The sequence below is a fragment of the Burkholderia orbicola genome (genome assembly GCF_900100915.1).
GTDB lineage: Bacteria > Pseudomonadota > Gammaproteobacteria > Burkholderiales > Burkholderiaceae > Burkholderia > Burkholderia orbicola.
This window is the reverse complement of record NZ_FNKW01000002.1, coordinates 114,352-229,694: the sequence shown is the minus strand read 5'-3', so window position 1 is coordinate 229,694 and position 115,343 is coordinate 114,352. Positions and strand designations below refer to the sequence as shown.

The following is a 115,343-nucleotide window of genomic DNA, read 5'->3' as shown; positions in this document are numbered from 1 at the left end:
TGCCGCTCAGTTGAACCCGGCCACCGCGTGCGGCACGTACGGGCGTTCGAGCGTGGCGATCTCGTCGTCGGTCAGCTTCAGCGCGAGCGCGCCGAGCGCGTCGTCCAGTTGCTGCGGCTTCGAAATGCCGACGATCGGTGCGGTCACGCCGCGCTTTTGCGCGACCCACGCCAGCGCGACCTGCGCCCGCGGCACGTTGCGCGCCGCGGCGATCGCCGCGACGGCCTCGACGACCGCCTTGTCGGCATCGGCCGTCGCGTCATACAGGCGCTGGCCGACGTCGTCCTTCTGCTGCCGTTCCGACGTTTCGTCCCAGTTGCGCGTCAGACGCCCGCGTGCGAGCGGGCTCCACGGGATCACCGCGATGCCTTCGTCCTCGCACAGCGGCAGCATTTCGCGCTCCTCTTCGCGATACAGCAGGTTCAGGTGGTTCTGCATGCTGACGAAGCGGGTCCAGCCGTTCTGCTTCGACGTGTGCAGCGCCTTCGCGAACTGCCACGCGAACATCGACGATGCGCCGATATAGCGCGCCTTGCCGGCCTTCACGACGTCGTGCAGCGCCTCGAGCGTCTCTTCGATCGGCGTGCCGTAGTCCCAGCGGTGAATCTGGTAGAGATCGACGTAGTCGGTGCCGAGCCGCTTCAGGCTCTGGTCGATGTCGGTCATGATCGCCTTGCGCGAGAGGCCCGCGCCGTTCGGCCCCGGCCGCATCCGGTAGAACACCTTGGTCGCGATCACGACGTCGTCGCGCTTCGCGAAATCGCGCAGCGCGCGGCCGACGATCTCCTCCGACGTGCCGTCCGAATACATGTTCGCGGTATCGAAGAAGTTGATGCCGGCCTCGACCGCCCGCTGGATGATCGGGCGGCTTTCCGCTTCCGGCAGCGTCCACGGATGCGTGCCGCGCGACGGCTCGCCGAACGTCATGCAGCCCAGCACCAGCTTCGACACGTCCAGCCCGGTCGACCCGAATTTCACGTATTCCATTGCTCGCCTCGCCACTCAAGTTGGGGTTGCGGCCGGATGCACGCGGCATCCGCCAGACGTCGCATGGTATCCCGCACGCCGCGAACGCGTATGAGCGCGCGCCGCGTGCAGGCTGCGTGAAAGGTTGAATCTCGAAGGATGAACCGGGCGCCCCGGTTACTTGGCCTGGTCGGCGAGCGGCTGCAGGAACGCGGAGAAGCCGGTCAGCATGATCTGCACGCCGATGCACAGCAGCAGGAACGCCGACACGCGCTTCGCGACCTTGGTCCCCTCGCTGCCGAGGTAGCGCGCGAGCAGCGCGGAGCGGCTGTAGACCTGCCAGATCACGAGCGCGACCAGCACGGACACGGCGATCGACACGATGCTCGACAGCATGAATTCCGACAGCTTGTGCGTGCGGTTCGCGTTCAGCGCGATCGCGGTCGCGATCGAACCGGGGCCGACCGTCAGCGGCACGGTCAACGGGAAGAACGCGCGCGTCATGATCGCGTTCGCGTCGATCGGCTTGACCGGCGTGTCGCCACCGCCCGGCCCGTCGGGTTCGTTCAGCATCTGCCAGCCGGCCACGGCAACCGCGAAGCCGCCGCCGATCCGCAGCGCTTCCATCGAGATCCCGAAGAAATGCAGCACCGGCGTGCCGGCGAAGAACGCGACCATCAGCACGACGAACGCATTGAACGCGACCTTCCTCGCGAGCAGATCCCGCTCGTGCGCGGTGAGCGTCTCGGTCCGTTCGAGAAACAGGAACGCGATGCCGATCGGATTGATGATGCCGATCAGGCCGGTAAAGCCGAACAGGATCTCGGAGACAAGGCGGTTGACGATCATCGTGCGAAGCATCGGTCGGGACGGGGCCGGCAGCGCCGGGGGTCACGCATTGTAGTGCAAGCGCTCGCGCCCGAGACGCAAAATGCCGCCGGCCCGGCTTCGCCGTCGATCGTCGTGGAGGTTCGTCGTGCCGCCTTATTCGGCGCCCGCCTCCCACGCCGGCGGCCGCTTCGCGAAGAAGGCCGCGAAGCCCTCCTTCGCTTCCGGCGTCGCCCGCACGCGGGAGATCGTCTGAGCGGTGAACGCCGCACGTTCGTCCGACGGCGGGTACTCGCCGATCGCGTCGAAAAAGCGCTTGATCTCCATCAGCGCGTGCGGGCCGTTGCGGCCCAACTCTGCGAGCGTGCGCTCGAGCGTGTCGTCGAGCGCATCGAGCGGCACGGCCTGATGGATCAGGCCGATCGCGACGGCTTCGGCGGCCGCGAGCTGCGTCGCGGTCAGCGCGAGCCGGCGCGCCTGGCGCTGGCCGACCGCCTCGACCAGATACGGGCCGATGACGGCTGGCAGGATACCGAAGCGCGCCTCGCTGACCGAAAAGCGCGCGTGGTCGCTCGCAATCACGATGTCGCACGCCGCACACAGGCCCACGCCGCCGCCGAACGCGTGGCCCTGCACGCGCGCGACCGTCGGTTTCGGGCACTGCCGGATCGCGCGCATCATCGCGGCGAACCGCTCGGCGTCGCGCAGGTTCGCGGCCGCATCGTTCGCGCTCGCGCGCTGCATCCACTGCAGGTCGGCGCCCGCGCAAAAGGCGCGGCCATCCGAACGCAGCACGATCGCGCGCACGTCGTCGCGCCGGCCGAGCGCCGTGAAGGCGTCGGTGAGTTCCGCGATCATCGTCTCGTCGAACGCGTTCAGCACGTCGCCGCGCTGCAGCGCGACGGTCGCGATGCCGCGCGCATCGACCGTGACGGCCAGGGTCTTCAATCCATCCATCGAACCATTTCCTCGGGTAGAACGGCACACATCGAAATCACGCTGCCTGGCGGCGATCGATCACGCGGCGCGCCTTGCCGGTCGCGGTCGCCGGGATACCACCGGCTGCCAGCACCGTCACGCCGGACGACACGCCGACCATCGTCTTGATCCGGTGTTGCAACTCGCGCGCGAGCGCCGCGCGATCGCCGTCGCTCACCGACGCCGCAGCCTCGGAGCGCAACTCGACCGCGAGGTCGAGGCGGTCCATGTGACCGTCGCGCGACAGCGTGATCTGGAACTGGCCCGACAGCTGCGGCAGCGCGACGACGATCTCCTCGATCTGGCTCGGGAACACGTTCACGCCGCGCACGATCAGCATGTCGTCGGAGCGGCCCGTGATCTTCGCGAGCCGGCGCATCGCGCGCGCGGTCGGCGGCAGCAGCGCGGTGAGGTCGCGCGTGCGGTAGCGGATCACCGGCATCGCCTCCTTCGTCAACGACGTGAACACGAGCTCGCCCTGGCTGCCGTCGGGCAGCACTTCGCCGGTGACGGGGTCGATGATCTCCGGGTAGAAATGGTCTTCCCAGATCACCGGGCCGTCCTTCGTCTCGACGCATTCGCACGCGACGCCCGGGCCCATCACTTCCGACAGCCCGTAGATGTCGAGCGCGTCGATGCCCACGCGCGTCTCCACTTCGTCGCGCAGCGCCTGCGTCCACGGCTCGGCGCCGAAGATGCCGATCTTCAGCGACGATTCGGCCGGGTCCATCCCCTGCCGCACCATCTCGTCGATCAGGTTCAGCATGTAAGACGGCGTGACGAGGATGATCTTCGGCTCGAAATCGCGAATCAGCTGCACCTGTTTCTCGGTCTGCCCGCCCGACATCGGCACGACCATGCAGCCGAGCCGCTCCGCACCGTAGTGAATCCCGAGGCCGCCGGTGAACAGGCCGTAGCCGAACGCGTTGTGCAGCGTATCGCCCGGGCGGCCGCCGGCCGCGCGGATCGAGCGCGCGGTCACGTTCGCCCACGTATCGATGTCGCGCGCGGTGTAGCCGACCACGGTCGGCTTGCCGGTCGTGCCGCTCGACGCGTGCACGCGCACGACCTGTTCGCGCGGCACCGCGAAGAGGCCGAACGGATAGTTGTCGCGCAGGTCGGTCTTGGTCGAGAACGGGAATTTCGCGAGATCGGCGAGCGACTTCAGGTCGTCCGGATGCACGCCCGCCGCCTCGAACGTGCGCCGATAGTGCGGGACGTTGTCGTACGCGTGGCGCAGCGACCATTTGAGGCGTTCGAGCTGCAGCGCCTGCAGTTCGTCGCGGCTGGCGGTCTCGATCGGCTCGAGGGCGGCGGCGGGATGCGTCGGGTGAGTCATCGGGGTGCTCCTCCAGTGGAGTGGTCGTTGTCGTGTTCGAAGTGACGGCGCAGGTGGCTACGACCGGAACGTGCGGCCGGCCGCGTGCAGCGCGGCGAGGCGCGGCGACACGCGATAGCGGTCCTCGCCGTAGCTCGCCGCCAGGTTCGACAGCACGCGATGCACGCGGCCGACGCCGATCGCATCGGCCCACGCGAGCGGGCCGCACGGGTAGTTCACGCCCTTCTCCATCGCGAGATCGAGATCGGCCGGCGAGCACACGCCCTGGTTGACCGTGTCGGCCGCCTCGTTCGCGAGCATCGCGACGGTGCGCATCGCGACCATCCCCGGCACGTCCGCGACGCCGACGACGCGAAAGCCCGCCTGCTGGAACAGGCCGAGCGCGTCCGCATACGCGGCGTCGCTGCACTGGAGCGCGCGCGTCAGCGCGACGAGCCCGGCCTGCGCGTAATCGCGCGCCAGGTCGACGAGCACGAGGTCGGCCACGCCCGTCTGCGCGGCGCGTGCGGTCGCGGTGCGGCCATCGGTCAGCGCGATCGACGCGCGGCCGGCCACGGCGAGCAGTTCGTCCGCATGCGCGCCGTTGCGCCGCGCGCCTTCGATCCGTTCGGCCAGGCGCGCATGCAGCGCGGCGGCCGGGCCGTCCTGCGCAAACAGCACGACGTCGGCCGGCGCGGCGCGCGGCGGCTCGAGCTCGGGCGCGGGCGGCGTCGCGCCGTCCGCATACGAATAGAAGCCGCGCCCGGACTTGCGCCCGAGGAAGCCCGCGTTCACGAGTTCCTGCTGGATCAGCGACGGGGTGTAGCGCGGGTCGTTGAAGTACGCGCGGAACACCGATTCGGTCACCGCGAAATTCACGTCGTGGCCGATCAGGTCCATCAGCTCGAACGGCCCCATCCGGAACCCGCCGGCTTCGCGCATCACCGCGTCGATCGTGGCCGGCGTGCCGCCCTGCTCGTTCAGCACGCGCAGCGCCTCCGCGTAATACGGCCGCGCGACGCGGTTCACGATGAAGCCCGGCGTCGATTTCGCCATCACCGGTTGCTTGCCCCACGCGGCGGCGGTCGCATGCAGCATCCCGGCGACCTCGGGCGCAGTCGCGAGCCCGCTGACCACCTCGACGAGCGCCATCAGCGGCGCCGGATTGAAGAAATGCAGGCCGGCGACGCGCTGCGGCACGCGCAGCCCGGCCGCGATCGACGTGATCGAGATCGACGACGTGTTGGTCGCCACCACGCACGCGTCGTCGACATGACGTTCGAGGGTCGCGAAGATCTCGCGCTTCACCTCGAGCCGTTCGGCCGCCGCCTCGACGATCAGCGCGGCGCCCGCGAAATCGGCCAGCGCGCGCACCGCGCGGATTCGATTGCCCGCTGCGTCGGCCTGCGCCGGTTCGAGCCGGCCCTTCTCCGCCAGCCGCGCGAACTGCGCGCGGATGCCGGCCAGCGCCTTGTCGCAGGCTGCTTCGTTCAGGTCGTACAGCAGCACCGCATGGCCGGCCGCCGCCGCGACCTGCGCAATACCCGCGCCCATCGCGCCGGCGCCGATCACGCCGACGACGGCCGACGGCGCGAGCGCGCCCGAGTTCACCGAATGTGCAGAGGAAACAGCCATCGCTTGCGATCCGTCATGAAGTGGAGGTGCGAGCGATTATAAACCGACCGGTCGGTAGATTTATGTCAGGGCGAGCCCGAATGTGTCGGGCAAGAGACCGTTACGGAAACTGCAAAGACAAAAAAATCGAAAGACCGGGGCACTTTTTATAAACCGAAAGGTCAACGTAAGCGTTCGAATATGAGATAGTGACCCCCGATCGCCTGATAAAATTCGACAAATTGCCGGATTCCAGGGGGAAACGCGTGTCGCGCCGTCACCGCTGTCCATCGCTCCCTTTCGGGTCGAATCAAGCTCCCGGCCCGCGCGTTTCCATGTGTGCTCGTCCCGCCGTCCGCGGGCAGCCGCATCGAACCGTTTCATCCCGCGACGGGCTTCGGCCTGCCCGCGCCCCTCGCCGCCTCGCGGCAGCGAACCCAGGGCAGCGCCGTTGCGTGCCGCCCCCTTCGGTTTCATCGTCCTCGTTCGGCGGATAGTACGGCCGGGCTTCGTCAACCCGTGACGGCGCGTCGCGCGCCGCCACTCGCATCAGGAAACCCTCCATGCCGCTCTCGTCCAACCAGCTCCCGCGCTGGACCCTCTGGGCCCCGCTTGCCGCCTGGCTGGTACTCGCGCTGTCGCGCGTCGTGCCGGCCGAAGGCCTCGTCATCGCGGTATTCGCCGCCGCGCTCGCCGGCGCCGTGTTTGCCGCCGTCCACCATGCGGAAGTCGTCGCGCACCGTGTCGGCGAACCGTTCGGCACGCTCGTGCTCGCGGTCGCCGTGACCGTCATCGAAGTCGCGCTGATCGTATCGGTGATGCTCGGCGCAGGCCCGGAAAAATCGGGCCTCGCCCGCGACACCGTCTACGCCGCCGTGATGATCATCTGCAACGGCATCGTCGGCATCTGCCTGCTGGTCGGCGCATGGAAGCACGGCGAACAGGACTTCCAGGGGCGCGGCGCGAGCAAGGCGCTCGCGGTGCTCGCGTCGCTGTCGGTGCTGTCGCTCGTGATGCCGAACTACCTGAGCGCCGCCCCGGGCCCGTTCTTCTCGAAATCGCAGCTCGCGTTCGCCGGCGTCGCATCGCTCGTGCTGTATGGCGCATTCGTGTTCGTGCAGACCGTGCGCCACCGCGACTACTTCCTCGCCGCGCACGACAGCGCCAACGAAGCGGTGCACGCGGCAGCGCCGAGCAACCGCACCGCGATCACCAGCATGGTGCTGCTGTTCGCCAGCCTGGTCGCGGTCGTGCTGCTCGCGAAGCTGCTGTCGCCGGCCGTCGAGCATGCGGTGCTGAAGCTCGGCGCGCCCGAAGCCGCGGTCGGTATCGTGATCGCCGCGCTCGTGCTGCTGCCGGAAGGGCTCGCGGCCGTCACCGCCGCGCGCGCGAACCGCCTGCAGACCAGCATGAACCTCGCGCTCGGTTCGGCGCTCGCGAGCATCGGGCTCACGATCCCGACCGTCGCGGCCGTGTTCATCTGGGTCGGCCAGCCGCTCACGCTCGGGATCGGCGCAATGGAGACGGTGCTGCTCGCGCTCACGCTGCTGGTCAGCACGCTCACGCTGAGCCAGGGGCGCACGACGGTGCTGCACGGTGTCGTGCACGTCGCGCTGTTCGCCGCCTATCTGTTCCTGTCGTTCACCCACTGACGTCCCGCTGCGCGCGGCCCGCCGGATGCTCTCCGTCGGGCCGCGCGCACGTCTTCAAGTCTCCTCCCTCTGCCTCGCTTCACGCCTCCGTTACCGGACGGGGGCGATGGCGCATGACGCGGCGGTTTCGGGCTGCGTGTCCGCGGGAAATCCATAAAGGGCAGCCGCGTTGTCGACCAGGATCGCGCGGGCAATCCCGTCGTCGGCCGCGCAATCGTGCAGCCAGCCGAGCAGACGTGCATCGTCGGGCGGCGGCGACGCATTCGGATGCGGCCAGTTGCTGCCCCATACGCAGCGCGCCGAATGGCCGCGCGCGAGCACGGCGGCAAGCCGCCCGACATCGTCGTAGCCCGGTGCGCCGGATCGCGACGTCTCGTATGGCGCGGACAGCTTCACCCATGCGTGACCGCGATCGAGCAGGCGTCGCAGCGCCAGGAAGGACGGCGCATCCGGCGCGACGGGCGTCAGGAACTTGCCTGTGTGATCGATGACGATACGCGCCGGCAGCCGCGACAGTGTCGCCTCGATCTCGCCCAGCGTGCGGCCGTCGAACTGCAGGTCGATATGCCAGCCGAGCGGCGCGATCCGCGCGGCCATCCGCTCCAGATCGCGCCATTGCGCGGTGCCGCCCGCCAGCATCATGAAGCGCACGCCGCGCATGCCGACGGCATGCAGACGTTCCAGCTCGGCATCCGGCACGTCGACCGGCACCGTCGCAACGCCGCGCGCCTGCGGGCCCAGTGCGGCCAAGGCGTCGAGCGTGCACCGGTTGTCGAAGCCATAGCCGGTCGGCTGCACGACGACCACACGCGTGAGGCCGAGCGCCTGCTGCACGCGCCGATAGGCAGCCACCGGCGCATGGGGCGGTCGAAACGTCGCCGTCGGCGCGAGCGGATACGCATCGTCGTAGATATGGATATGGCAATCGCACGCGTTGGCGAACCGCGTGCCGCCCGCCTCGTCGCGCGTCATCGCCCGCCCGGTGCGACGAACGCATGCGATGCGCGCCAGCGCGCGAGCCGCGTCGCCTGCGCGGCGTTGACCGCGCCGGTCGGCACGCGTCCGTCGAGCAGCGCGGCGAGCTGGTCGACCGTCTCCAGCGCCTGATGCTCGATCGCCGGCAGCGTCAGGCCGCCGATGTGTGGGGTCGCGATGACGCGCGGATGCGCGGCCAACGCGGGGGTGGGCATCTGGTCTGCCGCGCGGCCGACGTCGAGCGCGCAACCGGCCAGCCGCCCGCTGGCGAGTGCGTCGGCCAGCGCCTGTTCGTCGACGAGTTCGCCGCGCGACGCATTGATGAAGCACGCGCCCGGCTTCATCGCGGCGAATGCCGCCGCATCGATCAGGTTTGCGGTGGCCGGCGTGGCCGGCGCAAGGCAGACGACGAAATCCGCGTCGCGCAGCAGCGTGGCGAAATCGACCTGTTCGAGCGGTGGCGTGTCGGCTCGCACGTACGGATCGCTGACGAGCACGCGCATGCCGAGCGCCGTCGCGACCGGTGCGAGATGGCGCGCGATCTGCCCATAGCCGATCAGGCCCAGCGTGCTGCCGCGCAATTCTCGCCCCATCCGGGGCACCGGCGGCGCGCCGCGGTGGTACGCGTCCGCGTAGCCGCCGATCCCGCGCGCAAGCTCGATCATCGCGCCGACGACCCACTCGGCGACAGCCGGGCCGAAGCCGGGGCTCGCCTGCGTGACCAGCACGCCGAACGCGCTCGCCGCGGCGACGTCGACCGTCCGGATGTCGACCGCGCAACGCAGGAACGCGGCGAGGGCCGGCAGCCCCGCGAACAGCGCGCGAGGCGCCGGCGTCTGCCGGTACGCGATGATCGCGTCGCATCCCTGCGCGGCGGCAATCAGTTCGTCCGTGCCGAGTTCGCGATCGTGCGGGTTGCAGGTGACGTCCGCGATCGCGCGCAGCGCGCGCAACGCGCTGGCGCCGTAGTAGTGGTCGATCATCCCGGTCGGATGCGTGACGTAGACGCGCGTCATGCGTGGCCTCCGCTCGTGCCGGCCGCCTGCGTCGGCGGCGGCGCCACCGACGCGCGCTCCACGAGCGTCACGTCCGCGAACACGCGTTGCCCGGATGCGGACGGCGCGTCGCCCTCCTGCCGCATCACGCGCCGCACCATCTCGCCGGCCATTTCGGTGACGGGCAGTTGCACCGTGGTGAGCGCCGGCCACGAGATCGCCGACAGGAAATGACCGTCCATCCCGATGACGGAGACATCGTCCGGCACCCGCAAGCCGCCGTCGCGCAGCCCGGCCATCAGGCCGAGCGCGAACAGGTCGTTGACCGCGACGATGCCGGTCGGCCGCGCCGGATCGGCCGCGAGCTCGACGCCGAGCGCACGCCCGACATCGACGATCACCGAGTCGCCGTATTCGTTCGCGGGGCCGCCGTCGAGCACGCGCGCCTGGGTGGCGCCGCCCGCCTCGCTCGCCACGGCGAGAAAGCCGCGGATCTTGTCGCTGCGACTCACGGTGACGCCGGCCACCGTCGCGAACGCGAGCCGCGTATGGCCCGCTTCGACGAGCCGGCGCGTCGCGAGCCGCGCGGCCGCCTCGTTGTCGGCCGTCACGTGATCGACCTTCGATTGCTCGCCGGGTGTCGCGCGACGGTCGTAGCTGACGACCGTCATCCCGCGCTCGGCCGCACGCTCGAGGTGGCTTTCGTCGGCGAGCGACGAGATCACGATCACGCGCCGCACGCCGTGCGCGTAGAGATCGTCGAAGAACGACGCCTCCTTGCGCGCATCGCGGTACGTGTTGCCGATCAGCACGCGATGGCCATACCGTTCCTGCGCGCAGGCCTCGATCTCGCGTGCGATGTAGCCGTACATCGGGTTCGCCATCGACGGCACCAGCAGCCCGACGAGCGGCGTCTGCCCCGTCTTGAGCTGGCGCGCGAGCGTGCTCGGCCGGTACTGCAGCGCGTCCATCGCCGCCTTCACGCGTTCGAGCGTTTCCGGCTTCATCTGGTCGGTGCGTCCGTTGAGCACGTTCGAAACCGTGCTGACCGAAACGGCCGCATGACGGGCCACGTCCTGAATCGTACTCATGTCGTCTTGCATGGAACGGGCTACAGGCCGAAATGGGCCGGCAGCCACAACGAAAACGCCGGTGCGAAGATCAGCGCCACGAGGGCGGAGAACAGCACCAGCAGGTATTTCACCATCGGCCGGGCTACGCGCCCGACCTCGGTGCCCGTGATCGCGCACGTCGTGAACAGCCCGAGCCCGACCGGCGGCGCGAACAACCCGAACCCCATCGCCACCACCACGACCGTGCCGAAATGCAGCGGATTGATACCGAGCTGCAGTGCGATCGGCGCGAGCAGCGGCCCGAAGATGATCAGCGCGGGCGCGCCTTCGAGCACGGCGCCGAACACGATCATCAGCAGCGCCGCCAGCAGCAGGAACATCGTCGCGCCGTATTGATGGGCAAACGCCGTCATTGTGCCCGAGACGAGGGCCGGAATCTGCTCGATCGACAGCGCGAACGACACGCTCGACGCCGCGGCCACGATGAACAGGATACCGCTCGCCATCGACGCGGCGCGCACGAACACGCGGCCGACCGAGCGCCACGTCAGTTCGCGAAACGCGATCCAGCCCACGACGAGCGCGTAGACCACCGCGAACGCCGACACTTCGGTCGACGTCGCGATCCCCGACGTCACGCCCTTGCCGATCATCGCGACCATGACCAGCGCGACGAGCGCGCCGCCCGCCAGCGGCAGCCACGCGCGACGCTCGCCGAACACCTCGGCCACGTCGATCTTGCGCCCGGTGATCACCGTCACGACCGCGAGCGACGCGGCCAGCACGGCCGCCGGGACGATCCCCGCGACGAACAGCCCGGCGATCGAGATGTTCGCGACGAAGCCCATGATGATCATGTTCACGCACGGCGGAATCGTCTCCGCCATCACCGCGCTGCACGCGAGCAGCGCGGCGGTTTCGTTCGGGTCCTGCCGCGCGCGGCGCACCGCCGGCATCACGACGCCGCCCACCGCCGCGATATCGGCCAGTTTCGAGCCCGACACGCCGGAAAAGCACGCCGTCGCGAAGATCACGATCAGGCCGAGCCCGCCCCGCACGCGCCCGAAGATCCGCAGCAGCAGCTCGACGAGCCGCGCGGACATCCCGTTGGTCTCCATCAGCAGCCCCGCCAGCACGAAGAACGGCACCGCAAGCAGCACGAAGTGGTCGGCCCCGGCCATCACCTGTTGCGAGTAGACGAGTAGCGGCAGCGTCGGATCGGCGAGGAAATACAGCAGCGCCGAAAACGCCAGCACGAACCCGATCGGCACGCCGAGCACCAGCCCGCCGACGAAGCCCGCGACCAGCAGCGTGCCCGGCGCGACCGCATGCGCGGGCCACAGCGCGTTCCAGCCGTACACGGCGCCCGCGAGCGCCGCGCAGCACACGAACGTGCCGATCACCCGGCGGCGCGGCGCATTCAGCGCATTGGCGAGCGCGAATACCGTCATGAACAGCGCGCCGAACATCATCGGATACCCGTTGATCCAGCCCGGCAGGCCGCCCGTCGTCAGCTGGTCGTACGAATCCGTGAGCAACTGGCACGACGACACCAGCAGGTTCAGCGCAACCGCCGCCACGATCCAGTGGCCGACCTGGATCAGCGCGCCCTGCCAGCGTGCCGGCAGCCGGCCGCGAAACACGTCGATGCCGACATGCTGGCTACGCCCCAGCACCGTCGCCGCGCCGAAGAACACCAGCACGATCATCAGCGCGCTCGCCACTTCCTCGGCCCAGTCGACCGGGTCGTGCAGGAAATAGCGGAACACGACCGACACGAACACGACCAGCACGTCGACGGCGAGCACCGCGGCCGACAGATACTCGAGCCAGCGCAGCATCGCATCCAGCACGCGGGCGACGCGATGCGCCGGCTGGCCGGCAGCGGGAGCCGACGCGACGCCCGACACGGAGTGCATGTCCATCGCTCACCCCCGCGCGGCGGCAATCGCCGGAAAGAGCGGCGCGGTGGCCGGATACTGCTTCGCGAACGCCACGTACAGGCGGTCTTGCATCGTCTGCCGCAGCGCCGCGCGCTCGCCATCGGCCAGCGGGTAAAACGCCATGCCGCGCTGCTTCAGCGCCTGCTCCGCCTGCGCGGCCTTCTGCGCGGCAATCGCGCGCTGCTGCACGGTCGCGTCGGCCACCGCGCGGTCGAAGGCCGGCCGCAGGTTGGCCGGAATCCGGTCGAGCGCACGCCGCCCCATCACGACGGTCATCGCGGCGAACACGTGGCGCGATTGCCAGCACGACTTCACGATCTCGTCGAAGCGGCTCGCGAGCACCGTGGCGGGATCGTGTTCGAGACCGTCGACGACACCCGTCTGCACGGCCATGTACAGCTCGCCGAACGGAATCGGCGTCGGCACCGCGCCCATCGCCTTGAAGGTATCCATGAACGCAGGCGTCGGCAGCACGCGCAGCTTCGTCCCCTTCAGGCCGGACAGCGCCGTCACCGGCTGTTTCGTGAACACGCAGCGCCCGCCGAAATGCGAGCCCCAGGTCAGCACCGAGCATCCGGCGCGCTTTTGCAGCAGCGCGTTCAGGCTCGTGCCGACCGGGCCGTCGAGCGCCTTCGCGACGTGCGCGTAGCTGTCGAACAGGTAGCCGAGATCGAGCATCCCGAGCTCCGGCGCGACCGTGGCCCAGATCGACGAGCCCGCGATCATCATGTCGATCGCGCCGATCTTGACCTGCTGCACGACGTCGCTTTCCTTGCCGAGCTGGCTGTTCGGAAAGTAGTCGACCCGGATCGCGTCGCCCACGCTCGCCTTCAGGTTCGCGGCGAGACGCTCGTACCACACGTAGTGCGCGGCGTTCTGGTCGGCCGGCATCGACGACGAGCAGCGCAGCGTGACGACCGGCTGCTGCGCGCGCACGCTTTCCGGCAAGCCGCCCGCGGCCGCGAGCGTGGCGGCGGACACCGTCTGCAGAAAGCGCCGCCGGGTGTAGGTATTCATGAGTCGTCTCCTGTGCGAGTGCGTCTCGCGACGCGACTGTATCGATTTAGTGTATCGATACAGTAATACGACGACCGATGAGAGAAAAATGGGGGTTTCCCCGTGTTCGAGATGGAAAATCTGAAGGGTATGCGGCTCGTTTCACGCGAAATTCGTATGAAAAATCGCCGTTTTTCTACGTATTCCCGAGGTGCCGAAAAGAATTCGAGATCGTGTGTTCGATCATCAGACGACCGACTTTTCGCGGTACGCGGCAGCCCGTTCGTGCGGGCAAGCGCGTCGCTAAACGCCCGGATCGTCCGTGCTCTCGGTCAGAAACCGCTCGACCATCGCGTTGAATACCGGCAGCGCGGGATTGTCGTTGTCCGCGCGCCACGCGAGATACAACTCGGCCGCCACGTTGACGCCCGCCAGCGGCCGGAACACCACGCCGTCCACATGAAGCTCGCGCGCCGACGCCGGCACCAGCGCCGCGCCGAGCCCTGCACGCACGAGACCGAGGATCGTATGCGTCTGGCCGACGTAGTGCAGGTAGTTCGGCAGCCGCCCGGCGCCCGCGAACATCCCCGAGATCATGTCGTGGAAATACTTGCCCTCGTTCGGCGAATACGCGATGAACGGCTGGCGGTCGAGCTCGTCGGGGCCGATCTGCTCGTAGGCCGCGAGCGGCGCGCCTTCCGCGACCGCGACGAGCATCGGTTCGCGCTGCACGAGCCGGTATTCGAGCGGCTGGCGCGCGGCGCGCTGGCGCACGAAACCCGCGTCGAGCATCCGCGACGCGAGTGCGTCGATCTGCACGGTCGACACCATTTCGCGCAATTCGACGTCGACGTCCGGCAACGCATGCGCCGCGTGCGCGAGCAGTACCGGAATCATCCGGTACGCACTGACGGCCGTGAAACCGAGCGTGATGCGCCCGGCGCCGCCGTGCGCGACGCGCTGCGCGGCCTGCTCGGCGCGCGCGGAAAATTCGAGGATGTGCCGCGCGTCGCGCAGGAAGCGCTCGCCGGCCGCGGTCAGCCTGACCTGCCGGCTGCTGCGCTCGAGCAGCGCGATGCCGAGCGCGTGCTCGAGCAACTGGATTTGCCGGCTGAGCGGCGGCTGGGTCATGAAGAGGCGTCTGGCCGCGCGGCCGAAATGCAGTTCTTCGGCGACCGCGACGAAGCAGCGAAGCTGGTGCAGTTCAATCATCCAAATCTTGAATCAATCGATAGTCTTTTGATGTTAGACCGATATCGATGCGATTTCTATACTCGGTTCCACCTGATGCGCGGCCCGCGCCGCGCACGACGACCGAGACCTTCATGACCATCGACATCCTGCTGACCCAGCCGCTGCCCGCCACCATCGACGCCGAACTGTCCGCCCGCTACACCGTGCATCGGCTGTATGCGGCCGAGCAGCCGGACGCGCTGCTCGATCGCGTGGCGCCGCGCATTCGCGGCGTCGTGACGGGCGGCGCGAACGGCTTGTCCGCTGCGCTGATGGACCGGCTCGGCGCGCTCGAGATCATCGCGATCAACGGCATCGGCACCGACGCGGTCGATCTCGAGCGCGCCCGGGCGCGCGGCATCCACGTGACGACGACGCCCGACGTGCTGACCGACGACGTCGCCGACATGGCGCTGGGCCTGATCCTGATGACCCTGCGCGACCTCGGCGCCGGCGAGCGGATCGTGCGTGCCGGCCGCTGGGGCAAGGCGACCCAGCCGCTCGCGACGCAGGTCACGGGCAAGCGGCTCGGCATCGTCGGGCTCGGGCGCGTCGGACGCGCGATCGCGCAGCGCGCGCAGGCGTTCCGGATGCCCGTCAGCTACTTCGGCCCGCGCGAGCATCGCGACAGCGGCTATCGTTTCGTGCCCGACCTCGCCGCGCTCGCGCGCGACAGCGACGTGCTCGTGATCGCGGCGTCGGCCGATCACGGCAACGTGATCGTGACGGCCGACGTGCTCGCGGCGCTCGGCCCCCAAGGATTCCTGATCAACGTCGCACGCGGCAAGCTGGTCGACGAAGCCGCGCTCGTGCGCGCACTGGCCGACGGCACGATCGCCGGCGCCGGGCTCGACGTGTTCGCGAACGAACCGCACGTGCCGGCCGCGTTGCTCGAACTCGACCGCGTCGTCGTGCAGCCGCACCGCGCGAGCGCCACGCACGAAACGCGCGAGGCAATGGGCCGCATCGTGCTCGCGAACCTCGCCGCGTGCTTCGCGGGCCAGCGGCCGCCGACCAGCGTCACCCGCTGAGCGCGGCACGTCCCTTCCCGTTACAACACCGATGCCTTCGCACGACGAAGGCCAGGAGACATGCATGTCCAATCGATCCAGCGGCGCTGCGCTCGCCGCATCGCCCACCGCGTCGCGCACGATCGGCCGCGTCCGTTACGCGGTCCTCGCGCTGATTTTCGCAGTCACCGTCATCAACTATGCGGACCGCGCGACGATGTCGATCGCCGGCACCGGCGTCGCGCACGACCTCGGGCTCACGCCCGTGCAGCTCGGCGTCATCTTTTCGGCGTTCGCGTGGGCCTATGCGATCGGCCAGATTCCGGGCGGCTGGCTGCTCGACCGCTTCGGCGCGCGGCGCGTGTACGGCCTGAGCCTGTTGCTGTGGTCGGTATTCACGATGCTGCAGGGCACGGTCGGCGGGTTCGCGTTGCAGGGCGCGGCCGCGACGCTCGCGCTGTTCGTGATGCGCTTCATGCTCGGCCTCGTCGAATCGCCGGCGTTTCCGGCCAATTCGCGGATCGTCGCCTGCTGGTTCCCCACCGCCGAACGCGGCACCGCGTCGGCGCTGTTCAATTCCGCGCAATACATGGCCGTCGTGCTGTTCACGCCGGCGATGGCGTGGCTCACGCATGCGCTCGGCTGGGAACACGTATTCCTGTGGATGGGGCTGCTCGGCATCGCGCTCGCCGTGCTGTGGTTCGCGTGGTATCGCGAACCGCACGGCCACCCGCGCGTGACCGACGCGGAGCGCGACTACCTGCGCGCCCATGGCGCACTCGTCGATCTGGAGGCGAACCGCGTGCGCGAGCGGCCGCGCGTGTCGTGGCACGACGTGTCGCAACTGTTCCGCCACCGGAACCTGTGGGCGATCTACATCGGCCAGTACTGCATCACGGCGCTCACGTACTTCTTCATCACGTGGTTCCCGATCTACCTGATCAAGGGGCGCGGGATGACGATCATGGAAGCCGGCTGGGTCGCCGCGCTGCCGGCGATCTGCGGCTTCACGGGCGGCGTGCTCGGCGGCGTGCTGTCGGACTGGCTGATCCGGCGCGGCATGCATCCGTCGAAGGCGCGCAAGACGCCGTTCGTCGCGGGGATGGCGATGGCGACGCTGCTCGTGCTCGCGAACGGCGCATCGTCGAACGCGGTCGTGATCGCGTTGATGACGATCGCGTTCTTCGGCAAGGGGCTCGCGGCAGTGGGCTGGGCCGTGCTCGCCGACACGGCGCCGGAAGGCATGGTCGGGCTGAGCGGCGGCGTGTTCAACGGCCTCGGCAACATCGCGGGGATCGTCACGCCGCTCGTGATCGGCTACTTCGTCGCGAGTACGGGTTCGTTCGCCGGCGCGTTGTGGTTCGTCGCCGCACACGGGCTGATCGGCATTGCGGCGTACGTGTGGCTCGCGGGCCGCTTCGAGCGCATCCGCATCGCGGCGGCCGCATGAGTGTCGCGGCGGCACGCAGGCGCCATCATGCGCGCTGGCGGCCGCCCGGCGCGTGCTCGGTCGTCAGCCGGTCGAGCTCGCGCAGATCGTTCTCCAGCGCGGGCGTGAGCGTCGTGCGCAGGTGGTCGAGGAAGGTCCGGATCTTCGCATCGAGATAGCGGCGCGTCGCGTAGACGGCATAGACGCTCACCGTCTGCAGCCGGTACTCGGGCAGCACGCGGATCAGGCGCCCTTCGCGGATATCGTCGAGCACCGTATACAGCGCCACGCATGCGATCCCGCGGCCGGCCCGCACCGCGACGCACAGCGCGTCCGGCACGTTGACCTGGAACGGCGCCGGCTGCAGCTCGTAGACCGCTTCCTCGCCGTCGCTGCGCTCGAGCCGCCATTCGCCGGCCGGCGATGCCGGCGTGTCGAGGCGCAGGCAAACGTGGTTCGGCAGTTCGTCGGGCGTCTGCGGCGTACCGTGCCGCGCCAGATATTCGCGCGACGCGACGAGCACGCTGCAGCTCGTGCCGCAGGTCTGCGCGACATAGCCCGAATCGGGCAACTGCGACGCCGTCACGATCGACACGTCGTACCCCTCTTCGACCAGGTTCGGCATCCGCTGCGCCAGCGTCAGCTCGACCGACACGTCGGGGTTGTCCTCCTGGTAACGCACGATTGACGACACGACATGACTCTGCCCGAGCCCCGTCATCGCGTGGATGCGCATCTTGCCGCTCGGCCGCAGCAGCGCGTTGCGCGCCTCCGCGTTCGCGTAGTCGAGTTCCGCGAGAATCGATTTCGCGCGCTCGAAATAGCGCTCGCCGCTTTCGGTCAGGCCGAGGTGGCGGGTCGTGCGATGCAGCAGGCGCGTCTGTACGTGGGCTTCGAGGTTCGAGACCGCGCGCGACACCTGCGCGGTGGTCGCGTCGATTTCCTTCGCGACCGCGGTAAAACTGCCGGCTTCGACGACGCGCACGAACAGGCGCATGTTTTCGAGCATGTCCATTGAATTGGCTTGGGGAGAGTCAGTGGGGAGGCGTCGGCGGCGCTCGCGTCAGAGGCGCAACGGAACACGGCCGAGAACCACGTCGAATCGATCACCGGGCCGGGGGGAAGGCAGGAGAACGGGCATCGCGGACGGGGTTCTGGCATGACGGGGGAATTCAGTGCGCCGAATTGTACGCCGCTGCAGACAAATTTGCGCGGTTACCCGCGCGCAAGCTCTCATGAGGTGAAAGGAATTTGCAAGGCTTGCGCGTCGCGCGCGTGCAACGGCGTGATGCGGCGCGGCAATTTATATCACAACACGATATAATTCGACGCTTCTCGCCGCGCCCCAGCGTTGTCGATTTTTACCGCTTACCGTCCATGTCGTCAGGCTCCTCCCCGTCACGCCGCACGTTGCGGCAATGGCTGCACAGCTTCATGCCCCATCCGATGACACTCGGCTGGCGCGAGCGCCTGCGCTCGTGCGCCGGCGCGCTCGTGGGCATCGCGACGGTCGGCGTCACGATGCGGCTGCTGCCCGGCGTGCCGGGCCTCGTGCCGCTGCTCGTCGCGCCGATGGGGGCATCGGCCGTGCTGCTGTTCGCGGTGCCGGCGAGCCCGCTCGCGCAGCCCTGGTCGATCATCGGCGGCAATCTCGTCGCGGCGACGGTCGGCGTCGCGTGCGCGCAATGGATCGCCGATCCGATCACGGCCGCCGCGGTCGCGATCGCCTGCGCGATCGGCGGCATGTTCGCGCTGCGCTGCGTGCACCCGCCGTCGGGCGCCGTCGCGCTCACGGCCGTGGTCGGCGGCCCGGCGATTCATGCGCTCGGCTTCAGCTTCGTCCTGCAGCCGATCGCGCTGCAATCGGCGATCCTGCTGTCGGCCGCGCTCGTCTATCACGCGCTGACCGGGCACCGCTACCCGCACGGCGGCGTGCGGCCCGAAGCGAAACCGCAGGCCGGCGCCGCCGCACCGGTGCGCGGCGGCTTCACGCGCGGCGACCTCGATGCAGTGCTGAATCGCCGCAGCGAATGGCTCGACGTCGATCCGGACGATCTCGAAACGCTGCTGCGCGAAACCGAAATGCAGGCTTATACGCGCACGTTCGGCCAGTTGAAGTGCGCCGACCTGATGACGAAGCATGCGATCGAGGTCGCGCCGTCGACGTCGGTCGCGGCCGCGCTCACGCTGCTCGACCGCCATCGCGTGAAGGCGCTGCCCGTGGTCGACGGCGAAGGCCACCTCATCGGCATCGTCACGCGCGCCGATCTCACGCGTCCCCTACGCCGTCCGGCCCCGCTGTGGCAGCGCCTGTCCGCGCGGTTACCGCAATCGTTCGGCGGCCGGCCCGCGAGCGTCGCGTCCGTGATGACGCGCGACGTCGCGTCGGTGCCGGAAACGCTGCCGATCACGGCGCTCGTGCCGCTGTTCACGCATTCGGGCCACCACCATATTCCGGTCGTCGATGCGTCGCACCGGCTCGTCGGCATCATCACGCAGACGGATCTCGTCACGGGCCTTTATCAGCAGACCCAAATGCTCGAGGCCGCGTAGCGCGCATCACGCCTCGCGCCTCGTACCCGCCCGCGCAACGCGGAATGCAGCCATTCCGCCCGATTGCGGCCATTTATATCATGTTGTGATATATTAATCGCCACCGTAACCGACTGCCCGACCTCGATGACCGATACCCGACGCGCGCTGGCGAAAAGCGATTTTCAGCAACTGTCCGAGTTCCGCTACCAGATGCGCCGCTTCGAGCGCTTCTCCGAACGCGCCGCGCAAAGCGAAGGCGTGACACCGCTGCAATACCTGCTGCTGCTGCACATCAAGGGCTATCCGCATCGCGAATGGGCGACCATCGGCGAGCTCGCGGAACGCCTGCAGGCGCAGCATCACGGCGTCGTGGCGCTGGTGACGCGCTGCGAAGCGCTCGGGCTCGTGAAGCGCAAGCCGAGCGAAGCCGACCGCCGTCAGGTCGAAGTCCACCTCGAACCGGCCGGCGAAACGCTGCTCGCCCGTCTCGCAGCCATGCATCGCGCCGAGCTGAAGTCGCTCAAGGGCGCGTTCCAGGTTCCCCAGATCGATTCCTGACCTTCGCCCTTGCCACTCTCACTCCCACTCCGATGAACGCCCCACACAAACGCGATTTCTCGACCAACGAACGCCTGCCCCGCATCGCGTTGCTGGCCGCCGGGATCGGCCTGCTCAGCACGCTTGCCGCGTTCGTGCTGTTGAGCCTGATCCGCCTGTTCACGAACCTGTTCTTCTTCCAGCAGTTCTCGTTCGCCGAGCATTCGCCCGCGACCAACACGCTGGGCGCATGGGTCATCGCGATTCCGGTGATCGGCGGGCTGATCGTCGGCTTGATGGCGCGTTTCGGCTCGGAGAAGATCCGCGGCCACGGCATTCCGGAAGCGATCGAGGCGATCCTGTTCGGCAAGAGCCGCATGTCGCCGAAGGTCGCGATCCTCAAGCCGCTGTCGTCCGGCGTCGTGATCGGCAGCGGCGGCCCGTTCGGCGCCGAAGGCCCGATCATCATGACGGGCGGCGCGCTCGGCTCGCTGATCGCGCAATGCGTGCACGTGACCGCCGCCGAACGCAAGACGCTGCTCGTCGCCGGCGCGGCCGCCGGCATGACGGCCGTGTTCGGCACGCCGGTGGCCGCCGTGCTGCTCGCGGTCGAGCTGCTGCTGTTCGAATGGCGTCCGCGCAGTTTCCTGCCGGTCGCGCTGGCATGCGCGGTGGCGGGCTTCGCACGCGCGGTGTTCTTCGGCGTCGATCCGCTGTTTCCGCTGACGACCGCCGCGCCGACGCCCGTCGCGCTGCTGTCGTGCATCGTCGCGGGCCTGCTGTCCGGCATGCTCGCGTGCGGCCTGTCGGCGGCGCTCTACCGCGTCGAAGACACCTTCGCGAAACTGCCCGTGCACTGGATGTGGTGGCCGGCGCTCGGCGCGATCGTGATCGGCATCGGCGGCTGGCTCGAACCGCGCGCGCTCGGGGTCGGCTACGACGTGATCGGCGACCTGCTGCACCAGCACATCGCGCTGAAGATCGCGCTCGCACTGCTCGTCGTGAAAGCCGTGATGTGGGTGATCGCGCTCGGCTCCGGCACCTCGGGCGGGGTACTCGCTCCGTTGCTGATGCTCGGCGCCGGCCTCGGCACCGTGCTGTCGCCGGTGCTGCCGGGCGGCGATCCGGCGCTGTGGCCGCTCGTGTGCATGGCCGCCACGCTCGGCGCGACACTCGGCGCCCCGCTCACCGCGATCGTGTTCGCGTTCGGCCTCACGCACGACGCCAATGCGCTGCTGCCGCTGCTCGCCGCGACGCTCGTCGCGCACGGCTTCGCGACCGTCGTGATGAAGCGCTCGATCATGACGGAAAAGATCGCGCGCCGCGGCTATCACATCTATCGCGAATACGGCGTCGATCCGCTCGAGCGGCACGACATCGGCGAAGTGATGACGTCGGCCGATCGGCTCGTCGTGATCGACGGCGCGGCGACGCTCGACACCGTCGAGACGCAGTACTTCGGCGCGACGCAGACGCACCGCGCGTACCCGGTCGTGCAGAACGGCCGCCTGCTCGGCCTGGTCGACCGTGCAACGCTCGATGCACAGCGCGCGCGGGCCGGCGCCGACACACCGATCTCGGCCGCGTTCGCCGACCGCGCGCCGGCCGTCGCGCTGGCGCACGAACCCTGCCGTGTCGTCGCGTCGCGCCTCGCGATGCTCGGCCTCGAACGCCTGCCTGTGGTCGCCGACGAGCAATCGCTGCGCATCACCGGCATCGTGTCGCGCAGCGACCTGATCAAGCCGGCGCTCCAGCACTTCGACGACGAACACAAACGCGAGCGCTTCCGTCCGGTCGTCCCGGTCAACCTGCGCGACTTCGGTTCGCGCAAGGCCGGCTGACACGGCCCGCATGCGCGGCACCCGCCGCGCATCGCTTCCCCACCTCTCCTCGCTGCACGATGCCGCGCGCCCGTCGCGCGCCGCATCGCCTCCCGCCGCTGTCCTTCGTTTAAAGTTGGTTAACAATTCGCCAGACGAAAGTTTGTCATCATGGTGCTCATGCGACGGGGCCATTCATTAGCCATTCCACTTCGCCATCAGATAAAGAGTCGCGGCACGGCATGCACGCACATGCCGCCCGCCGCGACCATCCACTCACCACACCACGACCGGGCAGCGCACCGACCCCGCGCCGCATGACGTCGAGCCGTACATGACGCATGCCGCGCCGCAGCAACATGCGCAGCATCCGAGCCGCCATTTGGCAAGCGCGTTAACAACTTGTTTCGGAATCACCGGAACCGTGCCTGCCCGATGCGATCTCACTTGCACGCAGCACTGCTGCGCATCCCACTCAATCAATCACGACTCGAGGGAGATAACGTGAACGTGAAATACTTACCGCTCATCGCATTGACCGTGGCAATTTCTGCTCATGCCGCTGAACCTGCCGTGCAGAACGTGGGACAAAGCCAGAAAGACGCGCCCGATGTCTCGGCGTGCATCGCCAAGACCTGGGCCGACAAGTCGCAACAACAGGTGATCTCGCAGAACGTGCTGGCCAACGGCCTCGCGACCGACGTGTACGCACCGGGCCAGCAGCCGCCGAACGGCGCCGCCGCGATGGTTCGTCCGTCGTGGAAGCCCGGTGCGAAGACCTGGGTCGGCGTGCGCGGCGATGCAGCGTCCGCCGGCGACATCAACGCCTGCCTGTAACGATGTAACGAGAACAGGCGCTTCGGATGGCCTTGCGCCATCCGCTTGCGACGAGCCCCGCTTCGGCGGGGCTTTTTCTTTGCCGCGCGCGCAGGGCGCGGGTCTTACAGGTAGCTGCAGACGTAATCGAGCGTCTCGAGCACTTCGATGTCGAAACGGCTCTTGCCCGGCACCGAGAACGATTCGCCGGCGCCATAGGTTTGCCATTCGCTGCTGCCGTCGAGCTTCACGCGGCACTTGCCGGCCTGCACTTCCATCAATTCGGGCGCATCCGTGCCGAAGTTGAGCGCGCACGGCAGGATCACGCCGAGCGTCTTGCGCGTGCCGTCCGGGAAGAGCACGGTATGCGACACGCACTTGCCGTCGAAATAGACGTTCGCGCGCTTGACGACCGATACGTTGTCGAATTGGGTTGCACTGGTCATGTGATGCCTCTGATTGCTGGATGCTTGATGGCGATGGAGTAGGAGGCCGGCCGGAGCGGCGGGCCGGCCGCTATGATACCGGCTTGCGCGACGCGCGCCGCAATGGCACGCGGCCAGCGCATGCGCGACACGCAATCATCAGGATCACTACGCGATCCGTGCAGGGCATGTGTTCATCGCAGCCCCTTGCGTCGCGCGGAATCTCGCAGGCAATCGAGCAGCATCGCCGCGGCCGGCGTCAGCGGGCTGTCGCGGCGCGTAACGACCTGCATCGATACGGCCGGCAAGCGCTCGCGAATCGGCAGCACCGCGAGCTGATCGCGCGCCCACTCGCCTTGCAGCAATTGCTCGGGCATCGATGCGATCAGGTCGCAACCGGTCATCAGGCTGTGCGCAAGACCGAAGCTCGGGCATTCGACGACACGCGCGGGCACCGGCAGCCCGTACGCGACGAACGAGTTGAACAGCACCTGCGTGGAGCTTTCCGGCGACGGATTCATCAACCAGTCGGCCTCGACGAGATCGGCGAGCGACGTGGCCGACGCGAGCGGATGCCCTTTGCGCGCGACGATCAGCGAGCGGCTCGCGTAGAGCTCCGCATGATCGAACTCGGCGGCGAGCAGTTCGGGCACGACGACGGCCACCGCGAAATCGAGCGAACCGTCGTGCAGACGCGGCAGCGCGACGCCCGGAAACCCTTCGACCAGATTGACGCGCGCGACCGGAAAGCGGCGCCGGAATGCGCGAAATGCGTCAGGCAGGATCGTCACCGCCGCTGCCGGCGTGATCGCCGCCGCGACGGAACCCGTCATTGCGCCCTGCGCCTGCTCGATGTCGTCGCGGGCGCGCTGCATTTCGGCGACGATCAGCCGCGCGCGCACCTGCAGTTGCTGGCCGAACGCGGTGAGCTGCACGCCGCGCGCGGTACGCACGACGAGCGACACGCCGAGTGCGATCTCCAGTTCCTTGACCGCCTTCGTCAGCGCGGCCGGCGACACGTTCAGACGCCGCGCGGCCGCGCGAATGCTGCCTTCCTCGGCGGCGGTGACGAACGCTTTCAGCTGATGGTATTTCATGGGGCAATGCGTGATTCGTGGAAACCCTGTGCGCGGCGCGACGCAGTGGCTCAGGGTATTCCCGAGCGGCAACCGACGGTGTGCACCAAAGCAATTTAGCAGCTTCTGGTACCCAAAAGAAATTTATATGCTTGGTCGTCATATGCGCGTCAAACGCTCCACCCGCCCCACAGGAGACACCATGCTGCAAGCCGTGAACCCCGTCATCCCCGGCATCGCCGCGATCGCCCCCGAGCTCGTCGAGGTGCGCCGCCGCATCCACGCCCATCCCGAACTCGCATTCGAAGAGACGCTCACGAGCGACCTCGTCGCCGAGTTGCTCACCGGTTGGGGTTACGACGTGCATCGCGGCATCGGCAAGACGGGCGTGGTCGGCGTGCTGCGCGAAGGGCAAGGCACGCTCACGGTCGGGCTGCGCGCCGACATGGACGCGCTGCCGCTCGCAGAAACCACCGGCCTGCCGTACGCGAGCCGCCACGCGAACAAGATGCACGCATGCGGCCACGACGGCCACACCGCGATGCTGCTGTGCGCGGCGCGCCATCTCGCGGCGACGCGTCGGTTCTCCGGCACGCTGAACCTGATCTTCCAGCCGGCCGAGGAAAACTTCGGCGGCGCGAAGGCGATGATGGACGACGGCCTGTTCGACCGTTTCCCGTGCGACGCGATCTTCGCGATCCACAACATGCCGGGCCGCGCGGCCGGCGACATGGCGTTCCGCACCGGCGCCGCGATGGCGTCGGCCGACCGCGTGACGATCACGCTGCGCGGCGTCGGCGGTCACGGCGCGATGCCGCATTTCGCGCGCGATCCGATGTCCGCCGCGGGCAGCATCATGGTCGCGCTGCAGACGATCGTCGCGCGCGAGGTCGACGCGCAGCATGCGGCGGTGATCACGGTCGGCAGCGTACAGGCCGGCGAAACCTTCAACATCATTCCCGAAACCGTCGTGATGAAACTGTCGGTGCGCGCGCTGAACGCCGACGTGCGTGCGCTGCTCGCGCGCCGCATCGAAGCGCTCGCGAAAGGCCAGGCGGAAAGTTTCGGCGTCACCGCGGAAGTCGACTACGACTACGGCTACCCGGTGCTCGTCAATCACGCGGAACCGACCGCGTTCGCGGCCGACATCGCACGGCAGATGCTCGGCGCCGAGCGCGTCGAAACCGACGCTGCGCCACTGATGGGCAGCGAGGATTTCGCGTTCATGCTCGAAGCGCGCCCCGGCTGCTACGCGTTCATCGGCAACGGGATCGGCACCAAGGGCGGCTGCATGGTGCACAACCCCGGCTACGACTTCAACGACGACATCCTCGCGATCGGCGCGAGCTACTGGGTTCGCGTCGCCGAAGCCTGGCTCGCGGCCTGACGGCCCTTCACCACGCAGTTTCGCGCCCAACCCGGGGGAACCCCATGGAAACGTCCGCCCTTCCGTTCGCCGGCACGCCGGTCGATGCCCGCGCCGCCGCGAAGAAGCGCCGGCTGATCGCGGCCGCCGCCGTCGGCAACGCGCTCGAGTTCTACGACTTCACGGTCTACAGCTTCTTCGCGCTCCTGATCGGCAAGCTGTTCTTTCCCGTGCATTCGTCGTTCGGGCAGTTGATGCTCGCGGTCGCGAGCTTCGGGGTCGGCTTCGTCACGCGTCCGCTCGGCGGGCTCGTGATCGGGATGTATGCGGACCGTGCCGGCCGCAAGAAGGCGATGATCCTCACGCTGCTGCTGATGGCGCTCGGCACCGCGACGATCGCGATCGCGCCGACCTTCGCGCAGATCGGCATCGCCGCGCCGCTGCTGCTCGTGCTCGCACGGCTGCTGCAGGGGTTCGCGTCGGGCGGCGAAGTCGGCGCATCGACGACGCTGCTGCTCGAACAGGCGCCGCAGCATCGGCGCGGCTTCTATGCGTCGTTCCAGTTCTCGAGCCAGGGGCTCGCCGCGCTCGCGGGCGCCCTCACCGGCGTGGCGCTGACGTCGACGCTGAGTGCCGCGCAACTCGAAAGCTGGGGCTGGCGCGTGCCGTTCATCATCGGCACGCTGTTCGTACCGCTCGGCTACTGGCTGCGCCGCACCGTCGAGGAAGTGCCTGCGGCGGTGCCCTCGCCCGCCACCGGGCACGACGAGCCGGTCGCATCGCTGCCGCTCGCCGACGTGCTGCGCCATCACGGCAAGGCCGTGTTCGCGGGCCTCGGCGTGACGATCGGCGGCACGTCGATCCATTACATCATCGTGTTCTACATGGCGATCTACGGCGTGCAGGTGCTGCACCTGCCGACCTGGCTGTCGATGACGGCCGGCTGCGTCGCCGGGGCGATCCTGATGCTCGTGACGCCGATCGGCGGCCACCTGTCCGACGTGTTCGGGCGCAACCGGATCGTCTGGTGGACGCGCATCGTGCTGATGGCCGCGATCTATCCGGCGTTCATCGCGCTGAACCGCTGGCCGGGCGCCGTGTCGCTGCTGTCGATCATCGCCGCGCTGTCGATCGTGCATTCGATCAACATCGGTGCGACCGGCGCGATGCTTGGCGAGTTGTTTCCGCGGGCCGTGCGTGCGACCGGCGGTGCGCTCGTGTATAGCGTCGGCGTCGCGATCTTCGGCGGCTTCGCGCAGTTCTTCGTCACATGGTTGATCGCGGCAACCGGGAATCCGAATGCGCCGGCATGGTATGCGATCGGCTGTGGTGCGATGACGTTGCTCGCGATTCGCTGCATGGAGGAAAAGGCGGGGAAGGCGCTGGACTGAGCAGCAGACGATGCGCGGCTCGTGAAGCGTGATTGACGTCACGCGCACGCATCGGGCATCATCAATCAATGCACAACGCCACGATCACCCTTTCGACGACCACGCGCACGACCGCCTTCGGCGGGCCCGTGCGGCGAGTGCGCGCAAGATCGTAGCGTCACCGATTCCCACAGGCCCCGTCGGTTCCGGACGGGGTCTCGTCGTTTCTCCGTCCGCATCGGCCACTCAGGAGAAACGCAATGTCCGAAGCCCCTTCCCCGAAACGCGCGCTGCTCGTGATCGACATGCAGGTCGGGCTGTTTCATGGTCCCGATCGTCCGCATGACGGTGAACGCGTGCTGGGCAATATCAACCAATTGATTCGCCGCGCGCATGACGGCGGTACACCCGTGTTCGCCGTGCGTCACACCGGCCCGGCCGGCTCGCCGATCGCGCCCGACGCGCCGCTGGCCGCGCTGCTGCCGGAGCTTGCGATCGATACCGCTCGCGACATCGTGTTCGACAAGACACGGCCGAACTGCTTCGCGGGCACGCGACTCGCCGAGTGGCTGCATGCGGCTGGGATCGGCGAGATCGTGATTGCGGGGATGAAGACGCAGTACTGCGTCGATACGACGTGCCGTGCGGCCGGCGATCTCGGCTTTCGCGCGGTGCTCGTGGCCGATGCGCATACCTGCATGGATACGCCCGCGCTACCGGCCGAGCGGATCGTCGCGCATCATAATGCGACGCTTGCCGGCCCGTTTGCGACGCTGACAACGACTGAGGCATGCGTGTTCTGACGCACGGCGCGCCGATCGGACTGCAGTACGCGAGTGCCCGCGTTGCAATAGCGTCAGCAGGTGCCGTCAATTTACGGAGTGCCGATCGCTCGATGCGTCATATCGACTTTCGACGACAGAACTGGTCTCGAAACGGCAGAAGAGCTCATGGTGAGGCCATATCGCGTCACGTCACTGACAGCGCCGATACGGCACACGCCGTAAACGCAAAAAGGCACGGACTTCACCGCCCGTGCCTCTTTCACCTGAGCAAACCGCCCTCGCTCAGAACGTATGCATCATCCCCACATACGCGCCCGTCTGCGATTCGCCGGTCATCGGGCTCGTCCCCGACGTCGCATCGCGCGGCGTCGCGAGCAGCGAGAAGTTCGAATTCCCGCCGTTGCGCACATACGCAACCGTCCCATACAGGAACGTCCGTTTCGACAGGTTATACGTGGTGCCGAGCACGTACATCATCGCGTGCCCCGACGGATCGTGCGACGCATCGCCGCCGCCATCGCCGACCTTCACGTAATACCCGCCCCCCGTCACCGCCCACTGCGGCGTCGCCGAGTAGGTCGCGCCGAGCCAGTAGTGATCGGCACGATCGGCAACACCAGCCGGGCTATCCGGCGCCTGGTAGTGCGTATACGCGCCCTGGATCTTGAATTTCGACACCTTCACGTTCGCACCGACGAAGTACTCGCGCGACGCCGTGAAGACGTTGCTGAACTTGCCGTTGTTGTCGCGCAGCTCGTCGTAGATGCCGCGCACGTCGAGCACCGGCGAGTGGTACGAGATCATGATCCCGTCCGAGCGGCCGAAATCGTCGGCAGCGCCGTAGTTGAAGCCGCGCGACTGGTTGCCGAACGCGTATTGCGCCTGCACGTCGAAGCCGCCGATCACCGGGCTGTGATATTCGATGTTGTTGCTGGTCTGCTGCCAGTTGCGGCCGCGCACGAGCGACGCCGACGAAAACGCCTGCTGGACGAACGGATCGAATTCCCACACGCCGTCGCTGTCGATGAACAGGTTGCGGCCAGCCTGCAGCTGGCCCCACGTATTGCTCTTCAACCCGACGTACGCGCGCCGTGACCACATGCGCCCGCCGCCCGTCTGGCCGTTCATCACCTGGAACGCGGTTTCCAGGTTGAACACCGTCGACAGCCCGCCGCCGAGATCCTCGACGCCCTTCAGCCCGAACATGCTGGTGCCCCAGTCGCCGCTTTCCGCGCTCCAGCGCGTCCCGCTGCCACCGTTCGGCTTCGCGATGTGGTTCAGGTATTCGACGCCGCCGTCGATGCGGCCGTACAGCGTCACGCTCGTCTGTGCAAACGCAGCCGCCGGCGTGGCGGCCGCAATCAGCCATGCGAAGTATTTGAGTCGCAAAATGATGCCCCCTCGAAGTCTCGACCGTCCGACGCGCGCCCCATGCACGCGCCTCGGGTCCGCTTATCCGCGATCGATCGAAAAACGTCCGGGGCCCGCCGCGCAGAGCGCGAGCAAGCCGCCCGAGATCGCGATGTTCTTGTAGAAATGAATCATGTTGTTGATCTGCTCGCCGCCCGTCATCGTCCAGTAGTGGTGGCCGATGATGCCGGTGCCGATCGTATACAGCGCAAGCAGCAGCGCGAGCGCACGTGTCTGGAAACCGACGAGGATCGCGATCCCGACGAACAGCTCCATCACGACGGAAATCGCCGCCGAAATGATCGGCGCCGGCGCGCCCTCGCTCCCCATGAACGCGATCGTACCGGAGAAGTCGATAATCTTCTTCCAGCCGAACATCACGAACAGGATCACGAGCAGAATGCGGGACAGCAGCAGCAGCACATCGCGCTGGGACGCGAGAAACGGTTGATTCGGTGTCATGGTGTGATCAACGAAAACGATGCGCGCAACCGCACGCACCGGATTGCCTGTGAACCGGGGCGAGCGACCAACCGCGCCGCCCGCCCCGCTCTGCAACAACCGGCATCGGGGCCCGCCCGATGTGCTGTGCTCCTCCTCTTTTCTATTGTTGCCCTGCTTCGTCGCGTGCCGCGTTTCAGCGCAGCTTCGCGACGTCCTGCTCGGTCACCTTCGCGGCCGGATTGCCGAACTGCCCGGTCAGGTAGTTCGTCAGCGCGGCGATCTGCGCATCCGACAGCTCGTGACGGAACGCGGGCATCCCGACGTCCTCGCTGCCGGCCTTGCGCTGCACGCCGTTCAGGATCACCTGCACGAGGTTGGTCGGATTCGGTGCGCCGACCGTCGAGTTGTGGAACAGCGGCGGGTAGTAACCGTCCGGCGAGCCCTTGCCCTGCATCTGGTGGCAGGTCGCGCAGTTGCCGAGATACAGGCGCGCCGGATCGATACCCGACGACGCGAGCGCGACGCCGCGCAGCTTCAGGCCATCCTCGGCCGGCTTGCCCCACGACGAGCGCGACTGCTTCGCGTCGCCGCTGGCCACGGCCGGCACCGTACGGATGTACGTCGAGATCGCGCCGATGTCGGCTTCGGTCATCTTCGAGAAGCTGTGCTCGATCGCCTCGGCCATCGGGCCGGCCGCCTGCGCGAGGCCCGGCACGCTGCCGGTGCGCAGGTACTGGACGAGCTGCTGCTGCGTCCAGCCGCCGATCCCCGCGTTCGGGTCGGACGTGATGTTGTAGCCGTCCCAGCCCGCGAGCACCGAGCCCGACAGGAAGCTGCCGCCCGTTTCGTCGAGCGACTTCTCCTGCATCGCGATGCCGCGCGGCGTGTGGCACGTGCTGCAGTGCGCGAGGCCCTGCACGAGATACGCGCCGCGGTTCCACTCGGCGCTCTGCGCCGGCTTCGGCTGATAGACGCCGTCCTTCAGGAACAGCCAGTTCCAGATCTTCAGCGGCCAGCGCATGCTGAGCAGCGCGGGGATCTCGTTCTTCGGCGGCGCCTGCTTGACCGGTTCGACGCCGTGCATGAAGTACGCGTACAGCGCCTGCACGTCGTCGTCGTTGATCTTCGCGTACGACACGTACGGCATCGCCGGGTACAGGTTGTCGCCGTTCTTCGATACACCGTGCCGCACCGCGCGCTCGAAATCGTCGAACGTCCAGTTGCCGATGCCCGTATCCGGGTCGGGCGTGATGTTGCTCGTATAGATCTTGCCGAGCATCGGCACCGGCATGCCGAGGCCGCCCGCGAACGGCTTGCCGCCCTTCGCGGTGTGGCAGGCCATGCAGTCGCCCGCGACCGCGAGGTATTCGCCGCGCTTGACCTGCGCGGGATCGGCCGAATCGGCCGCGCGTGCGAGGCCGGGCAGCGCGAGGCAGCCGGCCAGGAGGAAGGTGAGAGTAGATTTCCGCACGGTCAGACTTCCTTCTTCAGCGTGTCCGACATCCGCAGCGCGAGCGCCGCGATCGTCAGCGTCACGTTCACCGTACCGACGGTCGGCATCGTCGAGCTGCTCGAGATGAACAGGTTCGGATGGTCGAACGTGCGGCAGTCCTTGTCGACGACCGAGTCGCGTGCATCCGCACCCATGATCGTCGCGCCCGTGATGTGGTTGTTCGGCGCGAACTCGTCGTTGAAGACGACGTCGGTGCCGCCGAGCACCTTCGCGGCGGTCGCGTAGACCTCGCGCGTGTGCACGGCGCCGCGCTTCACGTAATCGTCGATCGCATACGTGATCTCGGGGCGCGGGATGCCGATCGCGTCGGTGGCCGTCTTGCTCGGCACGATGCGGTTCTCGGGTTGCGGCAGGATCTCGTGGAAGCAGTCGAACTGCACGTAGCGTGCGGAACGGTCGCGGATCTGCGCGTCGAGCTCGTCGTGCTTCATCAGCTTGCCGGCCTTGAAGATCTTCTGCGTCTCCTGGTTGATGCGCGACATGTTCGACAGGTGGATCTTCTTCGCGGCTTCGGTCGCGCGGAACGGACCGTCGCGGAAGCCGATCAGCGACGTCATCTCCTGCGGGCCGCGGCCCGGCCACAGCTTCTCGCTCGCGTAGAACGACACGCCGGTGCCCGGATGGTCCATCAGGTTGCGGCCGACCATGTCGGAGCTGTTCGCGACGCCGTTCGGGAAATCGCGGTTCGCGGACATCAGCAGGATCTTCGGCGTCTCGATGCCGTTCGCGGCGAGCACGAAGTACTTGCCCTCGACGCGATGGTCGGCGCCCGTCTTGTCCTTGTAGATCGCGGCGACGATGCGCTTGTCCGGGCCGGTCTCGAGCTTGTAGACGACCGCGCTGTCGATCAGCTTCGCGCCGGCCTGCTCGGCCTTCTCGACGTGGACGATACCGTTGTACATCGCGCCGATCGGGCAGATCGGCATGCAATTGTTGTTTCCGCAACAGGTCGGCCGGCCGTCGTACGGGCGGCTGTTACGGGCAACCGGCTCGGTCACCACGTGGAACTTCGGGTCATAGCCGTTCAGCGCGCTCTTGATGGTCTGCTCGTTGAACGACAACGGCAGCGGCGGCATCGGGTACGCCTGCTTGCGCGGCGAGTACAGGTCTTCCTCGGGGCCCGGGCCCCACACGCCGAGCTCTTCCTCGGCGCGCTGATAGTAATGCTCGAGGTCGTCGTACTGGATCGGCCAGTCGCGGCCGACGCCGTACACGGTCTTCATCTTGAAGTCGTTCGGGATGAAGCGCCACGCGGACGCGGCCCAGTGCCACGTCGTGCCGCCGACCGCGCGGATGTACTGCGAGTTGAACTTGTGCTCGCCCTTCAGGACCAGGTAGTCGTTCGGCGGGCCGTATTCCGGATGCGGGGCCCACGGGCTCGACGGGTACGGCGCCATGAAATCGGTCTTGTCGGCCTGGTTGCGAAAGCGCTCGACGATTTCCCAGCGCGGCATGCGCGGGCCGGCTTCCAGCAGGATCACGGACTTGCCCGCCATCGCGAGCTGGTGTGCAACGATCGCGCCGGCGACACCCGATCCGACGACGACGATGTCGGCTTTTTGCGTATCGGTATCGGCCATCAGGCTTGCCTCTCGATCGGTTTTTCGGCCCAGAAGCCGGGTTTGTTGGGGCAATACGAAGGGATCACGAGCGTATCGGACACCACGCTGAACATTAATGCTTCTTCGTAGGTAATCACGACGTTGTCGACGATGCCGAGATACCACGCGCCGAGAATCGTCAGTGCGAGCGATTCCTGGTCGGGATTCAGCGAGCCGGATGCGAGCGCACCGGCGAGTTGCGGCAGGCTGTCGGCCGTCTTGAACGAGCCCTTCTGCAAGGCCTGCAGATAGCGCTGGCCGGTGATGCGGCTCAGCCCTTTCTTGCCGGTCAATGCTTCGGAAAGCGTCATGAACGTATCGAGCGGCGCGGTGCCGGGATCGTCGGCCAGGGCCCGCAACGCCAGCGAGCCGGTGAGGCCCGCCGCCGTCAGCGCCAGTGCGCCCTGCAGCCATTGACGCCGCGTGATGCCGGTTGCGGCTGCGTCGTTGTCACGACGCGATTGGGGGGTGTTGTCGTTGTGCATGTTTCCTTCTCTCGAACACCGGATTCGGGAAAACCACGCTTGATATTTCTCAAACATTGGCGCGGATCTGCAATGTACGCGCACCAGCCGGATCAAACAATCTTTTTATAGTTCATTTAATGTTCCGCAATCCGGGACAATCGAAATTTCGCTGCATTTTTGTGTCGTCGACGCGACAAATCCGCGGCAGGCACCCCCGTGTCGCGTGCCGACCACACACTGCACCCGCACGCCGTGCTGCGCGCGCGCGACGGTCGGTTAGAATCCCGTGCAATCAAACAGAAAGCTTCCCTCCGAGGGCAATCGAGCGATGAAGCAGCGCGACAAGCACAACAAAGAAACGCATCGAACCAACCACACGACCCGGCTGCTCTGGCGCATCGGCGCCGTCGCAACGCTCGGCGCCGCCGCGGCCCTGTCGCTGCATGCGGGCGCGGCGCGCACGGTGAGCGTGTCGCCGCAAGGCACCGTCACCGAAGTCCGGCAGAGCGTCGTCAAGTTCGACGAACCGATGGTCGCGTTCGGCTCGGCGTCCGCGCCGAATCCGGCGCGCGTGACCTGCAACGATTCGACCGCCGCGCGCGGCTCGGGCCACTGGCTCGACGACAAGACCTGGGTTTACGATTTCGAAAGCGACCTGCCGCCCGGCGTCCGCTGCTCGGTCGCGCTCAACGATACGCTGCGCTCGGTCGCCGGCAATGCGGCCAGCGGCCCGCGCCGCTTCACGTTCCAGACGGGCGGCCCGTTCCCGGTGTCGGTGCGCCCCGGCTCGCGCGAGATCGAGGAGCGGCAGGTCTTCGTGATGAAGCTGAACGGCCCGGCCGAGCCGCGCTCGGCGCTCGCCAACATCTGGTGCGAAGCGGCCGGTATCGGCAACCGCATTCCGGTCACGGCGGCCGACGACGACACGCGCAACGCCCTGCTAGATCATTTCGGGCTGAAGAAAGAAGCGGCGCGCGTGCTGACGCTGTCGTGCTCGCAGGCGCTGCCGGCGAGCGCGAAGATGCAGCTCGTATACGGCAAGGGCGTCGCGAGCCCGAGCGGCATCGCGAACGACACCGAGCGGCGCTTCGATTTCACCGTGCGCGCACCGTTCGCCGCAAGCTTCTCGTGCGAACGCGAGAACGCGAAGGCGCCCTGCACGCCGCTGCGCCCGCTCACGCTGTCGTTCAACGCTCCGATCTCGCGCAAGCAGGCCGAAGCGATCAGGCTGCGCGGCCCCGACGGTTCGCTGTCGCCCACCTTCGCCGCCGACGATCACAGCGAGGAAGTGACGACCGTCACGTTCAACCCGCCGCTGCCCGCGCAAGCCGCGCTGACCGTCGAGCTGCCGTCGGGCCTGCACGACGTGACCGACCGACCGCTGTCCAACGCCGACCTGTTCCCGCTCGCGACGCGCACCGCACCGATGCCGCCGCTCGCGAAATTCGCGTCGGGCACCTTCGGGATCGTCGAGCGCTTCGCCGAACCCGGTACGCCCGCGCTGGTGCCCGTCACGCTGCGCAATGTCGAGGCCGACCTGCATATCGCCGGCCTCAATGCGGGCGGTGCGCAATTCGCGAACCTGAAGGTCGAGAACGACACCGCGATCCGCCAGTGGATGCGCACCGTCGACCGCTTCGACAACTGGTCGATGACGGCCGGCTCGATCGACGACCAGATTCCCGGGCTGCTGCAACGCAAGGGACAACACCCCGTCTACGTGCCGCTCGAGGCCGGCGAAAAACAGCCGGCGCCGAAAAACCGCCGCATCGACGTGCGCTCGCTGTCGCTGCTCGCGGGCGAGCCCGGCGCGCAGGTGCTGACGCTGCCGAAGGCCGATCCGAAGGCGCTGCGCCCGTTCGAAGTGGTCGGCGTGCCGATCGACAAGCCCGGCTTCTACGTGCTCGAACTCGCGTCGCCCGCGCTCGGCCGCTCGCTGCTCGCGAAGCCGTCGAGCATGTACGTGCGCACCACCGTGCTGGTCACGAACCTCGGCGTGCACCTGAAACAGGGCCGCGAGAACAACCTCGTGTGGGTCACGACGCTCGACAAGGGCAAGCCGGTGCCGAATGCGCAGATCCGCGTGTCGGACTGCAACGGCGACGAAATCGCGGCCGGCAAGACCGACGCGCAGGGCCTGCTGAAGATCGACGGGCCGTTCGAGCCGAAGCGCGAATGCAGCTCGTCGGGACAGCGCTTTAACGACTACTTCGTGTCGGCCCGCGTGGACGATCCGAAGACGGGCCCCGACATGGCGTTCGTCAGCTCGGGCTGGAACCGCGGGATCGAATCGTGGCGCTTCAACGTGCCGACCGACACCGACAGCGCGCCGACCGTGCGCGCACATACGGTGTTCGACCGCACGCTGCTGCGCGCCGGCGAAACCGTGTCGATGAAGCATTTCATCCGCACCGAGACGCTGCAGAGCCTCGCGTTCCCGTCGCAATATCCGACGCGCGTCGCGATCCGCCATCTCGGCACGGGCCAGACCTACAAGCTGCCGCTCACGTGGGCGGCCGACCACAGCGCGGATTCGCAGTTCACGCTGCCGGCCGCCGCGAAGCTCGGCGAATACAGCGTCGAGCTCGAAGGCGGCCCGGACGATGCGCCGACCGCCACTTACTACAGCGGCAGCTTCCGCGTCGAGGCGTTCCGCCTGCCGGTGCTGAAAGGCTCGATCGGCGCGCGCGACGCGCAGAAGAGCCCGCTCGTCGCCGTGAAGGAAGCGCCGCTCGCGGTGCAGATCGACTACGTGTCGGGCGGCGGCGCATCGAACCTGCCGGTGCAGGTGTCGGCGCTGATGAAATGGGCGTCGCCGCCGTTCGCGGATCGTTTCGAGGATTTCAGCTTCACGCCGTATCGCCCCGACACGAGCGACGGCAACGCCGACGACGATGCGCAGGACGGCGACAACGCGTCGGCGGCGGCGTCGAGCAACGATCCCGACGCGACGAAGCTGATCGCCGACAAGCTGCCGCTGACGCTCGACCGCAACGGCGCGGGCTCGGTCACGCTCAAGGGCCTGCCGGACGTCGACGCACCGAAGCGCATCGCGCTGGAGGCGACGTTCGCCGACCCGAACGGCGAAGTGCAGACGATTCGCGGCGACACGATCCTGTGGCCAGCCGCGGTGGTGGCCGGCATCAAGGCCGGCCGGTGGGTGTCGGTCGGCCAGCGCGTGCCGGTGCAGGCGCTGGCGGTCGACCTGCAGGGCAAGCCGCGCGCGTCGGTGCCGATCGAGATCAAGGGCGTCGCGCGCATCACGACGTCGTCGCGCAAGCGGATGGTCGGCGGCTTCTATGCGTACGACAACAAGAGCGACACGCGCGACCTCGGCGTGCTGTGCTCGGGCAAGACCGACGACAAGGGCCGCATGGCCTGCGACGCGACGCTCGAGCAGGCCGGTAACGTGCAGCTGATCGCGGTCGCGAAGGACGGCGACGGCCGCACGTCGAATGCATCGACGTCGGTATGGGTCACGCGCGAGGACGAACTCTGGTTCGGCGGCGACAACACCGACCGGATCGACGTGATCCCCGAGAAAACGTCGTACGAACCGGGCGAAACGGCCCGCTTCCAGGTGCGCATGCCGTTCCGCTACGCGACCGCGCTGGTTGCGGTCGAGCGCGGCGGCGTGATGGAAACGCACATCGTCGAGCTGAACGGCAAGAACCCGACCGTCGACCTGAAGGTCGGCGAATCGTGGGGGCCGAACGTCTACGTATCGGTGCTCGCGCTGCGCGGCCGGATTCGCGAGGTGCCGTGGTACTCGTTCTTCACGTGGGGCTGGAAGGCGCCGGTCGAATGGGCGCGCGCGTTCTGGCGCGAAGGCCGCCACTATGAAGCGCCGACCGCGTTCGTCGATCTGTCGAAGCCCGCGTTCCGCTATGGTCTCGGCGAGATCAAGGTCGGCACGGGCGTTCACCGCCTCGGCGTGACCGTGACGACCGACGCGACCCGCTACACGGTACGCGGCAAGGCGCAGGCGCACGTGAAGGTCACGCTGCCGAACGGCCAGCCGGCGCCGGCCGGCACGCAGATCGCCCTCGCGGCCGTCGACGAGGCGCTGCTCGAACTGATGCCGAACAACAGCTGGGACCTGCTCGACGCGATGCTGCGCCGGCGCGCGTACGGCGTCGAGACGGCCACCGCGCAGATGGAAATCATCGGCCGCCGCCACTTCGGCCGCAAGGCCGTGCCGGCCGGCGGTGGCGGCGGCAGCGCGCCGACCCGCGAGCTGTTCGACACGCTGCTGCTGTGGAACCCGCGCGTGACGCTCGACGCCAACGGCAGCGCAACCGTCGAGGTACCGCTGAACGATGCGCTCACGCGCTTCCGGATCGTCGCGATCGCGGCGGTCGGCCCCGACCGCTTCGGCACGGGCAGCACGTCGATCCGCAGCACGCAGGATCTGCAACTGATCTCCGGCCTGCCGCCGCTCGTGCGCGAAGGCGACGCGTTCCGTGCGCAGGTCACGCTGCGCAACACGACCGACCGCGCGATGCAGGTCGTCGTGACGCCGCGCGTGACGGGCCTCGACGTCGCGCCGCAAACCGTGTCGCTGGCGGCGAACGCGGCGACCGAAGTCGCGTGGACGATCACCGTGCCCGAGCAGGCGCTCGATGCGGCCGGTGCGCTGAACTGGCGCATCGAGGCGGCCGAGCAAGGCGGCAAGCGCGCGACCGATGCGCTGGCCGTCGCGCAGAAGGTCGTGCCCGCGCTGCCGGTCACGGTGCAGCAGGCGACGCTCGCGCAGGTCGACGGCACGCTGACGGTGCCGGTGGCGGCCCCGACCGGCGCCGCGAACAACGCGCAAGGCCTGCCGCGCGGCGGCATCGCGGTATCGCTGCAGTCGAAGCTCGCCGACGGCCTGCCCGGCGTGCGGCGCTGGTTCGAGCGCTATCCGTATCGCTGCCTCGAACAGCAGACGTCGCGTGCGATCGGGCTGCGCGACCCCGCGCAATGGCAGGCGCTGATCGCGCGCATGCCCGTCTACCTCGACAGCGACGGGCTGGCGAGCTACTTCCCGCCGTCGTCCGACGATTCGCACCACGGCAGCCCGACGCTGTCGTCGTACCTGCTCGTGGTGTCCGACGAAGCCAGCCGTCTCGATCCGCGCTTCGCGCTGCCGGAAGACCTGCGCACGCAGCTCGAAGCCGGGCTCGCGCGCTTCGTCGACGGCCGCCTCGAGCGCAACGCGTGGGCGCCGCGCCAGGATCGCGACCTGCGCAAGCTCGCGGCGATCGAGGCGCTGTCGCGCTACGGCGCCGCGCAGGGCCGCATGCTCGGTTCGATCGAGATCGCGCCGAACCAGTGGCCGACGTCGGCGGTGATCGACTATCACGCGATCCTGACCCGCGTGAAGGACATCCCGCAACGCGACGAGAAACGCGCGCAGGTCGAACAGATCCTGCGGGCACGCCTGACGTACCAGGGCACGCAGCTCGTGTTCTCGACCGCGCGCGACGACGACCTGTGGTGGCTGATGACCAGCAACGAGACCAACGCCGCACGCCTCGCGCTGGAATTCGCGGGCGACCCGGCCTGGAAGGACGAAATGCCGCGCGTGACGGCCGGGCTGCTCGCGCTGCAACGCCAGGGCGCCTGGCAGACGACGACGTCGAACGCGCTCGGCCTGCTCGCGGTCGAGCGCTTCTCGCGGACCTACGAGAGCACGCCGGTCGCCGGCACGACGAAGATTGCGCTCGGCGGCAACGAGCGCTCGATCTCGTGGTCGCAGACGGCATCGGCCGCGCCCGCCGAGTCGCCCGCATCGGCAGCGCCGTCGGCGTCGGCCACGCCCGCGACCCGCGCGGCCGCCGCGCGCAGCGTGCTGATGCCGTGGCCGCGTGCGTTGCAGGGACCGGCCACGCTGTCGGTCACGCAGGACGGCACCGGCCGCCCGTGGGCGACCGTCGAAAGCCTCGCGGCCGTGCCGCTGCGTGCGCCGTTGGCGGCCGGCTACCGGATCACGAAGACCGTCACGCCCGTGTCGCCGGCCGTCAACGGCGTGCTGACGCGCGGCGACGTCGTGCGCGTGCATCTCGACATCGATGCGCAGAGCGACATGACGTGGGTCGCCGTCAACGACCCGATTCCGGCCGGTGCGACGATCCTCGGGTCGGGCCTCGGCCGTGATTCCGAAGCCGCGACACAGGGCGAGAAAACGCCGGACGGCGCGTGGCCGGCGTTCATCGAGCGCGACTTCGACGGCTATCGCGCGTACTACGACTATTTGCCGAAGGGCAAATTCTCGGTGGAGTACACGGTGCGGCTGAACAACGTCGGCACGTTCGGCCTGCCGCCGACGCGCGTCGAGGCACTGTATGCGCCGTCCGTGTACGGCCTGTGGCCGAACCCGCCGATGACCGTGAAGCCGGCCGACGCGGGCAAGTAACGAGCACGTGATGATCGATCTGGCTTTGCCGCGGCCGGCGCGTTTCGCCGGCCGCGTATTCGTCGCCGTCGTGCTGGCCGCGCCGCTCGTCGCGCATGCGCTGCCCGGCTACGACGACGTGCGCCGCAACTGGCGCAGCTCCGACTGGGTGCTGCTCGCGCGCGACGGCACGCCGCTGCAGCGCACGCGTGTCGACCTCGCCGAACGGCGCGGCGACTGGGTGTCGCTCGCCGACGTATCGCCCGCGTTCCGCGAGGCGATCGTCGTGTCCGAGGACAAGCGCTTCTACGAACACAGCGGCGTCGACTGGCGCGGCATCGCCGGCGCCGCGTGGGGCAACCTGTGGAACGAGCGCACGCGCGGCGCGTCGACCGTCACGATGCAGCTCGCGGGCCTGCTCAGCGATTCGCCGCGCCGCTCGGGCCAGCGCTCGCTGCCGCAGAAGGCCACGCAGGCCGTGAACGCGCTGTGGCTCGAACGCAGCTGGCGCAAGGACCAGATCCTCGAGGCCTATCTGAACCTGGTGCCGTTCCGCGGCGAGACGATCGGGCTCGGCGCGCTGTCGCAGGTGCTGTTCGGCAAGGCGCCGTCGGGCCTCGACGCGCGCGAGGCCGCGATCGCCGCCGCCCTCGTGCGGGCGCCCAACGCGGCCCCGGCGAAGATCGCCGAGCGCGCGTGCCGAATCCTGCGCGACATGCAGGCCGGGCAGGCGTGCGCGTCGCTCGACGGCTACGTGCAGCTCGTCATCGCGCGCCCTGCCAATACCGTACGCGACGACGGCGCCGCCCTCGCCCCGCACTTCGCGCGGCGCATCGCGGCCGAGGTCAAGCCGGCGGCCGGCGCGCAGGTCCGCACGACGCTCGACGCGCCGCTGCAGCGCTTCGCACGCGACACGCTGATGCGCGCACTGACCGAACTGAACGCGCCCGCGCACCGGCGCAACGTGCAGGACGGCGCGGTCGTCGTGATCGACAACGCGACCGGCGAGATTCGCGCATGGGTCGGCTCGTCGGGGGCGCTGTCGAGCGCGCGCGACGTCGATGCCGTGCTCGCGCCGCGCCAGGCCGGCTCGACGCTCAAGCCGTTCCTCTATGCGCAGGCGCTCGACGAGAAGCGGCTGACCGCCGCGTCGCTGCTCGACGATGCGCCGATCAACCTCGCCGCCGGCGGCGGCCTGTACATTCCGCAGAACTACGACAAGGATTTCAAGGGCTGGGTGAGCGTGCGCAGCGCGCTCGGCGGCTCGCTGAACGTGCCGGCCGTGCGCACGCTCGTGCTCGTCACGCCGCATCGTTTTGCGCGCACGCTGACCGCGCTCGGCCTGCCGCTCGCGCAGGAAGGCGACTACTACGGTTTCAGCCTTGCGCTCGGCAGTGCGGACGTCACGCTGCTGTCGCTGACCAACGCCTACCGCGCGCTCGCGAACGGCGGCGTCGCACGCAAGGTCGTCGACCTGCCGGCCGCGGCATCGACGCCGGCATCCAGCGCATCCGCCGCAGCGGCGGCCGCGCGGCCGGACGCGGGCACGCGCGTGTTCAGCGAAGCGGCCAGCTTCGTCGTCACCGACATCCTGTCCGACAACAACGCGCGCGTACGCACGTTCGGCTTCGACAACCCGCTCGCGACGCGCTTCTTCTCGGCGGTCAAGACCGGCACGAGCAAGGACATGCGCGACAACTGGACGGTCGGCTTCACGTCGCGCTATACGGTCGGCGTGTGGGTCGGCAATGCGGACGGCTCGCCGATGTGGGACGTGTCGGGCGTCACGGGCGCGTCGCCCGTGTGGTCGGCCGTCGTCGGCTACCTGCACCGCGACCTGCCGAGCCGCCCGCCGCGTGCGCCGGCCGGCGTCGAGACGCGCCGGATCGCGTTCGAGCGCGACATCGAGCCGGCCCGCAACGAGTGGTTCATCGCGGGCACGGCAATCGACACGATCCGGCTCGCGGCGCCCGTCACGCCGGGCAAGGACGGCGCACGCGCACCGCTGACGATTGGCGCGCCGACCGACGGCACGATCTTCGCGATCGACCCGGACATTCCGCCGAAGAACCAGCGGATCTGGTTCGAGCGCTCGGCCGGGCGCGCGACGAAGTTCGCGTGGCGGCTCGACGACAAGGTGATCGGGCATGCCGATCGCGTCGCGTGGCTGCCGTGGCCGGGCCGGCACCGGCTCGAACTCGTAGACGCGCGCGGCAACGTCGCGGATGCGATCGGCTTCGAGGTGCGCGGCGCGTTCGCGAAGCCGGCCGCGCGCAAGCCCTGAGCCGGCGAGCCGGCCCGACTGGCCGGGCATATTTGCTTTCGGCTGCGGCTGGGCGGAGAAGTCGAGTGCAGTCGCCCGATTCTTCAACCGGACCGGCCAAGCCGCAAATCGTTGTGGACGGGGTGAATTAGTTCGACAATACCGGGCACGCGCTGCATTCGGGCGCCGACGACGAACCGACGCAGGCCGATTCCCGACCGACAGCGATGACACCCGAAACCGAGCGGAAACTACTCCGGCATGGCGTACAGATCATCCCGCTCTTCCTGGGTCTGTATGCCGCCGACAGCCTGTGGGACGCGTATCGAAACGGCGGCATCCTGGAGTGCCATCAGGCTCGCATGCATCCCATGACCTGCTGGTGGATCACGCCGGACATGGGCGAGCACTTCCAGCGGCTGCTCGCCAGCCATTGGCACGTGCTCGGGCTCAGCATCCTGCTGAGCCTGTTGCTCGCTTACGTCATGGCGCCGGCCCGCCCCCCGCCCCCATAACGCGTCTGCCCGGCGGTACCCCGCCTACGGCACACCGAACGGGCGAGCAGCACCGCGGTTCAGGACATAGAATGACAGCAGCGCCGCATCCCCGACGCGCCCGGTTGCCTCATTCTCTCGATTGCCCGCGACCATGAACATTCGCCTTACGCGCTTCACCCGCCCCGCGCTGGGCGTCTTGTGCGTTGCAACGCTCGCCGCCCTCCAGGCCTGCAACGGCGATGCCTGTTTCGGCGTCGACGTGTGCTTCAACGACAACACGCAAACCGTCTCGCTGTCGGGCACGGCCGCGACGGGCGACGCGCTCGCGAGCGCGCAGGTGGCGGTCAATTGCGCGGTTGGCTCGGCAACGACGCTGACGGACGGCGGCGGCAACTACCGTGTGACGCTCAACGCGGCGCTGCCGTGCGTCATCACCGTGGCGTCGGGCGGCGCGAGCCTGCATTCGCTCGCCTATGCGGGCGGCACCTTCAACACGACGCCCGAGACCGAGCTGATGCTCGTCTATCTCGCGGCGCAACTCGGGACGAACACGGCCGGGCTGATCGGCAATTTCCAGGGCAGCCTGCGCTACCAGCGGGCCATGAACAGCCCGGACACCGTGCAGGCCGCGCAATCGGCCGTGGTCACGAACCTGCAGCAGCGCTATGCGGTCACGCTCGCCGCACCGGCGTTCCTGACCACCTCGTTCGTGGTCGGGCAACCGGGCGTCGATGGCGATCTCGTCGCGCTGGCCAAGGCTGGGGCGATTGATTCGAACGGACTGCCGGACCCGGTTGCCGTGTCTCTGTTGCAGCAGGCAGGCGCCGCGCATCCGCTGTAAGCCCCGCGAGGCGGGACGGGAAACGACTGTCAGGCGCCGCCTTCGCGCGCGTCGTCGGCCAGCAGCGCCCAGCGCTCGTGGTCGCGCCATTCGCCGCCGATGCGCAGATAGCGCGGCGAGAATCCCTCTTGCCTGAAACCGAGCCGCCGAACCAGCGCGATCGACGCATGGTTGGCCGGCTGGATATTCGCTTCGAGCCGATGCAGCCCGAGTTCGCCGAACGCGACGTCGATCGCCGCCCGCAACGCATCCGTCATCAGCCCCTTGCGGCTGAACTCCGCCATTCCGTAGTACGCAAGATAAGCGCTCTGAAACACCCCGCCGACGATCTCGTTGAGATTCACCACGCCGACCACCGCGCCCGATGCCCGCTCGCGCACGATGAATCCCACGTTCGGGCCCGTCAGGCAGCGGGCGAACCATTGATCGAAGCCGGCCTGGTCGATGAACGAATCGACCCACGGCAGATGATGGCTCCGGCTCGTGCGGTTGGCGTCGATCAGGTCGGCGGCGTCGGACCGGGCGGCGCGCTTCAGCAGAATCCGGTTCATGAGTCGGTCGGCAGGCGGCTTACGCCGCCTCCCCGCTCCCGCACACCACCGGCGCCGCCTGCTGCCGCGACAGATACCGCAGCAGCTTCGTCACCATCCACACGACGATGAACGACAACGCGACGAAGAACACCGCCAGCGGCGTCAGCACGTGAATCGACACGAAGCCGGCGAGGCCCATCATCGCGGACGACACGAGCAGCAGCGCACAGCCGAGGATCGCGCTCGTCAGGCCGGCGATATGCGGAAACAGCGAATTGCCCTTGGCCATCAGCGTCGGATACATCGCGCCCGCGCAGAAACCCATCACGAGCACCGGTGTCGCGAGCGTCCACACGCGCAGGCCGACGGTCAGCGCCAGCACCAGCATCGCGACCGACGCGCCCGCCATTACGCGCGCGCCGATCCGCAGCCGTTGCTCGGCGCTCGGCAGCCCGCGGCCGTGAATCCGGTTCGACAGGCCGCCGAGGAAATACATGAGGCCGATGCCGAGCGCGAGATAACCGAAGAAGGTCGGCGGCTTGTGCAGCGTGGTCTGCACCATGAACGGCCCGACGATGTTGAACACCAGCAGGATGCTGCAGCACAGCCCCTGTGCGAGGAAGCAGCTCTGGAACACCGGGCTGGCCAGCACCTTGCCCGCGTTCGCCATCAGCGTGCGCGGCTCGAGATGCACCGGCTTCGGCAAGGTTTCGCGGTAGCGCCACAGCAGCGCCCACATCGCCAACGAGTAGACCAGCAGGAACACCAGGCACGCGCGCCAGCCGAACCATTCCTGCAGGTGCGCCCCGATCACCGGCGCGATGATCGGCGCCAGCCCCCACGCGATCGACATGTACGTGAACGCGTGCATCAACGCCTGGCCGGAGAACGAATCAGTGATGATCGCCTTCGCCAGCAGGTTGGTGGTCGCGATCCCGAAGCCCTGCAGGCAGCGCGCCAGCACGAACGTCTCGAGGTTCGGCGCGCCGAGCGACAGCAGGCAGCCGATCGTGTAGATCACGAGCCCGAACGCGAGCACGCGCTTGCGGCCGTATGCGTCGGCGATCGGCCCGAAGATCAGCTGGCCCAGCGCGTAGGCCGCCATGTAGCCGGACACGCTCGACTGGATCGCCTGCGGCGTGGTCGCGAACGAACGGGCCATGTCGGGCAGCGCGGGCACGTAGATGTCGATCGCGAGCTGGCCGGCGGACGCGAACAGGCAGATCAGGAACAGCAGGAAGCGCGGCGAATTCGACTCGCGCGCGGGAGTGAGCGTGGCGTTCATGACGACTGGGAAGGAGATCGGGCAGCAGTGCCGCACGGTCGATGTTCGAATATCGAACATGCGTGCGAGGGTGGCGAATTCCGTATTGTGCCTGTTGTTGCACCGGGCGACAGGATGCCCCTGGCACGGGCGAGGTTGAATGCCGATGGCAGCCCGTTCCGACATGCGCCGATCGGCCCGCCGGCGGCGGTTTTAATGCTGATTTAAGCCAACGGCCGCATCGTCTCGGATGGCTCACTCCGTGAGCCGCACGTCATTGTTGATTCGATTAGTCTCGTTTGATGGAGATACGAAGATGCGATTCCGTTCGTATATGGCGGCGGGCGCGCTGGCGCTGGCGCCCGTGTTCGCCCTGGCCGGGCAGGCCGGCGCGGCGGCCGCCCAACCGATGTTCGTCAATGTCGACGGGCAGGCCGTGCCCGTGAAAGCCGAAACGCGTGTCGTCCAGACGGCCGTCGGCCCGATGAAGGTCAGCACGTGGAGCTGGCACAGCCCGCAAGGCGGCGCGAGCTTCGAGATGCAGACGTCGTCGGGCAGCCTGCCGCCCGCGGCAGCGTTACGGCAAATGCAGGTTGCGCAGTACCGGATGCAGGCGGCGCAGGCCCAGATGGTCGCGATGCAGCAGCAGATGATGGCGCTCCAGCACATCGCGCTCGCCAACGCATTCGCGATGCCGATGCCGCAGCCCGTCGGGTTCGCGATGGCGCCGTGGGCCATGCCGGAACCGGTCGTCGTGATCGTGCCGGTGCAACCTTCGGCGCGTTCGATGGCGCCCGCTCCCGCCCCGGCGGCGCCGGCACGGCCGGCCGCACGCGGGCCTGAAATCAAGGCCTGACGCGCGCGTCCGGCGCACGGGCGACCGGGGCCGCAAAACGAAACCGCCGGCATGTGCCGGCGGTTTTTCATGGGTGGCGCGATATCGCCACGACGCGGTGCTCAGTACTGCGCCTGGTCCGTCGGATTCTTGAAAAGCTGCTTCATCTCCGCCGACAGCGGATAGTTGAGGCTCACGCCCTTCGGCGGAATCGGCTGCATGAACCACTGGTCGTACAGCTTCTCGGCCGCGCCCGAGGTCTGCATCTTCGCGATCACGCCGTCGACGACGCGCTTGAACGCCGGATCGTCCCTGCGCATCATGCATGCATAGTTTTCGTGAACGAGCGGCGTGCCCGCGACCGTGTACGCACCCGGGTTGCGGTCCTTCGCGATCTCGCCGTACAGCAGCGGCTCGTCCATCACGAACGCCACCGCGCGCCCGGTCGTGACGTTCATGAACGCTTCGGCATGATCCTTCGCGCTGATGATCGTCATGTTCATCGCCTTCTCTTCGTTGAGCTTGCGCAGCAGGCGCTCGTCCGACGTACCGGCCGTCGTCGCGACGGTCTTGCCGGCCAGGTCCGCGAAGTCCTTCACGCCCGAATCCTTGCGCGTGCTGAAACGGATGCCGTAGAGAAAAATGCTGTTCGAGAACGCGGCCTGCCTTTGCCGTTCGAGCGTGTTCGTCGTCGAGCCGCATTCGAAGTCGATCGTCCCGTTCTGCAACAGCGGAATGCGGTTCTGCGACGTGATCGGGATTTCCTTCACCGCGAGGTTCGGCAGGTTCAGCTCCATCTTCAACTGGTCGATGACGCGCGACGCGATGTCCCGCGAGTAGCCGATGTTCTTCTGCTGGTTGTCCGAATACGAGAACGGCACCGACGACTCGCGAATGCCCAGCGACACGACGCCCGTGTCCTTGATCTTCTTCAGCGTACCGGTAAGGGCCTGCGCGTGCGCGGCGCCGGCCAGCGCACAGGCCAGCGCGACGGCGAGACAACGGAAACGGCGATCCATGCGTGTCTCCTGATGAAACGTTGATCGAATCGCGATCCTACGCCCGACAATATTCGCGTCACATCAGGGCAAGCGTAAGCAACCTTCCGCCCGAGCTCGATCCTGAAAGATGTTTTCCGTGCCGCGCAAACCGGGCCGCGCCACGCGGTTCGCCCGACCGCGCCGCGCACGGCCTCGCCCGTGCCGTCTGTGCCGGTCGTTCCAAACGCGCGTTCATGCTGCGACGCACCAACGGAATCGTTTGCGGCACCCCCTGTTTTTCTCGCGAAACGCACTCAAGAAGCCGCCGCGCACGCCGTTACCCAGTGCATGGCGCGTCGCAGCAACCCGCTGCAACCGTCAGACAAAAACACAAGGTCCGGCTCAGCCGGACCGGCGCCACCGCCGGCACGACGGTTATCTACGAGGATCAAGTTTCAACATGAGAGCCAAACGTTTCAATTTCGCGCTGGCGCGCCCCGCACATGCGCGCATGCTCGCCGGCATGCTGTCCGCCGCCGCCCTCCTGCCCCTCGCCGGCTGCGGCGGAGGCGGCGGCGACGGCAGCAACCCGTCTTCGTCCAACGCATCGCCCGCGCCGACACCCGCCCCGACGCCGGCTCCCACGCCCGCGCCCGCCCCGACCACCCCGCCCGCGTCGTCCGGCGGCAATGCATGCACGTCGCAGCAGGCCGCCGTGCAGATGGCCGCGCAGACCGCGCCGGCCGAGCCACCGGTCGATCACCTCATCGTCAAGCTGAAGACGCTGACGGCCACGCGCGCGATGGCGGCCATCGACAACGGCTCGCGACTCGACGCGGTGATCCAGCGCGCGATGACGCGCTGGACGGCGCCGGTGACCGGCAGCGCACGCGCGTACGCGAGCACGGTCGCGCAAACGCCGGTGAACGTGCAGGTCGAGCGCACGATCTCGAACGGCGCGGCCGTGCTGTCGCTCGGCCAGCGCATGGACGCCACCGATGCCGCCGCGCTCGCGCAGGCGTTCGCGGCCGACAGCGACGTCGACTACGCGGAACCGGATCACCCGATGCAGATCCGCGACACGCCGAGCGACCCGCTCTACAACCAGCAGTGGTACCTGTCCGACCCGGCCGCCGGCATCGACCTGCCGCCCGCTTGGAACGTGACCAAAGGTTCGCCGACCGTCGTCACGGCCGTGCTCGACACCGGCTACCGACCGCACGGCGATCTCGTCGGCAATCTGATCCAGCAGGGCTACAGTTTCATCAGCAACGTCAACACCAGCAACAACGGCCTGACGCGCGGCCCGGACGCCACCGATCCGGGCGACTGGGTCACGCAGCAGGAACTCGACAACGCCAACGGCCCGTACTATCACTGCGCAAGCCAGCCGAGCAACAGCAGCTGGCACGGCACGCGCGTGATGGGCGTGATCGGCGCGACCGCCAACAACGGCACCGGCGTCGCCGGCGTCTCGTGGCTCAGCCGAATCCTGCCGGTGCGCGTGCTCGGCAAGTGCGGCGGCGTGACGAGCGACATCGCCGACGGCATGCGCTGGGCAGCCGGCATTCCCGTCAACGGCGTGCCGAACAATCCGAACCCCGCGAAGATCATCAACCTGAGCCTCGGCGGGGTCGGCGCATGCAGCACGACGTTCCAGCAGGCGATCGACGACGTGACCGCGAAAGGCGTGACCGTGGTCGTCGCGGCCGGCAACGACGGCCTGTCGACCGGGCTCGACCAGCCCGCGAACTGCCGCGGCGTGATCACCGTCGGCGCGACCGACGCGACGGGCCGCCGCGCATCGTTCAGCAACTTCGGCGCCGATGTCGCGCTGAGCGCACCGGGCGTCAACGTCCTGTCGACGTCGAACACCGGCACGACGACGCCGGGCTCGGACACCTATGGCCCCGCGAACGGCACCAGCCTCGCGGCGCCGCAGGTGACGGGCGTCGCCGCGCTGATGCTGTCGGTGAACGGCAACCTCACGCCCGCGCAGATCCTGCAGAAGCTGCAAGGCGGCACGCGCGCGGCGAAGCTGGCCGCCGGCACGTCGTGCACCGCGCTGCCGGCAGGCTCGGGCATCCTCGATGCGGGGGCCGCCGTCGCGACCGCGAACCAGTAACCGGCACCTCGTTCGACGCGGCCGCGCCCCTGCCGACATCGCAGGCGCGCGGCCTTTTCATGACGGGCGATCGAACGCGACTGCACACGCGCGCCGCCTCGATCACGCATCTCGAAATAACGCCTGACAAAAGGGTTGACGCTTCGCACAGCGAGCCATTACCATCGCCCCCGTCTAGTTACATGGAGTGTTCTGTGAACACCGATGCGAGTTGTAGTTGGTCCCTGGCCAACTTGACTGCTGCCTGAGGAAAACGCGCAGAGCCTCGTCTTCTGCCGCATCCCGGGAAGCAGGATGCGGCGCCCTTCCGGCCTGACCACGGGCCAGATCTCCCGCCGAATTTTCGATGTTGTCGAATGCACGCGACGCGCCGTCGCGCGCGCGCTCTCCGTTCGCGTGCCGTCCGGCCGCGCGCCTCGTTGCGCGCGCCGCCGCCGATCGCCCGCGCCGATTCTCCGCAACCGACAGGAGTGCAGATGAACTCAGACGACAGTAGTCGATTACCGCTCGCCGGTGCGACGCCGCGCATCGACACGCCGCGCGCATCCTGCGCGCCGGCGAGCGTTCCCGCCTTTACCGATCCACAGCCGATCGCGCCTGACGCGACGCGGCGGGGAGCGTTCGTGCGTCGATGACGTCACGGTCGCTCCCCGCCCGCCGCCTCGTGCGCAAGGAGCGACTCATGACGACACGACACAACACCTCGCACAAGAAACAGCGCGGCTTCATCAAAGCCGGCGCCGGCCAGCAGAACGACCCGCGCATCATGCGCGCCGCGCAGGAAGCGGCCCGCCCGCTCGAAGACACGCTGAAGTCGCTGCACACCAGCACGCGCGGCCTCACCTACGACCAGGCCGCCGGCCGCCTGCAGCACGACGGCCCGAACGAAATCGCGCACGACAAGCCGCCGCACTGGACCCGCCAGTTGCTGCTGTCGTTCCACAACCCGTTCGTCTACGTGCTGCTGGTGCTGGCCGCCATCAGCTTCTTCACCGACGTCTACTTCGCGGCGCCCGACGATCGCGACTACGTCGGCATGACGATCCTGCTGACGATGGTCACGATCAGCGCGCTGCTGCGCTTCGTGCAGGAATTCCGGTCGCTGCGCGCGGCCGAGAAGCTCAAGGCGATGGTCCGCACGACCGCGACCGTGCAGCGCGCCATGACCGACACGTCGGAACCGACGCGCCGCGAGGTGCCGATGCGCGAAGTCGTGACCGGCGACATCGTGCATCTTTCCGCCGGCGACATGATCCCCGCCGACGTGCGGCTGCTCGCGTCGCGCGACCTGTTCATCAGCCAGGCCGTGCTGACCGGCGAGGCGCTGCCCGTCGAGAAGTACGACACGCTCGGCGCGGTGGCCGGCAAATCCGCGGGCACGCACGCGACCGGCGCGGCCAACGGCGCACCGGCATCGCTGCTCGATCTCGAGAACGTCTGCTTCATGGGCACCAACGTCGTCAGCGGTACGGCAACGGCCGTCGTCGTCGCGACCGGCGAAGACACGTACTTCGGCTCGCTCGCGCGCAACGTCGTGAGCCACAAGCGTATCGAGACGAGCTTCGACCGCGGTGTCGCGAGCGTCAGCTGGCTGCTGATCAAGTTCATGTTCGTGATGGTGCCGATCGTGTTCATGATCAACGGGCTGACCAAGGGCGACTGGCTGAGCGCACTCACGTTCGCGCTCGCGGTGGCCGTGGGCCTCACGCCCGAGATGCTGCCGATGATCGTCAGCGCGAACCTCGCCCGCGGCGCGGTCGCGATGGCGCGCCGCAAGGTCGTCGTCAAACGGCTGAACTCGGTGCAGAACTTCGGCGCGATGGACGTGCTGTGCACCGACAAGACCGGCACGCTCACGCAGGACAAGATCATCCTCGAACACCACCTCGACCTGTCCGGCCACAAGAACGAGGACATCCTGCGGCTCGGCTGGCTGAACAGCTTCCACCAGAGCGGCCAGAAGAACCTGATCGACATCGCGGTCGTCGCGCGCGCCGACGAGATCGGCGAACGCGTGAAGCCGCAGGGCTACAAGAAAATCGACGAACTGCCGTTCGACTTCGTGCGGCGCCGTCTGTCGGTCGTCGTCGAGGATACGCGCGGCACGCACCTGCTGATCTGCAAGGGCGCGGTCGAGGAAATGCTGGCCGTCTCCACGCACGTGCAGGATGAGGACGGCGTGCGTCCGCTCGACTTCGTGGCCCGCAAGCGGCTGCTCGAACAGGCCACCGCGTACAACGAGGACGGTTTCCGCGTGCTCGTGCTCGCCACGCGCACGATCCCGCGCGGCGAAGAACGCGCGCAATACCGCACCGCCGACGAACACGATCTCGTCGTGCGCGGCTTCCTGACCTTCCTCGATCCGCCGAAGGAATCGGCCGCGCCGGCGCTCGCCGCGCTGCGCGAGAACGGCGTCGCGGTGAAGGTGCTGACGGGCGACAACCCGACCGTCACGATGAAGGTGTGCCGCCAGGTCGGCCTCGAACCCGGCAAACCGATGCTCGGTACGGAAATCGAAGCGCTCGACGATGCGACGCTCGCGCAGGTGGTCGAACGCACGACCGTGTTCGCGAAGCTCACGCCGCTGCAGAAGGCGCGCATCGTCAAGGCGCTGCAGGCGAACGGCCACACGGTCGGCTTCCTCGGCGACGGCATCAACGACGCGCCCGCGCTGCGCGACGCGGACGTCGGCATCTCGGTCGACAGCGGCGCCGACATCGCGAAGGAAACCGCCGACATCATCCTGCTCGAAAAGAGCCTGATGGTGCTGGAGGAAGGCGTGATCAAGGGCCGCGAGACGTTCGGCAACATCCTGAAGTACCTGAACATGACCGCCAGCTCGAACTTCGGCAACGTGTTCTCGGTGCTCGTCGCCAGCGCGTTCCTGCCGTGGGAGCCGATGCTCGCGACGCAACTGCTGGTGCTGAACCTGATCTACGACACGTCGCAGATGCTGCTGCCGTGGGACAAGATGGACCCCGAGTTCCTGAAGAAGCCGCGCAAGTGGGAAGCCGGCAACATCAGCCGCTTCATGCTGTGGGTCGGGCCGACGTCGTCGGTGTTCGACATCACGACGTACATCCTGATGTGGACCGTGTTCGGTGCGGGCGCGCTGTATCACCTGAACGGCGGCGCGAGCGGCCAGATCGTGATGAACTCGGGCTGGTTCATCGAGAGCCTCGTGTCGCAGACGCTCGTCGTGCATCTGCTGCGCACGCAGAAGATCCCGTTCCTGCAGAGCACGGCGTCGCTGCCGGTGCTGCTGTCGACCTTCACCGCGATCGCGATCGGCTGCTGGCTGCCGTTCTCGCCGTTCGCGGAGGCGATCGGCTTCATGCACCTGCCCGGCACCTACTGGCTGTGGCTCGCCGCGACGATGGTCGGCTACATCGTGCTCGCGCAGATCGTCAAGACGATCTACGTGCGCCGCTACAAGCAGTGGTTCTGATCGCGCGTGGATGACGATGCGCCGGCCCGTGCTCGCGAGCGCCGAGCGGGCCGGCGCGGCGTGCGCATCGAGCCACGCCCATGCAACGGGCCGCATCAGCGGCCCGTTTTTCATTCAGCATCGTTCGCACCGAACAGCTGCGCACACACCGCGCGCCCTTCGTCGGTCAGCGCGGCGCTGCCGGTACCGTCCTCGTTCAGCGTCGTCGCGCTCAGGCCCGCGGCGTCGAGCTGCGTCAGCACGCGGCGCAACGTGCTCATCGGCAGTTGCGCGCGCTTCGCGATCTTCGGCAGCGACCACGTCTTGCCGGCCGGATCGCTGGCGGCTTCGTTCAGCGTCGCGAGCGTGGCGACGAGTGCGGGATCGAGCGGGGATTCGTCGGTTTCGGAAGTCATCGGTTTGGGTTCGTCGGCCGGCGTCGCGCCGGCAAGCAGGGAGAAAACGCTCGCGGACACTATACGCCGCGTCACGCGCCCTTGAGCGCGCTGCGCATGAACGACACGAAACGCGCGGTGACGGGATCGTCGCGATCGGACAGCCACGCGAGCCCCACGCGCCACTTCGCGTCCCGGCCGTCGAGCGGCAGCACCGTCGCGTCGCGCAGCAGGTACCGCGCGCTCGACGGGATGAACGCGACGCCGACGCCGGCCGCGACCGAGGTCAGCACCGACTGCACGTCCTCCGCCTGCTGCATCACGTGCGGCACGAAGCGGCGCTCGACGCACCACCGGTCAATCTGCGCGGCCAGCCCCGGGCCGCGCGCACGCTGCAGCGCGATGAAGCCGATCTCGTTGAGCACGTCGAGGTTGGCCGGCACGCGCTTGAAGCCCAGGTGAGGCGGTACGGCAAGCCCGAGCGCTTCGTCGGTCACCTTGAACGACGACAAGCCGTCGTCGGCGGGCAGGCGCAGGAAACCGGCGTCGAGCTTGCCGGCACGCAGCCGGCGCGTCTGTTCGGACGACGACAGGTCGCTCAGCGTCACCGCGATACCCGGATTGCAACGGCGGAATTCGGCGATCAGCTTCGGCACGAGCGTCAGCACGGACAGGCAGATGCCGAGCCGCAAATGCCCGCGCTGGCCACTGGTCGCTTCCCGCGCACGCGCCAGGATTTCGTCCGCATCGCGCACGAGCGCCTGCGCGTCGGGCAGGAAGCGTTCGCCGAACGGCGTCAGCTCCGCGCCATGCCGGCCGCGCTCGAACAGCTTGCCGCCGAGGCTTGCCTCCAGCGCGCCGATCTGCTTGCTGAGCGCAGGCTGGCTCATGTGCAGTGCATCGGCCGCGCGGCTGAAATGGCACAGCTCGGTCACCGTCAGGAACGTGCGCAGCAGTTTCAGTTCCATTCTTCAACGGAATCATAATGATCGAAATATTCATTTTACCGATCGAACGCAATGGCGTTCAATACGGACATGCCCTTCCCGGAATTCACCTTCATGTCCCTCGATCCAGCGGCCGACTGCGTGGCCGAATCATCATGCGATGTCGCGGGTGCAAACGCATGCGCGGTTGCCGCCGATACCCGCGCGCCGAAGCGACGTGCCGAACGCACGGACGGGCGCAGCCGCCGCTTTCGCTTCGGCGATGCGCTGGAAGAGGCGCCGCCACGCGCGGTGACGGGTTCGATCGCGATCAGTTTCGCAGTCGTGTCGCGGCGGAACTGGCCGCGCTGAACCGCGCACCCGCCCGCCTTTCTCCCCACCCGCACCGCTGCCCGGCAGCGCGAAAACGACCGGAATCCTCCCGTATCACGCGTCATTGCGCGTCATCCGATCGTCATCGCCCGGCGATCGACCGTATAATTTCCCGCACCCGCTGACCGCCCACGCATTCCGCGCAGCCGCATCGCGCGTGAAAAGGAGACTTTCGCTTGACCGGCCTCATCGCGCGCCTGCCTCGCGCCCGGACCACCCTGATCCTCGCCCTGTCGTTCCTGCTGCTCGCATTCGCCACGAATGCGTCCGCGCAACGCGTGCAGCCGCATCGCACCGCCCATGCGCAACCGCATGCCCATACGAAGGCCGTCAAGAAGAAACCCCATCGCAAGAAAAAGGCCGTCAAGCATCGCCGCTCGCGCGTGACGCATCAAGCGGCCAAACGCCACGCGGCGCCCGCGCCGCAGCAGCGGCGCGCGAAACGCACGACCGCCGTGCGGCCACGCCCGCCCGCGAAACCGAAATTGCTCGCCAGTTGCGGCTACACCCCGCGCGCGGTCGGTTCGCTGCATTCCCGCGCGGCCTACGTGCTCGACGTCGATTCCGGCACCCCGCTGCTGGCGCGCAACGCACGCACCGTCCGGCCGATCGCCTCGATCTCGAAACTGATGACGGCCGTCGTCGCGCGCGATGCCGATCGTCCGCTGAACGGCGTGCTGCGCGTGACCGCGCGCGATCGCGACACGATCAAGTTCACCGGTTCGCGCCTGCAGGTCGGCTCGGAACTGTCGCGCCGCGAGATGTTCCATATCGCGCTGATGTCGTCGGAGAATCGCGCGGCCGCCGCGCTGAGCCGCGACTATCCGGGCGGGCGCGCCGCGTTCGTCAAGGCGATGAACCGCGAAGCGCGCCGGCTCGGCATGCGGCATACGCACTTCCGCGAGCCGACCGGCCTGTCGCCACACAACGTGTCGACGGCGGAAGATCTCGCGCGGCTCGTCGGCGCGGCCGCGCAGGACCCGCTGATCCGCTATTTCTCGACCGATCTGTCGACCACCGTGCGCCCCGGCGACGGTGAACTCGTGTACGTGAATTCCGACCCGCTCGTACGCTACCGCCGCCTGCCGATCCGGCTGCAGAAAACCGGCTTCATCAACGAATCGGGGCACGGCGTCGTGATGCGCATGCGCGTGAAAGGCCGCCGCGAAACGGTCGTGCTGCTCGGCGCGGCGACGCGTGCCGGCGTATCGAGCGACGCAATCAAAATCCATCGCTGGCTGTCCTGTTCGATCCAGTAGACGCACACGGGCAGCCGGCGAGCTCACGCGACGGGAGCGACGCCATGCAGGACGAATACCGCTTCAACGCGTTCGGCCGGCTGCTCGCCGTGGTGCGCACGGACGGCCGCTGGGCCGTGTTCGATCTGGGGGCCGAAGGCAAGCGGCGCCCGGCCAATCTGCAGATTCCGTCCTCGCTCAGCGCGGACGAACTTGGCCAGTACCTCGGCGATCTGCTGCACGAAAACGCGACCCCGCGATACAGCGAAGTCGTACCGGTCGCGCATCGACATACGTAATCGCACCGGGTAGTGCCACCAGTCGGCGATCAATTCGACAGTTAAACTTGCAAGTTTAACTGTCGTGTTCTATGATTCGCCGCATGAACCCGCCACGCAAACCCGGCGTTTCCGCCGAAACCGTCGCCGCCGACCTGACCCTCGCGGTCGGCCAGCTCATCCGCCGGCTGCGCTCCGAGGTCGATTCCGAAGGGCTCGGCATGTCGCAGACGAGCGCGCTCGCGCGGCTCGAACGGCACGGGCCGATGACGACCGCCGATCTCGCGCGCGCCGAAGCGATGAAGCCGCAATCGATGAAGACGATCCTCGCGAGCCTCGAGGAGGACGCACTCGTCGAGCGCGAGCCCCATCCGACCGACGGCCGCCAGATCCTGTTCAAACTCACCGCCGCCGGCCTCGCCGCACGACGCAAGCGCAACGCCGCGAAACACCAGTGGCTCGGCGCCGCGATCGAGAAACTCGATCCGCAAGACATCGACACGCTTGCCGCGGCCATCCCGCTGATCCGCCGCATCGGCGAGCAATGAACCCGGCCGGCGCGTCGCGCTGCATGCGCGCCGGCTTTCCTTGCCCTTTTTCCCGGAGCCCATCATGAGCGCAACGCGTCTCGACACGAACACGGCGCTGGTCGTCATCGACCTGCAGAAAGGCATCGTCGCCCTCCCCACCGCGCACCCGGTCGCGCCGGTGATCGCCCGCACCCGCGAACTGCTCGACGCGTTCCGCAGCCGCGGCCTGCCGGTCGTGCTGGTCAACGTCGCGGGCGGCGCACCGGGCCGCACCGAGCAAGCGCCGCGCACCGCGCAGCTTCCGGCCGACTGGACCGAACTCGTACCCGAACTGAACCGCCAGCCAGGCGACCACGTCGTGACGAAGCGGACCTGGGGCGCCTTCACCGGCACCGGTCTCGACGCGCACCTGAAGGCAGCCGGCGTCACGCAGATCGTGCTGACCGGCGTCGCGACGAGCATCGGCGTCGAATCGACCGCGCGGCAGGCCTACGAGCTCGGCTACAACGTGACGCTCGCCGTCGACGCGATGACCGACCTCAACGCGGATGCGCACGTCAACAGCATCGAGCGGCTGTTCCCGCGCCTCGGCGAGACCGGTACGACGCAGGACATCGTCGCGCTGCTCGACCGGCGCGGCGCGTGAGCGATCCACGCATCCAGCCGGCGCCAGGCCGCGCGGCCGGCCGGCTCGATCCGTCGATCTGGAAAGTCAGCGCGGTCGCGACGCTCGGTTCGCTGCTGTCGCAGCTCGACGCGACGATCGTCAACGTGTCGCTGTCGAGCCTCGCGACCGATCTGCATGCCAGCCTGGCGACGATCCAGTGGGTGACGAGCGGCTACCTGCTCGCGCTGACGCTGGTGCTGCCGCTGAGCGGCTGGCTCGTCGACCGCATCGGCGCGAAGGCGCTGTACCTGTGGTGCTTCTCGGCGTTCACGCTCACGTCGGCGCTGTGCGGGCTCGCATGGTCCGCGCCGTCGCTGATCACGTTTCGCGTGTTGCAAGGCGTCAGCGGCGGCTTGCTCGCGCCGATGGCGCAGATGATGATCGCGCGCGTCGCCGGCCAGCAGATGGCGCGCGTGATCGGCTATGCGGCGGTGCCGGTGCTGCTCGCGCCGATCCTCGGCCCGGTCGTGGCCGGCGCGATCCTGCAGCACGCGTCGTGGCGCTGGCTGTTTCTGGTGAACCTGCCCGTCGGCGCGCTCGCGCTCGCACTGGCCGCGCGGTTCCTGCCTGGCGACCGGGACGATGCGCCGCGGCGGGCACTCGACTGGATCGGCCTCGCGTTGCTGTCGCCGGGCCTCGTGCTGTTCCTGTACGGCGTCGAACGGATCGGCTCGGTGCCCGGTGTTGCGGCGGTCGCGGGTTCGGCGCTGCTGCTCGTCGCGTTCCTGCGCGTCGAGCGCCGCCAGCGCGAACATGCGCTGATCGATCTCGCGCTGTTTCGCTCGCGCGTGTTCGGTGCGGCAGCCGGCACGCAGTTCCTGTCGAACGGCGCGCTGTATGCAGGCCAGATGCTGATTCCGGTGTTCCTGATCCAGGCATGCGGGCGCTCGCCGGGCGAGATGGGCTGGCTGCTCGCGCCGCTCGGGCTCGGCATGCTCGTCACCTATCCGTCGATGGGCGCGCTGACGGGCCGGTTCGGCGTGCGCCGGCTGGCCGCCGCCGGTGCGTTGCTCGCACTCGTCGCCACGCTGCCGCTCGTGTTCCTCGCGCTGACCGGCTACGATCCGCGCGTGCTCGTCCCGGCGCTGTTTCTGCGCGGCATGGGCCAGAGTGCGATCGGCGCGCCGTCGATCGCCGCCGCGTATGCATCGGTCGAACGCCGCGACCTGCCGATGGCGACCACGTCGCTCAATATCGTGCAGCGGCTCGGCGGCCCGACGTTCACCACGCTATGCACGCTGTTCCTCGCGTGGCGGCTGCAGGCCGAAGCGGCGTCGGTCGGCGGCACGCCGGCCGTCGCGTATGCGTGGGCGTTCGGCCTGCTGTGCGCGCTGCATGCGGCGAGCTTCGCGACGACGCTGCGGCTGCCGTTGCGCTCGGCCGGTGCAGGCGGCGGCGACTGACGAACCGGCAACGCACCGGCCGGTTCGCGCTGAACCCGGGCCGCGCCGCACCGCGTGCACGGCCTCCCGCTACGGCAGCCACATCGGCACGATCGACGCCACCAGCAGCACGCCGAGCCCCGCATTCAGGCAGCGCCATTGCCGCTCCGTGCGCAACACGCGTGCGAACAGCAGCCCGGCGAAACACCACAGCGACAACGACGCCATCGCCGCCACGCCGAATGCAAAACCGAGCAGCACGCCGAGCCGCGCCGGCCCCGACGCGAGCGCCGCGAACGACGCGGCCGCACCGAGCGTCATCGCCCAGCCTTTCGGGTTGTGCCACAGCATCCACACGCCGCTGACGAACCCTTGCGGCCGGTGCACGTCGACATCGAGCCGCGGCTTGCCGCCACGGCCGATGCGCAACGCCAGCCATATCAGGTACGCCGAGCCGACCGCCTTCATCAGGAACTGCAACGCAGGCAGCGCGAGCAGCACACTGCCGAGCCCGGCGGCGGCCGCCGCCGCCATCGACGCCAGGCCCGCGGCGATGCCCGCCATCAGCGGCAGCGAACGCCGATAGCCGAAATGGGCGCCCGATGCGGTCGCCAGCGTCGTCGCGCCACCCGGCGTCACGGTGGACACGATCACGAACAGCACCAGCGGCAGATAGTCGTGAAGCGGCACGAGGGGTCCAGGTCGTCGTAATCGAAGCCCCGTTTTTACCTGCGATCCTTGCATTACGACAGCGAAACCTTTTGATGCCTGTCATTAGCGATCATAATGCGACGCATGACACGCAATCTCGACCTCGCGCTGCTGCGCGCATTCGTCTCGGTCGCCGATCATCGCAGCATGACGGCGGCCGGCCACGCGCTGCACCTGACGCAAGGCGCGATCAGCCAGCAGGTCGCGCGGCTCGAAATGCTGTCCGGCCCGCTGTTCGTCCGCGAGCATCGCAACCTGCTGCTGACGGCGGCCGGCGAGCGGCTGCTCGAACAGGCGCGACGGCTGCTCGCCGCCCACGATGCGCTGCTCGCCGAACTGACTGCCGGCGCGGTGGAAGGCACGGTGCGTATCGGTGCGCCGCAGGATCTGGTCGGCACCTGTCTCGCGCCGATCCTGAAAAGCTATACCCACGCGCATCCGCAGGTCGCGCTCACGCTCGTGTGCGCGGCGTCACCGGAGCTGCGGCGCGGGCTCACGCACGGCAACCTGGACGTCGCGCTGATCGAGGCTCCGGTCGGGTCGTCGCGCGGCGAGTGCATCGCCGTCGACCGGCTGGTCTGGGTCGGCGCGAAAGGCGGCACCGCGCACCGGCACTCGCCGCTGCCGGTATCGATGGTCGCGCAGACCTGCGCATTCCGCCCGACGGTGCTCGACGCATTGCGCGGCTGCAATCGCCCGTGGCGCACCGTGTTCGAGAACGGCAGTTTCGATGCCACGGCCGCGACCGTGCGCGCCGATCTCGCCGTAACCGTCTGGCTCGCGTCCACCGTGCCGCCCGACCTCGATATCCTGCCGGCCGGCGGCGGCCTGCCCGCCCTGCCGAATTTCTCGATCAACCTGCATGTGCCGCGCGGCCAGCACACGGCGGCCGCGACGGAACTGGCCCGCTACCTGCGCAATGGTTTCGCGCGCCTGCGCGCGCTCGCGTAGCGCCGCATCGCGCTACACCGTGCCCGGCTCCTGCGGCGCGGGCGTCGTGCCCGCCGCCTCCAGCGCCTGATGCAGCGCGGCGAAGATGCACGACGCGCCGACCACCTCGGTGATCCCGTGACGATCCATGTCCGCACGCAGATAGCGGTTCACGCGCCCGAACAGCACGCCGATCCCGCGCGCATGCAGCGCCCTGACGAGATCGGCCAAGGTCCGCGCGGCCGAATAGTCGACATCGGTGATCGCGCCCGCGTCGACGACGAACCAGCGCGGCGGCACCGGCGCCGCGTCGACGAGTTCGGTCACTTCGGCAGCGAACAGGTGATCGTTCGCGAAGAACAGGTCGGCGCCGAACCGGTAGACGATCAACCCGGGCGCCGTCATCGCGCCGCGCCGGGTCGGCACCGGCTGCCAGCGCCCGTTGCCGGCGACCGGTTCGAGCACCATCGTGTGCGGCTGGTAGCTGTGGCGCACGTGCCGCATCAGCGACAGCGCGACCGCCAGCAGGATGCCCTGCTCGACGCCGAGCGTCACGACGGCCGCGGCCGTGATCAGCGCGAGCGTGAATTCGCCGGGGCTTTCCTCGCGGATCGCCGCGAGGCTGCGCACGTTGATCAGCCCGAGCGCGATCGTGAACACGATGCCGGCCAGCACCGCATGCGGCAGATACTGCAAATACGGGCTGAAGAACAGCAGCACGATGCCCACGACGACGGCGAACGCGAGATGGCCGACCTGGCTGCGCACGCCCGCGCCGTCGGCCATCGCCGTCTGCGTCGGGCTGCCATTGACGACGAACGCACCGCCGAGCGCCGCCGCCGCGTTCGCGGCCGCGAGCCCGAGGATGTCGGCGTTGGTGTCGACGTCCTCGCCGTACTGCTGCGCGAACACCCGCGCGGCGGCCGCGCTCTGCGCGATGATCATCACGAAGCACGACGCGGCGACCGGTACGAGATCGAGGAACTGCTGCCACGTGACCGACGGCCAGCGCAGCGGCGGCAAGCCGCCCGCCACGGGCCCGAGCACCGCGATGCCGTGCGCGGCGAAGCCGAACGCCGCGCTCGCGGCGATACTGCCCGCCACCGCGATCATCGGCATCGGCACCCGCGGCAGAAACCGCTTGCACGCGAGAATCGCGCCGACGACGAGCGCCGCGAGCGCGAGCGTCGGCCGGTGCGCGTGAACCAGGTGCGTGACGACGTAGTCGAGTTGCGCGAGGCTGCGCGACGCCGAGTACGGCACGGACAACCCGAGCATGTCGCCGAGCATCGCGATCGATACCTGCACGCCGACGCCGGCGAGGAAGCCGACCAGCACCGTGCGCGACAGGAAATCGGCGAGAAAACCGAGCTTGAAGATGCGTGCGAGCAGCAGCATCGCGGCGGTCAGCAACGCGACCATGCCGGCCAGCGCCGCATAGTCGGCGCTGCCGGCCGGCGCCATCGACGACAGCCGGCTCGCGAAAATCGTCGCGGTCGCGGAATCGGCGGCGACCACGAGATGGCGCGACGCGCCGAAGCACGCGAACGCAACGAGCGGCAGGAACACCGTGTAGAGCCCCGTGACGGCCGGCATGCCGGCGATGCGCGCGTAGCCGAGCACCTGCGGGATGTCCATCGACGCGAGCGACATGCCCGCGAAGATGTCGCGCATCGCCGCCGCCCGGCGGATCGGGAGGATGCCTTTCAGCAGCCGCACGCGTGACGGACGGCTTTCGTTGGAATCTTGCATGGGTGAAATGCGTGAGGTCGAGTGACGGGGGCCACGAACGGGTGCGCGACGATGTCGCGTGTCGCTCACCGTCGCCGGACGGGCCGGACAGGCCCGCACGCCAACGCGAGCAGCACGCCGACGACGCCTGCGACGTCCGCATGATTGCATGGATCGCGGATCGTGCGTAGCGAAGCGCAAAGCCCTGCCGTCATGGTTTCCGGCCGATTGCATGCTGGCGGGCGACGCGTCCGGCCACCGGCTCGCGCGCCGGTTTGCGGTGATGTCGATTCGCGGCTCGCCTTCACCCTGATGCAGAGGATACCTGCACAACGGTGAGCCGATTCGGGAGCCGATCGCCCCGCCTTCACGGCACGCGTCCGGAACCCGATGGCACAATCACGGTCCCTTTCATGTGCCCTTCATCGGGCGCGCGCCGCATCGCGGCGCCGATTCAACGCACGAGAAAGCCCCTGTCCGCCTCTATGACCCTGAACGAATCCTGGTTTGCGCCGCTCGTCGGCATCCTCGTCCTGCTCGCCGCCGCCGGCGCGATCACCGCCGTCGTCCACTTCCTGCTGTTTCGCGTGGTCGCGCGGCTCGCGCGGCTGTCCGCCACGCGCGTCGACGACGCGCTGTTCGAATTCGGCGCCTTCAGATGGCTGAACCGCATCGTCCCGTTCGTCGTGATCAAGCTCGGGCTCGGCGCGGTGTCCGGCATTCCCGGCCTGGTCGCGCAGGTGGTCGACAAGGTGCTGTTCGCGCTGATCGTGTTCCTCGTGACGATGACCATCAGCGCGACGCTGTCCGCGCTCGAACAGACGCACCGCACCGCGCAACGCGATCAGCCGCGCCTGTCGCTGAAAGGCGCGATGCAGCTGGTCAAGCTCGTGATGTTCATCACGGCCGCGCTCGTCGTGATCGGCGATGCGACCGGCAAGCAGATCGGCCTGCTGCTGTCCGGCATCGGTGCGATGTCCGCGGTGCTGATGCTGATCTTCAAGGACACGCTGCTCGGCCTCGTCGCCGGCGTGCAACTGTCGTCGAACGACATGCTGCGGATCGGCGACTGGATCACGATGCCGTCGGCCGGCGCGGACGGCACGGTCATCGACATCACGCTGAACACCGTCAAGGTCGCGAACTTCGATCACACGATCATCACGGTGCCGACCTGGAAACTGATCACCGAGAGCTACCAGAACTGGCGCGGCATGACCGAAGCGGGCGGGCGCCGCATCAAGCGCGCGCTGTTCATCGATGCAACGAGCGTGCGCTTTCTCACGAACGACGAGATCGAACGGCTCGAACGCCTGACGCTGCTGAAGGACTATCTCGAGGACAAGGTCGACGCGATCGAGCAATGGAACGGCACGCTCGGCGCGGCCGGCGAGTGCCCGGCGAACCGCCGCCAACTGACGAATCTCGGCACGTTCCGCGCGTACGTCGCGAACTACCTGAAGGGCCATCCGCGCATCCGCCGCGACATGACGAACATGGCGCGGCAACTGCCGCTCACGGCCGAAGGCATTCCGCTCGAACTGTACTGCTTCACCGATACGACGACGTGGGTCGACTACGAGACCATCCAGGCCGACCTGTTCGACCACCTGATCGCGGTGCTGCCGGAGTTCGGGCTGCGCGTGTACCAGCATCCGTCGGGCTTCGACATGCGCCAGATGGTCGACGCCGCGCAAGCCGGGCGGCAGGCGCCGCGCGCGGCGTGATACCGGCCACGGCGGCAGGCTGCCGGCCGCCGCCTGCCCTGCCGGCGGGCGGCAACGCTCAGCGCGCCGCGCACTCCGACGCGAGCCGCCCCAGCACCTTCAGCGCGTCCTCGATCTGCCGCGACCACGGGTAGCTGTAGTTGAGCCGGATGAAATGCCGGTAATCGGTGCTGGCCGAGAACATGTGCCCGGGCCCGACCGTGATCCGCTGCGCGAGCGCCAGCGTGTACAGCTTCATCGCATCGACCTGCTGCGGCAGCTCGACCCACAGCACGTACCCGCCCTGCGGCTGCGACAGCCGCGTGCCTTCCGGGAAGAAGCGCCGCACCATCGCGCTCATCAGGCTCGCCTGCTGCGCATACTGCTTGCGCATGCGCCGCAGGTGAAAATCGTAGCCGTCGTGTTTCAGGTACTCGGCGATCGCGAGTTGCTCGATCGCGGGCGTCGCGAGCGTATTCAGGAATTTCAGCTTCTCGACCTGGTCGCGGTAACGGCCCGGCATCGCCCAGCCGATCCGGTAGCGCGGCGACAGGCTCTTCGTGAACGACGCGCAATGCAGCACCAGCCCGTCGCGATCGAACGACTTCAGCGCGCTCGGCGCCGTATCGCCGAAGTGCAGCTCGTGATAGACATCGCTCTCGATCGCCGGCACGCCGTGCTTCGCGAGCAGTTCGACCAGCGCGCGCTTGCGCGCATCGGACATCTGGAAGCCGAGCGGATTCTGGAAGTTCGGCATCACCATGCATGCCGCGATGCGCTCGTTCGCGAGAATTCGCCCGAGTGCGTCGAGATCGATGCCGTCGCCCGGGTGCGTCGCGACTTCCAGCGCGCGCATGCCCATCCGCTCGATCGCGTGCAGCATCGCGTAGAAGGTCGGCGACTCCACCGCGATCGTGTCGCCCGGTTTCGCAACCGCCTGCAGGCACAGGTTGATCGCCTCGGTCGCGCCGATCGTCATCACGATCTCACCGGGCTCGACCGCGACCCCGCGCTCCGCATAGCGCCGCGCGATCTGGCGGATCAGCTCCTGGTTGCCGGGCGGCAGGTCGTCGATCACGCCCCAGCGCGTGCGGCGCCGCCCGATCGCCTGCGCATAGCGCGCGAGGCGCTGCACCGGAAACTGCGACGCGTCGGGATACGGCGAGCCGAGCGGCACCGCGTCGTCGCGCGCGATCGAGCGCAGCGTCGACAGCACGAGCCGGCTCACGTCCACGGCCGACGGCTCGGCGGCCGGCGCGGAGACATGCAGCTCGGCCTCGGCCGGCGCCGCCGCGCGCGCCCGCACGAAGTAGCCCGACTGCGGCCGGCTTTCGATCAGGCCGCGGCTTTCCAGCACGAGGTACGCGCGCAGCACGGTCGTGACGCTGAGCTGCTGCTGCCGGCTCGCCTGCCGCACCGACGGAATCCGCTCGCCGGGCCGGTACACGCCCCGCTCGATCTGCGCCTGCAGATCGTCGGCCAGTTGTTCGTAACGCTTCACGCGCCTCCCTTTCAGCTTCCCTTCAGCAACACAGTTGCGATCCGCACTGTATGAATGGCCGAAACTGTACTCTTTTTTGAAGTGAACAGGTGTACACACAGCGGGACGGAGGCCGCGCGTACTCTGCACGCATCGACCCCGACACCCGCATCATGAAAAAGAAATCCGCCACCGCGCGCATCGAACCGTACACCCACCCGGCCGCCGGCTGGGGCGCGCTGAAAGCCGTCACGATCAACCTGATCAAGGAAAAGGTCGCCGGCGGCAACTACCGCACACTGCTGCGCCAGAACCAGCCGGACGGCTTCGACTGCCCGGGTTGCGCGTGGCCCGACCGCCAGCACGCATCGACGTTCGAATTCTGCGAGAACGGCGTGAAGGCCGTGGCCGCGGAAGCGACGAGCAAGCGCGTGACGCCCGACTTCTTCGCCGCGCACACGGTGACCGAACTGCTCGAACAGTCGGATTTCGAACTCGAACAGCACGGCCGGCTCACCGACCCGATGGTGTACGACGCGCAAACCGACCGCTACGTGCCGATCGCGTGGGACGACGCGTTCGCGCTGATCGCGCGCCACCTGCGCGCGCTGCCCGACCCGAACCAGGCCGCGTTCTATACGTCCGGCCGCGCCAGCAACGAAGCCGCGTTCCTCTACCAGTTGTTCGTGCGCCTGTACGGCACCAACAACTTCCCCGACTGCTCGAACATGTGTCACGAGGCGACGAGCCGCGGGTTGCCGGCGTCGGTCGGCGTCGGCAAAGGCACCGTCACGCTCGACGATTTCGAGCATGCGGATACGCTGCTGATCTTCGGCCAGAACCCCGCGACCAACCACCCGCGGATGATGGGCGAACTGCGCGAGTGCGCGAAGCGCGGCGCGACGATCGTGTCGATCAACCCGCTGAAGGAGCGCGGCCTCGAACGCTTCGCCGATCCGCAAAGCCCGCTCGAGATGCTGACGATGTCGGGCACCAAGATCGCGTCGACGTTCATCCAGCCGACGATCGGCGGCGATTTCGCGCTGATCAAGGGGATGGCCAAGCGCGTGCTCGAACTCGACGACGACGCGCGCGCCGCCGGTGCGCCGCGTGTACTCGACACCGCGTTCATCGGCGAGCACACGGCCGGCTTCGACGCGTTCGCCGACGATCTGCGCAATGAAAGCTGGTCCGCGCTGACCGCGGAAAGCGGCGTGCCGTACGAGCAGATCGACGCGCTCGCGCAGCTCTATGCGCGCAGCGAACGCGTGATCGCGACGTGGGGGATGGGCATCACGCAGCACAAGCATTCGGTCGCGACGGTGCAGATGCTGACCAACCTGATGCTGATGCGCGGCAACATCGGCCGCCCCGGCGCCGGCCTCTGCCCGGTGCGCGGTCATTCGAACGTGCAGGGCAACCGCACGGTCGGCATCGAGGAAAAGCCGTCGCAGGCGTTCCTCGACCGGCTCGGCCACGTGTTCGATTTCGAACCGCCGCGTCATCACGGCTACGACGTCGTCGAGACGATCGAACGGATGCTCGACGGCCACGTGAAGGTGCTGATCGGCCTCGGCGGCAACTTCGCGATGGCGACGCCCGACACGCCGCGCACCTGGGAAGGCATGCGCCGCTGCGAACTGTCGGTGCACATCACGACGAAGCTGAACCGCAGCCATCTGATCCACGGCCGCGACGCGCTGATCCTGCCGACGCTCGGCCGCACCGAGATCGACCTGCAGGACAACGTCGCGCAAGGCGTGACGGTCGAGGACTCGATGAGCATGGTCCACGTGTCGTACGGGATGAACAAGCCCGCTTCGCCGAACCTGATGTCGGAGCCCGCGATCGTCGCGCACATGGCGCACGCGCTGTTCGGCAGCGGCAAGATCGACTGGCTCGCGTACAAGGACGACTACGCGAAGATCCGCGACGCGATCGAGGCAACGCTCGACGGCTTCTACGACTACAACACGCGCATCGCGCGGCCCGGCGGCTTCCATCTGCGCGTGGCCTCGCGCGACCGCGAATGGCTCACGCCGACGGGCAAGGCGAACTTCATCGCGCACGCGCTGCCGACCGACACGCCGATCCAGCGTGCCCGCGCGCTGCACGGCGACCGGCTGATGACGCTGATGACGACGCGCTCGCACGATCAATACAACACGACCGTCTACGGGCTCGACGACCGCTACCGCGGCGTGTTCGGGCAGCGCCGCGTGGTGTTCGTCAACCGCGACGATCTCGCGATGCTCGGCCTGAAAGCCGGCGAATGGGTCGACATGGAAACTGTGTGGCACGACGGCATCGAGCGGCGCGCGGCGGGCTTCCTGCTCGTCGAGTACGACATCCCGCGCGGCTGCATCGGCGCGTACTACCCGGAAACCAATCCGCTCGTGCCGCTCGACAGCGTCGGCGACGTGTGCAACACGCCGACGTCGAAATCGGTACCCGTGCTGCTGCATCGCGCGGCCGCGCCGGCCTCGATCGCCGCCTGACGGAGCACGCCGATGATCGTTCGTCCGCGCGAGCACTGGCTGCGGATGCTGCTCGTCTGGAACGGCTCGGTGCTGCCGACCATCCTGCCGCAGCTCGTGCTGACGCTCGCGATCAGCCTCGTCGCCGTGTGGGGCGGCGGCCGCGTACTCGGCGAGAAGGTGCCGCTGAATCCGACGCCGTTCACGCTGATCGGCCTGACGCTCGCGATCTTCGCCGGGTTTCGCAACAACGCCAGCTACGAACGCTATCGCGAGGGTCGGCAGCTGTGGGGCGGCGTGCTGACCGCCACCCGCACGCTGGTGTCGCAGGCGCTCTGCTACGGCGCGGTGGACCGTGACGACGCATCGCGCCGCGCGTTCGTGCGCACGGTCGTCGCGTTCGTCTACACGCTCAAGCATCAACTGCGCGGCACCGATCCGGCCGCGGACCTGCGCGGGCTGCTCGATGGCGCCACCTATGCGCGCGTCGCCGCTTCCCGGTTTCGCCCGATCGTCATCGTGCACGCGCTGCGCGAAGCGTTCGCCGCGCGCGCCGATGCGGGCCAGCTCACCGACACGCGGCTGTGGATGCTCGATGCGCGCCTCGACGATCTCGTCGCGATGGTGAGCGGCTGCGAGCGCATCGCGTCGACACCGATTCCATTTTCATACGACGTGCTGCTGCACCGGACCATCTACGCGTATTGCGTATTGCTGCCGTTTGGCCTCGTCGATTCGATCGGCGCGGCGACACCTTTCGTAACAGTTTTCGTCGCCTATACGCTGATCGCGCTCGACGCCATCGCCCACGCGATCGCCGAGCCGTTCGGCGACGGGCCGAACCATCTCGCGCTCGACGCGATGACGCGGCAGATCGAGCGCACGCTGCTCGAACTGAACCGCGAGCCGCTGCCGGCCGAGGTGACGCCCGGTCCGTCCTACCGCCTCACCTGACCGCCGCCCCGCTCAATCGCGGTGACCGCGCAGGAAGTCGCCATGCTCGGCGGCCGCGTCCGCGATCCGGTGCAGCAGGACCACGCCGTTCAGCAACGCATGCGCGTCGTCGCCGTCGCGCGCGGCCGCGCGACGCCGCAACAGGCGGGCGGCCGCGTCGCAGCTTCGTTCGAGCCGGGCGTAATCGGCCCGCGCGACCCGCCCGCGCACCACCGCCGCCGCGCGGCCCGCGGCCGGTTCGCGCGTGGCCAGCTCGGCGAGCGACAGCAGGCTGTCGCCGATGCCCCAGATCGCGAGCAGATCGCGCATGTCGTGCTCGATCGAGGTCTGCGCCACGCTGCCCGCGAAACCGAGCTCGCGCGCGAGACGATCGGCCGTGCGGCTCAGCCACGCGCTCGCGGACCACGCCCGCGGATCGCGCGCGATTCCCGCCAGATCGTGGCGCACCGCGCGATGCAGGCGTCGCCGGCTCGTGCCGGGATCGCCGGGAAACACCAGCGCGAAGACCAGCGCGCCGAACGCGATGCCGAGCAGCGTCGCGAGCGCGCTGTTCAGGAACGCGGCGTCGCCGATGCGCGTCGTGTTGTTCGGCGACGTGAAATTCCAGAAGAAGATCGAGAACGCGCTGCCCATCGTGGCCGTGCGCGGATGGCGGATCGCGAGGCCGGTGCCGATCAGGAACACGCCGAGGATGTAGGCCAGCATCTCGAAGCCCGACACCGCGGGCAGCAGCGCGAAGTTGCAGACGACGCCCGCGACCGCCGCGCATGCCGTGCCCTTCATGAACCCGACGATCGCACGCACTGAATTGGGGCGTGTCGAGAACAGTGCGCTCACCACCGCCGTGATCGCGACGAACCCGCCGCCCGCCGGCCACGCGGTGAAGATCCAGATCGCCGATGCGGCCAGCACCGCGATGAACGCGCGGACGCCGTTGTGGCACGCGAGCACCGGATCGCGGTGGAACGCATAGCGCACGCGGGCAGGCGGCGGCACCGGCCGGTCGAGCAATGCCTGGCTCGCGAATGCGCGGTCGAACCCGCCGAGCAGCGCCGATAGCCGATCGAGCGTCAGCAGGCGCGACGTGTCCGGGCCGGCCGGCACGGCGGCCTCGACCCGCAGTGCGTCGTCCACGCGTGCGCGCAGCGCCGCCATCTCGTGCCCGGCGTCGCCCGACACGGCGACCCGGTCGAGCATGCTTGCCGCTTCGTCGACGAGCGGTTCCGGCGCAGCGCCGCCGCGCGCCGCGTGCTCGCGGATCGCCTGCCCCGCGGCCTGTGCGGTGAGCACGCCGAGCGCCGCCACGCGCAGATGGCCGATCATGTTGCGCACCGGCGGTGCGCCGGCCGCCGCATATTCGGCTGCCGTATCGAGTTCGAGCGCATCCGCGAACAGCCGATGCACGGCCGCATCGTTCGGCTCGCGGCGCAGCGCGCCGGCGCCGACCGCCACCGCGCGGTCGAGATAGCGCGCGAGCCGCGTGCGGACATCCTTCAGCGGCGCGCCCGGTGCAAACACCGTTTCAAACAGCGCAGCGCACAGGATGCCGACCACCACGTACAGAAACCGCGCCACCGCGATATCGAACGCATGCAGCGGCTCGGATACCGCGTCCATCGCGACGATCGCGGCCGTATAGCCCGCGAGCACCGCCGCATACGCACGAAAATTCCGCTGAAACGTCGCGATGCCCGCGCACAGGCCGATCCACGCGGCGAGCGCGGGCAGGAACAATTGGGGCGTCTGCTCGAATGCGCTGGTCAGCGCGAGCGCCACGGCCGCACCAATCGCGGTGCCGAGAATCCGGTACTGGCTTTTCGACAGCCCCATCCCGCGGCTGCCCTGCGCGACGATCCACACGGTCGAGGCGGCCCAGACCGGATCGTCGAGATCCATGCGAAACGCGATATAGAGCGCGAGCAACGACGCGGCGGTATTGCGCAATGCGAAGCCGAGCGCGCCCGGCGGCAACGTGGGCCATGCAGCGCGCAGCGCGGCGCGCACGGTCGCGATCGACGGCAGGCCGGGGACGGAAAATTTCATGCGTCGAGCATACGGTCGTGCGCCGCGCGCCACTACCGGGCGAAACGGAATGCGGTATTGCAGCGCACGGAATAATCTGGACAACTGACATGAAAATGCAGGGGTAGGACCGACAACGGTAAGATGCGCGCAGGTTGAACACGTAATCAATTTGTATGGACCTCGATAGCATCCGAATATTCTTGCGCGTAGTGGAACGCGGCAGCTTCACCGCCGCGTCCGTGGAACTCGACATGCCGCTCAGTCGCGTGAGCCGCAAGGTCAAGCACCTCGAGGACGATCTCGGTGTGCAACTGCTGTACCGGACCACACGCCGCGTGTCGGTCACCGAAGCCGGGCGCGATTACTACGAGCGCTGCCTGCGCGCCGAGGACATCCTGCTCGACGCGGACCGCCAGGTCCGCACGCTTCGCACCGACCCCGAAGGCACGCTGCGCGTGCTGGTGCCCTATGCGATCGGCCTGTTTCAGCTCGAACCGGCGCTCGCCGAATTTCGTCGGCGCTACCCATTGGTGCAGTTGGTGCTGATCTACGACAACAGTCCGCTCGACCTCGTCGAGCATGGCTTCGACGTCGCGCTGCGCGCGGGTTTGCTGAACGATTCGGGCTACGTCGCGCGCTCGCTCGGCTGGTCGCATGCGAAGCTCGCCGCGAGCCCGGCCTACCTGGATCGCACCGGACGGCCGCGCACGCCGAACGATCTCGCCCAACACGACATCCTGTTCGTCGGCCGCGATGCGCCGGGCCTGACGCTGCGGCTCAGCAACACGGACGGCGAGAAGGCCGACGTCCCGGTGCAGCCGGTGCTGATCTCGAACGAATCGGTCACGGTGTTGCGCCAGGCCACGAGCGGCGGCGGCATTGCGCTGATTTCCACGCATTTCACCGCGCGACGGCTCGCGAGGAACGAGCTCGAGATCGTGCTGCCCGACTGGCACCGCACGAACGACGTCGAGCTTCACGTGCTCTATCCGCGCCGCGCGACGCTCGACAGCAAGGTACGGGCGTTCGTCGAGTTCCTGACGGAGCTGTTCGCCACGTGGCGAACCGCGCCGTAACCGGTCGCGCGCGGCCGGCAATCGATGCACGTCGACTGCATTATTGCGGCGCAGGAAAGGAATTAATGAGCGCGCGAGCGTTGATCGTCGTGCGCCGCATGGTTAGCCTGTGGCGATGAAAAACGACCACATACGCTACGGCAGCCACGTGAGCGCTGCCCGTCGACGCGTCACGCGCGTCGCGCCTTCCTGACCGGCGCCAGCCCGCCCCGCGAAGCCGGCCCCGGCTTCGCCATTCCGATTCACCGCTCGAACCGTACACCGCACACGACGGCTCCGCTCGCCGGGCCGCCGTGCGGCGTGCGTGCATCCGTCCGTTGCGCGCTTCGCCGCGCGCCTGCACGTCGCGTGCGAGCGCGGCGAACGGCACGCGCCGTACGGCCTTCGTCCATCACGCAGGAACGCCATGTCCTCTCCCTCGTCTTCAGGCCCGCTGTCGGGCGGCCGGCTCGTCATCGGCACGATCGCGGTTTCGCTGGCGATGTTCATGAACGTGCTCGATTCGTCGATCGCGAACGTCGCGATCCCGACGATCTCGGGTGACCTCGGCGTGTCGGTCGACGAAGGCACGTGGGTGATCACGATCTTCGCGGCGGCGAACGCGGTGTCGATTCCGCTGACCGGCTGGCTCACGCAGCGCTTCGGCCAGGTCCGCCTGTTCGTCACGTCGATCCTGCTGTTCGTGTTCGCGTCGTGGCTGTGCGGGATCGCACCGAACCTGCCGACGCTGCTCGCCGCGCGAATCCTGCAAGGTGCGGTGGCGGGGCCGCTCGCGCCGCTGTCGCAGGCGCTGCTGCTCGGCGCGTGGCCGCGGCAGAAGTCGTCGACGGCGCTCGCGCTGTGGTCGATGACGGCGCTCGTCGGGCCGATCGCGGGGCCGTCGCTCGGCGGCTGGATCACGTACGACTACAACTGGTCGTGGATCTTCTACATCAACATTCCGGTCGGCTTCTTCGCGGCGGCCGTCACGTGGTTCGTGTTCCGCGATCGCGAATCGGCCACGCGCCGCATGCCGATCGACACGGTCGGCCTGCTGCTGCTCGTGCTGTGGGTCGCCTCGCTGCAGATCATGCTCGACAAGGGCAAGGATCTCGACTGGTTCAACTCGCCCGTCGTCGTCACGCTGGGCATCGTCGCGCTGATCGGCTTCGCGTTCTTCCTCGTATGGGAACTGAACGAAGCCAACCCGATCGTCGACCTGCGCCTCTTCACGCAGCGCAATTTCGCGGGCGGCACGATCGCGATCTCCGTCGCGTACGGGATGTTCTTCGGCACGCTCGTGCTGCTGCCGCAATGGATGCAGGGCTATCTCGGCTACCGCGCGGTCGATTCCGGGCTCGCCACCGCGCCGCTCGGGGTGTTCGCGATCCTGCTCACGCCGGTCATGGGGCGCCTGCTGCCGCGCACCGATCCGTGCTATATCGCGACGCTCGCATTCGTCGGCTTCGCGGTCGTGTTCATGATGCGCACGACGTTCTACACCGACGTGTCGCACTGGGATCTGGTGCTGCCGACGCTGCTGCAAGGCATTCCGATGGCGATGTTCTTCGTGCCGCTGACGTCGATCATCCTGTCCGGGTTGCCGCCGGAAAAGATTCCGGCCGCGGCCGGCCTGTCGAATTTCGGCCGCACGTTCTGCGGCGCGGTGGGCACGTCGCTGATCAGCAATGCGTGGAACGACCGCACGATCCTGCATCACGTGCGGCTCACCGAACAGGCGAGCGTCACCAATCCGGTCTTCACGCAGCAGCTCGACACGACCCGTTCGCTGCTGCACCTGAGCCCCGATTCGGCGCTTGCGTTCTTCAATGCGTCGGTCGATTCGCAGGCGGCCGTGATGGGCTTGAACGACATCTTCTACGTGTCGGCGATCATCTTCATCGCGATCATTCCGCTCATCTGGATCACGAAACCGGCGCGCTCGGGTGGCGGCGACGCCGATGCGGCGGCGGCCGGCGCGCATTGATCCGCAGGCGTTGCGGCGCCGCTCCGTGCGCCGGCATCGCGACGACCGCGAGATTCGCCGGTAACGGCGACATCCGGGACGAGCGCCCGTCCCGCAGCGGGTGCTCGTTGTGTATCGAATCGTTTCAACGCGCCAACGGCGTCAAATGCTGCGGGTATACTCCGTCGTCAGCCGCCTGCCGTCTCGTCGTCCGTCAAAAGCGGCCCGATTCCGGGCGGTTTCGTCGCGAAGCTTCGCGTTTCGCCACCCCGCGCCCCAGCCTCGATACGAGACACCCGACGACCGACCATGAAACGATTCCTGCTGCTCCTGCCCGCCGCCCTGCTCGCCGCCTGCGGTTCCGCGCCCTCGTCCGATTCGGCTAGCTCGGGCGCCGCGCCGATGATCTACGTGTCGTCGCAACGTCCGGCCTATGCGGTCGCGAACTGCCTCGACAGCCGCCTGTCGAGCACCGAACAATCGCAGCACAACGGCGTGACCGACATCGCCGTCGGCTCGAATTCGTACTTCGTCACGCTCACGCCGTCGGGCAACGGCTCGGTGATCAAGGTCGTGCGCGGCTCGGGCAACGAGCCGGCCGAGGAAGCGATGCGTTTCGCGATCGCGCGCTGCGCGATCTGATCCGAACCCGCCGATGCCGGGTGCCCGCCCGGCTCGCTCGTGCGCGCCAACCCGCCGGCGCGCCTGCCGAATATTTTCATCCGGGCGGCCGTCGATGAGAGAATCGCACCCACGATTCCCTTTCAACGGAGCCCGCATGAAGCACCTGCTGTCCCGCCTGTTCGTCAGCGCCGCGCTCGTCGCGCTTGTTCCGGCGCTGCCGGCGCAGGCGGCCACGCCGCCCGGCATCTTCGTCGTCGCCACGCAGCTCGGCGAATTCACGACCCTCGACCCGAGCGGGATCTACGAGCTGGTGCCGTCCGAATACGTCGCGAACACCTACGAGCGGCTGGTGCGCGTCGACCTGAAGGACCCGACGCGCTTCGACGGACAGATCGCGCAATCGTGGACGGTCGGCGCCGACGGCGTGACCTACACGTTCAAGCTGCGCCCGGGCCTCACGTTCCATTCCGGCAATCCGGTCACCGCCGACGACGTCGCGTGGTCGCTGCAGCGCACCATCCTGCTCGACAAGGGGCCGGCCGGCGTGCTCGCCGATCTCGGCCTCACGAAGGCGAACGTGACGCAGAAGGTGCGCGTGGTCGATCCGCAAACCGTCGTGCTCGAAACCGACCGCAAGTACGCGCCGAGCTTCGTGCTCAACGTGCTGAGCGCGTGCCCGGCCTCGGTCTTCGACAAGAAGCTGCTGCTGTCGCACCAGCAAGGCAACGATTTCGGCAGCGGCTGGCTGCGCACCAACGACGCGGGCTCGGGCCCGTACCAGCTCGTCAAGTGGACGCCGAACGAAACCATCGTGCTGCAGCGCTTCGACAAATACCGCACGCCGTATCCGATGAAGCGCGTGGTGCTGCGCCACGTGCCCGAAGCCTCCGCGCAACGGCTGCTGCTGGAGAACGGCGACGCCGACGCCGCGCGCAACCTGAGCCCCGACAGCCTCGCCGCGCTGTCGAAGGCCGGCAAGATCAAGGTCGCGTCGTGGCCGGTGTCGGCGCTGCTGTACCTGAGCCTGAACACGAAGAACCCGAACCTCGCGAAGCCCGAGGTGCAGCAGGCGATGAAATGGCTCGTCGACTACGACGGCATCCAGCGCAACATCGTCAGCACCACCTACAAGGTGCATCAGACCTTCCTGCCCGAAGGCTTCCTCGGCGCGTCGAACGCGCGGCCGTACAAGCAGGACGTCGCGAAGGCGAAGGCGCTGCTCGCGAAGGCCGGCTTGCCGAACGGTTTCGACGTGACGATGGACATGCCGAACGACTATCCGTACCTCGAGATCGCGCAGGCGCTGCAGGCGAACTTCGCGCAGGGCGGCATCCGCGTGAAGCTGATCCCGGGCGACGCGAAGCAGGCGATCGGCAAGTACCGCGCCCGCCAGCACGACATCTTCGTCGGCGAATGGTCGCCCGACTACATGGACCCGAACAGCAACGCGCGCGGTTTCGCGTGGAATCCGGACAACTCGGACCAGTCGCCGACCAAGATGCTCGCGTGGCGCAACAGCTGGGACATTCCGCAACTGACGAAGGACACCGAGGCCGCGCTCGTCGAGCCGTCGCCCGCGAAGCGCGCGCAGCGTTACGAAGCGCTGCAGAAGGCCGTGCTCGCGAATTCGCCGTTCATCATCATGTTCGAGAAGGTCGTGCAGGTCGCCACCCGCCCCGGTGCGACCGGCCCCGAAATCGGGCCGATCAACGACCTCGTGTCGTACCGGACGCTCGCGAAGTAGTCGCGGCGGCCTGCCCGCGTGGCCACGCCGCCGCGCGGGTCATCGCCGCGGGCCGCCGTACCGGCGCCGGGCCTGCGCCGGCACGGCACCCTGCGGCGATCTACAATGACCGGCACCGCGCGGCTACCGCGCCGGGCACACGTAACGGGACGAGAACATGCATTCGAGCGAGCACGCAGTGTGCGTGGCGATCAACGACAACAACCGCGCGTGGTACGAAATGCTCGTGCCGTTCCTGCTGTCGCTGCGGCACGCCGGCTACGACGGGCGGATCGCGGTGATCGGCTACGGGCTGTCCGAACGCAAGCGGCAGATTCTCGCGAGCCAGTCGGTCGACGTGATCGACGCGTCGGACGCCTACGCGCTGCCGGTCGGCCGCTTCATCGAGGCCGCCGAGTATTGCGCGCGCCATCCGCAGATCCGCAAGCTCGCGCTGTACGACGCGGACATCTGGTTCTGCGCACCGCAGTTCGACCTGTTCTCGCAGATCGGCGACGACCGGCTCCACGTGTGCCCCGACCCGCTGTTCTGCACGTTCGTCGTCACGCCGCTGATCGGCGAGCGGCGCGACCATCACTGGCGCCTCGTCGTCGACGAAGTCAATGCGCGCCACGGCGGTGCGCTGCAAGCCGGGCTCGTCGCCGGGACCGCCGACGCATGGGCGCGTTATGCCGACCACCTGCGCGACTGCCTCGCCCGCGTCGGCACCGATTTCCAGGAATGCTTCGGCATCGATACGACGTTCCTGCATCTGTGGAGCGCGCAAGGCGAAACGGCGCTGCTCGACCCGGTCCAGAACTTCGTCAGCAAGTACGGCATCCACGAATCGTTCGACGCGGGCAGCGGCAAGACGACGCTCAGGTATCACGGCGAGCCGATCCGCGCGCTGCACATGACCGGCGACATCCGGTTCCTCGACCGGTGGCGCTACTACGCGAACCACACCGACGCCGCACTGCGCGACGGCACGCCGTTCGCGCTGTCGGACGGCACGCCGGCGCCGTCCGATGCCATCGCCGCACGCATCGCGGCGGCGGACTACGTGCGATCGGCCGGGCTGACCGTTGCGTCCGCCGCGCTCGAGACAAGCGCGGGCGCCTACCTGCAGGCGCTCGACGAACCGGGCGGCACGATGCTCGTCGGCAGCGGGAACCACGAAGTCGTGTTCACCGCGACCCGCGACATCGCGCGGCTGAACGTGTACGTCACGCATCCGTCCGGCTCGCCGTCGCCGCTGCTGTGCGAGGTGCGCGTCGACGGCCACGCGCAGCGCAAGGGCACCGAACTGATGGCGCATTTCTGGTACCAGGTGGCGGCCGGCGCCGTCGTCACGCTGCGCGCGACGAGCCTCGGCGGCCAGCAGTGCAACGCGATCTGGCGGCTGCGCGAAGCGCCGGACATGCAGCAGTAAACGGCCGGCCCGCACCCGTTCAATTGAAGGCAGCCCATACCAGGTACGCATTCAGCCCGACGATCACGACCGTCGCCGCGCCGGCGACGATCCGCAGCGGCATCCGCATCGCGTAAGCGCCCATCACGTCTTCGCGCGCCGACAGTATCAGCAGCGCGATCATCGGCATCGGCAGCACGAAACTCAGCACGACCTGGCTGGCCACCATCGCCCGCGTGACGTCGCAGCCGAGCGCGACCACCCCGAACGCGGGCACGATCGTCACCGCGCGCCGCACCCAGATCGACAGGCGGCGACGGATGAAGCCCTGCATCACGACCTGCCCCGCCATCGTGCCGACCACCGAGCTCGACACGCCGGAGGTCAGCAGCGCGACGAGAAACAGCGCGCCGGCTGCCGGCCCGAGCACCGGGATCAGCGTGTGATACGCGTCGCCGATGTCGGTCATGCCCGGCGCGGCCGCATGAAACGCCGACGACGCCATCATCACCATCGCGAGATTCACGAACCCGGCGAGCCCGAGCGCAATCACGACCTCGCGGTTCGAGAAACGCACGAGCCGCCGCCGCTCTGCGTCGTCGCGCGGCGCGGTGCGATCCTGCGTGAGGCCCGAATGCAGATACAGCGTGTGCGGCATGATCGTCGCGCCGATGATGCCGACCGCGATCGTCAGCGCCGCGTGATCCGGAATCTGCGGGACCACCAGATGGAACGCGGCCGCGTGCCAGTCCTGCGGCGCGATCAGCAGTTCGCCGAGATAGCACGCGCCGATCACGCCGACCAGCGCCGCGATCGCCGCTTCCAGCGGCCGGAAGCCGCGCTTTTCGAGCGCGAGGATCGCGCAGGTCGCGAATGCGGTCGCGATCATCCCCGCGAACAGCGGCAGGTGGCACAACAACCCGAACGCGAGCGCGCCGCCGAGGAATTCGGCGAGGTCGGTCGCCATCGCGGCGATCTCGGACGCGATCCACATGCCCCACACGACCGGCGCGGGGAAACGGTCGCGGCACAGCTCGGCGAGATTGCGGCCGGTCACGATGCCGAGCTTCGCGGACATCGCCTGAAACAGCATCGCGATCGCGTTCGCGGCCAGCACGACCCACAGCAGCCGGTAGCCGTATGCGGCGCCGGCCTGGATGTTGGTCGCGAAGTTGCCGGGGTCCATGTAGCCGATCGACGCGATCACGGCCGGGCCGATGAACGGCAGCAGCCCGGCGACGCCGGTGCGGCGCCCTTCGAGCGCGGCGCGCACCGCGCCGTCGGTGTGCTCGGTGGACAGGCCCGGCAGCGCGAGGCCGCCGGCGGGTTTGCTCGGGACGACGGGAATCATGGTGAGTGTTCCGTTCGAATGAGGAAGGCCGATTCGGGGATCGCGGCCCGCCACAGCAGCAAGCCGCATGCCGACCACGACGAGACGCCGGCGGCGTTACAGCGGCACGACGTCGGGACGATTGCGCGGAAACTGCGCGATCACGTCCGGGGCGACGTTCAGGTGCGCTTCGACGAGCTGCGGCGGCGTATGCGCGAGCCAGTCGGACAACGACACCTCCGCATAGCGGTCGGTCTTGAAGATCTCGAGGAACACGAGATCGGTCCGGCCGGTGTTCTGCACGTAGTGACCGAGGCTCTTCTTCACATAGCCGACGTCGCCCGCGCGGAAGTCGGCCGTCTGCGCCTTCGGCCCCGTGTCGAACACGGTCATCCGCGCCTCGCCCTGCAGGTAGTACTGCCATTCGTCGGCGTTCGGGTGCCAGTGCAGCTCGCGCATGCCGCCCGGATGCACGGTGACGAGCGCCGCCGCGACGGTCGTCGACACGTTGAAGTTGGTGCTGTCCGCGATCCGCACCTCGCCGCCGCGCGTCTTCCTGACCGGCTTCATGTCGCCGAGCGAAAAGACGAACGGATGCGGCGGCGCACCGGCCGATGCGGCCGACGCGCGCTGCGCGTCCGCGAGCGGGCCCGGCTCGTCGCCCTGGAAGATCCACAGGTTGTCGAGCGGCACGTTCCTGAACGCGTCGGCCGGCACGCCGAAGTTGAGCGCGAGCACGTCGGGCGGCGTATGCGCGATCCAGTCGGTCAGCAACAGCGTGTTGAATTCCGATGCGCGACCGTTATCGAACGCGAGCAGGAATTCGGCGCCGTCGCTGCCGAGGCCCTGCAGCGAATGCGGCAGGCCGGGCGGGAAATACCAGAGATCGCCGGTCTTGACATCCTGCACCGACGGTCGCCCGAGTTCGTCGAGCACCGTGATCCGGCAGCGGCCGTCGAGCATGATGGCCCACTCGGCCTGCTGGTGCCAGTGCATCTCGCGAATGCCGCCGCGCGTGAGCCGCATGTTGACGCCGGAAATGGTTTCGGAAATCGCGAAATCGTCCTGCGTCACTTCGCGCGCCCACCCGCCATTCTGAATGCGTTTATGGGCATTATTGAAAGACGCCCAGAATAACGGCATCCCGTTGATATCGGTGGCCGGCGGGTCCTGAAAAGACGGGAATTGATTCGCGATGGCCGGATTTTTAGGCCCCGGGTCGGTCAGGCTCTGACGGTTGCGCGCATTCACCGCGCCTTCCGGCGGGCTGTCCGGATTGCCGAACGAAGCCGCCTTCGCCGTTACCGCAATGCCCGCCGCGGCAATGGCACCGGCCGTACTCGTCAACATCTTGCGTCGAGAAAGATTCGTCATGATTTCCTCTTCATTCCTCAATCGAGAGAATTTCCATTACGGAACACTTGCCGTTTTTCGAATTACCGAAAATCAACCATCCCGTGACGCAAGTTAAATCCAGATTCATCCAAAAATTAAATGAATTATTAATCTGAATTAATGATTTAATCTGATCGGCTTTAATTTTGTAATTATTGCGATGCAGCAGGGGATGAATGGCGAGGAAAAGAAGTCGATATGCGCACGGCGCGATGGCGGCCCACTGCTATCGATTCGGGTGGCCTGGCGCGCCACCCGGAACGGAAAAATACGGATGCGCCGGCTTTCACCTGCCCGGCCGGGACCGGGCCCGCGTCACTCCCGCGGCATGTCGGCGAGTCGCTGCGCGGCGAAGCGCAATCCGCCGAGAATGCGTTCGGCGATCCTTGCCGGAAACCCGGCCGGCAGCGCCGCGCCGACCGATTCGATCACGTGTGGCGTCATTGCAATGAGTCGTTCGACGATCGGTGTCGCGATATCGCCAAGCAGGCAATGCTCCGCCATCGCAGTGAAGTGCCGGCGCGTGATGTCGCGCATCGCATAATGCTTGCGCTTGCCGTGCACGGCCATCGCGAGCTTCGCCTTGTGCCACGACCACTGGTTCGCGCCATCCCCTTCGACCGGCCAGATCGACATCACGTCGTAGAGCGGCGTCAGACGGAAGCGGCCGCCCGGCAGCAGGCGCAGGCTGAAGTTCTTCGCATGCCCGTCCGGTGCGGCAAGCATCCAGAACACCACCAACGCGGTGAACAGCGTGTCGAGGTCAGCCTGCGCCGTTTCCGACCGGCGCAGGATGCCGGCCAGATCGGGCACGCCGGGGCCGCCCTGCGATTCGTATTTCAGATGCGGCGGCACGCCGAGCGCCTGGCAAAAATCCTCTTGCGGCAAGCGCAACAGCCAGCCGCCGTCACGATGCAGCGCGCGATCGAAGCGCGCGACCGACAGCACCTTGTGTTCGCCGAAACGCACGATGTCGGCATCCGCCGTCGGCAGGCCGAACGCGCGCAGGATCGCGAGGCACAGCCACTCGTTTTCGACGGAAGTCGTCAGATCCGCACGCTTGTTGCCGACCAGCCCGAGCGGCAACTTGAGGATATGCGTGGTCGGCGTCGCGCCATGCGGACGCATCCATCGCCCGTCGTGAAACAGCAGCGCGGTCTTTTCCTGCGCGCCGGCCAGCGACAGGCGGAAGTCGTCGTCGTCCTGCGCACCGCCCGCCGCCCCGCTCGCCTGATCGAGCACACGCGCCACTTCGTCGTCGGACAACGGCGTACCGTCGATCCGGTCATGGCCGGCCGGGGTTTCATCCTCGCCGAGCAACTGCACCGCGCCGACGCAGTCCCGGCCGAGCGCGGCGAGCAGATCGAACGGCTCGGTCGTCGCCGTGCCGAACCGCGACGCAAGCCGGCGCCGAATCGCGTCGCTGTCGGGCAGCAGATTATCGAAGTAGTGATTGACGCGCTCGCCGCGCAACGGCGCATCGCCGACGCCGAACGGCAGCGACAACGACAGCGGGCGGCCGGCATCCGACTGTTTCCAGCGGGCGTCGTACAGCAGCTCCATGTCGCCGCGCGCGGGAATCCGCCAGATTCCGACCCGCACGCCATTGGCCCAGATCGATAGCGCGCGGCTGTGCGATTTGCGTCCCATCGATTACCACTCGACGTTGGCAGCGTCGCGCCCGTCCTTCGTGCGGATGCTGAGCTCGAGACCGTACAGCGCGGTCAGTTCGAGCAACTGCTTGAGCGACAGGCTTTCGGTGCGGAGCGTTTCCAGCGACGACAGGCGCGATTGGCCGACGCCGATGCGCGCCGCCGCTTCGGCTTGCGTCAGCCCCTTGGCCTGACGCGCGGACGACAGGATTTCGCCCAGTTGAGCAGGGGTATTGACGATGAGATTCACGGCTGGAGTCCTGTATGCGATCCATGCAGTATATCTCTGACAGGCATAAACGCAAATTATCTCTGATAGAGATAAACGTAAAATATTCCTGTCAGAAATATTTTCACACACCAGTGCGTTGCTCCCCCAGTCGTTGCACGCACGGCCCAACCCCCTATCGCCCACCGCTACCCCATAGTTTTTATCCGCTGGCGCGAATGATTTTGGCTTTGTCAGATAGATGACATCGAATCATCAAATGACAACGATCTAACAGCTCGATGACCTGCGCCTTCGCCCATACCGTCGAATCCCGCTTTGCCGAGCTGACGCCGACCGCGAAGCGCATCGCGAGCTACATGCTCGCGAACCTCGATCGGCTCGGCCTCGAAACCGCCGACCAGATCGCGCAGCAGACCGGCACCAGCGGCATTTCGGTCGGGCGTTTCCTGCGCAGCGTCGGTTACCGGAATCTCGACGACCTGAAACGCGAACTGCGCGGCGGCGGCGACCGCCCGTGGATGATCACCGACCGCCTCGACGAGTACCGCCGCGCCACCGCCACGCCAACGACCGTCGGCGAGCGCGACGGCCATCGCGGCGGCGGCTCGCTCGCGTCGTCGCTCGAGCGCGAACTCGACGCGATCCGCCACGTGTACCGGCTCGCCGAAGAACCGGTGTTCGCGCAGGTCGCGGACCGGATCGCGCATGCCGATGCCGTCTTCATCCTCGGCATCCAGTCGACCCGCGGCATCAGCAACGCATTCAGCAGCTACCTCGAATACCTGCGCCCGCGCGTGTTCTATTCCGACGGCCAGTCGGGCTCGTACGTCGATTCGCTGAATTCGGAGTTCGAACGGCCGTACTGCATCGTCACCGATACGCGCGCCTATTCGCGCAGCGCGCGCCGCTATTGCCAGGCGGCAGCCGTTCGCGGCCAGCCGTTCGCGCTCGTCACCGATCTGTATTGCCCGTGGGCGCGCGAGTGGCCGGCCGACCTGCTGCAGGTGAAGACCGACGTCGGCCAGTTCTGGGATTCGCTCGCGCCGCTCACCTGCCTGTTCAACCTGCTGATCACCGCCGTGGTCGACCGCCTCGGTCCCGCGATCGACCGGCGCGTCGCGCGCAATCGCGAACTGCAGCGCACGTTCGACCAATTCGAATCCTGAGTAAACCGGACCGCCGATGAACCCTCACCGCCTCGTCGAAATCACGTCCGCCACGCATCGCGTCGAGATCGATCTCGTCTACGCGACCGAGCGCAACCTGACCGGCAAGCCGATCTACCGCCACGCGCACTGTCTGCTGCTCGAGCCGGCCGAAACCGCGCTGCGCCGGGCGGTGGACGTCGCCGCGCAAGCCGGCTTCACGCTGCGCATCTACGACGCATACCGGCCGCCGCAGGCGCAGCAAGTGCTGTGGGATTTCCTGCCAGACCCGAACTTCGTCGCCGATCTCGGCCGCGGCTCGAACCACAGCCGCGGCACCGCGCTCGACCTGACGCTCGTCGGCGCGAACGGCGCGCCGCTCGACATGGGCACCGGCTTCGACGAGATGGTCGCCGCGTCGGGCCACTTTCACGCGGGGTTGCCCGAGCACGTGCAACGCAACCGGCTGCTCCTGCTCGGCGTGATGCACGCAGCCGGCTTCGCGCACATCGACAGCGAGTGGTGGCACTACGAGCTGCCTGGCTCGCACGCGCTGCCGCAGATCGACAACGCGGCGAGCGGCCCGTGGCGCCTGATGTAACGACGCTGCACGCCCCCCTTTTCATGCAGGTTCACGTTCAACGACTCAAACGACAGATGGAGATGCGCCCATGAAATTCCCGACTTCCCGGCTCGTCGCGGCGCTGGCCGCCGCGTCCCTGTGCGCCGCCGTGCCGCTTTCCGCGGCCCATGCGGAAACGCCGAAGGACATGTTCGTGATGGCCACGCTGCTCGACGAATTCACGACGCTCGATCCAGGCGAGATCTACGAGCTGGTGCCGGAGGAATACGTCGCGAACACGTACGACCGGCTCGTGCGCGTCGACTTGCGCGATCCGTCGAAATTCAACGGCGACGTCGCGCAGTCGTGGACCGTGAGCCCCGACGGTCTGACCTATACGTTCAAGCTGCGCCCGGGCCTCAAGTTCCACTCGGGCAACCCGCTGACGGCCGACGACGTCGCGTGGTCGATCCAGCGCGCGGTGCTGCTCGACAAGGGGCCGGCCGCGGTGCTGACCGGCATCGGGCTCACGAAGGCCAATGTCGCGGCGAACGTGAAGAAGCTGGACGACCAGACGGTATCGATCACGACCGACCACAAGTACGCGCCGACCTTCGTGCTCAACGTGCTCGGCTCGTGGCCCGCGTCGGTGCTCGACAAGAAGCTGCTGCTGTCGCACCAGCAGGGCAACGACTTCGGCAACGCGTGGCTGAAGACCAACGAGGCCGGCTCCGGCGCGTACAAGCTCGTCAAGTGGGCGGCCGGCGACAGCGTCGTGCTGCAACGCTTCGACGGCTACCGGCTGCCGCTCGCGATGAAGCGCATCGTGCTGCGCCACGTGCCCGAAGCGGCAAGCCAGCGGCTGCTGCTGGAAAACGGCGACGTCGACGCGGCGCGCGACCTGAGCCCCGACGATCTCGCGTCGGTCGTGAAAGCGGGCAAGGCGAAGGTCACGGCCTCGCCGCAGGCGACGCTGCTGTATCTCGGCCTGAACACGAAGAACCCGACGCTCGCGAAGCCCGACGTGCAGGAAGCGCTGAAGTGGCTGGTCGACTATGCGGGCATCCAGGCCAACGTCGTGAAGACGACCTACAAGGTGCACCAGACCTTCCTGCCCGAAGGTTTCCTCGGCACGCTGAATTCGAATCCGTACAAGCTCGACGTCGCGAAGGCGAAGGCGCTGCTCGCGAAGGCCGGCGTGCCGAACGGCTTCTCGGTGACGATGGACGTGCGCAACGACTATCCGTACACGGAGATCGCGCAGGCCGTGCAGGCGAATTTCGCGCAGGCCGGCGTCAAGGTGCAGCTGATCCCCGGCGACAACAAGCAGACGCTCGCGAAATACCGCGCACGCCAGCACGACATCTACATCGGCGAATGGTCGGCCGACTACATCGACCCGCACAGCAACGCGCAGGGTTTCGCATGGAATCCCGACAACGGCGACAAGTCGAGCTATAAAATGCTGGCCTGGCGCAACAGCTGGGACATTCCGCAACTGACGAAGGAAACCGACGCCGCGCTCGCCGAGCCGACCGCCGCGCAACGCGCGCAGCGGTACCAGGCGATGCAGAAGGAGATACTCGCGCGCTCGCCGTTCGTGATCATGTTCGAGAAGGTCGCGCAGGTCGCGACACGTCCCGGCGTGAGCGGGCTCGAAGTCGGTCCGATCAACGATCTCGTGTCGTACCGTCACCTGAAGAAGCAATAAGGTTCACCGCATGTCGACTCCCGCCTCCTCCCTCGAAGCACTGCGCACGCTGCCCGCGCGGCGCCCGGCCGTACGCTGGGCGCTGCGCGTGTTGCGCTGGGCGCTCACGCTCGCCGTCACGTTCGCGGGGCTGCTCGCGCTGACGTTCGTGATCGGCCGCAAGGTGCCGATCGATCCCGTGCTCGCGATCCTCGGCGATCGCGCGTCGGCCGAAGCGTATGCGGCCGAGCGTATCGCACTCGGTCTCGACAAGCCGCTCGTCACGCAATTCCTGATCTATGCGCGCGACGTGCTGCACGGCAATCTCGGCATGTCGCTGCTGACCGCGAACCCGGTGCTCGACGACATCAGGCGCGTGTTTCCGGCCACGCTCGAACTCGCGACGATCGCGACGTTGATCGGGATCGCGATCGGCGTGCCGCTCGGCGTCGCGGCCGCGGTAAAGCACAACCGGCCGATCGATCACATCGCGCGCTTCGTCGGCCTGATCGGCAATTCGGTGCCGGTGTTCTGGCTCGGGCTGATGGGGCTGCTGCTGTTCTACGCACGGCTGCACTGGGTCGGCGGCCCGGGCCGGCTCGATCCCGTGTACGACGGGATGGTCGACCCGCGCACCGGCAGCCTGCTGATCGACGCGGCGCTCGCGGGCGAGTGGGACGTGTTCCGCAACGCGGTGTCGCATATCGCGCTGCCGGCCGCGATCCTCGGCTACTACTCGGTCGCGTACCTGAGCCGGATGACCCGCTCGTTCATGCTCGACCAGTTGAGCCAGGAATACATCGTCACCGCGCGCGCGAAGGGCCTGTCGGAGCGGCGCGTGATCTGGCGGCATGCGTTCGGCAACATCGCGGTGCCGCTGCTCACCGTGATCGCGCTCACGTACAGCAACCTGCTCGAAGGCTCGGTGCTGACCGAGATCGTGTTCGCGTGGCCCGGGCTCGGCTCGTACCTGACCGGCGCGCTGCTGAACGCCGACATGAGCGCGGTGCTCGGCGCGACGCTCGTGATCGGCGCGATGTTCATCACCGTCAACCTGCTGACCGACGCGCTGTACCGCGTGTTCGATCCGCGTGCGCGCTGAGGACGGCTTCGACATGACCGTTTCCCTCCTGCTTCCTTCACCGTCCATGCCGAAGGCTACCCGACCATGAATGCCGCACCGCTCACGCTGCGCGCGTGGCTGCTTTCCGATGCGCCCGCGTCGCGCGCGCAGGCCGCGTGCGGCCTCGCCTACCGCCGCTGGCGCCGTTTCGCGGCCAATCCGCTCAACCTGTTCGGGCTCGCGATCCTGCTGGCGCTGGTCGTCGTCGCGATCGTCGGCCCGCTGATCATGCCGCACGATCCGCTGCGCCAGGTGCTGTCCGATCGCCTGCTGCCACCCGGCTCCGCGTCGCACTGGCTCGGCACCGACCAGCTCGGCCGCGACATTCTCTCGCGAATGATCGCCGGTTCGCGCCTGACGCTCGGCATCGCGCTGCTCGTCGTCGTGATCGTGGTGCCGATCGGCCTGCTGATCGGCACCACCGCCGGCTATTGCGGCGGCTTCGTCGACAGCGTGCTGATGCGCATCACCGACATCGCGCTCGCGTTCCCGAAGATCGTGCTCGCACTCGCGTTCGCGGCCGCGCTCGGGCCCGGCGTGATCAACGCGGTCGTCGCGATCTCGATCACCGCGTGGCCGGCATACGCACGGCTCGCGCGCGCCGAAACGATCCGCATCGCGCAGGCCGACTACATCCATGCCGCGCGGCTGCAAGGCGCGTCGGGCCCGCGCATCCTGCTGCGCTACATCATGCCGCTGTGCATGTCGTCGGTGATCGTGCGCGCGACGCTCGACATGGCCGGCATCATCCTGACCGTCGCGGGCCTCGGCTTTCTCGGCCTCGGCGCGCAGCCGCCGAGCCCCGAGTGGGGCTTCATGGTCGCGTCGGGCCGCAACGTGCTGCTCGACGCGTGGTGGGTCGCGACGCTGCCCGGCATCGCGATCCTGCTCGTGAGCCTCGCGTTCAACCTGCTCGGCGACGGGCTGCGCGACGTCTTCGATCCCCGCCATGGAGCCTGACATGCCGATGCATTCCACCCCCGCGCCCGCGCCGCTCTGCGAGATCGACGGCCTGAAGATCGGCTTTCGCGGGCACGACGGCGTCGTCATCGACGCGGTGCGCGACCTGTCGCTGACGCTCGCGCCCGGCGAGCGACTCGGCATCGTCGGCGAATCGGGCTCCGGCAAGTCGCTGACGGGCCGCGCGCTGCTCGGCCTGCTGCCCGACGCCGCGCGCTGGTCGGCGCGCACGATGCGCTTTGCGGGCCGGGATCTGCTCGCGATGTCCGCGAGCGAACGCCGGCGCCTGTGCGGCAGCCAGATGGGGATGATCCTGCAGGACCCGAAGTATTCGCTGAACCCGGTGATGACCGTCGCGAAGCAGATGGGCGAAGCGTTCCGGCGGCACGAGCCGGGCTTGCGCGGCCGCGCGCTGCGCGAGCGGATCGTCGACGCGCTCGCGGCCGTGCAGATCCGCGATCCGGCGCGCGTCGCCGATGCGTATCCGCACGAGCTGTCGGGCGGCATGGGCCAGCGCGTGATGATCGCGATGATGGTGTCGACCGGCCCGCGCCTCCTGATCGCCGACGAGCCGACCTCCGCGCTCGACGTCGCGGTGTCGATGCAGGTGCTCGCGGTGCTCGACGCGATGATCGCGCGGCACGACACGGGCCTGGTGTTCATCAGCCACGACCTGCCGCTCGTGATGTCGTTCTGCGATCGCGTCGCGGTGATGTATGCGGGTCGCGTGGTCGAAACCTGCGCCGCGCGCGACCTGCGCGATGCGACGCATCCCTATACGCGCGGGCTGCTCGCGGCGAACCCGCCGCTCGCGAACCCGCCCGACGAACTGCCGGTGCTGCGGCGCGATCCGGCGTGGCTCGACGCCGCCGTGCCCACGCCGAGCTCACACGACCCGCAGGAGGCCGCACGATGATCGACGTCGATCACGTATCGATCCGTTTCCCGACCCGCACGGGTCACGTCGACGCCGTGCGCGACGCGAGCTTCGCGGTGCGCGACGGCGAAGTGTTCGGGCTGGTCGGCGAATCGGGTTCCGGCAAGTCGACGCTGCTGCGGGCGCTGACGGGCCTCGTGCCGCTCGCGTCCGGCAGCCTGTCGATCGATGGCCGTCCGGTCGGCGGCACGCCCGATCGCGCGTTCCGCCGGCACGTGCAGATGGTGTTCCAGGACCCGTACGCGTCGCTGCATCCGCGCTTCACGGTCGACCAGACGCTGCGCGAGCCGCTGTCGATCCATGCGATCGGCGACGCCGATGCGCGGATCGCCCGCGCGCTCGCCGAGGTCGGCCTCGGCCCCGCGTTCCGCTTCCGCTATCCGCACCAGTTGTCGGGCGGCCAGCGGCAACGCGTGGCGATCGCGCGCGCGCTGATCGTCGAGCCGCGCGTGCTGCTGCTCGACGAGCCGACGTCCGCGCTCGACGTATCGGTGCAGGCCGAGATCCTGAACCTGCTGCGCCGCCTGCATCGCGAACGCCGCCTGACGATGATCCTCGTCAGCCACAACCTCGCGGTGATCGGCTTCCTGTGCCAGCGCGTCGCGGTGATGCAGCACGGCGAGATCGTCGAGCAGTTGCGGATCGAGGACGTACGGGCCGGGCAGGTCGCACGCGACTACACGCGCACGCTGCTGAATGCGACCGAAGGCTATCGCCGCCTCGACCCGGTTGCCGACGCGCCTGCCAAGTGACATCCGCCGGACGCGAACGCATGCGATACTGCGCACGCCACGCGCCGGCTTGCCGCCGCATGGAACCCTCGTGCATCGCACGGGTCAACTTCCTTTCGTCAACAGCACAGCTATAGGGAGGCATTCATGCTGCAATTCATCGAAACCCTGGTGGTCGGGCTCATCGTCGGCCTCCTCGCCCGCGCACTCAAGCCGGGCGACGACAAGATGGGCATCCTGATGACCGTCGTGCTCGGCGTCGTCGGCTCGCTGGTGGCCGGCTATGTCGGCCGCGCCGCCGGCTGGTATGCGCCGGGCCAGGGCGCCGGCTGGATCGCGTCGATCATCGGTGCGATCGTGCTGCTCGTCGTCGTGGGTGCGATCCGCAAGCGCGCGGGCTGAACCCCGCACGCCCCGCTTCACGGCAAAACGGCCGCTCACTCACGAGCGGCCGTTTTGCTTTTCCGGACGACGCAAACCGTTGCCGGCACAACGATTACGGCGATCGTTCGTCATGCGATCTTATGCCACCCGGCGTTTCCCCGACTTGCGGACGCGCAGATCCGGCCTACATTGGTTGAAGCACCACGCGGTCATTTGCTGATTACCGATATTTTCGTTTTTTGATTCAAGAGGTCCGATGGTTTTGCCGTTTACGCAGATAGCATCGTAGCGTTGACGGACTGCCACCCGAGCGGCCCCGCTGCGACGCGCTTCCTCTCTGGAGCCTGTCATGAAGCATCGTGTGTTCGCCTCGTTCGCCCTGGCTGCCTCGCTTCTGGCCTCGTCCTCGTCGTTTGCCGCCGGCGCGTCCGGCATCATCTACTTCTCCGGCATGATCGTCGAGCCACCCTGCTCATTCGCACTCGACGCCAATGCGGCGCAGGCACACGTGCGCCCCGACTGCCCGCGCCCGGCCGCCGGCCAGATCGCGTTCGTCGACGCGGCAACGCAGCGTTCGCTGAAGACGGCGCTCTTCACGCAGGCCTCGCGCGCAATCGTTTTACCTGACCGTCCGGGCAACGACCATGCACCGATGATCGCCGTCGTGACCTACCAGTAAAGCCCGCCGCGGCGCCGCGCGTCAGTCGCGATGGCGCGCGATCCAGTCGCTGAACGCGCGGATCTTCTGCTGGCTGCCGAGGTTCTCGGGGTAGACGAAGAAGTAGCGTGCGCCGGTTTCGAGCACGATGTCGAACGGCCGTTCGAGCCGGCGCGCGCTGACGTCGTCGTCGACGAGCGTCACGTCGCCGATCGCGACGCCGAAGCCCTGCATCGCCGCGTTCGTCGCGAGATCGAGCGTGTCGAACGTCGGCCCGCGCGCGGGATCGACGCCGCGCTCGCCCGCATGGTCGAGCCATGCACGCCAGTCGCGGTGGTCGCGCGTCGGATGCAGCAGCGTGTGGCGCGCGAGATCACCGACCGCGCCGAGCGGCGACGCCTGCCGCAACTCGGGCGCGCACACGGGTGTCAGCCGTTCGTCGAACAGCGGCAGCGCGACGACGCCGGGGCCCGGCGACGTCCCGTAGACGATCGCCGCATCGAACGGTTCGCTCGAGAAATCGACGACGTGCTGCCACGCGGTCGTGATCTGCACGTGGAGATCGGGATGTTCGCCCTGGAAGCGCATGATGCGCGGCAGCATCCAGCGCATCACGCAGGTCGGCACCTTCAGCGCGAGATCGGTGCGCTGCCGCGTGAGCTTCATCGAGATGTCCTCGATCCGCGCGAAGCTCTCGTCGACCACCGGCAACAGCTGCTCGCCTTCCGCCGTCAGCGTGAGGCCCTTCGCATGCCGCTTGAACAGCGGAAACCCGTAATGCGCCTCGAGCGTCTGGATCTGCCGGCTCACCGCGCCCTGCGTGAGGCACAGCTGCTCGGCCGCGCGCGTGAAGCTGCGGTGGCGAGCCACCGTCGAGAAGATCTGCAGCGCGTGCAGGGGCGGAAGTCGGCGCATGGCGAACGGGAAACGGAAAACGGCGCGGAAGGACCGCGCGCCGGCGTCGGCGCGCGCTGACCGACACGATAAGCCAAACGCCGGCTTTGCGCGAGACGCCGAAAATTCAGGTCGTCGCGGTGAGCGCGCCCGCCGCGATGCGCGCCGCCGACGCGATGACGTCCGCGCGCGCCGCGGCATCGGCCTGCGGCTGCGTGAACGACACGGCCATCACGATCGGCGCGCGCGACGGCGGCCACAGCACCGCGATGTCGGTCGTCGTGCCGTAGCCGCCGGTGCCCGCCTTGTCGGCGACGCGCCAGCCGGGCGGCACGCCCGCCGCGATACCGGTCGCCGCGCGTGCGCCGCCGGCCATCCATTCCGTCAGTTGCGCGCGCTGCGGTTCGCGCAGCGTGTCGCCGAGCAGCAGCCGCTGCAGCGTGTCGACCATCGCGACCGGCGTCGACGTGTCGCGCTCGTCGCCGGGCGCGGCCTTGTTCAGCTCGGGTTCCCAGTGATCGAGGCGGAAGGTGGTGTCGCCGCTTTCGCGCGCGAACGCCGTGACGGCCTGCGGACCGCCGAGCACGCCCATCAGCAGGTTGCCCGCGCCCTTGTCGCCCGACTGCAGCATCGCCGCGCATAGTTGCGCGATCGTCATGCCGGTGTCGACGTGGCTTTCCGTAATCGGTGAGCCGGACACGATTTCATAGCGGCGGTACAGGATACGGCGCGGCAGCAGCGACGCGTCGAGCGAGCCGCGCGCGAGCATCGCGGCGGCGGCCATGACCGCATACGTGCCGCACAGCGGGAAGCGTTCGCGCGCATGGTGTGCGATGCGCACGCCGTTCGACGTATCGAGCGCGGCGACGCCGAGTCGCCCGTTCGAGGCTTTTTCGAGTGCGGCGAGTTCGGCCTGGGCAGTATGGGCGCGCCCTTGGTCGGCGACCGGCGCGGACGTGCACGCGGCAACGAACGGTGCAGCCACGGCGGCAAGCAACAGCGAGCGGCGAGTCGGAGAATGTTCCATGAATGAGATCTGTTCTGTCGGAAACGGTGGCGCGAAGCAACGCGGCCGCGCATCGGCGACGCGCGACCGTTCACGCCGACAGCCGGCCCGCGACGGCATTCGCCGCGCTTCCCCGAAGACGCCCGTCGGCCCCGCGATAGCGGGATTCGCATGAACAAACCTTAGCGTAGCAGCGACCGCCGTCGCGTTCCAGCGAAACGGCCGCGCTTCACCCTTGCGACGAAGGCAGGTACGGCATCGGATTCACCGGCTTGCCGTCGCGCCGCACCTCGAACAGCAGCGCGACGCGCGAGTTGTCGAGATCGCCCATCTCGGCGATCGCGTCGCCCTGATGCACGATGTCGCCCGTCTTCACGAGCAGCTTGCGGTTGTGCGCATAGGCGGTCAGGAAATCCGCGTTGTGCTGGACGATGATCAGGCTGCCGTAATCGTTCAGGCCGGTGCCCGCGTACATCACGCGGCCGTCGGCCGCGGCGCGAACCGGGTCGCCCGGCCGGCCGGCGATCTGGATGCCGCGGGTCTGCCCGGGCCGGAACCCGTCGACGATCTTGCCGGTCGCCGGCCACTTGAGCGCGACGCCGCCCGCACGGCGCTTCGTTTCCTTGACGACCTGGCGATCGCTCGCGGTCGATGCGCCGGCCTGCGAAGTGGCCTGCGCTGTTGTCTGCGCAGTTGCTTGATTCCCCGCCGCACCATTGCTCGCGACAGTCTGCGTGCCGGCCGCGCCCGCGGGCGGCAGCGGCTGCTGCTTGACGATGCGCAGTACCTGCCCCATGCGCAGCCTGCCGTTCGCAGCGAGTTTGTTCCAGGTGCGCAAGTCGGCCACGCTGCAATCGTTCGCGGAGGCGATGCCCGTCAGCGTGTCACCGCGTTTCACGACGTACTTTTGCGCGACGAGAATCGGTGCGGCCGGCATCGGTGCGGCCGACGGCGCGGCAGGCGGGCTCGTATCAGCGGGTTTTCCCGCCAGCGTGTCGCTCGGCGGAACGGACTGCGTACTTGCACAACCGGCCATGACGAGCACGGCGGCCAGGCCCGACAGCCACGCCGCCTTAGGGTGAATCTCGCGCGTTTTCATGGACGATCCGACTCCGGTTTGACAATCTTTCAAGCATCTCAAAAACGGAACGGCCGACGTGTAACCGGATGCAAACAATGATGACAAACGATCACGGACCGGATGCCGACCGGCATTCGCTACCGGTAATACGGTCCGATCCGGAAAAACTTGATGGTCTTTTCGCTAGAAAACGGAAGAATTTTCGTCGACAAAAACTATGGCCGACTGATTTCAATAGGCGCAATCCGTGACATTCACCGCAACCATGCGACGAATTCGGCACCGGCCCACGCGACGCCGATGCACAGGAACAGCAAATGCAGCGCGATCTTGAACGACACGCCCCATGACGAATCGATCCGCATGACGGGCTCCCCGGTTGATGTGCGTCCATGATCGGCCACCGATCGCACCCCGAAAATGCGGAAGCGACGAACCAGGCCTCAAGCTGGTCCTGAGACCGGCGCGGCGGTTCCTGCTAACTTATCGGCCATCCCCACCCATCGCTCCGCCCATCATGCGCTTCGACCTGACCGACCTGCGGCTCTTCCTGAACATCTGCGAAGCCGGCACGATCACGAACGGCGCCGAACGCACGCACATCACGCTGCAGGCCGCGAGCGAACGCATTCGCGGGATGGAGGACGAACTCGGCGTGCCGCTGCTGCACCGGACCAAGACGGGCGCGCAGGCCACCGATGCGGGCCGCGCGCTCGAACACCACGCGCGCACCGTGCTGCAGCAGATCGATCACATGCGCGGCGAACTGCAGCAGTACGGCCAGGGGCTGCGCGGCCATATCCGGCTGCTGTGCAACACCGCGTCGCTCAGCGAATACCTGCCCGACGCACTGGCCGATTACCTGCCGAGCCATCCGAAGCTGTCGATCAGCGTCGAGGAACGCTCGAGCCAGGAGATCGTGCACGCGATCCGCAACAAGACGGCGGAGGTCGGCATCGTCGCCGATTCGGTCGGGCTCGGCGGCCTCGAACAGCAGCCGTTCCGCGAAGACTGGCTGATCGTCGTCGTGCCGGCCGCGCATCCGCTCGCGTCGCACGACAAGGTCGCGTTCGACGACATCGCCGACGAAGACTTCATCGGCCTCACCGACGGCAGCGCACTGCAGGTGCATCTCGCCGATCAGGCGCGCGCGATCGGCAAGCGGATTCGTTATCGCGTGCAGCTGAAGAGCTTCGACGCGATCTGCCGCGTGATCGCGAGCGGCGTGGGCATCGGCATCGTGTCGCGGCATGCGGCCGAGCGCGCGATGCTGACGATGGACGTGCGGCTCGTCGAGCTGTCCGATCCGTGGAGCCATCGGAAGCTGACGCTCTGCGCGCGGTCGTTCGACGCGCTGCCGAAGTACACGCGCGAGTTCGTCGCATTCCTGTCCGGCGGCGCACCGCCGCGCTGACGCGCGCCGCATTCGCGTCGCCCCATCGACATACGGAGGCATGACCATGACCGATACCGATCTCGCCACCCGCTATCGCGCGTATATCGACTGCCTGAACCGGCAGGACTGGACGGCGCTCGGCGAGTACGTGTCCGACGACGTGATCCACAACGACCGGCCGCTCGGCCTCGCCGGTTACCGCGCGATGCTGGAACAGGACTTCCGCGACATTCCCGATCTGCGCTTCGAGATCCGGCTGCTCGTGTGCGAGCCGCCGCGTGTCGCATGTCGCCTTCGCTTCGCGTGTTCGCCGCAGGGGACGTTCATGGGGCTCGCCGTCGACGGCCGCAAGGTCACGTTCGCCGAGAACGTGTTCTACGAGTTTCACGAAGGCAAGATCCGCCAGGTGTGGTCGGTGATCGACAAGGCGGCGATCGAGAAGCAGCTTTGAACGTCGTCGAAACGGCGCGGCGTCGCACGCGGCGGCCGGTGTCAGGAGTGCCTGAATGCACTTCGATTCTTATGGATAACGTTTTCTCTCATTACGTATCGAGAATCGGTTTCCAGGTCACGCTCCGGCCGCCGCTTCAAAGCGCGATTTCTCTCACCCGATGACCATTCGATCATCAACGAAAATCCCGACGATTTTCGCATAAGGCCGATTTCCCCTCCCGCACCCTCCGCTCCCGCCATTCGGGTTTCTACCGGCATATCCGATGTGAAAGTTCATTGACATCACGCGGATGGATGCCTAAATTTGGAAAACGTTTTCCAATGCTCGAGCGCGACGCCGGTCACGGCCCGCGCAGGGGGAACGCTTGCCTGCTCGATTTGCGATTCAGGCCATCCGCCTTCAGGGATCAGGGTTTGCAAGGCGGCAGCCGGGTACGGGCATCGAGCGCGGCATCGGTCACACGTGCCCGTGCTTCATCACTATTCAAAACTGGAGACACCATGCATCCGCGCAGCAGATTCGCGCTCGGCGCCGCGCTCAGCGCCCTTTCCGTCGTGTTCGTCAGCGCGTGCGGCGGCAACGACGTGACCGACACGCCGCCATCGCCCCCTCGTCGACCACGCCCGCCACGCCCACGCTCGCGTCGAACTCGCTGCAGGCGCTCGTCTATGGCGCGCCCGACACCAGCGTGCCGGCCGGCACGAACATCCCGGTCACGATGATGGGCCAGATGCGCGCGCTGTTCGACCTGATCCGGAAATCGCCCGATTTCACGCAGGTCGTGATGGATCTCGGCGACGGCACGCCCGTCCACGTGCTCGACACGAACACCGGCGACAAATTCCTGCCCGGCAAGCTCGCGCTCGGCCTGTCGTACATCCTGATCGACATGAAGTCGAAGAACGACCCGCAATACGCGAGCTACCTCGCGACGTACCAGACGATCACGACCGCGATGATGGCGCAGTCGGGCAGCAACTACACGTATGCGAACACGTCGTGGGGCGAGTACTACTACCTCGTCGCGCTGAACAACCTGAAGGCGCACGGGATGCTCAACGAAGTCTTCAGCGACGCGATGCTCGCGACGCTGCAGCAGCGGCTCACCTTCTGCGACATGTTCGGCCCGGATGCGAGCGGCAAGACCAGTACGTGTCCGGCCGCCGGCACGCCGATCGACATCGCGTCGCTCAACACCGCGCAGAACTACTACGCGGTGTCCTACGGCATTGCCGGGCTGCGCCAGAAGCTCGGCTGGGGCAGCCCGTCGTTCGCATCGAAGACCGATCCGGCGGTCGCCGCGATGAGCGCGCGCGACGCGCTGCTGTACACGCTGACGAACCACATCCGCAACGACTCGTCGGGCGGGTTCTCCGACGAAGCATCGAACACGCACACGACCTATTACGACCAGGCGCGCTTCGACCGCTACAGCACGCTGCTGATCGGCGAAGTGGTCGAGCGCACGTTCGAGATGGGCAACGAAGCGAATCTCACGCCGGAGCTCAAGGGCTATCTGCGCAAGTCGGTCGACCTGATCCTGCCGCAGCTGAACGCCGACGGCCAGGGCTTCAACTACGGCCGCTCGATCGGCCCGTACGGCGATTCGGCGTTCATGGAAGTGCTGACGGCCGCGGCCAATGCCGGCGTGCTAACCGATCGCGAGAAACAGGTTGCGTATGCATTCATCTACCAGGCCGCGCGGCGCTTCGACACGTACTGGTACGACCCGTCGCTGCCGACGCCGTCGGTGAACATGTGGGTCAAGGGCCGCGGCACCGACACCTATCGCGGCAAGCCGCGCGTGATGGGCGAGAACTTCAGCCTGCTGCACCAGTACCTGTACGTGAACGCATGGTGGAACAAGCTCGGCTTCGGCGGCCAGGCGCCGATGGCCGATGCGGACTACCGCGCGTGGCTCGACGCGCTGCCGCGCTACACGCTCACCTGGTACAACCAGCCGGGTGACGCCGCGCATCCGTACAGCGCCGCGCTGCTCACCGTGCGCGACGGCCGGCGCGTGATCAACCTGAACCTCAGCCAGGCGCCCGACTACAACTCGTACACGCCGTATTACCCGGTGCCGTTCTCCGACAAGCTGATCTACGGCACGACCGACCTCGGCTATGCGCTGCTGGTGCCGCAGGTGACGTACAACGCGAAGACCTACATTCCGGTCACGTACTACAGGAACCTCAACGTGCAGCAGAGCAACGGCCAGGTGATCGTGTCGTTCGATACGACGAAGTTCCGCCTCGCGTCGAAGAACGCCGCGTACACGACGGATCTCGACCTGCAGGTGCACACGGTGCTGACCTTCGCGCACGGCACGGTGTCGCGCAGCGATACGCTGAGTTCGGGCACGCTCGCCGGCAACCTCGCGGTCGAGACGGACTTCACGTCGTTCGCGGATTTCGCGTCGACGCAGGCCAACGGCGACGGCGTATCGGTGACGTATGCGAACAGCGCCGCGACCGGCTATGCGGCGTCCGGGTTCGACAACTGCGCGCTGTCCGCCTTCGACACGGCGAACGGCGCGACGAATCCGCTGTCGACGACGCCGATCGGGCAATTGCATTCGAACTTCGCGTGCACGACGAAGCCGTTCGCACTTGGCGCGGGCGCGACCCGCACGGTCGGGTGGACGCTGAAGTACGCCGATCCGGCGTGAACGGCGCGAACGCCATGCCGTGACCGTTCCCGAAGCCGGTTGCCGAAACCGGCTTCGGGATCATTCGGCGGCCGGAGGCACGCTCACCGCCACCCCGCCCCCGCCATATACGCGCCGAGCGCGATCAACCCGATGAAGAAGCAACGCTTGAACAGCTTCTCGCTCATCACACGCCGCGCATATTGCCCGCCGGCCATCCCCGCCAGCGCGGGCACGAGCGCGAGCGCCGATACGCCGAGATCGACGGTCTGCAATGCGCCCGTTACGCGCAATTGCAGGCCAAGCACGATCGTCGACGCGGTAAACGACAGCCCGAGCGCCTGGATCAGATCGTCCTTCGACAGCCGCAGTGCCTGCAGGTACGGCACCGCCGGTACGACGAACACGCCGGTCGCGGCCGTCACGACGCCCGTCAGGTAGCCGACCCCGGCCGACAGCCATTTTTCATGGCGCCCCGGCGCGGGCAGCCGCGCCGCCGCGAGCCCCCACAGCCCGTAAAGCACCAGCACGACGCCGAGCGCCGCGTGCGTCCACGTGCTGCCGGCCGCGAGCGCCGGCAATCCGCCCGTCAGCGTGCCGACCGTCAGGCCGGCGAGCAGCGGCCACAGCCGGCGCAGCAACGCGCCGAACGACGGACCGAGCCACAACTGCCACACGTTGGTGACGAGCGACGGCACGAGCAGCAGGCTCGCCGCGGCTGACGGCGGCATCGCGAGCGTCAGCAGCCCCATCGCGATCGTCGGCAGCCCGAGCCCGATCATTCCCTTCACCGCGCCGGCCAACAGGAAAACCAGCACGACGATTGTCAGCGTATGAATCTGCATGGCAGGCATTCCGTCGTTGAGTACGGCGCCGATGGTGCCTGCCCGCCCTGCCGCCCGCCATCTGGTTTTGCCTGAGGCTGGCTCGGGGCCGTCGGCCGAGGCTGTCAGGCCCGGCGATCCGGCCCCGTGGATCACCCCCGGCCCTGCTCGCTGTCGAGGTGCGCCATCTGCGCGGCCGGATAACGCTCGCCGGCAGCCGCCCCGGCGGGAACCGCCGCTTCGATGCGTTGGAGGTCATCGACCGTTAGTTGCAATTTAGTCGCCAGCAAACCGTCCTGCAGTTGGGTGCGCTTGCGCGCGCCGACCAGCGGCACGATGTCGGCGCCGCGCGACAGCACCCACGCGATCGCGACCTGGGCCGGATTGCTGCCCTTCTCCTCCGCGATCGCGCGCAGCGCATCGACCAGCGCGAGGTTATGCGCGAGGTTCTCGCCCTGGAAACGCGGGCTGGCCGCGCGGAAATCGCGCTCGCCCTGCCGCGCCGCGCTCCAACCGCCGCCGAGCAACCCGCGCGACAGCACGCCGTACGCCGTCACACCGATCCCGAGTTCTCGGCACGCGGGCAGTATGTCCGCCTCGATCCCGCGCGACAGCAGCGAGTATTCGATCTGCAGATCGACGATCGGCGCGACGGCGGCCGCGCGGCGGATCGTGTCCGCGCCGACTTCCGACAGCCCGATATGACGCACGTACCCGGCCTTCACGAGATCGGCGATCGCGCCGACCGTTTCCTCGATCGGCACGGCCGGATCGACGCGGGCCGGCCGGTAGATGTCGAGGTAGTCGGTGCCGAGCCGCTTCAGCGAATACGCGACGAAATTCCGGATCGCCGCGGGCCGCGCGTCGTAGCCGGCGAACCCGCCGGCCGGATCGCGCAGCGCGCCGAACTTCACGCTGATCAGTACCTGGTCGCGCGTGCGGCCGCGCAGGGCGTCGCGGATCAGCATCTCGTTGTCGCCCATCCCGTAGAAGTCGCCCGTATCGAGCAGCGTGATGCCGTGGTCGAGCGCCGCGTGCAGCGTCGCGATGCTTTCGTCGCGATCCGCCGGCCCGTAAAAGTCCGACATCCCCATGCAGCCGAGCCCGATCGCCGAAACCTGCGGGCCCGTGCGGCCCAGTCGATGCTTGTCCATGTCCGTGTCCTTGCGGTGTTGACTGAATCAACCGGATTCTGAACGCATCGCGGCGCACGATAAACGCGAAACCCCCAACCAATTCATTCGACGATGATTAACAATGGAGCCTGTTCCAATCGCCACGCTCCCGCCCCCGCATGGACCATCTGCAAGCAATGCGCACCTTCGCGCGCGTCGCCCATCTGGGCAGCTTCACGAAAGCGGCCGAGCAACTCCAGTTGCCGCGCCCGACGGTCAGCAACGCCGTCCAGTATCTGGAAAAGCATCTGAAGATCCGCCTGCTGCAACGCACGACGCGGCGCGTCGCGCTGACCGCCGAGGGCGCGACCTACTACGAGCGCTGCGTGCGGTTGCTGGCCGATCTCGACGATGTGGAAACGCTGTTCGAGGATGCCGGCGCATCGCCGCGCGGCGTGATCCGCGTCGACCTGCCCGAGCGTTTCGCGCTGAACCAGGTCATTCCGGCGCTGCCGGATTTCCACGCGCGCTACCCCGACCTGCGCGTCGTGATCAGCACGACCGACCGCTTCGTCGACCTCGTGGCCGACGGTATCGACTGCGCGGTGCGGGTCGGGGTGCTGTCCGACACGTCGCTCGTCGCGCGGCGCGTCGGCGAGATGGCCCAGATCAACTGCGCGTCGCCCGCCTATCTCGCGCGCCACGGCACGCCGCGCTCGCCGGACGAGCTGCCGGATCACGTCGCGGTCGGTTATTTTTCGAGCCGAACGGGCCGCGAGCTGGACTGGGAATATGCGGACATGGATTCAGGCGAACTGCACGCGGTGAAGATGCACAGCGTCGTGTCGGTCAACAGCTCGCAGGCGTATCTCGCGTGCTGCCTCGCGGGCCTCGGGCTGATCCAGGCGCCGCGCGACGGACTCGCGCCGCTGCTCGCCGACGGCTCGCTGGTCGAGGTGCTGCCGGAATGGAACGCGGCGCCGCTGCCCGTGTCGGTGGTGTTCCCGACCGGCCGGCATCTCGCGCCGCGCGTGCGGATCTTCGTCGACTGGCTCGCGGAAACGCTCGGCGGCATGCACCGGGCGGACTGACGGCGGCCGTGCCGGGGCGCTCGGCGCCGGCGCCGGCGCCCGGTCAGAACTTGTGGCGGATCGCGGCGCGCACCGAGAACTGGTTCGACGACGCCGACGGGCCGTCCGTCCCGACGACATAGCCGCCGTCGGCCGCCGTGCCCGTCTTGTCGCCGCCCACCTTCTGCCACGCGCCCTGCAGGTACACGTCGGTGCGCTTCGACAGGCTGTAGTCGGCCATCAGGCCGACCGTGTGGTACTTCGGCTTGAACGAACCGGCCGCTGCATCGTACTTGCCGTCCGTGTATACGTATTGCGCACCGAGATAGAAATCGGGCGTGAGCTGGTACTTGCCGTTGATTTCGAAGTTCTGGAACTTCGTCGCGGTCAGCCCGAGACCGGCGAACGTCGACGCCGGCAGGTAGACCGTCGATACCGGGTTCTTCACGTCGGTCTTCGTGTAGACGACGCCGACCGTCGCCGGGCCGAACGTGTAGTTGACGCCGCCGCCGAAGATGCGCAGCCGGTCGGCGACGAAGTTCGCGTCGTCGGCCGCGATCGCGCCCGCGCTGCCGATGCCCGGGTTGTTCGCCTGCAGGTACGCGGCCGCGACCTGCAGCCCGGCCAGCGAATACTGCGCGCCGATGCTGTACTGGCGGTTGTTCGAGAAGCCCGTGCTGTTGCTGAAGCTGTACGTGCCGCCGAACGTCAGGCCGTTCCAGTCGGCGCTCGCGTACTTGACCGTGTTGTTGACACGGAACGAGTTGTCCGTGTTGTCGTTGTCGAACGGGTGCGAGAACAGCGTGCCGCCCCAGTTGCCGTTCGCGGTCAGCGGCGCGAGATAGTCGACGACCGCATCGTACTGGCGGCCGAAGGTCAGCGTGCCGAAGCGCGACTCGGACAGCCCGACGAACGCCTGACGGCCGAACATGCGGCCACCCTGGCCGAGCCGGCCGTTGTTCACGTCGAAACCGTTTTCCAGCGTGAAGACCGCCTTCAGCCCACCGCCGAGATCCTCGCTGCCCTTCAGGCCCCAGCGGCTGCCCTGCGCATAGCCGCTCGCGAGCTGGTAATTGGTCTTTCCGACCCCATTGACGTTGACGTTGTTGGTGTAATTGAAGCCTTCGTCGATCACGCCGTACAGCGTCACGCTGGTCTCGGCAAAAGCCGGCGCGGCGAAGGCAGCGAGCGCGGCGGCAAAAATGACGGGGTGCTTCATGACGGATCTCCGGAGCCGATGGCCGGGCAGGCCGAACGCCCGGCGAATGTTTGAGCTGTTGTATGTGTGGCCCGCAGGGCGGACGACGCGGTGTGCGGCCGCGTGAGGACAAAATGGTGTCACGTCGTAAACCGTCCGTCCATCGGGTCCGGGGCGTCGCGCGCAAAGCGTTGCGCTCGTCCAACTGCCCCTTGCGCAGACCGCCTGACCGGGCTTATCGGCAGCGGCAGACCGGCCCGCCATCCGCGTAAACCCGACGGGCGTCGCATCGGTGGCACAATGCGCATCCGTTCGCCCTTTCTTCACGAAGTCATGCTTCACCCCGACACCTGCGCGGCGCGTGCCGGCCGTGCCCGCGGCCCGCGCCGGAAGGCGCTCCGATGACCGCGCCGGCCCGGGCCGGCCGCTACGCCGAGCTCGATTTCTTCCGCGGCCTCGTGCTGCTCGTCATCGTCGTCGACCACATCGGCGGCAGCATCCTGTCGCGCGTCACGCTGCACGCGTACGCGCTGTGCGACGCGGCCGAGGTGTTCGTGTTCCTCGGCGGCTTCGCGACCGCCATCGCGTACAACTCGCTCGCCGAGCGGCACGACGAGGCCGCCGCGCGCCAGCGCTTCATCCGGCGTGCGTTCGAGATCTACCGGGCGTTCCTCGTGACGGCCGGCCTGATGCTGCTGATCACCGCCGCGCTGAACGCGTTCGCGATCGACGGCCCGAACATGCCGACCAACGACCTCGACGGGCTGCTGCACAAGCCGCTCGCCGCGCTGCGCGACATCCTGCTGTTCCGCCGCCAGCCGTACCTCGCGTCGGTGCTGCCGATGTACGCGTTCTTCGCGCTGCTCGTCCCGCTCGCGCTGCCGCTCGCCCGCACGCAGCCGTGGCTGATGCTCGCGTTCAGCGGATCGCTGTGGTACGCGGCGCCGCACGTCGCGCGCTTCTTGCCGACCGTCGAAGGCGCGCCGTGGGATTTCAACCCGTTCGCGTGGCAGTTCCTGTTCGTGCTCGGCGTGATCGCGCGCTGCCAGCCCGTCTACCAGACGCTCGCGCCCCGGCCGCAGGGCTGGCTGCTGACGGCCGCGTCGCTCGCGATCGTCGCGGCCGGCGCGTACTACCGGCTGCGCATCGAACCGTTCCCGACCGATCCGTCGATCAAGCAGAACCTCGGTGCGCTGCGGCTCGTGAACTTCCTCGCGATCGCATGGCTCGCCGCCAAGCTCGTGCATCTCGGCTGGATGAAGAAGGTCGCGCACGCGATGCCGTGGATCGGCACGATCGGCCGGCAGGGGCTGCTGTGCTTCGTCGCGGGCACCGGCATCTCGCTCGCGGTCGATTCGCTGCTCTACCAGGCGACCGAAGGCTATCTCGACGTGCCGCTCGGCCTGACCGCCGATGCCGTCGCGATCGGGCTGCTGTATCTCGTCGCCAAACTCTACGGGCCGCTCGTCGCGCGGCTGCCGTTCCGTTCGCGGCCATGACGCGCCGCGCCGTCACGCGCCGCTGCTACGATAGCCGGCGCCTCTCCTGACACGATTCGCCATGCGCCGACTCGCCTTTCCGCTCACCCTCGCCCTGATCGCCGGCGCCATCGCCACCGCCCATGCCACGCCGCCGGCACAGGGGCCGGCTGCCGCGCCGGCGGCCTCGCCCGCGCCGCCGGCCGTCCAGACGGCGACGACGCCGTCCGCCGCGCAGGAGCCGTCCGTCAATCCGGGCAGCAGCGTCGTGCTGCGCACCTTCCGCTCGGCGTCGCTGAAGCGCGACTGGTCGTACACGGTCTATCTGCCGCCCGGCTACAACCCCGAAGGCGCGCGCTACCCGGTGATGTACCTGCTGCACGGCAACGCGGGCAACGCGAACGACTGGGTCACGCAGGGCCGCCTGCAGGCCACCGCCGACACGCTGATCGAGCGCCACGACATCCCGCCCGTCGTGATCGTGATGCCGCAGGGCGGCACCGACTGGTACGTCGATCGCAAGGAGAAGATGCAGAGCGCGTTCCTCAACGACCTGCTGCCGGAAGTCGAAGCGCACTTCGCGGTGTCGAACCAGCGCGCCGGCCGCGCGATCGGCGGCGTGTCGATGGGCGGCTTCGGCGCGCTGCGCTTCTCGCTGCTCGAACCGGGGCTGTTCTGCGGCGCGATGCTGCTGAGCCCCGCGATCTATGCGAACGAGCCGCCGCTCAATTCCGCCGCGCGCTACGTCGGCGTGTTCGGCGACCGGCAGTTCGATTCACGCGTGTGGCACGAACTCAATTACCCGGCGCTGCTGCGCGGCTATTTCGCGCGCAGCTGGCGCGTGCCGATGTTCATCGCGGCCGGCGACGACGACCTGACGATCCAGGCGGAATCGAGCGTGCTGTACACGCACCTGCGCCGCGCGCAGAACCCGGCCGAACTGCGGATCGTCGACGGCGGACATACGTGGGACGTGTGGCGCGGGTTGCTCGGGCAGGGGTTGAAGTATGCGCTGGAGTGTGTGAAGTGAAACGGGACTGAGCGCGCCCGGCATGGCGGCCGGCACGTATGCGCTGCCGGGCCGCCCCGCTTGCGTCAGACTTCCGCTCCAATCGTCTTCGCCATCCTGAGCGCCAGCGCATACCCGGTCAGCGTCGGATTGACCACCGACGAACTCGGGTGCACGGCCGTGCTCGCGATGAACAGGTTCGGGTGATCGTGCGTTCGGCAATCGCGATCGACGACCGAATCGGCCGGATCGTTGCCCATGATCGTCGTGCCCATGATGTGAGAACTCGGCACCCACGCATGGATGTCGTTCACGATCTCGGTCGCACCGAACACCTGCTGGAAGTCGCGGTAATCGTCGAGCACTTGCGACGCCGCTCGCAACGAATAGTCGTACACGTCATAGTCGGTACGCGGCGTCGGCAGCCCGAGTGCATCCTTGCGATCGCTGAGCGTCACACGGTTACGCAGGTCGGGCAGGATCTCGACGTAGCTCGCGATCTTCAGGTAGCGCGCCGCATCGTGGCGGATCCGCGCATCGAGCGCGTCGCCGACGACACCTTGCGCGATCAGCCGCCGCGTGACGATCTCGTTCGGCACGGTGTTGTCGAGGAAATGCCGGATCGCGCCGTGTTCGCGACGAAACGCGCCGTCGCGCCGCGTGTTGATGCTGCCCTGCTGGGTCGGGCCGCGCCCGGCCCACACCGGTTCGCGCGCGAGCATCGCGATCGCGCGGCCGGTGTGCCCCATCATGTTGCGGCCGACCTGGCCCGACGTGTTCGCAACGTCCGACATCAGCAGCAGCTTCGGAATCTCGACACCGTGCGCCGCGAGGACGAAGGTCCGCGCGGTCAGGCGCGTGCTTTTGCCATCCGGCGTCATGTAGTGGATCGCGGCGATCTTGCGCCCCTCGCCGCGCTCGATCTTGTAGACGACCGCATTCGTCAGCAGCCGCGCACCCTGCGCGACGGCGCGCAGCACCGGGCGATCGCCGGAGAATTGCGCGCCGATCGGGCAGATCGGCGCGCAGTTGTTGTTGCCGGCGCAGGTCGGCCGGCCCTCGTAGGGGCGCGTCGCGCGCGCGTTGGGTTCGTCGACGAAACGATGGCCGATCGTCGCGACCTTTTCGGCGACCCGCTGCGTCAGGTACGACCACGGCTGCTGCCGCATCGGGTACGGCTTCGAGCGCGGCGGGAACGGCGCGCCGCCTTGCCCGCTCTGGTCGTCGGTGTCCGAGCCCGACACGCCGATCTGCTCCTCCGCGAGCTGGTACCACGGCTCGAGCTCGTCATAACCGATCGGCCAGTCGCGCCCCTGCCCATACAGGCTGTGCAGCCGGAAATCGTTCGGCAGCATGCGCCACGTCGCGCCGCCCCAGTGCCAGGTCGTGCCGCCGACGAGCCGCAGGAACGACGGCTTCTGCAGCACCGGGCCGACGCTGTCGATGTAGCGATCGGAATAGCGGCCGGTGGACGACTTCGGCGCCCACGGCAGATCCGGGTACGGGCCGTTGTAATCCGACTTGTTGCCGTAGTTGCGGAACGCGCGGACGAGCTCGGCCCGCTTCACCTCCGGCCCCGCCTCGATCACGATGACGGACTTGCGCTGCTGCGTCAGCGACTGCGCGACGGCGCCGCCCAGGATGCCCGCGCCGATGACGATGACGTCCGCGTCATAGGAACTGCTCATGATTTCGATCCTCGTTCGAAGGCTGCTCAACCGGCTTCGGCGGCCGGGCGCGCGGTCCAGTACTCGGGGCGCGCGCGGATGTAGGTCGGAATGACCGTGACGTCGCGGGTCGGCTCGAACATCAGCGCGGTTTCGTAGCCGACCATGCGCGCCTGCCCGCCGTGACCGACACTCCCGGTGTAGAAGGCCTCGATGATGGCCAGTGCCGCCGCGCGCAATTGCGGGGCGGCGACACCGAGCGTGCGCACGAACGTATCGAGCGGCTGCGTGCCCGAGTCGATCGCGACGGCAAGCGCGCGCAACCGCGCGGGGAATTCGCGATCCTGCTCGACGAGACCGTCGTAGACCGACTCCACATAGCGCGACGGAAGCGCCGAGCGACGCGTCAAGTACGCGGCCACCCCGGCAAAGTCCCGCAGCGGCACGGCCTGCGGTGCGGTCGCGGCGCGCGCGATCAGCATGCCGGCCGGCAACGCGACGGCAAGCGCCGCACCGGCCGACAGCTTCACGAGACGGCGACGCCGCGCATCCGGTTCGCCGGTCACATCGAAATCGTTCATCGCGTGCATCTCCTGTCAGTGGGCGGGCGCCGTGCGGATCTTCGCGACCTCCGCCGCGCTCACGCGAGCCCGGCCGTTGCCGAATCGTTCGCTCAGGTAGTTCACCAGCGTCACCACTTCGTCATCGTCGAGTTCGGTCTGGAACGCCGGCATGAAGTAGTGCGTGGTGCCGTTGTTCACGCTCGCGCCGTGCATGACGACCTGCAGCAGGTTCGACGCGGTGGCGGTGCCGACCGCGCTGTTGGCGAACAGCGACGGGAAGAAACCGTCCGTCGTGCCGGCGCCCGTCATCCCGTGGCAGCTCGCGCAATGATCGAGGTAGAGCGACGCGCCGGCCGGCGTCCGGCCACCCGCCGCAGCCGCGGCGCGTATCGCGACGTAGTCGTCGGTCGGACGCCCCTGGGTCGAACGCGGCGCGGTATCGGCGCCCTTCGCGGCGGGCACGGTCGACAGATACACGGCGATCGCGTTCAGGTCGCGTTCGCTCATCCGGCTGAAACTGTGCTCGACCGCCTCCGCCATCGGGCCGGCAGCCTGTGCCTTGCCCGGTACGTTGCCGGTGCGCAGGTACTGGACGATCTGCGCGGTCGTCCACGTGCCGATGCCCGCGTCGCGATCGTGCGTGATGTTGAACGCCTGCCAGCCGGCGAGCGGCGCGCCGGCGAGATAGCCGACGCCGGTTTCGTCGTAGGCCAGCTCCTGCATCCCGATGCCGCGCGGCGTATGGCAGGTACCGCAATGCGCGGCGCCCTGCACCAGGTAGGCGCCGCGATTCCATTCGGCGTCCCGCCCGGGTTTCGGCACGTACGCGCCTTCGCGCAGATACAGCGCATTCCAGATCTTCAGCGGCCAGCGCATGGTCAGCGGCCACGGGAAATCCGGCGCGCGGTTCGGCTGACGCACCGGCGCGACGCCCTGCATGAAATACGCGTACAGGTTCGCAATGTCGTCGTCGCTGAACTTCGTGTACGACGGGTACGGCATCGCCGGGTACAGGTTGCCGCCGTCGCGCCGCAGCCCCTTGCGCAGCACGTTCGCGAAGTCCTGCTCCGAATAGTTGCCGATCCCCGTTTGCCGGTCCGGCGTGATGTTGGTCGAGTAGATGTCGCCCATCGGCAGCGGCATCGCGAGGCCGCCCGCGAACGGCTGGCCGCCCTGCACCGTATGGCACGCGACACAGTCCGCCGCGACGGCCAGCGCCTTGCCCGCGGCGATGCGATCGGCCGCCTGCCCGGCCGCCGACGCGGGGTCCGTCGCGATGAGGAAAAACACGACAAGCACGGAAAGGCCGGGCAAACGCATGGACATCGTTCCTGGAAGAATCCGGTGAGAAAAGCGGTTCTGCGCGCGCTTACGATGCGGCCCTCTATTTGCACAGAGCAACCGGCTACGTAGCGTGGCCGCAATATAGCATCTTCTGTATCGATACACTAAATCGATACAGTTTCTCCGCTCGAGCAATAATCGACGAAGATCCGACGAGCGACGCGCGGTCCGTCGTGCAATGCAATGCCGCGGGAACAGGCACGTCGCGCATTTCGACTACATTGCCGAAGTGGCGATGACAATGGTCATCGTCGGCCTCCCCACACTCAACCCGCAGGAAATCCAGCCATGTCTGTCTCGAAGAAATTCGCCGCCGTCACGGGCGCCGGCTCCGGCATCGGTCGCGCCGCGGCCATCGCGCTCGCCCAGGCCGGCTTCACCGTCGCGCTGCTCGGACGCACGGAGGCGTCGTTGAGCGAAACGCAGGACGCGATCCGCGCCGCCGGCGGCGACGCGCAGGTGTTTCCCGTCGACGTCACCGACGAAACCTCGGTCGACCACGCGTTCGCGCAGATCGCGCAACGGTTCGGCCGGCTCGACGTCCTGTTCAACAACGCCGGCCGCAACGCGCCGGTCGTTGCCCTCGACGAATACGAACTCGACGTGTGGAACAGCGTCGTCGCGACGAACCTGACCGGCGTTTTTCTGTGCGCACGGGCCGCATGGCGGCTGATGAAAACCCAGACGCCGCAGGGCGGCCGAATCATCAACAACGGGTCGATCTCGGCGCACGCGCCGCGCCCCGATACGATCGCGTACACGGCGACCAAGCACGCGGTGACCGGGATCACGAAGTCGCTGGCGCTCGACGGCCGCCGGTACAACATCGCGTGCGGCCAGATCGACATCGGCAACGCGGCCACCGCGCTCACGGAACGGATGACGCAAGGCGTCCCGCAAGCGGACGGCAGCCTGGCGCCCGAAGCGCGGATGGACGTCGCGCATGTCGCGAACGCGATCGTCCAGATGGCGAATCTGCCGCTCGACACCAACATCCTCACCATGACGATCATGGCGACCGCGATGCCGTTCGTCGGGCGCGGATAGCGCGCATGGCGGCCCGCGCCGGACGGCAGCGTTCGCGCCCGGGCAGCTACCGAACCGCTCCGTGGCGACGACGCCGACTGCCGGCGCGTGCGGGCAGCTTCAGTGAGGCAGGCTGATCGCCTGCCGCTCGTCCTCGAGCAGTTGCGTCAGCGAACCGTGCAACCGTTCAAGGCTGCGCGGCGGGAGTGCGAAGCTTGCCCAGCCGAGCCCGCTATGACGCATCAACAACACCACGCCGCCCTCCAGCGGATGACGCTCGGCATACCAGCAAGGGTCCATTTCCGTCACGAACTGCTGCGCGTGCGGCGGACGTTCCGGCACCGCGGGCTGCATCGACGCGCGCAGCAAACTCAAGTACTGGATGACGGCATCCACATCCTCCGGATCGAGCACTGCCGCGCCCCGTTCGATCGACATCAGCACGACGAGCTTGCCGCGCTCCTCGATCATCTTGATGCTCAACGGTTGTGCCATTTCTGTCGTCCTTGCCGCGGTTACGTGATCCCATTATCGATCTCGGTATCCGTCTGCCGCCTGAAGATTTGTGATCCGCGCATGAATCTTTTTTTAGAAAATTTTCAGAAAACGCGCCGCGTCATCGTCCGTCGGGCTCTGCCGTTTTCTAAACGAAATTTCATCCGGCCAGCGCTGTTTTTTTAGCGCCCCCCACCCGCGTGCCTTCCATAATGAATTCGCTGCCCGCCCCGGCAGGCGCGGCGCGATGCGTCGACGTAGCCCGCTGAAGACGGACGCGCCACCCCATTTCCGGCAACTCCATTCCTCGCCGATCATGAACCAACTGCAAGCGATGCGTGTCTTCACGCGCGTGGTCGAGTTATCGAGCTTCAGCCTCGCCGCACGTCAGCTCGGCATGTCGGCCGCCGCGGTCACGCGCAGCGTCGGCATGCTCGAGGCCCATCTGAACATGCGCCTGTTGAACCGGACCACGCGCAGCCTGTCGCTCACCGAGACAGGCCGCGAATATCTCGACGGCTGCCGCACGATCATCGAGAAGCTCGACGAGATCGAATCGAATCTCGCGCAGGTCAATCGCGACCCGCACGGTACGCTGCGCATCGCCGCGTCGGCAACCTCGGTGGCGGCCGGGCTTGGCGCGCTGCTATCCACGTATCGCATCGAGCATCCGCGCGTGCGCTTCGACGTGACGACCTTCGATATCCAGGTCGACATGGTGGAAGGCGGTTACGACGTGTGCTTCTGTGACGATCACCGCCTGGTCAACTCGACCTTCGTGTCGCGCACCTTGACGAGCGTGCGCGACGTGATCGTCGCCTCTCCCGACTACCTCGCGCGCCACGGCACGCCGGTCGAGCCGGTCGAACTGAATACGCACTGCCTGCTGACGGTGTCGAACGGCGCCGCGCGCAACTGGGAGTTCTCGGATGTCGACGGTTCGTCGCGCATCTATACCGGCAATGCGCTGGCGTCGACCAGCAACACGATGGTGCGGATCGCGGCACTCAATCACATGGGCATCGCGCAATTGCCGCATCCGCTCGTGGCCGACGATCTCGCGAGCGGCACCCTGGTGCCGATTCTCGAACGCTACGACGTGAACGGCGGCCCGCGCCGCGTATCGATCCTCTACCCGAGCCGCAATTATCTGTCGACGAAAGTGCGCAGTTTCATCGACTACGTGGTCGATCACTATCGCACGCCCGAGCGCACGGCCATGCAGCTTGCCGCGGCCTGATTCCGCCGGATCGCGTACGCCATGGCCCACATCCTGACGATCGAAGACGATCCGCTGATCGCGGATCACATCGCGCACACGCTGCGTGCCGCGGGCCACCAGATCGACGTCGCGCGCACCGGCCGCGACGGCATGGCCCGGGCGATGAGCGCGAACTACGACGTCGTCACGCTCGATCGCATGTTGCCCGACCTCGACGGGCTCACGATCCTCGCCACGATGCGCGGCGTCGGCCTCGATACGCCGGTACTCGTGATGAGTGCGATGTCCGGGGTCGACCAGCGGATCGAGGGGCTGCGCGCCGGCGGCGACGACTACCTCGTCAAGCCGTTCTCGCTCGAAGAGATGTGCGCGCGCATCGACGTGCTGATTCGCCGGCGGCCGCGCGGCACGCGCGTCGAGACGGTGCTGCGCGCCGGCGAACTGGCGCTCGATCTGGTGCGGCGACGCGCCACGCTGGGCGCGCGCGAGCTCGCGCTGCTGCCGACCGAGTCCCGCGTGCTCGAATTCATGATGCGCAACGCCGGCCGCGTGCTCACGCGCACGATGATCTTCGAGGCCGTGTGGGGCTGCCGCTTCGATCCCGGCACGAACCTGATCGACGTGCACGTCGGCCGCCTGCGCAAGAAGGTGAACCGGCCCGGCGCGGCGCCGCTGATCCGCACGATCCGCGGCTCGGGCTACATGCTCGGCTGAGTCCGCCCGCACCTTAAAACTTGTTTCATCTTTTTTGCGACCCGTTGTTAGGGGCTGCTCCGCAGAATGCGGTCAGCGGTTGCGCATCGGTGTTTTCCCGAAGACGCGCACATCCGGCTCTTCTTCACGACGCTTTTGAACGGAGCAGCACCTCATGCTGAAAATTGTCCGGCTCGCGCTCACGCGGCCCTATACGTTCGTCGTACTGGCGCTGCTGATCCTGATCGCGGGCCCGCTTGCTGCGGTCCGAACGCCCATCGACATCTTCCCGGACATCCGCATTCCGGTGATCAGCGTCGTGTGGAACTACGCCGGCCTGCAGCCGGACGACATGTCCGGACGCGTGATCACCTACTACGAGCGCACGCTCGGCACGACGGTCAACGACGTCCAGCACATCGAGTCGCAATCGTTCCGCGGCTACGGCATCGTGAAGATCTTCTTCCAGCCGACCGTCGATATCCGCACGGCGACCGCGCAGGTCACGTCGATCTCGCAGACCGTGCTCAAGCAGATGCCGCCCGGCACCACGCCGCCGCAGATCCTCAACTACAACGCGTCGACCGTGCCGGTGCTGCAGATCGCGCTGACCAGCAACACGCTCGACGAACAGAAGCTCGGGGATTACGCGGTCAACTTCATTCGGCCGCAGTTGCTGTCGGTGCCCGGCGTCGCGATTCCGACGCCGTACGGCGGCAAGACACGTGAAGTGCAGATCGATCTCGACCCGCAGGCGCTGCAGTCGAAAGGGCTGTCGGCGCAGGACGTCGCGCACGCGCTCGCGCAGCAGAACCAGATTATCCCGGCCGGCACGCAGAAGATCGGCCGCTTCGAATACAACATCAAGCTCAACAACAGCCCGCTCTCGCTCGACGCGTTGAACGACCTGCCGATCAAGTCGGTCGGCGGCACGACGATCTATATCCGTGACGTCGCCCACGTGCGCGACGGCTACCCGCCGCAGGGCAACATCGTGCGCGTGGACGGCCACCGCGCGGTGCTGATGAGTATCCTGAAGAACGGCTCGGCATCGACGCTCGACATCATCGCCGGCGTGAAGGCGAAGCTGCCGCTGGTCGAACAGACGCTGCCGCCGGGCCTGAAGCTCGTCACGATGGGCGACCAGTCGACCTTCGTGAACGGCGCCGTCAGCGGCGTGGCGCGCGAGGGCATCATCGCCGCCGCGCTGACCTCGCTGATGATCCTGCTGTTCCTCGGCTCATGGCGCTCGACGCTGATCATCGCCGCGTCGATCCCGCTGGCCGTGCTGTCGGCGATCGCGCTGCTCGCGGCCACCGGCGAAACGCTCAACGTGATGACGCTCGGCGGCCTCGCGCTCGCGGTCGGGATCCTGGTCGACGATGCGACGGTGACGATCGAGAACGTGAACTGGCACCTCGAACAGGGCAAGGACACACGCACCGCGATCGTCGACGGCGCGAAGCAGATCGTGATGCCGGCGCTGGTCTCGCTGCTGTGCATCTGCATCGTGTTCGTGCCGATGCTGATGCTCGACGGCATCTCGCGCTTTCTGTTCGTGCCGATGGCCAAGGCGGTGATCTTCTCGATGGTGTCGTCGTTCGTGCTGTCGCGCACCTTCGTGCCGATGCTCGCGCAATACCTGCTCAAGCCGCACGCATCGGCCGGTCACGCATCGGGCGAACTGGCCGCGGTGATGGACCCGCACGCGGGCCATGCCGGCGCACACGACGTCCCGCCGTCGCGCAATCCGCTGGTGCGCTTCCAGCGTGCATTCGAGCGCCGCTTCGAGTCCGTGCGCGCGTCGTACCGAATCCTGCTGGGCCTCGCGCTCACGCGCCGCAAGCCGTTCGTCGTCGCCTTCCTCTGCATCGTGGCCGCGTCCTTCCTGCTCGCACCGTCGCTCGGTCGCAACTTCTTCCCGACCATCGATTCCGGCGAGATCGCGCTGCACGTGCGTGCGCCGGTCGGCACGCGGGTCGAGGAAACCGCCGCCGAACTCGACCGCATCGAAAACACGATTCGCGGCGTGATTCCGCCCGCGCAGTTGCGCGAAGTGATCGACAACATCGGTTTGCCGAACAGCGGGATCAACCTGACCTACAACAACAGCGGCACGCTCGGACCGCAGGACGGCGACATCCTGATCTCGCTGTCGCGCGATCACGCACCGACCGCCGACTACGTGCACACGCTGCGCGAACGCCTGCCGCGCGCCTATCCGGGCACCACGTTCTCGTTCCTGCCCGCCGACATCGTCAGCCAGATCCTCAACTTCGGCGCACCGGCCCCGGTCGACCTGCAGGTGGCCGGCCCCAACCAGCAGGCCAATCTCGCCTATGCGCACGAGCTGTACCGCAAGCTGCGCCTGATCGCGGGCGTCGCCGACCCGCGCATCCAGCAGGCCAGCACCTATCCGCAGTTCACGGTGACGGTCGACCGCACGCGCGCCGACCAGCTCGGCATCACCGAGCAGGACGTGACGAACTCGGTGGTCGCGACGCTGGCCGGCACCAGCCAGGTCGACCCGACCTACTGGCTCAACCCGCGCAATGGCGTGTCCTATCCGATCGTCGCGCAAACGCCGCAGTACCGGATGACCACGCTGTCGGCTCTGCAGAACCTGCCGGTCACCGGCGCGAACGGCCAGTCCCAGTTGCTGGGCGGCCTCGCCACGATCACGCGCGGGGTCGGCAACGCGGTGGTGTCGCACTACAACATCGAGCCGCTGTTCGACATCTACGCGACCACCCAGGGGCGCGACCTCGGCGCGGTCGCGACCGACATCGACGATATCGTCAAGGCCACCGCGAAGGATCTGCCCAAGGGCTCGACGGTCACGCTACGCGGCCAGGTGCAGACCATGAACGGCGCGTTCGCCGGCCTGCTGCTCGGCCTGGTCGGCGCGATCGTGCTGATCTACCTGCTGATCGTCGTGAACTTCCACTCGTGGGCCGACGCATTCGTGATCGTCTCGGCCCTGCCGGCGGCGCTGGCCGGCATCGTCTGGATGCTGTTCACCACGCATACGCCGCTGTCGGTGCCGGCACTGACCGGCGCGATCCTGTGCATGGGCGTGGCCACCGCCAACTCGATTCTCGTCGTCAGTTTCGCGCGCGAGCGCCTGGCCGAAACCGGCAACGCGCTGGCCGCCGCGCTCGAAGCCGGTTTCACGCGGTTCCGCCCGGTGCTGATGACCGCGCTCGCGATGATCATCGGCATGGCGCCGATGGCGCTCGGCCTCGGCGACGGCGGCGAGCAGAACGCGCCGCTCGGCCGCGCCGTGATCGGCGGCCTCGCGTGCGCGACGATCGCGACGCTGTTCTTCGTTCCCGTCGTATTCAGCCTCGTGCACCGGCGCGATGCGCTCAAGCACGACGCGTCCCGCGCTTCCTCCCCTTCCGCGTCCGGAGCTTCCCATGTCCACTGAGATCGATATCAAGTCGCCGAAACGGCTGCCCAACCTCAAGCTCGTCGCCACGATCACCTCGCTGATCGCGGTCGGCATCGTGGCGACCGGCATCGTCGGCCGCGCGCACGCGAAACAGGAAATGACGACCTGGTCCGCCGAACAAGCGGTGCCGACCGTGGTCGCGTACACGCCGTCGACCGGCGGCGACGGCGCGACGCTCGTGCTGCCCGGCCACCTGTCCGCGTTCGAGAGCGCGCCGATCCACGCGCAGGTGTCGGGCTACCTGCATGCGTGGTACACCGACATCGGTGCGCACGTGAAGTCGGGGCAACTGCTCGGGCTGATCGATACGCCCGAGCTCGACCAGCAACTGCAGCAGGCGCGCGCCGACCTGCAGAGTTCGCTCGCCAACGAGAAGCTGGCTGCGTCCACGGCCGCGCGCTGGACCCGGATGCTCGCGCAGGATTCGGTGTCGCAGCAGGAAACCGACGAGAAGACCAGCGACCTCGCGGCCAAGCAGGGGATCGTCGCGGCCAACGAGGCCAACGTGCGACGCCTCGACGCGCTCGAGGCGTTCAAGCGCATCGTCGCGCCGTTCGACGGCGTCGTCACCGCGCGCAAGACCGACATCGGCCAGTTGATCTCGGCCGGCGGCGGCGCCGGCCCGGAATTGTTTGCGGTGTCCGACGTCCACCGGATGCGGGTCTACGTGAGCGTGCCGCAGAACGAGGCCGCCGCGATCCGGCCCGGCATGACGGCCACGCTGACCGTGCCTGAACATCCGGGCGAGACCTTCCGGGCGACGCTCGCCGACACCGACGACTCGATCGCCGACTCGACCGGCACGCTGCTCGTGCAGTTGATGGTCGACAACGCCGCAGGCAAGCTGATTCCCGGCGAATACACCGAGGTGCATTTCGCGCTGCCGGCCGGCAGCACCCACGCGCTGACGATTCCGGCCAGCTCGCTGATCTTCCGGCAGGCCGGCCTGCAGGTCGCCGTGGTCGGCAAGGACGATCGCGCGGTATT

General features: G+C 67.9%; 93 protein-coding genes and 1 pseudogene (1 of these 94 running past the window's edge). 52 read left to right on the top strand and 42 right to left on the bottom strand.

Translation table 11 applies throughout. The features are described from left to right. Positions 1 to 6: 6 nt before the first annotated feature. The 5 genes from BLS50_RS17905 to BLS50_RS17885 form a co-directional block, all read right to left on the bottom strand. The gene (locus tag BLS50_RS17905; protein WP_074803103.1) at positions 7 to 987 is read right to left on the bottom strand and encodes an aldo/keto reductase; all 981 of its coding nucleotides are present in this window, start codon (positions 985 to 987) and stop codon (positions 7 to 9) included. A gap of 156 nt (positions 988 to 1,143) precedes the next feature. Further along, positions 1,144 to 1,815, bottom strand: coding sequence for a MarC family protein (locus BLS50_RS17900; RefSeq protein ID WP_027806145.1), 672 nt, complete (start codon positions 1,813 to 1,815; stop codon positions 1,144 to 1,146). Between the two features lie 135 nt (positions 1,816 to 1,950). Continuing rightward, a complete protein-coding gene (locus BLS50_RS17895; protein WP_074803100.1) occupies positions 1,951 to 2,751 on the bottom strand; it encodes an enoyl-CoA hydratase-related protein in 801 nt (266 codons plus the stop codon). A gap of 37 nt (positions 2,752 to 2,788) precedes the next feature. After that, positions 2,789 to 4,111, bottom strand: coding sequence for a phenylacetate--CoA ligase PaaK (gene paaK, locus BLS50_RS17890; protein ID WP_074803098.1), 1,323 nt, complete (start codon positions 4,109 to 4,111; stop codon positions 2,789 to 2,791). Positions 4,112 to 4,168: 57 nt separating this feature from the next. Beyond that, positions 4,169 to 5,725 (bottom strand): 3-hydroxyacyl-CoA dehydrogenase, encoded by a 1,557-nt coding sequence (locus BLS50_RS17885; protein WP_074803094.1) that lies wholly within the window; start codon positions 5,723 to 5,725, stop codon positions 4,169 to 4,171. Between the two features lie 542 nt (positions 5,726 to 6,267). Between BLS50_RS17885 and BLS50_RS17875 the strand changes: the two genes are divergently transcribed. Next, positions 6,268 to 7,356 (top strand): calcium:cation antiporter, encoded by a 1,089-nt coding sequence (locus BLS50_RS17875; RefSeq protein ID WP_006478904.1) that lies wholly within the window; start codon positions 6,268 to 6,270, stop codon positions 7,354 to 7,356. Between the two features lie 90 nt (positions 7,357 to 7,446). Here the strand turns inward: BLS50_RS17875 and BLS50_RS17870 are convergent, their stop codons facing one another. The 6 genes from BLS50_RS17870 to BLS50_RS17845 all read right to left on the bottom strand — a co-directional run bounded on the left by BLS50_RS17870 (position 7,447) and on the right by BLS50_RS17845 (position 14,550). Next, positions 7,447 to 8,328, bottom strand: a complete 882-nt coding sequence (locus BLS50_RS17870) for an amidohydrolase family protein (RefSeq protein ID WP_074803091.1) — start codon at positions 8,326 to 8,328, stop codon at positions 7,447 to 7,449. Continuing rightward, positions 8,325 to 9,347 (bottom strand): NAD(P)-dependent oxidoreductase, encoded by a 1,023-nt coding sequence (locus BLS50_RS17865; RefSeq protein ID WP_074803088.1) that lies wholly within the window; start codon positions 9,345 to 9,347, stop codon positions 8,325 to 8,327. Before BLS50_RS17865 ends, BLS50_RS17870 begins: the two co-directional genes overlap by 4 nt. Further along, on the bottom strand, positions 9,344 to 10,429 hold the full coding sequence (locus tag BLS50_RS17860; RefSeq protein ID WP_027806150.1) for a LacI family DNA-binding transcriptional regulator: 1,086 nt from the start codon (positions 10,427 to 10,429) through the stop codon (positions 9,344 to 9,346). The genes BLS50_RS17865 and BLS50_RS17860 overlap by 4 nt, the downstream gene beginning before the upstream one ends. 8 nt (positions 10,430 to 10,437) lie before the next feature. Further along, positions 10,438 to 12,324 (bottom strand): TRAP transporter large permease, encoded by a 1,887-nt coding sequence (locus tag BLS50_RS17855; RefSeq protein ID WP_080486884.1) that lies wholly within the window; start codon positions 12,322 to 12,324, stop codon positions 10,438 to 10,440. 3 nt (positions 12,325 to 12,327) lie between these two features. Continuing rightward, complete coding sequence (locus tag BLS50_RS17850; protein ID WP_074803086.1) at positions 12,328 to 13,359, bottom strand: TRAP transporter substrate-binding protein; 1,032 nt, start codon at positions 13,357 to 13,359, stop codon at positions 12,328 to 12,330. 282 nt (positions 13,360 to 13,641) lie between these two features. Then, positions 13,642 to 14,550: a LysR family transcriptional regulator gene (locus BLS50_RS17845; RefSeq protein ID WP_053523733.1), complete on the bottom strand. Its 909-nt coding sequence runs from the start codon at positions 14,548 to 14,550 to the stop codon at positions 13,642 to 13,644. Positions 14,551 to 14,663: 113 nt separating this feature from the next. Between BLS50_RS17845 and BLS50_RS17840 the strand changes: the two genes are divergently transcribed. Next, positions 14,664 to 15,602, top strand: coding sequence for a 2-hydroxyacid dehydrogenase (locus BLS50_RS17840; RefSeq protein ID WP_074803084.1), 939 nt, complete (start codon positions 14,664 to 14,666; stop codon positions 15,600 to 15,602). A gap of 64 nt (positions 15,603 to 15,666) precedes the next feature. Then, positions 15,667 to 17,031 (top strand): MFS transporter, encoded by a 1,365-nt coding sequence (locus BLS50_RS17835; protein ID WP_074803081.1) that lies wholly within the window; start codon positions 15,667 to 15,669, stop codon positions 17,029 to 17,031. 25 nt (positions 17,032 to 17,056) lie between these two features. On the opposite strand, the gene BLS50_RS17830 is transcribed toward BLS50_RS17835, so the two are convergent. After that, positions 17,057 to 18,025, bottom strand: a complete 969-nt coding sequence (locus tag BLS50_RS17830; protein ID WP_006478896.1) for a LysR family transcriptional regulator — start codon at positions 18,023 to 18,025, stop codon at positions 17,057 to 17,059. Positions 18,026 to 18,387: 362 nt separating this feature from the next. Here BLS50_RS17830 and BLS50_RS17825 point away from each other — a divergent pair, with 362 nt between their 5' ends. The 4 genes from BLS50_RS17825 (at position 18,388) to BLS50_RS17810 (ending at position 22,739) form a co-directional block, all read left to right on the top strand. Next, positions 18,388 to 19,563, top strand: coding sequence for an HPP family protein (locus BLS50_RS17825; protein ID WP_074803078.1), 1,176 nt, complete (start codon positions 18,388 to 18,390; stop codon positions 19,561 to 19,563). Positions 19,564 to 19,689: 126 nt separating this feature from the next. After that, on the top strand, positions 19,690 to 20,103 hold the full coding sequence (locus BLS50_RS17820; protein ID WP_012339858.1) for a MarR family winged helix-turn-helix transcriptional regulator: 414 nt from the start codon (positions 19,690 to 19,692) through the stop codon (positions 20,101 to 20,103). A gap of 32 nt (positions 20,104 to 20,135) precedes the next feature. Continuing rightward, positions 20,136 to 21,923: a chloride channel protein gene (locus BLS50_RS17815; protein ID WP_074803075.1), complete on the top strand. Its 1,788-nt coding sequence runs from the start codon at positions 20,136 to 20,138 to the stop codon at positions 21,921 to 21,923. Between the two features lie 483 nt (positions 21,924 to 22,406). Then, positions 22,407 to 22,739 (top strand): hypothetical protein, encoded by a 333-nt coding sequence (locus BLS50_RS17810; protein ID WP_006482964.1) that lies wholly within the window; start codon positions 22,407 to 22,409, stop codon positions 22,737 to 22,739. 104 nt (positions 22,740 to 22,843) lie between these two features. Here BLS50_RS17810 and ppnP read toward each other — a convergent pair whose 3' ends face one another. Together ppnP and BLS50_RS17800 are read right to left on the bottom strand one after the other, a co-directional pair. Beyond that, positions 22,844 to 23,164, bottom strand: coding sequence for a pyrimidine/purine nucleoside phosphorylase (gene ppnP / locus BLS50_RS17805; protein WP_006478890.1), 321 nt, complete (start codon positions 23,162 to 23,164; stop codon positions 22,844 to 22,846). 173 nt (positions 23,165 to 23,337) lie between these two features. Further along, complete coding sequence (locus tag BLS50_RS17800; protein WP_074803072.1) at positions 23,338 to 24,240, bottom strand: LysR substrate-binding domain-containing protein; 903 nt, start codon at positions 24,238 to 24,240, stop codon at positions 23,338 to 23,340. A gap of 181 nt (positions 24,241 to 24,421) precedes the next feature. On the opposite strand from BLS50_RS17800, the gene BLS50_RS17795 reads away from it, so the two are divergent. The 3 genes from BLS50_RS17795 to BLS50_RS17785 all read left to right on the top strand — a co-directional run bounded on the left by BLS50_RS17795 (position 24,422) and on the right by BLS50_RS17785 (position 27,758). Further along, positions 24,422 to 25,606, top strand: coding sequence for a M20 aminoacylase family protein (locus tag BLS50_RS17795; RefSeq protein ID WP_074803069.1), 1,185 nt, complete (start codon positions 24,422 to 24,424; stop codon positions 25,604 to 25,606). A 44-nt stretch (positions 25,607 to 25,650) separates the two neighbouring features. Next, positions 25,651 to 26,976, top strand: coding sequence for an MFS transporter (locus BLS50_RS17790; RefSeq protein WP_074803066.1), 1,326 nt, complete (start codon positions 25,651 to 25,653; stop codon positions 26,974 to 26,976). A gap of 239 nt (positions 26,977 to 27,215) precedes the next feature. Beyond that, the gene (locus BLS50_RS17785; RefSeq protein WP_074803063.1) at positions 27,216 to 27,758 is read left to right on the top strand and encodes a cysteine hydrolase family protein; all 543 of its coding nucleotides are present in this window, start codon (positions 27,216 to 27,218) and stop codon (positions 27,756 to 27,758) included. A 264-nt stretch (positions 27,759 to 28,022) separates the two neighbouring features. Here BLS50_RS17785 and BLS50_RS17780 read toward each other — a convergent pair whose 3' ends face one another. The 5 genes from BLS50_RS17780 to BLS50_RS17760 all read right to left on the bottom strand — a co-directional run bounded on the left by BLS50_RS17780 (position 28,023) and on the right by BLS50_RS17760 (position 33,193). Then, the gene (locus BLS50_RS17780) at positions 28,023 to 29,129 is read right to left on the bottom strand and encodes a porin (protein WP_074803060.1); all 1,107 of its coding nucleotides are present in this window, start codon (positions 29,127 to 29,129) and stop codon (positions 28,023 to 28,025) included. Positions 29,130 to 29,192: 63 nt separating this feature from the next. After that, the gene (locus BLS50_RS17775; RefSeq protein WP_011547564.1) at positions 29,193 to 29,612 is read right to left on the bottom strand and encodes a DoxX family protein; all 420 of its coding nucleotides are present in this window, start codon (positions 29,610 to 29,612) and stop codon (positions 29,193 to 29,195) included. Between the two features lie 175 nt (positions 29,613 to 29,787). Further along, complete coding sequence (locus tag BLS50_RS17770; protein ID WP_027812584.1) at positions 29,788 to 31,065, bottom strand: cytochrome c; 1,278 nt, start codon at positions 31,063 to 31,065, stop codon at positions 29,788 to 29,790. A 2-nt stretch (positions 31,066 to 31,067) separates the two neighbouring features. Beyond that, positions 31,068 to 32,687, bottom strand: a complete 1,620-nt coding sequence (locus BLS50_RS17765) for a GMC family oxidoreductase (RefSeq protein WP_023476482.1) — start codon at positions 32,685 to 32,687, stop codon at positions 31,068 to 31,070. Then, complete coding sequence (locus tag BLS50_RS17760; RefSeq protein WP_006478877.1) at positions 32,687 to 33,193, bottom strand: sugar dehydrogenase complex small subunit; 507 nt, start codon at positions 33,191 to 33,193, stop codon at positions 32,687 to 32,689. The genes BLS50_RS17765 and BLS50_RS17760 overlap by 1 nt, the downstream gene beginning before the upstream one ends. 310 nt (positions 33,194 to 33,503) lie before the next feature. On the opposite strand from BLS50_RS17760, the gene BLS50_RS17755 reads away from it, so the two are divergent. The 4 genes from BLS50_RS17755 (at position 33,504) to BLS50_RS17740 (ending at position 43,152) form a co-directional block, all read left to right on the top strand. Further along, positions 33,504 to 39,572, top strand: a complete 6,069-nt coding sequence (locus tag BLS50_RS17755; protein ID WP_074803056.1) for an alpha-2-macroglobulin family protein — start codon at positions 33,504 to 33,506, stop codon at positions 39,570 to 39,572. A 10-nt stretch (positions 39,573 to 39,582) separates the two neighbouring features. After that, positions 39,583 to 41,835, top strand: a complete 2,253-nt coding sequence (pbpC, locus tag BLS50_RS17750; protein WP_074803053.1) for a penicillin-binding protein 1C — start codon at positions 39,583 to 39,585, stop codon at positions 41,833 to 41,835. A gap of 206 nt (positions 41,836 to 42,041) precedes the next feature. Continuing rightward, on the top strand, positions 42,042 to 42,329 hold the full coding sequence (locus BLS50_RS17745; protein WP_074803050.1) for a hypothetical protein: 288 nt from the start codon (positions 42,042 to 42,044) through the stop codon (positions 42,327 to 42,329). Between the two features lie 133 nt (positions 42,330 to 42,462). After that, complete coding sequence (locus BLS50_RS17740) at positions 42,463 to 43,152, top strand: hypothetical protein (RefSeq protein WP_074803047.1); 690 nt, start codon at positions 42,463 to 42,465, stop codon at positions 43,150 to 43,152. A gap of 29 nt (positions 43,153 to 43,181) precedes the next feature. On the opposite strand, the gene BLS50_RS17735 is transcribed toward BLS50_RS17740, so the two are convergent. Both BLS50_RS17735 and BLS50_RS17730 read right to left on the bottom strand, forming a co-directional pair. Then, the gene (locus tag BLS50_RS17735; RefSeq protein WP_074803045.1) at positions 43,182 to 43,703 is read right to left on the bottom strand and encodes a GNAT family N-acetyltransferase; all 522 of its coding nucleotides are present in this window, start codon (positions 43,701 to 43,703) and stop codon (positions 43,182 to 43,184) included. Between the two features lie 19 nt (positions 43,704 to 43,722). Continuing rightward, positions 43,723 to 44,970 carry a multidrug effflux MFS transporter gene (locus BLS50_RS17730; protein ID WP_074803042.1) on the bottom strand — a complete coding sequence of 416 codons (1,248 nt, stop codon included), beginning with the start codon at positions 44,968 to 44,970 and terminating at the stop codon, positions 43,723 to 43,725. 295 nt (positions 44,971 to 45,265) lie between these two features. Between BLS50_RS17730 and BLS50_RS17720 the strand changes: the two genes are divergently transcribed. Beyond that, positions 45,266 to 45,805, top strand: coding sequence for a hypothetical protein (locus BLS50_RS17720; RefSeq protein ID WP_074803036.1), 540 nt, complete (start codon positions 45,266 to 45,268; stop codon positions 45,803 to 45,805). Between the two features lie 101 nt (positions 45,806 to 45,906). Here BLS50_RS17720 and BLS50_RS17715 read toward each other — a convergent pair whose 3' ends face one another. Then, on the bottom strand, positions 45,907 to 46,803 hold the full coding sequence (locus BLS50_RS17715) for a glutamate/aspartate ABC transporter substrate-binding protein (protein WP_074803033.1): 897 nt from the start codon (positions 46,801 to 46,803) through the stop codon (positions 45,907 to 45,909). Positions 46,804 to 47,224: 421 nt separating this feature from the next. Between BLS50_RS17715 and BLS50_RS17710 the strand changes: the two genes are divergently transcribed. Then, a complete protein-coding gene (locus BLS50_RS17710) occupies positions 47,225 to 48,889 on the top strand; it encodes a S8 family peptidase (RefSeq protein WP_069231234.1) in 1,665 nt (554 codons plus the stop codon). A 682-nt stretch (positions 48,890 to 49,571) separates the two neighbouring features. Then, a complete protein-coding gene (mgtA, locus tag BLS50_RS17695) occupies positions 49,572 to 52,337 on the top strand; it encodes a magnesium-translocating P-type ATPase (RefSeq protein WP_074806472.1) in 2,766 nt (921 codons plus the stop codon). Between the two features lie 110 nt (positions 52,338 to 52,447). On the opposite strand, the gene BLS50_RS17690 is transcribed toward mgtA, so the two are convergent. After that, a complete protein-coding gene (locus BLS50_RS17690) occupies positions 52,448 to 52,732 on the bottom strand; it encodes a hypothetical protein (RefSeq protein ID WP_027806169.1) in 285 nt (94 codons plus the stop codon). A gap of 71 nt (positions 52,733 to 52,803) precedes the next feature. After that, the gene (locus BLS50_RS17685; RefSeq protein WP_053524575.1) at positions 52,804 to 53,679 is read right to left on the bottom strand and encodes a LysR family transcriptional regulator; all 876 of its coding nucleotides are present in this window, start codon (positions 53,677 to 53,679) and stop codon (positions 52,804 to 52,806) included. A gap of 51 nt (positions 53,680 to 53,730) precedes the next feature. On the opposite strand from BLS50_RS17685, the gene BLS50_RS36365 reads away from it, so the two are divergent. From BLS50_RS36365 to BLS50_RS17655, 6 genes are all read left to right on the top strand, one after another. Next, positions 53,731 to 54,009 carry a hypothetical protein gene (locus tag BLS50_RS36365; protein WP_027806170.1) on the top strand — a complete coding sequence of 93 codons (279 nt, stop codon included), beginning with the start codon at positions 53,731 to 53,733 and terminating at the stop codon, positions 54,007 to 54,009. Between the two features lie 197 nt (positions 54,010 to 54,206). Next, positions 54,207 to 55,289, top strand: coding sequence for a serine hydrolase (locus BLS50_RS17675; protein ID WP_027806171.1), 1,083 nt, complete (start codon positions 54,207 to 54,209; stop codon positions 55,287 to 55,289). A gap of 44 nt (positions 55,290 to 55,333) precedes the next feature. Continuing rightward, positions 55,334 to 55,567, top strand: coding sequence for a DUF7661 family protein (locus BLS50_RS17670; protein ID WP_027806172.1), 234 nt, complete (start codon positions 55,334 to 55,336; stop codon positions 55,565 to 55,567). 71 nt (positions 55,568 to 55,638) lie between these two features. After that, on the top strand, positions 55,639 to 56,094 hold the full coding sequence (locus tag BLS50_RS17665) for a MarR family winged helix-turn-helix transcriptional regulator (protein ID WP_006478861.1): 456 nt from the start codon (positions 55,639 to 55,641) through the stop codon (positions 56,092 to 56,094). A gap of 64 nt (positions 56,095 to 56,158) precedes the next feature. Then, positions 56,159 to 56,722 (top strand): isochorismatase family protein, encoded by a 564-nt coding sequence (locus tag BLS50_RS17660; RefSeq protein WP_011547545.1) that lies wholly within the window; start codon positions 56,159 to 56,161, stop codon positions 56,720 to 56,722. Then, entirely contained in the window at positions 56,719 to 58,146 is a 1,428-nt protein-coding gene (locus BLS50_RS17655) for a DHA2 family efflux MFS transporter permease subunit (RefSeq protein ID WP_027806173.1), read from the top strand. Before BLS50_RS17660 ends, BLS50_RS17655 begins: the two co-directional genes overlap by 4 nt. Positions 58,147 to 58,215: 69 nt before the next feature. Here BLS50_RS17655 and BLS50_RS17650 read toward each other — a convergent pair whose 3' ends face one another. Further along, on the bottom strand, positions 58,216 to 58,869 hold the full coding sequence (locus BLS50_RS17650) for a LysE family translocator (protein WP_176934246.1): 654 nt from the start codon (positions 58,867 to 58,869) through the stop codon (positions 58,216 to 58,218). Positions 58,870 to 58,911: 42 nt separating this feature from the next. On the opposite strand from BLS50_RS17650, the gene BLS50_RS17645 reads away from it, so the two are divergent. Then, positions 58,912 to 59,787: a LysR substrate-binding domain-containing protein gene (locus tag BLS50_RS17645; RefSeq protein ID WP_053524573.1), complete on the top strand. Its 876-nt coding sequence runs from the start codon at positions 58,912 to 58,914 to the stop codon at positions 59,785 to 59,787. 12 nt (positions 59,788 to 59,799) lie between these two features. On the opposite strand, the gene BLS50_RS17640 is transcribed toward BLS50_RS17645, so the two are convergent. Next, entirely contained in the window at positions 59,800 to 61,518 is a 1,719-nt protein-coding gene (locus BLS50_RS17640) for a SulP family inorganic anion transporter (protein WP_074803027.1), read from the bottom strand. Between the two features lie 464 nt (positions 61,519 to 61,982). Here BLS50_RS17640 and BLS50_RS17635 point away from each other — a divergent pair, with 464 nt between their 5' ends. Continuing rightward, the gene (locus BLS50_RS17635; RefSeq protein WP_053524571.1) at positions 61,983 to 63,224 is read left to right on the top strand and encodes a mechanosensitive ion channel family protein; all 1,242 of its coding nucleotides are present in this window, start codon (positions 61,983 to 61,985) and stop codon (positions 63,222 to 63,224) included. Between the two features lie 58 nt (positions 63,225 to 63,282). On the opposite strand, the gene BLS50_RS17630 is transcribed toward BLS50_RS17635, so the two are convergent. Then, a complete protein-coding gene (locus tag BLS50_RS17630) occupies positions 63,283 to 64,704 on the bottom strand; it encodes an aminotransferase-like domain-containing protein (RefSeq protein ID WP_027806178.1) in 1,422 nt (473 codons plus the stop codon). 152 nt (positions 64,705 to 64,856) lie between these two features. Between BLS50_RS17630 and BLS50_RS17620 the strand changes: the two genes are divergently transcribed. Then, positions 64,857 to 67,181, top strand: coding sequence for an FdhF/YdeP family oxidoreductase (locus BLS50_RS17620; protein ID WP_074803022.1), 2,325 nt, complete (start codon positions 64,857 to 64,859; stop codon positions 67,179 to 67,181). Positions 67,182 to 67,193: 12 nt separating this feature from the next. Then, positions 67,194 to 68,114, top strand: coding sequence for a bestrophin family protein (locus BLS50_RS17615; RefSeq protein ID WP_074803019.1), 921 nt, complete (start codon positions 67,194 to 67,196; stop codon positions 68,112 to 68,114). A gap of 12 nt (positions 68,115 to 68,126) precedes the next feature. Here BLS50_RS17615 and BLS50_RS17610 read toward each other — a convergent pair whose 3' ends face one another. Continuing rightward, positions 68,127 to 70,157, bottom strand: a complete 2,031-nt coding sequence (locus BLS50_RS17610; RefSeq protein WP_074803016.1) for an FUSC family protein — start codon at positions 70,155 to 70,157, stop codon at positions 68,127 to 68,129. A 155-nt stretch (positions 70,158 to 70,312) separates the two neighbouring features. On the opposite strand from BLS50_RS17610, the gene BLS50_RS17605 reads away from it, so the two are divergent. The 5 genes from BLS50_RS17605 to BLS50_RS17585 all read left to right on the top strand — a co-directional run bounded on the left by BLS50_RS17605 (position 70,313) and on the right by BLS50_RS17585 (position 76,939). Further along, complete coding sequence (locus tag BLS50_RS17605; RefSeq protein ID WP_027806182.1) at positions 70,313 to 71,215, top strand: LysR family transcriptional regulator; 903 nt, start codon at positions 70,313 to 70,315, stop codon at positions 71,213 to 71,215. Between the two features lie 406 nt (positions 71,216 to 71,621). After that, positions 71,622 to 73,181 carry a DHA2 family efflux MFS transporter permease subunit gene (locus tag BLS50_RS17600; protein ID WP_074803013.1) on the top strand — a complete coding sequence of 520 codons (1,560 nt, stop codon included), beginning with the start codon at positions 71,622 to 71,624 and terminating at the stop codon, positions 73,179 to 73,181. A 288-nt stretch (positions 73,182 to 73,469) separates the two neighbouring features. Next, entirely contained in the window at positions 73,470 to 73,802 is a 333-nt protein-coding gene (locus BLS50_RS17595; protein WP_074803010.1) for a sugar ABC transporter ATPase, read from the top strand. 136 nt (positions 73,803 to 73,938) lie between these two features. After that, complete coding sequence (locus BLS50_RS17590) at positions 73,939 to 75,528, top strand: ABC transporter substrate-binding protein (RefSeq protein WP_011547532.1); 1,590 nt, start codon at positions 73,939 to 73,941, stop codon at positions 75,526 to 75,528. Positions 75,529 to 75,685: 157 nt separating this feature from the next. Beyond that, positions 75,686 to 76,939 carry a hypothetical protein gene (locus BLS50_RS17585; protein ID WP_074803007.1) on the top strand — a complete coding sequence of 418 codons (1,254 nt, stop codon included), beginning with the start codon at positions 75,686 to 75,688 and terminating at the stop codon, positions 76,937 to 76,939. Positions 76,940 to 76,958: 19 nt separating this feature from the next. Here BLS50_RS17585 and BLS50_RS17580 read toward each other — a convergent pair whose 3' ends face one another. The 4 genes from BLS50_RS17580 to BLS50_RS17565 all read right to left on the bottom strand — a co-directional run bounded on the left by BLS50_RS17580 (position 76,959) and on the right by BLS50_RS17565 (position 81,545). Beyond that, positions 76,959 to 78,269, bottom strand: coding sequence for an Nramp family divalent metal transporter (locus BLS50_RS17580; protein WP_069231247.1), 1,311 nt, complete (start codon positions 78,267 to 78,269; stop codon positions 76,959 to 76,961). Between the two features lie 96 nt (positions 78,270 to 78,365). Beyond that, complete coding sequence (locus BLS50_RS17575) at positions 78,366 to 79,622, bottom strand: oxalate decarboxylase family bicupin (RefSeq protein ID WP_069231248.1); 1,257 nt, start codon at positions 79,620 to 79,622, stop codon at positions 78,366 to 78,368. A gap of 336 nt (positions 79,623 to 79,958) precedes the next feature. Beyond that, positions 79,959 to 81,293 carry a type II toxin-antitoxin system HipA family toxin gene (locus tag BLS50_RS17570; RefSeq protein WP_069231249.1) on the bottom strand — a complete coding sequence of 445 codons (1,335 nt, stop codon included), beginning with the start codon at positions 81,291 to 81,293 and terminating at the stop codon, positions 79,959 to 79,961. Positions 81,294 to 81,296: 3 nt separating this feature from the next. Continuing rightward, positions 81,297 to 81,545, bottom strand: a complete 249-nt coding sequence (locus BLS50_RS17565; RefSeq protein WP_006483523.1) for a helix-turn-helix domain-containing protein — start codon at positions 81,543 to 81,545, stop codon at positions 81,297 to 81,299. A gap of 260 nt (positions 81,546 to 81,805) precedes the next feature. Between BLS50_RS17565 and sapR the strand changes: the two genes are divergently transcribed. The 9 genes from sapR to BLS50_RS17520 all read left to right on the top strand — a co-directional run bounded on the left by sapR (position 81,806) and on the right by BLS50_RS17520 (position 89,738). Then, on the top strand, positions 81,806 to 82,693 hold the full coding sequence (gene sapR, locus BLS50_RS17560) for a sap1 transcriptional regulator SapR (RefSeq protein WP_069231250.1): 888 nt from the start codon (positions 81,806 to 81,808) through the stop codon (positions 82,691 to 82,693). Between the two features lie 16 nt (positions 82,694 to 82,709). Further along, the gene (gene ddpX, locus BLS50_RS17555; RefSeq protein ID WP_069231251.1) at positions 82,710 to 83,273 is read left to right on the top strand and encodes a D-alanyl-D-alanine dipeptidase; all 564 of its coding nucleotides are present in this window, start codon (positions 82,710 to 82,712) and stop codon (positions 83,271 to 83,273) included. 70 nt (positions 83,274 to 83,343) lie between these two features. Continuing rightward, positions 83,344 to 84,945, top strand: a complete 1,602-nt coding sequence (locus BLS50_RS17550) for an ABC transporter substrate-binding protein (protein ID WP_069231252.1) — start codon at positions 83,344 to 83,346, stop codon at positions 84,943 to 84,945. 10 nt (positions 84,946 to 84,955) lie between these two features. Then, complete coding sequence (locus BLS50_RS17545; RefSeq protein ID WP_006478835.1) at positions 84,956 to 86,026, top strand: ABC transporter permease; 1,071 nt, start codon at positions 84,956 to 84,958, stop codon at positions 86,024 to 86,026. Positions 86,027 to 86,092: 66 nt separating this feature from the next. Next, positions 86,093 to 87,007 carry a nickel transporter permease gene (gene nikC, locus BLS50_RS17540; RefSeq protein ID WP_006478834.1) on the top strand — a complete coding sequence of 305 codons (915 nt, stop codon included), beginning with the start codon at positions 86,093 to 86,095 and terminating at the stop codon, positions 87,005 to 87,007. A 1-nt stretch (position 87,008) separates the two neighbouring features. Next, positions 87,009 to 87,923, top strand: a complete 915-nt coding sequence (locus tag BLS50_RS17535) for an ABC transporter ATP-binding protein (protein ID WP_074803004.1) — start codon at positions 87,009 to 87,011, stop codon at positions 87,921 to 87,923. After that, positions 87,920 to 88,696 carry an ABC transporter ATP-binding protein gene (locus BLS50_RS17530; RefSeq protein ID WP_074803001.1) on the top strand — a complete coding sequence of 259 codons (777 nt, stop codon included), beginning with the start codon at positions 87,920 to 87,922 and terminating at the stop codon, positions 88,694 to 88,696. The genes BLS50_RS17535 and BLS50_RS17530 overlap by 4 nt, the downstream gene beginning before the upstream one ends. Before the next feature lie 126 nt (positions 88,697 to 88,822). After that, the gene (locus BLS50_RS17525) at positions 88,823 to 89,077 is read left to right on the top strand and encodes a GlsB/YeaQ/YmgE family stress response membrane protein (protein ID WP_006478831.1); all 255 of its coding nucleotides are present in this window, start codon (positions 88,823 to 88,825) and stop codon (positions 89,075 to 89,077) included. Positions 89,078 to 89,408: 331 nt separating this feature from the next. Next, positions 89,409 to 89,738, top strand: coding sequence for a hypothetical protein (locus BLS50_RS17520; protein WP_011547522.1), 330 nt, complete (start codon positions 89,409 to 89,411; stop codon positions 89,736 to 89,738). A 21-nt stretch (positions 89,739 to 89,759) separates the two neighbouring features. On the opposite strand, the gene BLS50_RS17515 is transcribed toward BLS50_RS17520, so the two are convergent. The 3 genes from BLS50_RS17515 to BLS50_RS17505 form a co-directional block, all read right to left on the bottom strand. Continuing rightward, positions 89,760 to 90,632: a LysR substrate-binding domain-containing protein gene (locus BLS50_RS17515; RefSeq protein WP_006478829.1), complete on the bottom strand. Its 873-nt coding sequence runs from the start codon at positions 90,630 to 90,632 to the stop codon at positions 89,760 to 89,762. Between the two features lie 106 nt (positions 90,633 to 90,738). After that, the gene (gene bla / locus BLS50_RS17510) at positions 90,739 to 91,638 is read right to left on the bottom strand and encodes a class A beta-lactamase (RefSeq protein ID WP_074802998.1); all 900 of its coding nucleotides are present in this window, start codon (positions 91,636 to 91,638) and stop codon (positions 90,739 to 90,741) included. A 208-nt stretch (positions 91,639 to 91,846) separates the two neighbouring features. Then, positions 91,847 to 92,716: a peptidoglycan DD-metalloendopeptidase family protein gene (locus tag BLS50_RS17505; protein ID WP_074802996.1), complete on the bottom strand. Its 870-nt coding sequence runs from the start codon at positions 92,714 to 92,716 to the stop codon at positions 91,847 to 91,849. 499 nt (positions 92,717 to 93,215) lie between these two features. Here BLS50_RS17505 and BLS50_RS17500 point away from each other — a divergent pair, with 499 nt between their 5' ends. From BLS50_RS17500 to BLS50_RS17490, 3 genes and pseudogenes are all read left to right on the top strand, one after another. After that, a complete protein-coding gene (locus BLS50_RS17500; RefSeq protein ID WP_074802993.1) occupies positions 93,216 to 94,112 on the top strand; it encodes a LysR family transcriptional regulator in 897 nt (298 codons plus the stop codon). Positions 94,113 to 94,158: 46 nt separating this feature from the next. After that, entirely contained in the window at positions 94,159 to 94,545 is a 387-nt protein-coding gene (locus BLS50_RS17495; protein ID WP_074802990.1) for an ester cyclase, read from the top strand. A 503-nt stretch (positions 94,546 to 95,048) separates the two neighbouring features. Further along, a pseudogene (locus BLS50_RS17490) lies at positions 95,049 to 97,219 on the top strand (hypothetical protein). Between the two features lie 83 nt (positions 97,220 to 97,302). On the opposite strand, the gene BLS50_RS17485 reads toward BLS50_RS17490, so the two are convergent. Both BLS50_RS17485 and BLS50_RS17480 read right to left on the bottom strand, forming a co-directional pair. Beyond that, complete coding sequence (locus BLS50_RS17485) at positions 97,303 to 98,043, bottom strand: sulfite exporter TauE/SafE family protein (protein WP_176934242.1); 741 nt, start codon at positions 98,041 to 98,043, stop codon at positions 97,303 to 97,305. Positions 98,044 to 98,174: 131 nt separating this feature from the next. Further along, on the bottom strand, positions 98,175 to 99,176 hold the full coding sequence (locus BLS50_RS17480) for an aldo/keto reductase (protein WP_074802983.1): 1,002 nt from the start codon (positions 99,174 to 99,176) through the stop codon (positions 98,175 to 98,177). Between the two features lie 140 nt (positions 99,177 to 99,316). Here BLS50_RS17480 and BLS50_RS17475 point away from each other — a divergent pair, with 140 nt between their 5' ends. After that, positions 99,317 to 100,228: a LysR family transcriptional regulator gene (locus BLS50_RS17475; protein WP_011694772.1), complete on the top strand. Its 912-nt coding sequence runs from the start codon at positions 99,317 to 99,319 to the stop codon at positions 100,226 to 100,228. Positions 100,229 to 100,271: 43 nt separating this feature from the next. Here BLS50_RS17475 and BLS50_RS17470 read toward each other — a convergent pair whose 3' ends face one another. Next, positions 100,272 to 101,426, bottom strand: a complete 1,155-nt coding sequence (locus BLS50_RS17470; RefSeq protein ID WP_023476835.1) for a porin — start codon at positions 101,424 to 101,426, stop codon at positions 100,272 to 100,274. A 380-nt stretch (positions 101,427 to 101,806) separates the two neighbouring features. Between BLS50_RS17470 and BLS50_RS17460 the strand changes: the two genes are divergently transcribed. Both BLS50_RS17460 and BLS50_RS17455 read left to right on the top strand, forming a co-directional pair. Continuing rightward, the gene (locus BLS50_RS17460) at positions 101,807 to 102,904 is read left to right on the top strand and encodes an OpgC domain-containing protein (RefSeq protein WP_006478818.1); all 1,098 of its coding nucleotides are present in this window, start codon (positions 101,807 to 101,809) and stop codon (positions 102,902 to 102,904) included. Positions 102,905 to 102,965: 61 nt separating this feature from the next. Continuing rightward, complete coding sequence (locus BLS50_RS17455; protein WP_074802980.1) at positions 102,966 to 103,913, top strand: alpha/beta hydrolase; 948 nt, start codon at positions 102,966 to 102,968, stop codon at positions 103,911 to 103,913. 65 nt (positions 103,914 to 103,978) lie between these two features. Here the strand turns inward: BLS50_RS17455 and BLS50_RS17450 are convergent, their stop codons facing one another. From BLS50_RS17450 to BLS50_RS17440, 3 genes are read right to left on the bottom strand one after another with little or no spacing between them, the layout of a single operon-like run. Further along, positions 103,979 to 105,580: a GMC family oxidoreductase gene (locus tag BLS50_RS17450; RefSeq protein ID WP_074802977.1), complete on the bottom strand. Its 1,602-nt coding sequence runs from the start codon at positions 105,578 to 105,580 to the stop codon at positions 103,979 to 103,981. 26 nt (positions 105,581 to 105,606) lie between these two features. Continuing rightward, positions 105,607 to 106,140: a sugar dehydrogenase complex small subunit gene (locus tag BLS50_RS17445; RefSeq protein ID WP_074806469.1), complete on the bottom strand. Its 534-nt coding sequence runs from the start codon at positions 106,138 to 106,140 to the stop codon at positions 105,607 to 105,609. A 15-nt stretch (positions 106,141 to 106,155) separates the two neighbouring features. Further along, a complete protein-coding gene (locus BLS50_RS17440; protein ID WP_074802974.1) occupies positions 106,156 to 107,442 on the bottom strand; it encodes a cytochrome c in 1,287 nt (428 codons plus the stop codon). Positions 107,443 to 107,754: 312 nt separating this feature from the next. Between BLS50_RS17440 and BLS50_RS17435 the strand changes: the two genes are divergently transcribed. Then, on the top strand, positions 107,755 to 108,513 hold the full coding sequence (locus tag BLS50_RS17435; RefSeq protein ID WP_074802972.1) for an SDR family oxidoreductase: 759 nt from the start codon (positions 107,755 to 107,757) through the stop codon (positions 108,511 to 108,513). 99 nt (positions 108,514 to 108,612) lie between these two features. Here BLS50_RS17435 and BLS50_RS17430 read toward each other — a convergent pair whose 3' ends face one another. Beyond that, positions 108,613 to 108,987 carry a hypothetical protein gene (locus BLS50_RS17430; protein ID WP_027811586.1) on the bottom strand — a complete coding sequence of 125 codons (375 nt, stop codon included), beginning with the start codon at positions 108,985 to 108,987 and terminating at the stop codon, positions 108,613 to 108,615. 316 nt (positions 108,988 to 109,303) lie between these two features. On the opposite strand from BLS50_RS17430, the gene BLS50_RS17425 reads away from it, so the two are divergent. From BLS50_RS17425 to BLS50_RS17410, 4 genes are all read left to right on the top strand, one after another. Then, entirely contained in the window at positions 109,304 to 110,227 is a 924-nt protein-coding gene (locus tag BLS50_RS17425) for a LysR family transcriptional regulator (RefSeq protein WP_053524677.1), read from the top strand. Positions 110,228 to 110,248: 21 nt separating this feature from the next. Next, positions 110,249 to 110,923 (top strand): response regulator transcription factor, encoded by a 675-nt coding sequence (locus BLS50_RS17420; protein ID WP_074802969.1) that lies wholly within the window; start codon positions 110,249 to 110,251, stop codon positions 110,921 to 110,923. Between the two features lie 154 nt (positions 110,924 to 111,077). Then, positions 111,078 to 114,332, top strand: a complete 3,255-nt coding sequence (locus BLS50_RS17415; RefSeq protein WP_027806137.1) for an efflux RND transporter permease subunit — start codon at positions 111,078 to 111,080, stop codon at positions 114,330 to 114,332. Beyond that, positions 114,322 to 115,343, top strand: the 5' portion of a protein-coding gene (locus tag BLS50_RS17410) for an efflux RND transporter periplasmic adaptor subunit (protein WP_074802966.1). 184 nt of this gene lie beyond the right edge of the window; only the first 1,022 of its 1,206 coding nucleotides appear in the window; it begins with the start codon at positions 114,322 to 114,324; its stop codon lies off the right edge, out of view. Before BLS50_RS17415 ends, BLS50_RS17410 begins: the two co-directional genes overlap by 11 nt.

Coding starts and splice junctions, on each gene's coding strand:
- BLS50_RS17905 (WP_074803103.1), bottom strand. CDS start 987: ATGGAATACGTGAAATTCGGGTCGACCGGGCTGGACGTGTCGAAGCTG.
- BLS50_RS17900 (WP_027806145.1), bottom strand. CDS start 1,815: ATGATCGTCAACCGCCTTGTCTCCGAGATCCTGTTCGGCTTTACCGGC.
- BLS50_RS17895 (WP_074803100.1), bottom strand. CDS start 2,751: ATGGATGGATTGAAGACCCTGGCCGTCACGGTCGATGCGCGCGGCATC.
- paaK (WP_074803098.1), bottom strand. CDS start 4,111: ATGACTCACCCGACGCATCCCGCCGCCGCCCTCGAGCCGATCGAGACC.
- BLS50_RS17885 (WP_074803094.1), bottom strand. CDS start 5,725: ATGGCTGTTTCCTCTGCACATTCGGTGAACTCGGGCGCGCTCGCGCCG.
- BLS50_RS17875 (WP_006478904.1), top strand. CDS start 6,268: ATGCCGCTCTCGTCCAACCAGCTCCCGCGCTGGACCCTCTGGGCCCCG.
- BLS50_RS17870 (WP_074803091.1), bottom strand. CDS start 8,328: ATGACGCGCGACGAGGCGGGCGGCACGCGGTTCGCCAACGCGTGCGAT.
- BLS50_RS17865 (WP_074803088.1), bottom strand. CDS start 9,347: ATGACGCGCGTCTACGTCACGCATCCGACCGGGATGATCGACCACTAC.
- BLS50_RS17860 (WP_027806150.1), bottom strand. CDS start 10,429: ATGCAAGACGACATGAGTACGATTCAGGACGTGGCCCGTCATGCGGCC.
- BLS50_RS17855 (WP_080486884.1), bottom strand. CDS start 12,324: ATGGACATGCACTCCGTGTCGGGCGTCGCGTCGGCTCCCGCTGCCGGC.
- BLS50_RS17850 (WP_074803086.1), bottom strand. CDS start 13,359: ATGAATACCTACACCCGGCGGCGCTTTCTGCAGACGGTGTCCGCCGCC.
- BLS50_RS17845 (WP_053523733.1), bottom strand. CDS start 14,550: ATGATTGAACTGCACCAGCTTCGCTGCTTCGTCGCGGTCGCCGAAGAA.
- BLS50_RS17840 (WP_074803084.1), top strand. CDS start 14,664: ATGACCATCGACATCCTGCTGACCCAGCCGCTGCCCGCCACCATCGAC.
- BLS50_RS17835 (WP_074803081.1), top strand. CDS start 15,667: ATGTCCAATCGATCCAGCGGCGCTGCGCTCGCCGCATCGCCCACCGCG.
- BLS50_RS17830 (WP_006478896.1), bottom strand. CDS start 18,025: ATGGACATGCTCGAAAACATGCGCCTGTTCGTGCGCGTCGTCGAAGCC.
- BLS50_RS17825 (WP_074803078.1), top strand. CDS start 18,388: ATGTCGTCAGGCTCCTCCCCGTCACGCCGCACGTTGCGGCAATGGCTG.
- BLS50_RS17820 (WP_012339858.1), top strand. CDS start 19,690: ATGACCGATACCCGACGCGCGCTGGCGAAAAGCGATTTTCAGCAACTG.
- BLS50_RS17815 (WP_074803075.1), top strand. CDS start 20,136: ATGAACGCCCCACACAAACGCGATTTCTCGACCAACGAACGCCTGCCC.
- ppnP (WP_006478890.1), bottom strand. CDS start 23,164: ATGACCAGTGCAACCCAATTCGACAACGTATCGGTCGTCAAGCGCGCG.
- BLS50_RS17800 (WP_074803072.1), bottom strand. CDS start 24,240: ATGAAATACCATCAGCTGAAAGCGTTCGTCACCGCCGCCGAGGAAGGC.
- BLS50_RS17795 (WP_074803069.1), top strand. CDS start 24,422: ATGCTGCAAGCCGTGAACCCCGTCATCCCCGGCATCGCCGCGATCGCC.
- BLS50_RS17790 (WP_074803066.1), top strand. CDS start 25,651: ATGGAAACGTCCGCCCTTCCGTTCGCCGGCACGCCGGTCGATGCCCGC.
- BLS50_RS17785 (WP_074803063.1), top strand. CDS start 27,216: ATGTCCGAAGCCCCTTCCCCGAAACGCGCGCTGCTCGTGATCGACATG.
- BLS50_RS17775 (WP_011547564.1), bottom strand. CDS start 29,612: ATGACACCGAATCAACCGTTTCTCGCGTCCCAGCGCGATGTGCTGCTG.
- BLS50_RS17765 (WP_023476482.1), bottom strand. CDS start 32,687: ATGGCCGATACCGATACGCAAAAAGCCGACATCGTCGTCGTCGGATCG.
- BLS50_RS17760 (WP_006478877.1), bottom strand. CDS start 33,193: ATGCACAACGACAACACCCCCCAATCGCGTCGTGACAACGACGCAGCC.
- BLS50_RS17755 (WP_074803056.1), top strand. CDS start 33,504: ATGAAGCAGCGCGACAAGCACAACAAAGAAACGCATCGAACCAACCAC.
- pbpC (WP_074803053.1), top strand. CDS start 39,583: ATGATCGATCTGGCTTTGCCGCGGCCGGCGCGTTTCGCCGGCCGCGTA.
- BLS50_RS17745 (WP_074803050.1), top strand. CDS start 42,042: ATGACACCCGAAACCGAGCGGAAACTACTCCGGCATGGCGTACAGATC.
- BLS50_RS17740 (WP_074803047.1), top strand. CDS start 42,463: ATGAACATTCGCCTTACGCGCTTCACCCGCCCCGCGCTGGGCGTCTTG.
- BLS50_RS17735 (WP_074803045.1), bottom strand. CDS start 43,703: ATGAACCGGATTCTGCTGAAGCGCGCCGCCCGGTCCGACGCCGCCGAC.
- BLS50_RS17730 (WP_074803042.1), bottom strand. CDS start 44,970: ATGAACGCCACGCTCACTCCCGCGCGCGAGTCGAATTCGCCGCGCTTC.
- BLS50_RS17720 (WP_074803036.1), top strand. CDS start 45,266: ATGCGATTCCGTTCGTATATGGCGGCGGGCGCGCTGGCGCTGGCGCCC.
- BLS50_RS17715 (WP_074803033.1), bottom strand. CDS start 46,803: ATGGATCGCCGTTTCCGTTGTCTCGCCGTCGCGCTGGCCTGTGCGCTG.
- BLS50_RS17710 (WP_069231234.1), top strand. CDS start 47,225: ATGAGAGCCAAACGTTTCAATTTCGCGCTGGCGCGCCCCGCACATGCG.
- mgtA (WP_074806472.1), top strand. CDS start 49,572: ATGACGACACGACACAACACCTCGCACAAGAAACAGCGCGGCTTCATC.
- BLS50_RS17690 (WP_027806169.1), bottom strand. CDS start 52,732: ATGACTTCCGAAACCGACGAATCCCCGCTCGATCCCGCACTCGTCGCC.
- BLS50_RS17685 (WP_053524575.1), bottom strand. CDS start 53,679: ATGGAACTGAAACTGCTGCGCACGTTCCTGACGGTGACCGAGCTGTGC.
- BLS50_RS36365 (WP_027806170.1), top strand. CDS start 53,731: ATGGCGTTCAATACGGACATGCCCTTCCCGGAATTCACCTTCATGTCC.
- BLS50_RS17670 (WP_027806172.1), top strand. CDS start 55,334: ATGCAGGACGAATACCGCTTCAACGCGTTCGGCCGGCTGCTCGCCGTG.
- BLS50_RS17665 (WP_006478861.1), top strand. CDS start 55,639: ATGATTCGCCGCATGAACCCGCCACGCAAACCCGGCGTTTCCGCCGAA.
- BLS50_RS17660 (WP_011547545.1), top strand. CDS start 56,159: ATGAGCGCAACGCGTCTCGACACGAACACGGCGCTGGTCGTCATCGAC.
- BLS50_RS17650 (WP_176934246.1), bottom strand. CDS start 58,869: ATGCAAGGATCGCAGGTAAAAACGGGGCTTCGATTACGACGACCTGGA.
- BLS50_RS17645 (WP_053524573.1), top strand. CDS start 58,912: ATGCGACGCATGACACGCAATCTCGACCTCGCGCTGCTGCGCGCATTC.
- BLS50_RS17640 (WP_074803027.1), bottom strand. CDS start 61,518: ATGCAAGATTCCAACGAAAGCCGTCCGTCACGCGTGCGGCTGCTGAAA.
- BLS50_RS17635 (WP_053524571.1), top strand. CDS start 61,983: ATGACCCTGAACGAATCCTGGTTTGCGCCGCTCGTCGGCATCCTCGTC.
- BLS50_RS17620 (WP_074803022.1), top strand. CDS start 64,857: ATGAAAAAGAAATCCGCCACCGCGCGCATCGAACCGTACACCCACCCG.
- BLS50_RS17615 (WP_074803019.1), top strand. CDS start 67,194: ATGATCGTTCGTCCGCGCGAGCACTGGCTGCGGATGCTGCTCGTCTGG.
- BLS50_RS17610 (WP_074803016.1), bottom strand. CDS start 70,157: ATGAAATTTTCCGTCCCCGGCCTGCCGTCGATCGCGACCGTGCGCGCC.
- BLS50_RS17605 (WP_027806182.1), top strand. CDS start 70,313: ATGGACCTCGATAGCATCCGAATATTCTTGCGCGTAGTGGAACGCGGC.
- BLS50_RS17600 (WP_074803013.1), top strand. CDS start 71,622: ATGTCCTCTCCCTCGTCTTCAGGCCCGCTGTCGGGCGGCCGGCTCGTC.
- BLS50_RS17595 (WP_074803010.1), top strand. CDS start 73,470: ATGAAACGATTCCTGCTGCTCCTGCCCGCCGCCCTGCTCGCCGCCTGC.
- BLS50_RS17590 (WP_011547532.1), top strand. CDS start 73,939: ATGAAGCACCTGCTGTCCCGCCTGTTCGTCAGCGCCGCGCTCGTCGCG.
- BLS50_RS17585 (WP_074803007.1), top strand. CDS start 75,686: ATGCATTCGAGCGAGCACGCAGTGTGCGTGGCGATCAACGACAACAAC.
- BLS50_RS17580 (WP_069231247.1), bottom strand. CDS start 78,269: ATGATTCCCGTCGTCCCGAGCAAACCCGCCGGCGGCCTCGCGCTGCCG.
- BLS50_RS17575 (WP_069231248.1), bottom strand. CDS start 79,622: ATGACGAATCTTTCTCGACGCAAGATGTTGACGAGTACGGCCGGTGCC.
- BLS50_RS17570 (WP_069231249.1), bottom strand. CDS start 81,293: ATGGGACGCAAATCGCACAGCCGCGCGCTATCGATCTGGGCCAATGGC.
- sapR (WP_069231250.1), top strand. CDS start 81,806: ATGACCTGCGCCTTCGCCCATACCGTCGAATCCCGCTTTGCCGAGCTG.
- ddpX (WP_069231251.1), top strand. CDS start 82,710: ATGAACCCTCACCGCCTCGTCGAAATCACGTCCGCCACGCATCGCGTC.
- BLS50_RS17550 (WP_069231252.1), top strand. CDS start 83,344: ATGAAATTCCCGACTTCCCGGCTCGTCGCGGCGCTGGCCGCCGCGTCC.
- BLS50_RS17545 (WP_006478835.1), top strand. CDS start 84,956: ATGTCGACTCCCGCCTCCTCCCTCGAAGCACTGCGCACGCTGCCCGCG.
- nikC (WP_006478834.1), top strand. CDS start 86,093: ATGAATGCCGCACCGCTCACGCTGCGCGCGTGGCTGCTTTCCGATGCG.
- BLS50_RS17535 (WP_074803004.1), top strand. CDS start 87,009: ATGCCGATGCATTCCACCCCCGCGCCCGCGCCGCTCTGCGAGATCGAC.
- BLS50_RS17530 (WP_074803001.1), top strand. CDS start 87,920: ATGATCGACGTCGATCACGTATCGATCCGTTTCCCGACCCGCACGGGT.
- BLS50_RS17525 (WP_006478831.1), top strand. CDS start 88,823: ATGCTGCAATTCATCGAAACCCTGGTGGTCGGGCTCATCGTCGGCCTC.
- BLS50_RS17520 (WP_011547522.1), top strand. CDS start 89,409: ATGAAGCATCGTGTGTTCGCCTCGTTCGCCCTGGCTGCCTCGCTTCTG.
- BLS50_RS17515 (WP_006478829.1), bottom strand. CDS start 90,632: ATGCGCCGACTTCCGCCCCTGCACGCGCTGCAGATCTTCTCGACGGTG.
- bla (WP_074802998.1), bottom strand. CDS start 91,638: ATGGAACATTCTCCGACTCGCCGCTCGCTGTTGCTTGCCGCCGTGGCT.
- BLS50_RS17505 (WP_074802996.1), bottom strand. CDS start 92,716: ATGAAAACGCGCGAGATTCACCCTAAGGCGGCGTGGCTGTCGGGCCTG.
- BLS50_RS17500 (WP_074802993.1), top strand. CDS start 93,216: ATGCGCTTCGACCTGACCGACCTGCGGCTCTTCCTGAACATCTGCGAA.
- BLS50_RS17495 (WP_074802990.1), top strand. CDS start 94,159: ATGACCGATACCGATCTCGCCACCCGCTATCGCGCGTATATCGACTGC.
- BLS50_RS17485 (WP_176934242.1), bottom strand. CDS start 98,043: ATGCAGATTCATACGCTGACAATCGTCGTGCTGGTTTTCCTGTTGGCC.
- BLS50_RS17480 (WP_074802983.1), bottom strand. CDS start 99,176: ATGGACAAGCATCGACTGGGCCGCACGGGCCCGCAGGTTTCGGCGATC.
- BLS50_RS17475 (WP_011694772.1), top strand. CDS start 99,317: ATGGACCATCTGCAAGCAATGCGCACCTTCGCGCGCGTCGCCCATCTG.
- BLS50_RS17470 (WP_023476835.1), bottom strand. CDS start 101,426: ATGAAGCACCCCGTCATTTTTGCCGCCGCGCTCGCTGCCTTCGCCGCG.
- BLS50_RS17460 (WP_006478818.1), top strand. CDS start 101,807: ATGACCGCGCCGGCCCGGGCCGGCCGCTACGCCGAGCTCGATTTCTTC.
- BLS50_RS17455 (WP_074802980.1), top strand. CDS start 102,966: ATGCGCCGACTCGCCTTTCCGCTCACCCTCGCCCTGATCGCCGGCGCC.
- BLS50_RS17450 (WP_074802977.1), bottom strand. CDS start 105,580: ATGAGCAGTTCCTATGACGCGGACGTCATCGTCATCGGCGCGGGCATC.
- BLS50_RS17445 (WP_074806469.1), bottom strand. CDS start 106,140: ATGAACGATTTCGATGTGACCGGCGAACCGGATGCGCGGCGTCGCCGT.
- BLS50_RS17440 (WP_074802974.1), bottom strand. CDS start 107,442: ATGCGTTTGCCCGGCCTTTCCGTGCTTGTCGTGTTTTTCCTCATCGCG.
- BLS50_RS17435 (WP_074802972.1), top strand. CDS start 107,755: ATGTCTGTCTCGAAGAAATTCGCCGCCGTCACGGGCGCCGGCTCCGGC.
- BLS50_RS17430 (WP_027811586.1), bottom strand. CDS start 108,987: ATGGCACAACCGTTGAGCATCAAGATGATCGAGGAGCGCGGCAAGCTC.
- BLS50_RS17425 (WP_053524677.1), top strand. CDS start 109,304: ATGAACCAACTGCAAGCGATGCGTGTCTTCACGCGCGTGGTCGAGTTA.
- BLS50_RS17420 (WP_074802969.1), top strand. CDS start 110,249: ATGGCCCACATCCTGACGATCGAAGACGATCCGCTGATCGCGGATCAC.
- BLS50_RS17415 (WP_027806137.1), top strand. CDS start 111,078: ATGCTGAAAATTGTCCGGCTCGCGCTCACGCGGCCCTATACGTTCGTC.